Genomic DNA, 114,651 nt, shown 5'->3' with positions numbered 1-114,651 from the left:
TCCTACAGCACGGGCGTGACCCAATCGATCTACACGCAGGTGCCCGGGCAATCGAACCTCAACTTGCGCGCCGGCGTGCGCCTGGACGAGGGCAAGTACGACATCTCGCTCTATGCCAACAACGCCACGAACGAGAAGAACATCATCTCGCAAGCCCTGCTGGCAGCGCCCTCCGGTGCAGGCGTGACCGCCTACCTGGGCCGAACCGTGAACTACAACCAGCCCTCGCGCTATGGCGTGACGTTCCGGGCGAAGTATTGAGAGCGGGGCGGAGTGCTGTCGAGAATGCTTGGCCTATAGTAAATCAATGCGACCGATCTGGCGATTTGAGGCGGCCGGCGCCTGATCGGCCGATGTAGACAGGAAGAGAGCTCGAACCTCGCCCGCTGGCCTGGGCCTTGTAAGCGGCATTCGGCACAAGACGCCCCGTCGCCTGTGCCCGACCTGCATGGCGAGCTTAAACGATTCCGGTAATCGCACGAGCGTGCAACTGGTCTCTGGGTGGGCGGTAAAGGGTAGCGGTGTGACGCCCCTCACCCTTTCATCGCCCCGGATGGCGGCACAGCATACCGCTTGAGCCAGCTTGACTGGGATGCCGACAGGTCGGTCGGTGCTGCCTAGGTCGTTCGAAGCGGACGGTCGGCTTACGCCCCATAACGGACGTTCCACAGCAACTTTCAACGTGCCAATTGCCGACATCCATATGGGTGTTAAGCTGCGGCTATGAGACTATTGTGCTTAGCGCCGCTAACTCTAGCCGGATGCGTCTAGTCGGCCCTTCCGCCATACGTGTCGGTTGATAAGCCATTAGGCTATCCTGTGTTCGTGCGTTCAGAGAACCGCCGCTGCTCATTTCAAGTTCAAGACATGATCCTTAGTAAGTCGCAATTATCGGAATGGATGCGAGACCTCTCAGACAAATCCCGAATGGTGGATGTCGTTGACCTCAGCGCTTCTGAAAGCTGCGTTGCTGAAGCATTTCGGTTGGTAAAGAGTGCGGGCTTCTCAGCAGTCTCAGTCCGAAAACTTCAGGGTCTCGATTATCCGAGTGGTCTTCCACCAACGTGAACACCAAAGTCTGCTAACGTGGCAGATAAGGGAATAGCAGACAGTCGCGAATCCACCCCATAGCAGACGTCACCCTGAACTTGTTTCAGGGTCCATCAGGCAGCCTGCCCGGAGCTCTGATCAGCAAGCCGCCTCGGCATCCGGTCGGCAACGGCAGAGCCTCATGGCGCGATAGATGCTGAAACAAGTTCAGCATGCCGAGTTGGGGTACGCCGCCAAACGCAATCATGCCGATCACCTAAGTCCAGCTCTGACGCATGGCTCCGATCGGCTTCACTCGCGCTCCAACATCATCGACGACGCATAAGGCACCAGCAGGGCCTGCGCGCGGTCCCATCCGCCGCGAAGCCACAGGTCCTGCGCCGCGCTGTCGGCGGGCAGGATCACCGGCATCGCATCGCGCCCCGCCGCGCGCAGCACCGCATTGGGCTCGCAGGTGAGCAGGGCGAAGCTGGGCACTTCGCTGTCCTTCCACACGCCGGCGAGCGCGAACACTGGCTGGTCGGCGCAGGCGAACCAGTGCCGCGCGCGCTTGCCGTCGCGGTCGGTTCCCTTACCCCACTCCATGAACGCGGTCGCCGGGACCAGGCAGCGGAACTCGGAGTTGCGCAAGTTGCCGATCCAGAAGGGGCTCTCGACATTGCGGACCGAGAGCACCGGCCGCGCCTCCATCGCCGAGGGCGGCGGCGGCACGCCCCATAGCCGCGGGACCATCCGCCGGGGCGCGCGCAGGTCGGGCCTGGGTCCTGCAATGAACTCGCGCCCCGCCGTGATCACCGGCGCGAAGCCGCCGGGCGCGACGTGCCCGCCCGCCCACGGATCCTCGCGCTCGTCGGCGCCGAAGGTGCGCGCCACGTCGCGGGCCGGAGCGTCGAGGCGATAGAGCATCGTCATCGCCGGCAGCGCTAGACGCGCGGGCGCGGCACGTCTATCATCGTGCCACCACCGGGGAGCCAGCAACTGGCTGAGAGGTGAGGGTATGCTCCTCACGACCCGTCGAACCTGAACCCGTTAGCACGGGCGGAGGGAGTTGGACGGGCCTGCCGCCCGCAATCCGCTCCACGCCTGCAAGAGGAGCGCTCCATGGCAGACATCAACAGCAAGCTGGAAATCGGCGTCACGACCGGACCCATCCGTGGCTCGAAGAAGATCCACGTCGGCCCGCTCGGCGTCGCCATGCGCGAAATCCACCTGGAGCCCGGCAGCGGCGAGCCGCCCGTGCGGGTCTACGACACCTCGGGCCCCTACACCGATCCTAACGCGACGATCGACATCGCCTCCGGCCTTGCCCCCTTGCGCCGCGACTGGCAGCTCGCGCGCGGCGACGTCGAGGAATACGCCCCGCGCGAGGTGAAGCCGGAAGACAACGGCCAGCTCGGCCCCGACCGCTCGGGCGGCGTGCCCCCGTTCCCGACGGCGCTGCGCCGTCCCCTGCGCGCCAAGGCGGGCATGAACCTCAGCCAGATGCACTACGCCCGCCGTGGCATTATCACGCCCGAGATGGAGTACGTCGCCGAGCGTGAGAACCTGGGCCGTGCCCGCCTCACCGAATACAAGCGCGACGGCGAAAGCTTCGGCGCCTCGATCCCCGACTACGTCACGCCCGAGTTCGTGCGCGACGAAGTCGCTCGTGGCCGTGCGATCATCCCCAGCAACGTCAACCACCCCGAGTGCGAGCCGATGGCGATCGGCCGCAACTTCCTGGTCAAGATCAACGCCAACATCGGCAACTCCGCCGTCGCCTCCGACCTCGCATCCGAAGTCGACAAGATGGTCTGGTCGATCCGCTGGGGCGCCGACACCGTCATGGACCTCAGCACGGGTCGCAACATCCACGACACGCGCGAGTGGATCATCCGCAACAGCCCCGTGCCGATCGGCACGGTGCCGATCTACCAGGCGCTGGAGAAGGTCGGCGGCGTGGCCGAAGACCTCACCTGGGAGATCTTCGCCGACACCCTGATCGAGCAGGCCGAGCAGGGTGTCGACTACTTCACCATCCACGCCGGCGTGCGCCTGCCCTACGTGCCGCTCGCCGCCAAGCGGATGACCGGCATCGTCAGCCGCGGCGGCTCGATCATGGCCAAGTGGTGCCTGGCGCACCACAAGGAGAGCTTCCTCTACGAGCGCTTCGACGAGATCACCGAGATCATGAAGGCCTACGACGTCGCCTACTCGCTGGGTGATGGCCTGCGCCCCGGCTCGATCTACGACGCCAACGACGAGGCCCAGTTCGCCGAGCTCTACACCCTGGGCGAGCTGACCAAGCGCGCCTGGGCGCAGGACGTGCAGGTCATGATCGAAGGTCCCGGCCACGTGCCGATGCACAAGATCAAGGAGAACATGGAAAAGCAGCTCGAGGCGTGCGGCGAAGCGCCGTTCTACACGCTCGGGCCGCTCACCACCGACATCGCGCCCGGCTACGACCACATCACCAGCGGCATCGGCGCCGCCCAGATCGGCTGGTACGGCACCGCGATGCTCTGCTACGTTACGCCCAAGGAGCACCTCGGCCTGCCCGACCGTGACGACGTGAAGGTCGGCGTGGTGACCTACAAGCTCGCCGCCCACGCCGCCGACCTCGCCAAGGGCCACCCCGCCGCGCAAGTCCGCGACGATGCGCTCAGCAAGGCGCGCTTCGAGTTCCGCTGGCGCGACCAGTTCAACCTCTCGCTCGACCCCGACACCGCCGAGCAGTACCACGACCAGACTTTGCCGGCCGAAGGCGCCAAGTCCGCACACTTCTGCTCGATGTGCGGTCCCAAGTTCTGCTCGATGAAGATCAGCCAGGAAGTGCGCGACTTCGCCGCCAAGCAGAACCAGCCGGTCCAGACCTTCATCGCCTCGGAGGAAGAAGCCGAAGCCGGCATGAAGGCTATGAGCCAGAAGTACGAGGAAGGCGGCCGCGAACTCTACATCGGCGCCGGCAACCGCGAGCACGATTGAGGCGCACGCCTATCCTCTCCCCGCCGGGGAGAGGATAGCGCAGCTTGCTCCGCCAGCCGCTAGCGCAGCTTGGAGAGGGCATGGCGCGTGCACGACGATCCCCTTTTCTTCGTCATTCCCGCGAAGGCGGGAATCCATCTCCAGGTGGTTCCGGTTACGCGACCTCAGGAGATGGATCCCCGCCTCCGCGGGGATGACGAAGCAGGCAGGTAGGAGCCTATCGACATGCGCGAAGCTGAGGATGCGTTGCAAACCGGATGCATCCGCTCCCGCCACCACATTGCGGGCTGACCCTCGCAGTGTTATAACCAGCGTATGAACGCGCTGAAGATCACCAAGATCGGCAACTCCGCCGGCATCATCCTGCCCAAGGAAGTGCTCGCCCGCCTGCGGGTCGGTCCGGGCGACACCCTGCATCTGACCGAGGCACCCGACGGCGTCCGCCTCACGGCGACCGACCCGCAGTTTGCCGCCAAAATGGCTGCAGCCGAGGAGATCATGCGCGAGGATCGTGATATCCTGCGCGTCCTCGCCAAGTAGTTGACCCACTCATGACAGCCCGCACCGAGCCGACCTGGCTCGAACCCGAACTCGCGCTCGCCATCCACGACCGGCAGCTCGCCGAACACGGCGGCGCGACCGGTATCCGCGACGCAGGAGCGCTGGAATGCGCTATGTCCCGTGCCGTCAACAAGTGGACCTACGGCGAAGACGACCGCTGCGCTCTCGCGGCCGCCTACGCCTACGGCATCGCCCGCAACCACCCCTTCAGCGACGGCAACAAACGCACCGCCTGGGTCCTCGCGCGCCTTTTCCTGCGCCTGAACGGCGTGGCGATCGCCTTCGAGCCCGAAGACGCCATCCGCCTCGTCCTGTCCCTCGCCGCCGGCGAACTCACCGAGGACGAACTCACCGACTGGTTCCGCCAGCACACCGCTCCCTAAAATCCTCCCCGAGCTTGTCTCGGGGAGGGGGACCGCTCGCGAAGCGAGTGGTGGAGGGGCAGGGCGAGAACACAACCTCTCCCCCTTCGTCATTCCCGCGAACGCGGGAATCCATCTCCCGCCCGCTCCCCCACACCAAGGGAGAAGAAAGACACGAGGGCCACTGCCCTCGCGCTCCCCATCATGTCCACCTCGCGCCTGCCGGCACCCTCCGGCGCTTGCCCATCGCGCCGCGCCGTCGCACACCCACGCGCATGAACCCCGCCGCCACCGAACTCGCCATCCGCACCCGCCGCGCCGCCTTCAACCGCGCCATCGCGCAAGGCGACCTCGCCGCCATCGGCCCCTTGCTCGCCCGCGACTGCGTCATGCTCACCGGCACCGACAGCGCCGTGATCGCCGGCCGCCTCGCCCAGGTGAAAGTCTGGCGCCGCGAGTTCGCCGCCCCGACCCGCGACATCTACATCCGAACCCCCGAAGCCTTCGACGTCTCCGCCGTCGAGCCCATTGCCATGGAGCACGGCACCTGGGACGCCCTCGCCCCCAACGGCGACGCCACCGCCACCGGCACTTACGCCGCCAAGTGGCGCGAAGTCGCAGGCGAGTGGGTGATCGAGGCGGAGGTGTTTGTTACGATGGCTTGAGAGTGCTGACCGCCTACAGGCATATAAGCTTACGCCCACAATCGGGCATTCGGGTCTACGAGTTGAGCAGCTGGAAGCGGGCGATCGAAATAGGCGACCGTTAGGAGGCTTGCTTCCTTTCTTCTGTCAATCAGCCAGCGGTCAGCACTTCATATGAGAACGTGACGTGCGGAGCCACATAGGTCTGAGCGTTCACCTCTGATTGCACCTCCTCAATCGTAACGACACATAGCGCGCCGTGACTATTCATGCAGACAACACTTTGTCCAACTAGAGGCTCTGCAGTTCGCGCGGGCGTGAGAAAGCTTGAAACCAAGAGAGGATCGTAATCTGAAGCTGTTATCAGACCGACTGCTTTAAGGTCGCTGTCAATATAAACGTAGACGCCGTCATGTGAGCGACTACTGAACATGATCTTGAATTCGTATTCGCCGCTACCAACCTTGAAATGATGGTGATCGTTGTGTCGGAAGGTGACACGGCCTTTGAGCGCTGGGCTGGCGTAGTTGGCTGGATCGCGTAGAGCGTCGATGCGCTCGATCCGTGCCGCCCGTTTGCGGACATCGGCGAGAGAGGCGGCATGACCTTTAGACGCGGGCAGTCCCTCCACCCAACGCCATATCTCGTCGATCTGCACCGACCCCGGGAAGACGTTTTCCTCAGGGGTTGAATTAAAATCGAAGCCTTTAGGGGAGTAATCTGAGAGCCAGGCCGGAACTTTGAACAAAATATTATTTACAAACAGGAGCGATAACCAGCGAGACGGTTTGCTATCGAACGCGCCACTGATCCACTTGTTCTCGATGCCCACACCAGAGTCCGGCATAGTGTCCGCACGCACGACATAATTTTCATCGACGATCAGCAAAACATGGGTAGCACTCGTTACCTCTTGCATGAAGCCGTTAAGGCTAGAGCCATAGTCTACCTGTTCATCGATCTTTACATCGTAACCGAGAAGATGAAGCTGGCTCGCAAGAAGGCGCACCCACTTGCGATGAGTTGACGATGTCCAAGCATAAGAAATGAATAAATCCGTCATAAATGCAGGCCATTAAGTGCTTTTCAAAAACTTGATAGAACGGTTACGTATCCAGCCTGCGACCCATTTGGCTGTTTGTTGGCTACACTGCTCACAGACGAGCCGAAAGGCGGTGAGTGTCGCTCAAAGTTCGCTTTACACTCAAGTCGGCAAGTTGCCGTGAATTAAGGACTATGTCCTGATCGTTATCGATACACCTCGCGACGATGCCCAATCCGCACGACAAGGATCGTCACGCGCTCGTCTTTGATCCGCGCGACGACTCGATAGTCGCCGATCCGCCAACGCCAGTAGCCTGCATGATCTCCCGTCAGCGCTGCGCCTAGGTCACGCGGATCATCGAGCGGGGCAATCCGGTCTTCCAGTGTGCGGATGATCCGCGCCGCTTCCATTCGGCCAAGCTTTTTGAGTTCCTTGGCGGCCTCGGGCGCGAACTCAATCGTCCAGGCCAAGGTCGGCCTTCAGGTCTGCCAATGAGATTGCGTCTTCCGAGCGAAAGTCCTTCATGCGCTCTTCGGCGAGGTAGAAGTCCTCCAGGTCGTCGAGGTGGGCCAGGATCGCCTCGCGCGCATAGAAGGTCTTGGTACGGCCGGTTCTGGCGGCGAGCGCCTCGAGGCGCTTCTCGGTTTCGGCATCGATGCGAACAGCCAACATGACCATGCTCCTTCGCTATACATGTATAGCAACATCGCGGTTCTGACAAACGCGGCCGGCAAGCAATGCCGCCGACATGATGGGGAGCGCGAGGGTGGTAACCCTCGCACCTTCATTCCCGCTCTATTTGCATTTTCCTACACGCCCTCGTTCGCGCTACGTTCCGCGCACCATGTCCAAACCCGCACCCCGCTGGCCCGCCTACAAGCGCATTCCCGACTTCGTGCCGGTGCCGCTGCGCACGCGTCACGATGGCTGGACGCCGGTCAAGCAGGGCGAGTTCGTCGGGTGGTTGGCGCAGAGTGGGTCGGTGGCGCAGGCGGCGGCGTTTGTCGGGTGTTCGCGGGCGAGTGCCTATGCCTTGCGGCGGCGGCCGGGTGCGGAGGATTTCGCGGCGGCGTGGGAGGTTGCCGCTTCGGGCGGGCAGGCGGACGTGGGTCCCTGGAAGTTGACACGCGATCGGGTCGCGGCGGCGGCCACCGTGGGCGTCGTGCGGGTGGTCATGCGACGCGGGCGCTATGTCGGGACGCGCGTGATGCTGCAGGTTTCCGCGCTTTTGCGGCATCTGGGCCAGATCGACCGCTCGCGCCTGGCGCTGGACGAGGAGGGGTGGTGAGAGGCGGGCCGCAAAACACATTCCGTGGCGGGAGCGGCAACTGAGTTGGTGGGGCGCTACTCCGCCGCCAGCAGCTCCTCCGCACCGCCCAGGTCCACGCTGACGAGGCGGCTGACGCCGCGCTCCACCATGGTCACGCCGAACAGGCGGTGCATGCGGCTCATGGTCACGGCGTTGTGGGTGACGATGAGGTATCTGGTGTGGGTCTCGGCGACCATCGCGTCGAGCAGGTCGCAGAAGCGCTCGATGTTGGCATCGTCGAGCGGGGCGTCGACTTCGTCGAGCACGCAGATCGGCGCGGGATTGGTGAGGAACAGCGCGAAGATCAGCGCCACTGCGGTCAGCGCCTGCTCACCGCCCGACGCCAGGGTGAGCGACTGGAGGCGCTTGCCGGGCGGCTGGGCGAAGATCTCCAGCCCGGCTTCGAGCGGATCGTCTGAGTCGACCAGCGCCAGGTGCGCCTGCCCGCCCTGGAACAGGCGGGTGAACAGCCGGCGAAAGTGCCCGTCGACCGCCTCGAAGGCCGCGCGCAACCGCTCGCGGCCCTCGCGGTTGAGGTTGCCGATCGAGCCGCGCAGGCGGTTGACCGCCTCGGTCAGCTCGGCCTTCTCGGTGGCGTTGGTGCCCAGCTGTGCCTCTGCTGCCGCGAGTTCGTCGGCGGCGACGAGGTTGACCGGGCCGATCCGCTCCCGCTCGGCGGAGAGGCGGTCCATGGCGGAGGACTCGTCGACCGCGAGGCCGACCTCGTCGCCGGCAAACCCGAAGCGGCCGGGCAGCAGCGGCGGTGGGGACTGGAAGCGCTCGCCGGAGACGCGGTTCATCTCGACGCGGCGGGCGTCCTCGTTCTCGGCGCGGGCGGTGGCGCCGGCCCGGGCTTCGCGGGCAGCGGCCAGGCTCTCCTGCACTGCCGCGAGCGCGGAGTCGGCCTGGCGGGCGGCCTCGGTGGCATGGGCGAGCGCGGCTTCGGCTTGTGCCAGCTCGCCGGCGAGGCGCTGGCGGACCGCTTCGCCGGCGTCGATCTCGGCGGCGAGCGCGGGCGGAATGGCGGCGACGCCGGCGCGCTCGTCCTCGATCGTCTCGAGGCGCAGCGCGGTGTCGGCGAGGCGCTTGGCGGCATCCCCGGCGCGGGCCTGCCAGCCGCGGATGTCGGCACGGTGGGTGGCCGTCCGCTCCCGCAGCGCGGCGAGGCCCTGGTCGTGCGCGGCCAGCGCGGCGGTGGCGGACTGGAGCGCGCGGCGCTGCTCGTCGTGGGCGGTGCGCGCGGCGCCGAGTGCAGCACGGCCCTCGGCGGGGTCGGGCAGCGCGGCGTGGCGCGTGGCGGCGGCGTCGGCCTCGGCCTGTGCGGCTTGGGCTTGCTCGGCAAGGTCGGCGCCGGTGCGCTCCAGCTCGGCGCGGCGCGCGGCGTGGCGGGTGCGGGCATCCTCCGCCTGGTCGAGCGCACGCAGCGCGGCGCGCTCCTCTTCCACCGCGGCGGAGACGGCACGCTCGGCCGCCAGCAGCTCCTGCTGGAGCGCTGCCAGAGCCTGCTGCGCATCGGCCAGCGTCGCCTCGGCGGTGGCTGCACGCTCCCGCAGCTGCGGCAGTTGCGCGTCGAGTTCGGCGAAGCGGTTCTCGGCCTCGAGCCGCGCGGCTTCCGCCGCACCTTCGCCGCGGGCGACGAAGCCGTCCCATCGGCGCAGCGCTCCGGCGCGGGTCACCAGCCACTCGCCCGGGGCGAGCACCGCGCCATCGTCCGCGTCCGCCACGTGCACCAACGCGAGCCGGGCGGCGAGTTGTGGCGGGCAGCGGGTGACGTGGTGAGCCAGGCTGTCGGCGAGGGGGCTTGGCGGCCCGGCGCCCGTCCAGAACCGTCCGTCGGCAGTGCCCGGCGGAGCGCCGAGTGGAGCTTTGGCGTCGCGGCCCAGCACGGCGGCCAGCGCGCGCTCGTAGCCCGGCTCCACGCTCAGCGCGTCGATGGCGACGGGCAGGCCATGTGCGGCCTTCGCGCCTTTCGCCCGCGCCTCCCGGTCGCGCAGCAGCGCGGCATGCTCGCGCTCGATGCCGGTGCAGTCGGCGCGCGCGCCGGCCAGCGCGGCCGTCGCCTCGTCGCGGGCGGCCTGGAGATCGGCCTTGCGCGCCGTCCGCTCGGCGAGGTTAGCGCGCGCCGAGCCAAGAGCCGAGGTGGCCCGGTCGCGACGCTCGGCCGCTTGGGTGACTGCGATGCGGGGATCGGCGGTTCGATCGATTTCGATGATCAGCGCCGACTGGCGGGCGATCTCCCTTGCGATCCGATCGAGCCTGCCTTGCGCCTGCGCGCGCTCGGCCTCGGCGATGCGCCACTCGGCTTCGACGCCGGCCTGTTCGGCGGTGGCCTGTGCCAGGGCCAGTTCGGCGGCGCGAGATGCGGCTTCGGCGCGGTCGAGCGTGACGACGAGTCGCGGCCTCTCTGCCTCGGCGGCCTGAAGGCGCGCGGCGGCGTCCGACAGCTCGTGCTCCAGCCGCGTGAGGGCGTCGGCGGCATCGCGGGTGAGGCGATCGGCGTCGCCACGGTCCTGCTCCAGGCGCGTTCGCTGCCGGTCGAGGTCGGCAAGCCGCTGCTCGGCGGCTTCGAGCTTGCCGGAGAGAGTCGCGAGCCGGTGCCCTTGCGCGTTGGCATCGTCGCGCCGGTCGGTCACGGCCTCTCGCGCATCGGCGAGAGCCTGGGCGGCAGTGGCTTGCGCGGCCTGGGCCTGGCGAGCGGCGTCCTGCATGCCGGCGACGGCGGCCTCGGCGGATTGCGCTTCCTTGCGGGCGGCTTCGGCTGCTGCGGCGGCGTCGCGCCAGCGGGCGAAGACCAGCCGGGCCTCGGCCGTGCGGATCTGGTCCGACAGGGTTCGATAGCGCTCCGCCGCGCGGGCCTGGCGGCGCAGCGTGCCGACTTGTTTGTCGAGCCCGGCCATGAGGTCGTCCAGGCGGGCGAGGTTGGCTTCGGTCGCGCGCAGCCGTGTCTCGGCGTCCTTGCGCCGCACGTGGAGACCGGCGATGCCGGCCGCCTCCTCCAGCATCGCGCGGCGCTCGGCCGGCTTGGCGTTGATGACGGCGGCGATGCGGCCCTGGCTGACGAGTGCGGGCGAGTGGGCGCCGGTGGCGGCGTCGGCGAAGATCAGCGCGACGTCCTTGGCGCGCACGTCGCGACCGTTGACGCGGTAGGCGCTGCCGGCGCCGCGCTCGATCCGGCGCACGACTTCCAGGTCCTCGCCCGACGCGGTGCCCGCCTGCAGCACGACTTCGGCAAAGGCGCGCGGCGGCCGGCTGGCGGTGCCGGCGAAGATCACGTCCTCCATGCCGCCGCCGCGCAGCGACTTGGCCGAGCTTTCGCCCATGACCCAGCGGATCGCCTCGAGCAGGTTGGACTTGCCGCAGCCGTTGGGGCCGACCACGCCGGTCAGCCCAGGCTCGATGCGCAGTTCGGCGGGCTCGACGAAGCTCTTGAAACCGCTGAGCTTCAGCCGCCGGAAGTGCATCGCGTGATCAGGCGTCCCGCTGCATCAGCGGGCGCCGGCGGCCTGCAGCTTGGGCTCCAGCGTCGCCCAATTGGAGGTGCCGACCGGCGTATCGTTGATGAAGAACGTCGGCGTGCCCGAGACTTCGTACTTGTTCGAGGCGGTCTCGGTTTGCTTCGCGAGGGCATCGGCCTTGGCAGTGTCGGCGAGGCAGGCGGCGCCCTGGTCGCGCGAGATGCCGCGCGAGGCGAAGAACTCGCTCATGCCCGCAAGCTGGGCGATTGCCTGCATGCGCTGGGCCGGCGGCAGCGCGGCGGCCTGCTGGATCTTCGGATCGCCGGCGGCCTGCAGGTTGGTGAACATGTTGGGCTGCCAGGCCCAGAACTGCTCAGCCAGCGGGATCACCGCTTCGTTCGCGCCGCAGGTGGCCAGCAAGGTGGCGGGCACGTCGAAGGCGTTGAGCATGAAGAACCGCAGTTCGTAGCTGACGCGGCCGCTGGCGACGTAGTCGTTCAGCAATTTCTCGCTGCTTTCCTTGGCGAACTCGGCGCAGTGCGAGCAGGAGAGGGCGCCGTACTCGACGAGCTTGATCGGCGCATCGGGGTTGCCGACGCGATAGCCGCCTTCCTCTGTCTTCGCGACGACGTCGCTCCAGGCTTTCCCGCTGGGCGGGGCGACCTTGGCGGCCGGTTCGCCGCTGGGCGCCCCGTCAGCCTTCTTGTCGCCGCAGGCCGAGAGGGCGAGCGCGAGGGGAAGGGCGGCAGCGGCAAGGGCGAAGGAACGGAAACGGGAAGCCATGCAAGAGGTCCTTCTCACAAGAATATTCGGCGCTAGCGCAGAGCGCTGCAGGATCAAAGCGCGAAGCGTGGGTGGGAACGCCGTGTCTCCACAGCTTCCAAGCCCAAGTGTCAGAGTCGGGTGTCGATCTGAGCGGCGAGAGTCTTCCAGTCGTGGGTGCCGACCAGCACCTCACCGTCGATCGCAAAGCTCGGCGTGCTGTCGACGCCCTTGGCCGAAGCCGCCTCGGTCTGCGCGGTCAGGCGCTTGAGCATGGCCGCATCGCCCAGGCAGCGGTCGACCTGCGCGCGGGAATAGCTCCAGCGCGCCATGATGGCGTAGAAGTCGAAATCCGAGGCGATCGCGCGGAAACGGGCGGCGACGGGGCCGCTGGCCCAGCGGGCGGTCTGCGCTTCGGAGAAGCTTTCGTACCTGGCGAGCCAGCGGTCCTGCGAAGCCATGAAGCCGTTGTGGCGGGTGAAGAACGTCTTGGGATCGCCGCAGTTGGTCAGCAGCGCGATCGTGATGTCGATCGGGTTGCGCAGCACTTGCGTCACCGTCACCGCGACCTTGCCCTGCGGAACGTAGCTCATCCGCAGCAGCGGTTCGGATTCCTTGCTGAACTTCGCGCAATGCGGGCAGGTGTAGCTGACGTACTCGGTCAGCTTCACCTTGGCCTTGGGATTGCCCAGCGTGAAGCTTCCATCGGCGCCTTGCGCGATCGCGGCATTCCAGTTGCCGTGATTGGCGGGCGCCGGTGCGGCCGAGGCGACCGGCGCCAAAAGCGTTGCGATTGCGAGAGCGCTGATCGGGAGGATGCTGCGATGGATCACGTCTTGTCCTCGTTCCTGTCCTTGGCGGCGCCCATGCTGCGTGCCAGCGACTCCAGCACGGCGCGAAGCTCCGGATCACCGATATCGCGCAGGGAATCGCCAAGTTCCATCGGGATCGGCTTTAGCGAGGGCGGCGCGCTCCTGGGCCCGGAAGCAGGTGGTGGCTTAACCTCGCCTTGCCGGATCTTGGCGCGGGCCACGGCATTGTAGCCGACGAAGCGGTTCACCCGTTCGATGATCTCGGGGATCACGTGCTGGATCAGCGGCGCGTGCGCGGGGACGACGACCAGTTGCAGGATCCCGTCATGCTTTTCGCCGGGCGGGAAGCGGATCGATTCGGGCGTGCAGACTTTGGCATGGCGCGCGCCGACGATCTCCGGCCACCGGGATACGACGCTGGACTGCACGAAGCCGAAGCGGCGAAAGGCGGTGCGGCCGACTTCGGGCATGAGGTCGCTAATCGGGCGAGCCTGGCCGCCGCGCGGACGTTCGTAGGGCTTGAGGCCTGCGCCCTTCGGGCCTGCCTTCGTGCTTCGGGCAGGCGCCTTTGCCGGCTTGTCCGCGGCATCCTTGCCCGTATCGCGATCTGACACCCGTTCGGCCCGTTCCATTGCCGGCCAGCCAATGCCATAGCGGCGCGATGGATGCCAGTTCGCATAAAGCCGCCGTGCCTGCGCCGTTGGCCTCTGCTCTCCTGGATTGGTACGACGCGCATGCCCGCACGCTGCCGTGGCGGGCGGCTCCGGGGACCTCGGCGCCGGACCCTTATCGCGTATGGTTGTCCGAGGTCATGCTGCAGCAGACGACGGTGGCGGCGGTAAAGAGCTACTTCGCCGAGTTCACCCGCCGCTGGCCGACCGTCACGGCGCTGGCGGAGGCTCCCGAGGGCGAGGTCATGGCCGCCTGGGCGGGGCTTGGCTATTATGCCCGGGCGCGCAACCTGCTGGCGTGCGCGCGTGTGGTGGCGGCGCGCGGCGGCGTGTTCCCGGACACCGAGGACGGTCTGCGGGCGCTTCCGGGGCTGGGCGCCTACACGGCGGCAGCGGTCGCCGCCATCGCCTTCGGGCGCCGCGCCGTGGTGGTCGACGCCAATGTCGAGCGCGTGGTGTCCCGGCTGTTCGCCGTGGCCGAGCCGCTGCCGGGATCGCGCCCGGCCATCCGCCGCCATGCCGATGCGATCACGCCCGAGCTTCGTGCCGGCGACTTCGCGCAAGCCATGATGGACTTGGGCGCCACCATCTGCACGCCGCGCAGCCCACGGTGCCTGCTCTGCCCCCTATCGGCCTCGTGCGCAGCCCGGAAGACCGGCGAGCCCGAGCGCTTTCCGGTCAAGGCGGCGAAGAAGCCCAAGCCGCAACGCAACGGTCGGGCCTTCTGGATCGCGCGCAACGGCGCGGTGTGGCTGGTGCGCCGTCCGGACAAGGGCATGCTCGGCGGCATGCGCGCCTTGCCCGATGACGGATGGAGTGCGAAGGGCGATGGCAGCGGCGAGGCTCCGGTGAGCGGCAGCTGGGAGCCTGGCGGCACGGTCGCGCATGGCTTCACCCACTTCGGCCTCGATCTGGACCTCTTGATCTATCGCGGGAACGATTGGGCAGGTCTCGGCGCTGAACAAGGCGAGTGGTGGCCGGTCGAGCGTATCGACGAAGCCGGCCTGCCTACGCTCTTTGCCAAGGCGGCGCGCCTCGCGCTGGTCTCAACCGGAGTCGAGGCTTGAAGTCCGATCATCGCGTGCTCGAAGCTGCCCTGAACCGCCGTGCCTTGCTCCAGCTGGGAGCGGCAGCAGGGCTGACCGGTCTGCTTCCAAGCCTGGCACAAGCGGCGGCACGGCCCGACATGCTGGCCAACGTGCGGGCTCTGCTCACCCGGTGGGTGGGACCGGGCAAGTTCCCTGGCCTCGTCGCCTCGCTCGGTCGACCGGGGCAAGCACCGGAGTTCGTGTCGATCGGCAGCCAGGGGTTCACCGATCCCGATCCGATGACGCCGGATACGCTGTTCCGGATCTATTCGATGACCAAGCCGATCACCGGCATGGCGGCGATGCACCTGATCGCCCAAGGCAAGATGGCGCTGGATCAGCCCGTCCACGAAGTGCTGCCGCAGTTCAAGGACATGAAGGTCCAGAACACCTACGACGGGTCGATCACCGCACTCCACCCCGCGCCGCGGCCGATCACCATGCGCCACCTGCTGACGCATACGTCGGGCCTGGGCTATGCCATCGTCCAGCGCGGACCCATCGTGCAGTTGATGGAGCGCAAGGGACTGATCCCGGGCCAGGTCACGCGTTTGCCGATCAACGGCTTCACGCGCGCCAAGTCGATCTCGGGGCTCAAGGCGTTCGCCGATGCACTGGCGCAAGTCCCGCTGGTCTACGATCCGGGCACGCACTGGAGCTATTCCATGGGGCTCGACCTGATGGGGCATGTGATCGAGGTGCTGAGCGGCAAGGCGTTCGACCAGTACCTGAAGGAAACGATCTTCGCACCCGCAGGCATGAAGGATACCGTGTTCCAGGTGCCGCGCGCGGATGCGGGCCGGCTGGCGACGAACTACGGCGTGATCCAGGGCATCTTCGTCGCCATCGACGAGGGCAGCCGTTCGCTGTTCCTGGAGAAGCCTGCGGCACCCTTCGGCGGGGCAGGGCTGGTCAGCACGCCTCGGGACTATGACCGCTTCCTGCGCATGCTGGCCCAGTTCGGGCAGATCGACGGCAGGCGCGTCCTGTCCGAGAAGGCGGTGCGGCTCGGCACCTCGAACCTGCTGCCAAAGGGCGTCGCAGGACCCACGATCATGGGGCCGGTCGGCGGGTTCGGCGCCGGGGGGCGGGTCGGCCTGGGACCGGAGGCGGGCGTCTATGGCTGGGCAGGCGCGGCCGGCACGGTAGGCATGGTCGACATGGTGCACGGGTTGCGGTCGCAGATCTTTGCCCAGTTCATGCCTGCGGACTCGATGAACCTGTTGCCCGAGTTCCAGACCGCGTTGAAAGCGGATGTCCTGGCTCTCCTGGAGAAACGATGAGCATTGCAAGCACGCTGCCGCCCATTGCCTTTGCAGGCGCGCGGATCGATCGGGCCGACCACATCCGCTCGGACCCTGCGGCACTCGACGCGCTGAAGGCGCGCGGGGGGCGGCTGCTGCAGCTGGAAGGGCTCGACCCGGTTCTGACCGAACACGGCTTGCTGGCCTGGCGCGATCTCTCCGGTCTGAAGCCGGACGCCGAACTGGTCTTCCTCGGCATCGACCCGGATCGCGATTGCGCCGGATGCTTCGCCGAGGTGCCGGCCCATTTCCCGCGCGAGGCGATGGTCGCGGGACCGCGCAGCTGGCAGGCGATGGCGGTGCTGCCCGCCGACGAGCTGGCGACCTACGGCGCCGCACGGGCGCTGGTTGGCTGGCATGCACGGCATCGCTTCTGTGCGCAGAGCGGCCACCCGACACAACTGGTCAAGGGTGGCTGGCAGCGCACCTGCACCGATCCCGGCTGCGGCGCCGAGCACTTCCCCCGCACCGATCCGGTGACCATCATGCTGGTCGAGCATGAGGGACGGGTTCTCCTCGGCCGGCAGCCCCGCTTTCCTGCCGGGCGCTACTCGGCGCTGGCTGGCTTCGTCGAGCCTGGCGAGTCGATCGAGGAAGCCGTCGCGCGCGAGGTCTTCGAGGAAGCCGGCGTCAGGGTGCGCGATGTCGCATATGTCGCCAGTCAGCCCTGGCCGTTCCCGTCCTCACTGATGATCGGGTGCCATGCTTTGGCGGACGATCCGGCGATCACCGTCGACACCACCGAGCTCGAGGACGCTCGCTGGTTTGCGCGCGAGGACGTGGGCGATGCTTTGGCGGCTATCGAGCGCGGCGAAGCCGGCCGCAGCTTCGGTGCGCCCCCCGCCACGGCGATCGCGCATGTCCTGCTGCGCTGGTGGTACGATCGCGGCAGCTGAGGGCGTCCTGAACGGAGGCGCTCGCGTAGCGATTGGTGGAGCGGTCTACTCTTTCGGTCGAGCACTAAGCCAACGGTGACACCCCGCCGTCACGCACGGCGTGCGCGCCACCTTCCCTTGCAGGAAAGGATCGCGCAGCCGCGAACGTCAGTTCACCATCTCACCGATCTTGGCGGCGAGCGCCTCGATGGCGAATGGCTTGGTGATCATCGCCATGTTGGTGCCCAGAAAGCCCGCGCGGATCGCCGCGTTCTCGGCATAGCCGGTGACGAACAGGATCGGCAGGTCGGGCCGGTGTTCGCGTGCGACTTCGGCGAGCTGGCGGCCGTTCATGCCCGGCAGCCCGACATCGGAAACCAGCAGGTCGATCGCCTGGGCCGAGCGCAGGATCGGGATCGCCTCGACGGCATCGCTTGCCTCGATCGGTGCATAGCCCAGCTCCTCCAGCACTTCGCGAACCAGCAGACGCACGGAAGGATCGTCTTCCACCACCAGCACGGTCTGGCCATGGCCTTCCTGGACGGCGCGGGGGCCATCGCTCTGGCCGGCGACATCGCCTTCGCAGGCAGGCAGGTAGATCTTCACCGAAGTGCCCTCGCCCGGGCGGCTGTGGATGCGCACCTGGCCGCCCGACTGGCGCGCGAAGCCGTAGACCATCGAGAGGCCGAGGCCGGTGCCCTGGCCGATCGGCTTGGTGGTGAAGAACGGCTCGAACACCTTTTCGATGACATCGGCGGGCATGCCAACGCCGGTATCGGACACCGCGACGACGACGTAGCGGCCAGGCGCGACGTCGGGCTCGGTGGCGGCGTAAGCCTGGTCGAGCTCGACGGTCTGCACCTCCACCGTCAGCTGGCCGCCATCGGGCATCGCGTCACGCGCATTGATGGCCAGGTTGAGGATCGCATTCTCGAGCTGGTTGGCATCGGCGATCGCGTGCGGCGCGTGGGGGCCGGGCACGATCTTGAGCGCGATGTTCTCGTTGATCGTGCGGCGCAGGAGATCATCGAGCGAGGCGGTGAGGGCATTGACGTCGAGCGGTCGAGCATCGAGCGACTGGCGGCGCGAGAAGGCAAGCAGGCGCGCGGTCAGGCTGGCCGCGCGATGCGCTGAAGCCGCGGCCGCGTCCATGAACCGGTCGAGGTCTTGCGTGCGGCCCGAGGCGATGCGGCGCTTGACGATGTCGAGACCGCCGATGACGCCGGTCAGCATGTTGTTGAAATCGTGGGCGATGCCGCCGGTCAGCTGGCCGACCGCTTCCATCTTCTGGCTTTGGCGCAGCGCGGCTTCGGCGCGCGCACGACTTGCCATTTCCTCTTCCAGGTCGCGCGTGCGCTCGGCCACCTTCTGCTCGAGCGTCTGGTTCAGCCGCTGCGCCGCCTGGATCAGCCGCGCATTCTCGATCGATATGGCGGCCTGGGAGGCGAGCCCCATGGCAAGCCGTTCGGCGCGGTCACCGAACTGGGCGGGCAAGTGGTGGCCGAAAAACAGGCCGCCGATGACCTCTCCGGAACGGGAGGCCACCGGTACCGCCAGGTAGCTGACCACCGGTATGTGGCCTGCGGGCATGCCGTGATACGTGTCGTTCCGGCCGTAGCGGGGATCCTGCCGGATATCGTCCGAGCGCACCACCCCCTGGCCCGTGAAGGTCGGGCCGAACAGCGCGGTGTTGCGCGGCATGGGGTAGTTCTCGAAGGCCGATGCAGGCGGTCCCGACAGGCTGAAGAGCAGGTAGCCCTCACCGCTCTCATCCACCTTGTTGTAGAAGAACGCACCGGCTTCGGCGCCGGTCAATTCGCGCCCGGCATCCACCACGGCCTGCACCAGAGTGTCGAGATCCAGCTCCGCGGCGACCTGGCTGCCGGTGCGGTTGAGGATTTCCAGCGCGTGGCTTTCCTCGCGCAGCGCGGCTTCCGATGCGGCGAGCGCCGCTTCGGCGCGCTTGCGTTCGGAAACGTCCATGATGGTGCCGACGAAGCGGGTGGCGCGCCCGTTCTCGAACACCGCGCCACCTTTCGCGGCGACCCAGCGCTCGACGCCGTCGTCAAGGCCGATCGTGCGATACTCGATGTCGTAGTCGGCATGCCCCTCGGGATCGAGCGCACTGCTGACTGCTGCGTTGGTGCGCTCACGATCGTCGGGGTGCAGACCGGCGACGAAGCTGTCTTCGAACGTGATAGCCGCTTCGGGGGGCAAGCCGAACAGTGCCTTGCAGCGCGTGTCCCAGCGCAGCACGTTTCCGACGGGATCGTAGTCCCAGGTACCGATGTTCGCTGCCTCCGTCGCCAGGCGCAGGCGGCTTTCGGAAATGGCGAGCTCGGCAATGCGGTCTCGCATTTCGAACTGCTTGCGACGGGCATGGAGGGCCGAGGCGACGGCGCTCACGAGCGAGGCGGTGCCGAGCGGCCGCTCGAGGATGACGGTGTTGTTGACCAGGCCTGCCAGCCCATCGAGCGTGGAACTCGGCGCCGAACGGCCCGTGCTTTGCGCCTTGAGCAGTACGAACGGCAAGTCGGACCAGGGAGGCTGGCGCGAGAGCGCGTCGCGCAGCAGGTCGATGCCACTGCCCATGGCTTCTTCGGTGACCAGAACGGCGCCGAGCTTGTCATCGACATGTGCGGCCACTTGCGCGAGATCGGCGCAGACCGCCGCCTCGTAGCCCGCTCTTGTCAGGAGCGCTGCGACACTCTCCGCATCACGACCGAACGGTGCGCAGACGACGACACGGCGACCTTCGACAGGCGTCTCAGCCGACACTTAGCCGACCTTCCAGCAGCGGGGCATCGGCGCCGGTGAACTCGGGCGTGCCGGTGAGGATGCCCTTGAAGTCCACCAAAGGTGCGCCGATCCGCAGCCCACCCCGATCGATGCGGAACTCGCGGATCGAATCCTCATGCATTCCGCCCCGATTCTTGATGATCGAGATCGCCTTGCGCACCCGGCCGCCGGCCTCGAAGTAGCGCAGCAGGATCACCGCGTCCGCGATGTACGAGATGTTGAGGTTGGTGGTCATGGTGCCGACCAGGCCTTGCTGCGGGTTGATCAGGAATGTGACGACGCCGCGCTGGCTGAGGTAGGAGAGCAGCTCGTGCATCTGCAGCAGCAGCTGCTGCTCCTGCGGCATGGCGGCCATGTAGCCGTTGAGGCTGTCGATCACGATCACGCGGGCGCCGCGCAGCTCGACCTCACGGCGTACACGCGTGGCGAACTCGCCGGGCGAGATCTCCGCCGGATCGATCTGTTGCAGGACCATGCAACCGCTCTGCACGTGCCTGGCAAGGTCAAGGTTGAAGGCGGCGGCACGGCTCATCAGAGTGCCGACGCGCTCGTCGAACTGGAAGATCGAGACCGCCTCGCCGCGGTCGCAAGCCGCATGCATGTACTGCAGCGCGATCGTCGTCTTGCCCGAGCCTGCGGGCCCCGAGATCAGCACGTTGGTGCCGCGCAAGGGGCCACCGTCCAGAAGATCGTCCAGGGCGGCGATGCCGCTGGCCATCGGCTCTTCGACGAACTCGACGTGATGTTCGGCCGCGATCAGGCGCGGGAAGATGTCCAGTCCGCCCTTGCGGATCACGAAATCATGATAGCCGGCAGTGAAATCGATGCCGCGCAGCTTCTGCACCTGCATGCGCCGCCGTGCCGCCCCGAACTCCAGAGTGAGGCGCTCCAGAGTGATCACGCCATGGCACAGGCTGTGCAGGTGCGCATCGCGCGCCTCGTGCGACGCGGTCATGTCGTCGATCAGCAGCACCGTCGAGTCGCGCCCGGCGAAGAACTGCTTGAGCGCGAGCACCTGACGCCGGTAGCGGAGCGGATCCTGCGCCAGCAGGCGCATTTCCGAGAGGCTGTCGAAGACGACGCGGTTGGGCCTGACGCGCTCGACCTCGTCCTGGATCAGCCGCACGGTTTCGCCCAACTCCATTTCCCAGGGATGGATGATCGACTGCTCGCGTCCGCCGCCGAAGACATCGTCGGCCGAGTTGAATTCGAACACGTCGAACCCTTCGAGACCCCACCCGTGCGAGGCGGCGACCGCAAGCAGTTCCTCGCGCGTCTCGGACAGCGTGATGTAGAGCACCCGCTCACCCTGGGCGACGCCTTCGCGCAGGAACTGCAGCGACAGCGTGGTCTTGCCGGAGCCGGGCGCACCTTCGAGCAAGTAGAGCCGGTTGGGCGTGAGGCCGCCCTTCAGGATCATGTCGAGGCCGTCGTTGCCCGTCGATATCGTGCTCTGGTCAACCATGGCCTTGAATCTTCCCTGCAGCGACCGTGACGACGTGTTCCGGCGCCCACGATCGGAACACCACCGACTGCCGGAAAAAGCGGAACGCGGCAATCGACACCTGAGCGGCGCGAGGGGCATCCTTCACGCTGCCGACTGGGCCGCTCTTACCGTCACGTCGGCATCTGTGCATCAGGCCTTTCAGGCAACGGCACGATGCGCGGAGCAGACGCGCGGGCCGTTGCGGCCCTCGGCTTACTCTTCCTCTGCAGCCTCGGCCTCTTCCTTGGTCTTGTGGCTGATGCCCTGCTCCTCGGCGGGCGGCGAATAGACGGTGAACAGCTTGAGCGGTTCCTCGCCCTTGTTGATGATGTTGTGCTTGGCGCCCTTCGGGATGACGATGATGTGGTTGGGCGTCACCTTGGAGCGGCTGCCATCCACAACTGCCTGGCCTTCGCCCGAGACGAAGAAGGTCGTCTGGTCGGCATCGTGCGTTTCTTCCCCGATATCATCGCCGGGCTCGATGCTCATCATGACGATCTGGCAGTTCTCGTCGTAATAAACTTCCTTCTGGAAGTTCTTGTTCTTCGTGGTGAGGGCGATGATGTCCTTGTTGAAAACGGCCATGCGCAAAATCCTTTTCGCCAGTCTGGACGGGAAGCAAGCCTCTGCAAGCTTGGCCATTCTTTGCGTCCGGCCTTCCGCTGCTCACAACGATGCGCAACTGCGGAAGGTTCCTTCGCATGGCACCCTGAGTTCCGTCAGAGGCGGTACCTTACGGGCCTCCCAGGCGTTGTCGCAGGCGATCCCCGTCGACAGGAGCTTTCCACACCATGCCCATCCGCGCCGTGCTTTTCGATATCGACGGAACCCTGGTGGACAGCAACGATCTGCACGTTCTTGCCTGGCAGCGCGCGTTCGAGCAGGTGGGCGCCGCCATCGACGCGCAGACCATTCACGACCAGATCGGCAAAGGGAAGGACATGCTCGTCCCCGCCTTGCTGCCCTATGCCGATGAAGCGACCCAAGGCAAGGCCGGGGAACTGCATGGAACGATCTTCAAAACGGAGTACCTGGACCGGGTAGAGCCGTTCGCCGGGGCGCGTGACCTGCTCGCGCGGGTGCATGAGGCAGGTCAACAGGTGGTGCTGGCCAGTTCGGCGTCGGCGCCCGAGCTGGAGCACTACGTGCAACTGCTCGAGGCTGGCGATCTTGTCGATGCCTCTACCAGCGGCGACGATGTCGAGCATACCAAGCCCGCGCCCGACATCTTCGCCGCCGCCATGGCCAAGCTCGCGCCGCTCCGGCCCGAGGAGGCGATCGTGGTCGGCGACACGCCTTACGACATCGAAGCTGCCGCCAAGTGCGAGATCGCCGCCGTCGCCGTCCGTTCGGGCAAGTTCTCCGACGCTGCGCTGACGGACGCCGGTGCCATCGCCATCTACGACGACGTCGCGGCCCTCCTCGCCGATTACTCGAGTTCGCCGCTCGGTCGCTGAGGCTGCGCCAGCAGGCGGAGCACCGCGTTGGCAGCCATCGCTCGGCCGAAAAGGTAGCCCTGACCATAGCCGCAGCCGCGTTCGCGCAAGTACCGCGCTTCCTGCGCCGCCTCGATACCCTCGGCGATCACATCCATGCCGAGCCGCTCGGCAAGGCCGATGATGGCATCGACAATCGCCGCGTTGGCGGAGTCCGGCGCCAGGTGGGTGACGAAGCTGCGGTCGATCTTGATCACGTCGACCGGAAACGCCTGCAGGTGGGTAAGCGAGGCATAGCCCGTGCCGAAGTCGTCCAGGGCAAGCGAGATGCCCTCGCGGTGGAACCGTTCCAGCACGTCGCTGACCGAGTCCGCGCCGCGACCCATGAACACGGTCTCGGTGACTTCCAGTTCGAGCATCGAGGGCGCGACGCGACTGCGGTGCAGGCACGCCATGACCCGGTCGAACAGGTCCTCGCGCCGGAACTCGGCCGGGGACAGGTTGACGGCCACGCGTCCGAAATCGAACCCTTCTTCCCGCCAGCGTGCAATGTCGCGGCAGACGCCATCGAGCATGCGCTCGCCCAGGGCAGTGGCCAGGTTGAAGTCCTCGAACGCGGCCCACAGCCGGTCGGGGCCGAGAACGCCGAGCTCGTCATGGCGCCAGCGCATCAGCGCTTCGAAGCCGGCGATGCGGCCGTCCGCCAGGCGGACCTTGGGTTGATAGAACGGCATGACGCGCTCGTCGGCGATGACGTTGCGGGCCGTGGCGAGCATCGAGGCGCGGCGCTGCACCGGCTCGCGCAACTGCGGTCTAAACATCGTCAGCGTGCCGCGTTGTGCCGACTTGCCGGCGTAGAGCGCAATGTCCGCGGCCTTGAGCAGCTCGTCCGTGCTGAACCCGTCACGCGGGAACAGCGCGGCCCCGGCCGTCGCCTCGCAGGCGATGCCGTGCGCGTCACACTCCAGGTGGTCGGCAACGTCCTGTAGCGAGGGCAGCACCAGGCCGCTCAGCGCTTTTTCGTCCATGACCTGTACGAAGGCCGCGAACTCGTCGCCGCCCAGTCGCGCGACAAAGCCCCGCTCGCCGATGCCGGCGGTGAGTCGGGCCGAGAAGGCGCGCAGCAGCGCATCGCCTCCGTCATGGCCGATCGTGTCGTTGGCTTCCTTGAAGTTGTCGATGTCGAAGATGACGAGTGCGAGCGTCTCGCCGTGCTCGCGCGCCCGTGCGATCGCGGTTTCGAGATGCTGGTTGAAGTAGGCACGGTTGGGCAGGCCGGTCAGCGCGTCATGGTTGGCCGTCCAGCGCACGCGTTCATCGGCATTGCGCTGCTCGGTCACGTCGCGGATGGTGACCAGCACGCGTTCGAGCCTTCCGTTCGGCCCGTCGATGCGCCACCCGCTCGTCTGCATCCAGCGCTCTTCGCCGTTGTCGGCGCGCCGGATACGCAGAACCACCTCGAAGCGGTGCTCGCTGTCGTTGACCTCTACGGCGTCGACCAGTTCCTGAAGCAGTTGGCGATCTTCCGGCACCACCAACGCCAAGGCGACGGCAGGGTCCGGTTCCGCGTCGAGCGGCAGGCCGACCATCCGCTTGAAATCGTCCGACCACTCGCGTCGGTCTTGCACCGCGTCGAAGTCCCAGATGCCCAGACCGGCCGCCTTTGCCGCAAGGCGGAAGCGCTCCTCGCTCTCGCGCAGGGCTTCCTCGGTCCGCTTGCGGTCGTCGATGTCCTCAAGGGTGCCATACCAGCGCACGACCTTGCCGGCATCGTCCAGGCGCGGGGCAGCGCGGGCGCGGAACCAGCGATCCGTGCCGTCCGCGGTGCGCAGGCGATGGGATACGTCCAGTGGATCCATGCTGACGAGCACGTCTTCCCAGGCGCCGCAGGTGGTAGCGACATCGTCCTTGTGCAGGGCGCGCATCCAGCCATGACCCAAGGCTTCCCTAACGGATCTGCCGGTCACGTTGGCCCAGCGCGAGCTGACTTCCAGGATGGCGCCGTCGGGCGCCGCGGTCCAGCGGATCTGCGCCGCAAGTTCGCAGCTGTGACGGTAATGCGCTTCGCTTTCGCGCAGTTCGGCTTCCGCATTCCGGCGGATCGTATCGTCCAGGACGACCGCGATAGTGCCGGTGGGCCGGCCATTGCCGTCGCACAGGAAGCTGACATGGACGAGGCACCAGGTGTGAGTGCCGTCCGGCCGCAAAAAGCGCCGCTCCGCATGGAACGGCGTGGCGTCGCGGACATGTTCACGAAAAAGGTCCAGCAGCGGGCCGATCTCGTCAGGGTGCGAATACTGTTCGAGTGTGACATCGGCCAGCTCTTCGCGCCGGCGCCCCATCAGTTCGCAAAAGAAGTCGTTGGCTGCCAGGATGCGCCCGTCGAGCGCACGATAGACGAACCCGACGTTGGCCTGGCTGAGCGCGTCGATCATGTCCTGGAACAGAAGCGGCAACGCAGCTTCAGGCTGAGCTGCGATCCGGGCAAGCGACGGCGCGGCGCGCTCCAGCTCCGCAAGAAGGCGGGATGCGTGCTCCGCCTCGAGTGGTGTAGGAGCCTCTCCGTCGTATTCAGGAAGCTCCCTCATGCGTCACTCAGCCCCTACTTCGATACGATTCATCTCACTGCCCCGGACCGCGAAGCCGTGACAAACAGGTGCGACCTGGCGCGTCCTTGCGAAAGGTCCTTAACGTGCAGAGACTTAAGAAGAGGTAGCGCCGGCACTCGCGGGTGTTGCGCAAGGCGGCGCAAAGCTTTGCGCCATGTTCCGGTCGATGGGGCCGCCTTCGCCGACAGTGTTCAGCAGCCAGGTCCGGAAGCACACCATGGCCGGCGTGTCGGTTCGCGATTGCAGCCGGGTGAGCCAATAGCTCCCGGCATCGATCCGCGTGGCGAAAGGCGCGACAAGCCGTCCAGCGCGCAAATCGCCGGTGAACATGACGGCGGGAGCCAGCGCGACGCCCAGTCCGTGCCGCGCCGCATCGACCATCGGCACCGAGCTGTCGAACATCGGCCCGCGCAGGGCGGGGCAGGGTGTACCGGCTTGCGCGAACCAGGTCGGCCACTCGTCACTGCGGTAGGATCGTAGCAGCGTTTCGCGGCCGAGCATCGCCGGATCGGAAAGCCTCTGCGCGATCTCGGGCGTGCACAGCGGGGTCAGCGGCGCGTCGAGTATGCGAATGGCGTGCGTGCCGTGCCAGGCGCCCCCGCCGAAGCGGATTGCCATGTCCAGGCCCTCCCCGGCGATGTCGACGCGGTTGTTGTTGGTGGACAGGCGCAAGTCCACTTGCGGGCAGGCGCGGGTAAAGTCCGGCAGCCGCTCCAGCAGCCATCCGCTGGCGAAGGTGCCGACCACGCCGAGCGAAAGCACGTCGCGCGGGTGGCCCGCTGCGATTCGTTCGAGCAGGTCTCCCACTCTGTCGAGCGTGTCGGCCATGACCGGGAACAAGGCCTGGCCTTCGTCGGTCAGCGCGAGGCCGCGCGGCAGGCGACGGAACAGCGGCGTTCCCAGCCTGGCCTCGAGGGCGGCGACCTGCTGGCTGACCGCGCCCTGGCTGACGCAGAGCTCCACCGCCGCGCGGGTGAACGACAGGTGCCGCGCCGCCGCCTCGAACGCGCGCAGGGCATTGAGCGGGATCTGCGCGCGGTCCATGCTTGCGAGCCATAAGTTGGACTCATGGCTCTGTCGAGAAACCCTGCTTTGTGCGTGACCAGAAGTACGGCCACTGTCTCATCATCCAAGTCGAGGGAGGCACGAGCATGATGACGAAATGGGCAGCAGCCATCAGTGTGGCTATGATGAGCCTGGCGGCGGCACCTGCGGACGACCCCTTGTTGCGCCCGATATCGCCTGAGTACGCACAGCGTTGGCTCGCGCCCGAAACACCGGTGCGTGTGTTCGGCAACACGTTCTCCGTCGGCTTCGGCGGACTATCCGTGGCGGTCATACGCACCGACGCCGGGTTGATCTTGGTCGACGGCGGCGTTCCGCAGGGGGTGCCGGTGGTGGAAGCGAACTTGCGCAAGCTGGGCTTTTCGATCCGCGACGTGAAGCTGATCCTTTCGACCGAGCCGCACTGGGACCATGCCGCCGGCATCGCCGCGCTGGCCCGTGACAGTGGCGCGACCGTGCTGGCGAGCGCTCGCGCATCGGTGGTGCTGAAAAACGGCGGTCACGATCCGGCAGATCCGCAGGCGGCGGTGCTCGAACCTTTTCCAGCTGTCACCAAAGTGCGTGCCGTTCGCGACGGCGAGCGCATCCGCCTGGGCAACGTGACGGTCACCGCAGTGGCTTCGCCCGGGCACACCAGCGGCAGCATGAGCTGGCAGTGGCAAAGCTGCGAAGGCAAGGCCTGCGCCACCGTGCTGTTTGCCTCGAGCCTCAACCCGGCAGCCGCCGATGGCTGGCGCTTTGCCGACCATCCCGAGCGCGTGGCGATGTTCCGGGGCACCTTTGCCCGCTTCCGCAAGCTGCCCTGCGATATCCTCCTGACCCCGCACCCCGACCAGTCCGGGGGTGACCGCAAGCTTGCCGCCGTGCGGGCCGGAGCACGGCCCAACCCCTTCCGCGACCCCGCCTCGTGCAAGGCCTACGCGGACCGCTTCGAGGCGCTGCTCGACAAGCGCCTGCGTGACGAAGCCGCCCGCTAGGCGCCTTACCTCGCCTGTGTCTTGAGCCAGGCGGCAAGCTGCGCGCGCTGCGTCGGGCGATTGGCCAGGCGCTGCTTCAGGCCGGTTTGCGCCTGGATGATCGGCTTGGCCTCGTCGGCGGGCAGAGCGGCGGCATAGGCCTGAAGCTTGTCGACCATGGTCGGGTCGGTGCTCGCCGCCACCAGGCGCGAGATGAAGCGCGGGCGCCCGGCATGCTCGACCAGCTTGTCGATCTGCGCCTGGTGCGCACGCACGAAGTCGAACGCCTGCTCCGGATGCGCACGGGAGACCGACGTGATCATCTGCGAGCCGCTGGTCGCATCGGGCGTGCCCGAGATCGCGAGGTCCAGGGTTTTGGCTGCCAGTGCATCGTCTCGCGCCGCGCCGAGGCTGCTGTAGTACAGCTGCCGATCGACGACGCCGGTGGCCTTGGCTGCCTGTTGGCGCAGGAGTTCCCAGTCCGATGGCGTCGCGTTGGTGGCGGCGACATCAAGCCAGGTGCGCTTGAGCGGTCCGTTGAGAGCGGCCGGATTGGTGGCGAGGCCCTGCAACCTGCGCCGGGCCTCTGCGACCACCGCGGCGTCGCCCGCGGCACCGAGAGTCCCGATCAGTTGCGCGCGCAGCTTGGTGTCGGTGAGGGGCTCGCCCGCGACAGGATCGAAGCCGAGCTTCTGCAAGCGCGGCGACCATGTGCGTGAGATCAGCGCGCCGAGCTGCTGCTGGGCCTCGCCCTTCTCGAGCAGGTCGTAGACGGCCTGCCACAAGCCGACCGCGTTGCCCGTCAGCGTGGCATCCGCGCTCGCAGGCACCGCGGACAGCAGCGACAGGCCGGCGGCCATGTCCTGGTAGCCTGCCATCGAGAGCGAGAGGTTGTCCCGGACCAGACCATACTGGTCGATCGGGGCGAGCTTGCCGAAACTCGCGACCAGCTTCTGCAACGAGGCCGCGTCGTAGAGCGTACGGTAGTATCCCAGCTGCCCGCTGTTCACCAGCACCGGCCCGCAGCCCGGCAGCACGACGTTGTCGGTCTTGCCGGTCATCAGGTGACGCGCAGGCGCTGTCTCGCCGACGCGCACGAGCAGCGGCAACGGCCAGACCGGCTTCGTGCCGCCACGGCTGGCGGGATCGAGCGAGAAGGCGTCCTGCGTCAGGCTCAGCCGGGACTGGCCGCCCTGGCAGGTGATGGAACTGACGCGCAGCAGCGGCACTCCGGGTGTGCGCGTGAACGCCTCGGCGATCCGGTTCACGTCCTTGCCGCCCGCACCTTCGATGGCGGCCCACAGGTCCTTGCTCTGCGTGTTGGCGTAGGCGTGCTTCGCCATGTAGGCGCGGATGCCCGCCCGCCAGGTGTCGGCGCCGGCATAGTCCTCGAGCATGGCGATCGTCGCCTGACCCTTCTGGTACGTGATCGCGTCGAAGGCCTGCTCCATTTCCGAGACCGTGCGGATCGTCTGCACGATCGGGTGCGTGGTCGGCAACGCGTCGAGCGACATCGCCGCCTCGCGTCCGTCCACAGCGTTCAGGCGATAGTTCCATTCGGGGTGGAAGTGATCGGTGATCTTGTCCGCCGCCCAGCTGGCGAAGCCTTCGTTAAGCCAGATGTCGTCCCACCAGGCCATCGTCACCAGGTCGCCGAACCACTGGTGCGCGGTTTCGTGCGCCTGGGTGCTGTATATGTCCTGTATGCCATCGGGGCTGGTGGTCGCGGGATCGAGCAGCAGGATGCGCTCGAAGGTCATGATCGCGCCCCAGTTCTCCATCGCCCCGAAGAACTGCGAGCTGCCCGGCGCGGCGATGTTGTCGAGCTTGGGCAGCGGGAACTTGACGCCGAAGTAGTCGTCGAACCACGGCAGGATCTGCGCCAGGCCATCGCGCGCATAATCCGCCTGCGCGCCGCTGCCGGCGGGCGAGACGATGCCGACTTCCACGCCGTCCGCCGCCATCTTGGCCGAGCGCTCGAAATCACCCAGGCCGAAGAACAGCAGGTACGAGCTCATCTTCGGGGTGGTGGCGAAGGTCACGCGCTTGAGGTTGCCGGCAAGCTTTTCCTCGCGCGCGACGGGCATGTTGCTCAATGCCATCTGGCTGGCGGGGACTACGGCCGAAAGGTCGAACGTCGCCTTGTAGCTGGGCTCGTCGAAGCTGGGGACGAAGCGGCGCGCATCGGGCGCCTCGAACTGGGTAAACAGCGCGCGCGTGTCCTTGCCGGTGCGCTTGTCGGGGTAGTCGAGCGCGAACAGGCCCGACGGCTGCGTGCCGATGGTGCCGGTATAGGCGATGTCGAGGCGGTAGGTGCCCGGCTTGATCTGGGCAGGCGCGGCGAAGCGCAGCGTCTGCGCCTTCTCGTCGGCGGAGGCGGTAAGCGGCGTCGCCTTGCCGTCCTTGGCGACAAGCTGCGCCGATGCGATCTTGAGGCCGTTTCCATGCAGCGTCAGGGCGTCGGTCGCCGTGAACACGACCAGGTCGACGCCGACCTTGCCGTTGAAGGTCAATGCCTTGGCGTCGGGGGTCACTTCGATGCGGTAGTGCGTCGGACGGGCGGTGCGCGGCAGGTCGCTCGGGACCGTCTCGGGCAGCGCGACGGGCGTCGACGCGGGGGCACTCGCAGGAGCGGCAAGGGCGGGCAGCGACACCGCCAGGGCGATCACGGCAGAAGCGGTAGCAAACGAGCGAATGGCTGAACGCATGTTTTAAGGTGCTCCACACACGAGGTTCTTGACGACTTGGCACTGGGTCTAGCCTGCGGCGTCGGTCCGATCCAGTCCCGCGCCTGCTCGTCCTTCGCGCCGGATCGTGGTTATCCTCTGCCGCCGCGCTATGCTGCCTGCAAAGACGAGCGAGAGGAGCCAGCCCGATGAACCCGGACGATCGCGCCGCGACGACCTACAAGATCCTGCTGCCGATGAAGCGCAAGCCCGGCATGTCGGTGGAGGCTTTCCGCGAGTACTACGAGAACCACCACGCACCGCTCGCGGCCCAGTCATCAGGCATGCTCGCGCGCTACGTGCGCCGCTACCTCGATGCGCATCCGCATCCCGAAACCGGCGAGCCCGGCGAGTTGCCCTACGACGTTATCACCGAGTTGTGGTTCGATGACGAGGCGACGTTCCGGCAAACCCTGGCCTATCTCACCAGTTCGCCGATGCCGGCCGAGATCGTCGCCGACGAGGAGCAGCTGTTCGATCGCGCGTCGTTCCGCATCCTGACGGTCGTCGAGCACGATACAGACCTCGACGCGGTGCGCGCCGCGCTGAAATCCTGATCGGAGAGCCAGACCCATGAAGATCGGCGCCGCCTATCCCACCACCGAAGTCGCCGGCGATCCCCAGGCGATCCGCAAGTTCTGCGCCGCGGCCGAAGACCTCGGGTTCGCGCACATGATGGCCTACGATCATGTGGTGAAGTGTCCCCACGACGGGCGCGATCCCAAGCTGACCGGGCCCTACACCGACGAGGATACCTTCCACGATCCCTTCACGCTGTTCAGCTTCGCCGCGGCGATCACCACCAGCCTCGAGTTCGTGACCGGCGTGCTGGTCCTGCCGCAGCGGCAGACGGCGCTGGTGGCGCAGCAGGCTGCCGACGTAGACTTGTTCTCGGGCGAGCGGCTGCGGCTGGGGGTGGGTATTGGCTGGAACTACGTGGAATACGAGGCGCTCGGCCAGGACTTCAAGACCCGCGCCAGGCGGATCGAGGAGCAGGTGGACCTGCTGCGCCAGCTCTGGACGACGCCGCTGGTGGACTTTCACGGCCGATTCGACCGCATCGATCGTGCCGGCATCAACCCGCGTCCCCGCCGCGCCATCCCGCTCTGGCTCGGCGGGCACTCGGAACCCGCCTACGAGCGTGGCGCGTGCATCGGTGATGGCTTCGTCTTCGCAGCGCCCGGGGAGGGCGCGGTGGACGCCTGGAACCGGGTGCGCCATCACTTGCACGAGGCCGGGCGCGATGAGGACAGCTTCGGCCGCGATCTCCTGGCGATCTTCGCCCGAGATGCGCAGGAGGCCGCCGACCACCTCAAGCGCTGGCGCGACGCAGGCGGCACGCATGGGACGGCACCGTCGATGAACAAAGGGCTGGGTGACGACATCGATGCGCACATCGACTATCTGGCCAAGGTGAAGCGGTTGGTCGATGCGGGGTGATTGTGCTGGGTCGAGAACGCAGCACCCGGCACCTGGGACCAAAATCAAACCAAACCAAACAGCCAGCATAACCCGTCGTCGCCCCCGCGCAGGCGGGGGCCCCGCTTCATGGGCAAGCGCCACCTGATAAGGAACAAGCGGGGCCCCCGCCTGCGCGGGGGCGACGGGTGTGGGTCAGGTAGCGGTGAGCGGTCAGGTCATTCACGCTAGGTCAGGTCAGGCCAAGTTACGTCAGGCCGGTCAGGAGAAAGCATGGCCTGACGAGCGTGCTGCTCGAAGCGCCACAGCCGGTCGGGGCCAATCGCATCCAACCGAGCGCAACCCAGCTGCGCCATCGTCGCCTCCAGCTCCGTTCGCAGCATGTGGATGGCATGGGCGACGCCCGCCATGCCAGCCACCGCCAGGGCATGCATCTGCGGGCGGCCGACCAGCACGGCCGAGGCACCCAGCGCGAGCGCCTTGACCACGTCGGAGCCGGTGCGCACGCCGCCGTCCATCAGCAGCGGAACGCGCCCGCCGGTCGCTGCCGAGACGGCGTCCAGCATATCGAGCGCGCTGGGCAAGCCGTCGAGCACGCGCCCGCCATGGTTGGAGACGATCAGCCCGTCGGCGCCAAGGTCCACCGCGCGCGCCGCATCCTCGCCCAGCAGCATCCCCTTCAAGAGCACCGGCAGGCGGGTTTCGCTGCGTAGCCATTCCAAATCGGCCCAGCGCGGCGCGGCATCGGCAAGGGCTGTGCCGAGGATGATGCCGCTCGTCCCTGGCGTCGCGGTCTGTCGGATCCGCCGCATGCCGGCAAGGTTCACGGCGTCCACTTCGGCTGGCAGCGTCAGGCCCGCAGGCTTGATCGCCGCATCGACGGTCAGCACGATCGCCTCGTAGCCCGCCGCTTCCGCCCGCCGGACCAGCGCCAGCGAGTCCTGGCGATCGGGCTGCAGGTAGAGCTGAAACCACAGTGGCGGCACAGGTCTGTCGAGCGCAGCGGCCGCATCGCGACCGGCGGCCGCGATCTCTTCGATGGTCACGCTCGCCAGCGTGCTGACCACCATGCCGGTCTCCAGCGCGGTCGCGGCACGCACGACCGCAAGTTCCCCCTCGGGGTGAGCGAGGCGCTGGTATGCCATCGGCGCGAGTAGCAGGGGCGCGGCATGGCGGCGCCCGAACAGCGAAAGTTCGGTGCTGCCCCCGCGCAAGTCCGCCAGTGCGCGCGGGAGGAAGCCCCAGCGCGCGAAGGACGCGCGGTTCTCCGCCAGGCTGCGTTCGGCGCCTGAGCCTTCCTGGATGTGGCGCCAGATCTCGGGTTCCAGATGTGCCCGCGCCGCTGCCTCGTAGTCCGCCAGCGTTGCCATGCCAGGCGGCACGCCGGGGTGCGGCGGCAGGGTCACGTCTGCGACCACTGGCGCAGGAGATTATGATAGACTTGGGTCAGTGTGTCGACCGCGGCGTGCTCGGGGTGATCGCCGGCAACCGACTGGATCGCGCCATCGAGGTCGAGCAGCAGCCGCCGCCGCTCGGCCGAGGCGACGAAACTCTGGACCCAGAAGAACGCCGCATAGCGCACGCCGCGCGTCACCGGCATGACTCGATGCAGGCTGCTGCCGGGATAGACGATCAGGTGGCCTGCCGCCGGCTTGGCGCTGTGGGTGCCGAACATGTCCTCGATCACCAGCTCCCCGCCATCGTAGTCGGCCGGATCGGAGAGGAACAGCGTGGCGGAGACATCGGAGCGCAAGTGCTCGCCGGTGCCGGGCACGGGAAAGATCGCGTTGTCGACATGGGCGCCGTACTGGCCCCTGCCGTCATAGCGCGAGAAGCGAGGCGGCAGTACGCGGGCGGGCAGGGCGGCGGCGATGAACAAGGGCGTTTGCGACAGGCGGGCGAGCACCCGGTCGGACAACTCGCGCGCCAGCGGCAGGTCGAGTGCGAGTTGCTCGTTATCCTTGACGCGCGCCGCCTGGTGCCCGGCGGTGGCGCGTCCGTCGGTCCACGGCGCAGCTTCGAGCGCGGCGCGGATCTCGCGCACCTCGGTGGGTTCGAACAGCTCTGGGATTTCGATGACCATATCGTTTCCCTTTGGCGCCAAAAGCAAAGACCCGGCAAGCGCCTGCGGTGCAGCGCTCGCCGGGTCGCGCCTGAACGCGAGAGGTCAGTACTTGACGTTGACCGTCAGGATCGCCGTGCGGCCGGCGGCCTGGTTCGCGTAGTGCGCCGTGAACGCCTTGTCGTAGTACAGCTTGTTGGCGACGTTCTGGACATTGGCCTGGATCTGGATCGCATCGTTGACCTTGAACGAGGCGTTCGCATCGAAGCGCCAGTAGCTGGGCACCATGCGGCCGACGACCTGGCCTGGGATGATCACCACGCCGTTGCGAATGGTGCGCGCGCCCACTTCCTGGAAGCCGCCGTAGACCTTGCTCATGTAGATCGCGCCACCGCCGACGGTGAAGCGGTCGGTCACGTTGTAGTTGGTGAAGGCCGTGAAGCTGTGCTTGGGCGTGTTGGGGAACGGCTTGCCCGTGTTCACCGAGGGCGCCAGCAGCGTGCGCGTCTGCCCCGTCGCGCTGTCGACCGCCGTCGTCGCCGTGAAGCCACCGTCGCGGATCTCGGCGTCCATGTAGGTGTAGCCACCGAAGACGCTCCACTCGGGCGTGATGTTGCCGTTGAAGCCGAACTCGATGCCCCGGATGCGGCGCTCGCCTATGAACTCGACGGTGTTGTTCGGTCCGGTCGTGCGAGCGTTCTTGGTGTCGGTCTGGAACGCGGCGAGGCTGAGCGACAGGCTTTCGTTGAACAGGTTCGCCTTGGCGCCCACCTCGTAGGACTTGGTCTTCTCGATCTTGAGCTGATCGGTCAGCTGCTGGGCAGTGAGAGGCGTCAGAACCACGCCGTTGACGGTGGTGCCTGAGGTCCCCAGGGCGTTGCCCTCCGAACCCTGGGCCAGGAACGAGCCGGGCGGCGTCGCCGAGCTGGACGTCGAGACGTAGAGGCTGGTTTGCGGCGTCGGCTTGAAGACGAGGCCGGCCTGGTAGTTCCACAAGTCGTCGTTGCGCTCGACCCAGCTGCGCGGGGCGGCGGTGGAGGTCGCGGCGAGGCCGGGGCTGACCTGGACCTTGTAGTGATCGTAGCGACCGCCCAGGTTGAGCAGCAGGCTGTCGGTGATGGTAATGGTGTCGAACAGCGAGGCGCCGTAGCTCTCGATCTTGGTCAGCGTCCAGGTCTTGCGCTGACTGCGCTCGACCCCCGCCAGCACGTTGGAGTCGTCCGCGGCATAGCTGACCCACGGATCGTTGGAGTTGGGATTGGACACGCTGGTGCAATTGAAGCGCGCGATGTTCTGCGCCGAGCAGCGGGGCGATACGCTCGATCCGGTGGAGATCGCGGCACCGGTCGCGGCGTTGGAGACGTAGGTGCCGTTGCCGGCGTTCTCCCAGGCGAACTCCAGGCTGGCGGCGAAGTTGTGCCTGAGGCCCAGGAACGTCTTCTCGCCGAACAGGTCGGTCTGGTTGATCAGACCTTCGGCGAAGCTGTAGCGGGTGTTCGCACGGCGCCACACCTGATCACCCGGCGCGGTGATCAGGCCCGCGGCGTTGCGCAAGCCAAAGACGTTGCCCTGCTGGTCGTCGGGCTGGGTCCACACATAGCCTTGCGTGCTGTGGCCGTAACGCGAGGTGTTGCGGATGGTGACGCCCCCGTCGAACTCGTGCTGGAAGCGCGCGGTCAGGTTGTTGACGTTGGTCTTGCGAAAGTCGCGGTTCTTGAGGCCGTAGAAGGCGTCGCGCGGACGGTTGACCTCGACCCCCGAGATCGTGGTGTAGCGGCGTGCGGGCGCGGTCTCGGTCACACCGGCCGGCGCGTTGGCGCCGGTGTAGAGGTATGGAATGCCCGAGTCCGGCAGCTCGTCGCTCTCGAGGTGGTAGTAGCCGATCGTCAGACTGGTCGGGCCGTCGAGGCCGATCTTGACCGAAGGCGCGACGCCCCAGCGCTTGGAGAACAGCGCATCGCGACCGGCGATGTCCTGGTCGTGCCACATGGCGGCGACGCGCACGCCGACGAGGTCGTTGATGGGCTGGTTCACATCCAGCGTGGCGCGCTTGTAGTCGTCGGTGCCGATCGCGCCGCTCGCGGCGACGAAGCGCTCGGAGGTCGGCATCTTGGAAACGAGGTTGATGCTGCCACCGGCGCTGCCACGCCCGCCCATCGCGCTGTCGGAACCCTTGACCACTTCGATCTGTTCGACCGCGAAGATTTCTCGGCTCTGCGCGCCGATGTCGCGCACGCCGTCCAGGTATGTGCTCGCCTGGCTGTCGAAGCCGCGGATGAAGGGGCGGTCGCCCAGCGGATTGCCGCCTTCGCCCGCGCCGAAAGTCAGGCCGGGAACCGTGCGCAGCGCTTCGACGAGCGAGGCGGAGGCGGTGTCCTTGATCACTTGCGCCGGCACCACGGTGACCGAGCGCGGCGTGTTGACCAGCGGTGCGGTGAACTTGGGCGAGCTGGGCTTGTCGACCTTGTAGCTGCCTTCCTCGATCGCGGTGTCGGTGACCGTGACGGTGCCGAGCGATCGCTCGGGCGTGTCGGTCTGCTGCGCGTGCGCGGCGCCGGCGAAGGCGGGTGCGATGCAGGAGAGCGCCAGGAACGTGCGACGCGCGGCCGATGGCGAAAGCTTGGATGTCATGGATTTCCCCCCTTAGAGGACAAGGCGTGTTCTTTTGCTCTGGGCGCCAGATATTGCGAGTCAAACTCAGTAGCAAGGCTATATTGAAGCGTCGTCGATGTCGGGCAGGATCGCTCAGGTTATCAGCGGCTTACCCTCGAGGACTCCGTTGCGCGCTCAGCCGGTAGGAGGCTCGTCCAACTCGTCGATCATCGCCTGGAGCGCAGGGCTGATCCACTCGTGCAAGGTGCCGTCCACGCGCGTGAGGGTGCGCACGGCGAGCGCCTCGCGGGATGCCAGCGCCTCCATCTCGGCGCCTTGCAGCACACCGAGCGCGGTGGCCCAGGCGTCCGCCCACATGGCGCTGGCGTGCAGCACGCTGACGCTCAGCGCATGTTCGACCGGGGCGCCGGTGCGCGGATCGATGGTGTGCCGGCCGCGCACGTAGTCGCCCGAGGTGGCGACTGCCATCTGGTGCAAGGCCACGCGGAGCGGCGAAATCCCCTGGTCCGGTGTCTCCAGGTCCACCCACCAGGGATCGCCATCGGGTCGCAGTCCCAGGCCCAGCAGCTCGCCGCCGATCTCCACGAGTGCGTGTCGGCAGCCATGTCGGAGCAGCACAGCGCCCAGCGCGTCGACAGCGAACCCCTTGGCGATGCCGGAGAAATCGAGACGCACGCCGCCCGACTGGCGCAGCCGGCTCGCTTCGCGGTCATAGGCGAGCCGCGCCGAGCCGGAGACTGCGTGCGCCTGCTCCAGCTCGGCAGGGGACGGCATGGTCATGGCCGGTTCGGGACCGAAGCCCCACGCGTCGACAAGCGCGCCGATCGCCGGGTCGAACGCGCCGCCGCTGCGTTCGGCAACGACAAGTCCTGCTTCCAGCACGGTGCGGAAGTCCGGTGGCAGCGTGATCCACGTTCCCCCGCCCGCCCGGTTGAAGCGGCCGAGCAGCGAGTCCGCCCGCCAGTGGCTCATCTGCGCCAGGATCGCCTCGAGCCGGCCTTCGATCGCGCTCAGCAACGCCGTGCGATTGAAGGCCGGCGGTGCGGCTAGGCGGACGTGCCAGGTCGTCCCCATCGTCTCGCCAGCCAGATCGACGACCGGCGCACCGGGGCGCCAACCGTCCAGCGTGGCCGGATCGAGCTCGAGCGGAACCGCCAGGCGCATGGGTCAGGGCGCGACGACTTCCAGCGTGGTGGTGAAGCTCAGCCGGCGCTCGGTGGCGCGCGGCTCGCTGGTCTTGGTGTCGGTCACGTTGGCGTTGAGCCAGTACATGCCCGCCACCGGCCACTTCACGCGGAGCACGCCGTCGGGGCCGGTCTTCAGCTCCTGGGCCTCCTCGGCCTCCCGGAACTTCTTGCTGCCCGGAACGACGCTGACGGTGATCCCGGCGGCCGGCTTGCCGTCCACCAGGAACCGGAACTGGCCCTCTTCATCGGAGGCGAGTGCGCCGGGCTTGGTGATCGGCTGGAATTCCAATCCCTTGCCGGTCACCTTGTACGCGTTCTCGGTCGGGGCATCGGCGGTGACGTAGATGTAGTTGCGGCCGATCGTCTCCGTCAGCTTCACGTCGGTGGCGTTGGCCGGGATCTCGGCCGCAGTGGCGACGAACTTCATCGGCGCACCACCGGGGCCACCGGGGCCACCGGGGCCACCGGGGCTACCGGGACCCATGCCACGGGGCGCCTGGCCCTGCGGCGCTCCGCCCGGACGCGGTGCGCCGGGTCCGCCAGCGCCACCCGCTCCACCGAACTGCCCGCCGTTGCGGCCACGGCTGCCCACGCGCCAGGTTTCGCCGTTGACCTTGAACGTCCCCATCAGGCCCGAACGCTCGGTGCCGATCACCCAGGTGCCCGGCTTGTCGATCTTGACGTCGAAGGTCGAACGATAGCGCAGCGTGGCCGCGTTCTCGATCTTGGCCTCACTGCCATCGGGCGCCCAGACCTTCACTTGCGCAGGGTCGATCGGGAAGTGATCGGCATAGAACAAGTCGTTGGAAATCGCGCCATCGACGGTCACGTATTCGCTGGTTCCGGCGAGCGTGGTGGTGGAGGGCAGCAGCCACTGGCGGTGTGCCCAGGCGGGCGAGGACAAGCCAGCGGCAAGAAGGGCGGCGGCGATCAGGGCGTGACGAGTGCGCATGATGGATCCTTTGCAAGGATGAGAGTTAGGGCAGCGGCTCAGGGCCAAGGGTTCAGCGGACGGTGACGGCACCCAGTTCGGTCTTGCCGGAGGCAGCGCCGCGACCCTTCGGCAACGTGATCGGCACCGACACGAGCTCGCGCCCGCCGGTCTCGCGCGCGGCCTCGACCTTCAGCACGTACTGTCCGGCGGGCAGGTTGGCGGGGAGCGCGACCTGATAGGTGCCGGGCGCTCGCGTCGCGCCGCTCACGCCGTCGGCCGGCAGCTTCAGCGAACGGCCGCCCTTGCGCCACCAGCTGCGCAAGTCCGACAGCCACTTGGTGCCGGGCTCACGGCCGCCTTTCTTGACGTCGTACCACACGAACACCGTCTTCGCCTCGCCGCCGGCGGCAGGCTCCAGCCAGCCCACGACGTAAGGCTTGTGATACTCGGCGACGTTGATGCGCGGCACCGTGACGCTGACGGTCGCCGCGGCGGCGGGCATCGCCACCGTGCCTGCGACCAGCAAGGGAAGGGAGGGCAGAACCTTCGATTTCATCTGGGCAGGACTTTCTTGTCAGTGGATGAAGAACAGGGCGATGACGACCGGAATTGCCAGGCTCAGGCCGACCAGCGGCCAGGTTGACGGGCGATGCTTGGCATGGAGTTGCAACAGGACCAGCCCGGTGATCGTGAACACCAGGCAGGCGACCGCGAAGACGTCGATGAACCAGAACCAGGCAGAGCCGGTGTTGCGGCCCTTGTGCAGGTCGTTAACGTAGGAGATCCACCCGCGTCCGGTGCGCTCGGCGCTGACCGCGCCGGTGGTGCGGTCGATGCTGACCCAGGCGTCGCGGCCCGGTCCCGGCATGGCGACATAGACCTCGCCCTCGTCCGACCAGTCCGCCGCGAAGCCAGCAGGATCGAGCGGGACGACCTTGGCCACGGCTTGTGCGACCTTGCCGGGCAGCGGAGCATGGCTGTCGCCGGCTGCGGGAAGGCTTTCGACCAAGGCCATGGGCAGGCGTCCGCTGCTCTGCGTCACCACCGGTTCCGCCGCGATGGAGGCGGCGTGGTTCAGCGTCAGGCCGGTGACCGAGAACAGCAGCATCGCCGCCAGCGAAACCGCGGCGCTGATCCAGTGCCATGTGTGCAGTTGCTTGACCCAGAAGGCGCGGACCTTGCGGCTCTTGCGCGGCTCGGCCGGCTTGCGCACGGACGGCGTGGCGGCGCGTGGGCTTGCAACGGGCTCGGCGGCTTCGACGGCTTCCAACGTGCGCGACTTTCCACGGGGCTGATCGGAGGGCAGGGCCGGTTCCGTATCGGAAGGGGCTGCCTGACGCTCCATTAGGTCTGGACGGAACGGTCCTTAGTGCCTATGCGAATGACTCGCAATAGCTTGGTTGTTGCAATCGAGAAGGGGCATCCATGGCGACGCTGGCATCGGCACGATTGATACCGCAGGCAGCACCCTCGCCGCGCGTGCGAGGCGAAGTGGTCTCGCTTGCGGACGTGCGCGAAGCAGTCGCAGTAGCACCGGTCTACGAGCGGGCCGTGTACCAGCCTTCGCGGCGCTCCGGGCCGATCGCCTTCGTCGCGTCTGCCGGCGTGCTGCTGGCAGTGGGCGCCGCCCTCGCAACGCTCAACATCGTCGGCCAGCACAAGGAAGCGGCGCATCTGACGGTCGTGTCGATCAAGGAACTCGACACCACGCCGCCACCGCCACCGCCGGCCCAGAAGCTCGAGGAGCCGGTCGCCCAGCCCGAGCAGGCCTTCGTGCCGCAGCCCAGGATCCAGCTTCCCTCGCCCGGTCCGACGCAAGTCGCGCTGGACCTGCCGCCGCCTGCCCAGCCCCCCACGACCGTCGCTCCGGTGATCGCCGCTCCAACAGCCCCCGCCGCCGCGCCTGCCGCGCCGGCGCCCAGCGCGCCGGTCGAGGGTGGCGATCTGTCGAGCCAATTGCTTTCCGGAAAGCCGCCGGTTTATCCGATCGACGCACGGCGGCAGAAGATCCAGGGCACGGTTAAGTTGCGTATTCTGGTCGGTCCTGACGGCAGAGTCCGCGATCTGCAGGTCGCCGTCAGCAGCGGTAGTGACTTGCTCGACCGAGCAGCCCTGAGCGCGGTCAAGCGCTGGCGCTATGCACCGCAGCAACAAAACGGGGTTCCCGTTTCCGTTCGCGGCATCGCTTCGGTTACGTTCGGGCTTGCCTGACGCGACCATTGGCGATCAGGCTCCCTTGGCCAGTACGCTCGCAACACCCGGCAGACGGTGAACGCCTCAAGACCGCCTTTTTTGTGAGCTCAACGCTCTCTCCTGCATCCTATTGCGCCAGCGGGCATTCTCCCTGCCGCAAGCCAGAAAGATGCACGGAGCACACTTGAGCCTTCTTCCCGATCGCCTCGAGAGCGGCAGACCTTATCCGCTCGGCGCCACCTTCGATGGTCTGGGCGTCAACTTCGCCATCTTCTCCGCCCACGCCGAAAAGATCGAGCTGTGCCTGTTCGATCCCGCCGGCAAGCGCGAGGTCGCGCGTTTCGCCTTGCCCGAGTGCACCGACGAGGTCTGGCACGGCTACCTGCCCAATGCACGGCCCGGCCTGATCTATGGCTATCGTGCCTATGGGCCCTATGAGCCCGAGCAGGGCCACCGCTTCAATCCCAACAAGCTGCTGCTCGATCCTTATGCCCGGCGCCTCTCCGGCAACATCCGCTGGAACGACGTGCTGCATGCCTACCCCTTGAGAGGCAAGCGCGCGGACCTCGGCTTCGACAAGCGCGACTCCGCGCCGGCTATGCCCAAGGCGGTGGTGACGCACGACTTTTTCGACTGGTCGGAGGATCGCCGGCCCAACACGCCGTGGTCCGAGACGGTGATCTATGAGGCCCACGCCAAGGGCCTGACCAAGCTGCTGGAAGAAGCGCCGCCGCAGGAGCGCGGGACCTTTGCCGGCCTGGCGCATCCCAAGGTCATTGATCACCTCAAGCGGCTGGGCGTCACGGCGCTTGAGCTGATGCCGATCCAGGCTTTTACGCAGGACCGCTTTCTGCAGGAAAAGGGTCTGCGTAACTACTGGGGCTACAACACCCTCAACTTCTTCACGCCCGAGCCCAGCTACTTCGCGGACGAGAGCACGCAAGACGAGCTGCGCGTGGCGGTGCGGCGACTTCATGCGGCCGGCATCGAGGTGATCCTGGACGTCGTCTACAATCACAGCTGCGAGGGATCGGAGCTTGGCCCGACGCTCAGCTGGCGCGGGCTCGACAACGCGACGTATTACCGTCTGCTGCCCGACGACAAGCGCTATTGCCTCAACGATACCGGCACCGGCAACACCTTCAACCTGACGCATCCGCGCGTGATCCAGATGGTGGCGGACTCGCTGCGCTACTGGGCGACATCCTACGGCATCGACGGGTTCCGGTTCGACCTTGGCTTGACGCTCGGCCGGACGGACTACGGCTTCGATCCGAACGCCGCCTTCTTCCACGTCCTGCGCCAGGACCCGATCCTCGGGCGCCTGAAGCTGATCGCGGAACCCTGGGACGTCGGCATGGGGGGCTACCAGCTCGGCAACTTCCCGCCCGGCTTTGCCGAGTGGAACGACAAGTTCCGCGATACCAACCGTCGCTTCTGGCGCGGCGACGAAGGCATGCGCGCCGATCTGGCGGCGCGTCTCTCCGGCTCGGGCGACTTGTTCGACCGGCGCGCGCGGCGGCCCTGGGCCTCGGTCAACTTCCTCACCAGCCATGACGGCTACACGCTCGCCGATCTGGTCTCGTACGAGGAGCGCCACAACGAAGCCAACGGCGAGGACAACCGCGACGGGCACGACAACAACCTGTCTCGCAACTGGGGGGCGGAAGGCCCGACCGACGACGAGGGCATCAGGCAGACCCGCGCCAAGGTGCAGCGCTCGATGCTGACGACGCTGCTGGCCTCGCTCGGCACGCCGATGATCGTGGCGGGCGACGAATTCGGCCGCACCCAGGGCGGCAACAACAACGCCTATTGCCAGGACAATGCCATCAGCTGGATCGACTGGTCCCTTCTCGACAGCGAGGAAGGCGCGGCGCTCAATGCCTTCACCTCGCGGCTGATCGGCTTGCGCAAGCAGTACGAGGTGCTGCGCAGCGAGGTGTTCCTCTATGGCCAGGACTCGCCCGGTGGCGGCATCAACGACGTCGAATGGTGGGACGAGCGCGGCCAGCAACTCTCGCCCGAGGATTGGCAGAACCCCGAGGGGCGCGCCCTCTCCATGCGCCGTGCGACCCGGCTGGCCGACGGCTCGGTCGAGGCGATCAACCTGTTGGTCAACGCCAGCGACGATCCGGTGAGCTTCACGCTGACCACCGCCAACGCCGCGCGCACGCTGCTGGTCGACAGTTCGCGACCCGACGTGGCGGACGAGGAGATCGGCGCCGAGTACACGCTCGCCTCCCACAGTGCCGCGCTGGTCCGCTCGGTTTCGGAATTCAACCCGTGACGCGATGGTGGGGCCCTCGGAAGGCAGCACCCGGGCTCTGGCACATCGCGCTCTGGGCGCCGGGACAGGACGGCGTCACGCTGGAAATCGAGGGGCAGGAGCCTGTTTCGTCGATCGGAAGGGCTGGCTCATCGAACTCAAGCCCCGTCGCCCCCGCGCAGGCGGGGGCCCCGCTTGTTCTTCAGAACGCAACGCCGGATCCGAAGAAGCGGGATCCCCGCCTCCGCGGGGATGACGAAGACCTCGCCGCCAACGGCTTCGTCACCTTCAAGGCACCCGCGCAGCCCGGAACCCGCTATCGCTTTCGCTTGGCGGACGGCACCGTCGTTCCCGATCCAGCCTCGCGTTCGCAGAGCGGCGGCGTGCACGGCTGGAGCGTGCTGGTCGAGCCCGAGGCTTACCCCTGGAAGCACGCGGACTGGCGCGGACGGCCGTGGCACGAGGCCATCGTGCAGGAACTGCACGTCGGCACCCTCGGCGGCTTTCGCGGCGTTGCGCAGGAGCTGGAGCGGATCGCGGCGCTCGGCATAACTGCCGTCGAGCTGATGCCGATCAACGCCTTCTCGGGCACGCGCAACTGGGGCTATGACGGCGTCCTGCCCTTCGCCCCGGCCGAGAGCTACGGCACGCCCGACGACTTGCGCGCCCTGGTCGACACCGCTCATGGCCTTGGCCTGATGGTCTTCCTCGACGTGGTGTACAACCACTTCGGGCCCGATGGTAACTACCTCGGGGCTTATGCGCCCGGCTTCTTCCACACCGATGTCGATACGCCCTGGGGCGGAGCGGTAGCCGTCGACGAGCCCGCGGTCGCGGCGTTCTTCCGCGAGAACGCACTGATGTGGCTGACCGACTATCGCTTCGACGGACTGCGCTTCGACGCGGTGCACGCCATCGGCAACCCCGCGTTCCTCGACACCTTGGCCCAAGACATACGCGAGGCCCTGCCCGGCCGCCATGTCCATCTGGTGCTGGAGAACGAGCACAACGATGCGCAGCGGCTCGCGCCCGATCTCTACGATGCGCAGTGGAACGATGACTTCCACAATGTCCTGCATGTCCTGCTCACCGGCGAGACCGACGCCTACTACGCCGACTTCGCGGATCACCCGGCCGAACGCCTGGCGCGATGCCTGGCGGAAGGGTTCATCTATCAGGGCGAACCCTCGGCCAACCAGGATGGCAAGTACCGCGGCTCGCTGAGCGGGCACTTGCCGCCGACCAGCTTCGTCGCGTTCCTGCAGAACCACGACCAGGTCGGCAACCGTGCCATGGGCGAGCGTCTGACGCTGCTCACCTGCCCGGACAAGCTGCGGGCCGCGACCGCGTTGCTGCTGCTGTGCCCGCAGATCCCGCTGCTGTTCATGGGCGACGAGAGCGGGTCCGAAGCCCCGTTCCTGTTCTTTACCGACTTCCACGACGAACTCGCCGACGCGGTGCGCGAGGGTCGCCGCAAGGAGTTCGCCAAGTTCGCGGCCTTCGCCGACGAGGCGGCGCGTGCCCGAATCCCCGATCCCAACGCCGAGAGCACCTTCACCGCCTCGCAGCCTCGCCCCGGGCCGAATGCATCCGAGTGGGAAGCCTTGTACCGCGAACTGATCGCCTTGCGCACACAGCAGATCGTGCCGCGTCTGGTCGGCACCAGGGCGATCGGCGCACAGACGATCGGTCCGGCCGCCGTCATGGCGTCGTGGGCGCTGGGCGACGGCGCAGTGCTGACCATCGCCATCGACCTCGCCGACGAAGCCGGCGACTTGCCCGAGGCGGCCGGCGAGGTCATCCACGCCGAAGGCCGTCGCTTCATCGCGCGGCTCGCGCCTGCATGAGCAAGCTTCACATCCTGGCTGCGGCGGTCGGCATCGCGCGGACCTGGCAGGATGCGGACGGTCGCGACCAGGTCGTATCCGACGAGGCGCTTGCCGCCGTGCTCGCCGCGTTGGGGTACCCGTGCGAAACCGATGATCTCGCGACAGCCAGCCTCGCAGCGCTCAACGAGGAGCAGAGCCGTCCGCCTGCGTTCCTCTCGGTCGATGTCGACGTGCCGCTGGCGCTGCCTGCCTCGCTGGCGTCCGCCGAGGCCGCAAACCTGACGCTGGAGCACGGCGAGCAGCGCGCGCTGCCGATCGTGCGCGGCGTGCTGCCGCCGATCGCCGAGGCTGGCTACCATCGGCTGCAAGTGGGCGCGCATACCGTGGTGCTCGCGATTGCACCGCCGCGCTGTCTGCTGCCCGAGGACCTTCCGGGTGCGAAGTCCGGGCGCCTGTGGGGCACGGCGATCCAGATCCCATCACTCCACGAGCGTGCTGCGCCGTTCGGCACTTTCGCCGACTTGCGCCAAGCCGTGCGCTTCCTTGCCAAACACGGCGCTGCTGCTGCGGCGATCAGTCCCGTCCATGCGCCGCTGCCCGGCGGCAAGAGCTTCTACCCCTACTCGCCTTCGAGCCGCCTGTTCCTCAATCCCGCGCTTGCCGAGCTGGATGGGGCGGCGACCGCCTCGTCCCTCCCCGCGAGCGACCTCATCGACTGGGCGCAGGCCTTGCCGCAGCAAGAGGCCACGTTGCGCGCCGCCTTTGCCGGCCTCACGACCGAGCAGCGTGGCGCCGTCGAGGATTGGGCACGGGAGCAAGGCTCCGCGCTCCGTCGGCAGGCGACCTTCGATGCGCTCGTCCAGCACCTGGGCGCTAGCGACTGGCGCAAGTGGTCGGCCGATTACGCGCATCCCGAAGCGCCTGGTGTTGCTCGCTTCGCCGCCGAGCACGCGGATGCCATCGCCTTCCACTTCTTCGCGCAATGGCTCGCCGACCGCTCGCTGGCTGCGGTGCAGCACGAGGCTAAGTCGGATGGCATGGCGATCGGGTTGGTTGCCGACCTTGCTGTTGGAATAGATCCGGCCGGGAGCGATGCGTGGGCCCTGCAGGGCACCATGCTCAGCGGGCTCACCATCGGGGCTCCGCCCGATCCGCTCGGGCCCGATGGGCAGAACTGGGCGCTCACCGGCTTCTCGCCGCGTGGCTTGCAGCAGAGCGCCTTCGCGCCCTGGATCGCGACCCTGCGCGCGGCGCTGCGCCATGCCGGAGGTGTTCGCATCGATCATGCCTTCGGCCTCGCGCGGTTATGGGTGGTTCCAGAGGGCCGCCCCGCCAGCGAGGGCGCGTACCTGAGCTACCCGTTCGCCGACATGCTGCGTGTGGTCGCGATCGAGTCTCACCGGGCCGGCGCGGTGGTGATCGGCGAGGATCTGGGCACGCGCCCGCCGGGCTTCGCCGAACCAATCGCGGACAAGGCGATCCTGGGCATGCGCGTGCTCTGGTTCGAGCGCGACGAACATGGTTTCGCGCCAGCCGAAGACTACGCCACCCGGGCCATCACCATGACGGGAACGCACGACACCCCGACGGTCGCCGGCTGGTGGATGGGCCGCGACATCGCCTGGAATCGCCGCCTCGCGCGCGGCGACTGGCATAGTGAGGAGACGCAACGCATGGCCGACCGCTCGGCACTCTGGTCCACGATCGGGAACGGCGCACCGCAGCCTCCAGCCGATGCGCCCGCGCCGGTGGTCGAGGCGGCCATCGCCCACATGGGGCGCACGCCCAGTGTTCTGACGATCGTGCCGCTGGAAGACTTGCTCGGCCTGGAGGAGCAGCCCAACCTGCCCGGCACCATCGACGAGCATCCCAACTGGCGCCGCCGCCTGTCCGGCCCGCTCGCCGATCTGCTCGCAGAACCTGCCACCGCGCGCCGCCTCGCCGCGCTGATCGAGGCGCGGCGGGCATGATCCCGACGGCGACTTATCGCCTGCAGTTGCACGCCGGGTTCACCTTCGCCGATGCCGAGGCGGTGGTGCCCTATCTGGCAGAGCTTGGCGTCAGCCACCTCTACGCCTCGCCGATCACCGCCGCGGCGCGCGGATCGACGCACGGCTACGACGTCGTAGACCCCACCCGGATCAATCCCGAACTCGGCGGCGAACAGGGTCTGCTCAGCCTCGTCGCAGCGCTGAAGCGGCATGGATTGGGCTTGATCATCGACATCGTGCCCAACCACATGGGCGTGGCCGGCGACGAGAATGCCTGGTGGCTGGACGTGCTGGAGCATGGGCAGGCGAGCGAATACGCGCCCGTGTTCGATATCGATTGGCGCGAGCGCGTGGCTCTGCCGGTGCTCGGCACGCCCTTGCGCGAGGCGCTGGCGGATGGTGCGATCCAGCTGGTGCCTCGTGGCGAGCGACTGGCGGTCCAACTCTACGGCGGCGCCATCTATCCGATCCGGGAAGACGACCCGATCCACAAGGCTGACCGCAGCGCGGCGTTCTCGCCCGATCAGATCGCCGAGGTGCTCGATCGGCAGCACTATCGCCTGGTCTACTGGCGCGCTGCGAACGATGAGCTGAACTGGCGCCGCTTCTTCTCGATCAACGAGCTGGCGGGCGTGCGGATCGAGGATCCGGCCGTGTTCGAGCGTACCCACGCGCTCTACTTCGACTTGTTCCGGCGTGGGCTCATCGACGGGGTGCGCGTGGATCATGTCGACGGCCTTGCCGATCCCGCCGGTTATTGCCGCACGTTGCGCGCCCGCTTCGATGCGATCGCGCCCGATCGGCCCGCGTACATCGTCGTCGAGAAGATTCTTGCCGGCGACGAGCCCTTTGCCACCGACTGGCGGATCGAGGGCACCAGCGGCTACGACTTCATGCGCCAGGTGTCCGAGGTGTTGCACGATCCCGCCGGGCAAGCGCCGCTGGGCCAGCTCTGGGAAGAGATCAGCGGCCGCAGCGCGACCTTCGAAGAGGAGGCGGTGCCGGCGCGGCAGGACTTGCTGGCGTGGCAGTTCGAGGGGCAACTCGTCGCTTGCGTGAAGAGCTTCCATGCGCTGGCGCAAGCGGGTGTCAGCCATACCTGGATCACCCGGGGCATGCTGCGCCGGGCGATCGAGCGACTGCTCTGGGTCTTCCCGGTCTATCGCACGTACGCCACCGGCCAGGGCGCACCCGATTACGACGCGCCGATCCGGGCGGCCGCGCGTGAAGCGGCGGTGCCGCTCATGCCGCCTGGCGAAGTGCCGGTGCTCGACGCGGTGCTCGGCTGGCTTGCCGGCGAGGGAGGTGAAGGCGCGGCAGAGGCGGTGCGCCAGTTCCAGCAACTCTCCGCTCCGATTGCGGCCAAGGGCGTGGAGGACACCGCGTTCTATCGCCATGGCGCGCTCCTCTCCGCCAACGATGTCGGCTTCGAGCCGGGGCATTTCGCCTGCGATCTCGGGCAGTTCCACCGCGAGATGCGCGAGCGCGCGATGCGCACCCCGCGTGCCATGCTCGCCACCGCGACGCACGATCACAAGCGCGGCGAGGATGCCCGCGCCCGGCTGGCGGTGCTCAGTGCCGTGCCGGATGCATGGTCGCAGCGGGTACGCCGTTGGCTGGCGCTTGCGGCGGAGCATGCGCCGGCAGTGGACGCGGGTGATGCCTACTTGCTGTTCCAGACTCTCGTGGGAGCGTCGCAGGAGGGCGACGACAGCCTGCTCGAGCGCGTGCACGACTGGCAGCGCAAGGCCTTGCGCGAAGCCAAGTTGCGCTCGTCCTGGGAAGCGCCGGACGAGGAGTACGAAGCGCGCTGCCATGACCTTGCCACGCTGCTGCTGACACGTGAGGACGGTGCGGACTTCCGGCAGGATTTCGTTGCCTTCATGGAGGCGCTGGCCGCACCGGCCCTGGCGAACACATTGGCGCAAGCGGCGCTGCACTTCCTGGTGCCCGGAGTGCCGGATACCTATCAGGGTTGCGAGTTGTTCGACCTCTCGATGGTCGACCCCGACAATCGCCGCCCGGTGGACTACCAGCGCCGCCGTCGCTTGCTGGCGGCCGACGACGACCAGGGAGAGGCGGCCAAGCTGCGGCTCGTCGCCAGGCTGCTGGAAGCGCGCAAGGGCAGTGGCGCTCTGCGCGAGGGGGGGTACGAGCCGCTGGACGCCGTTGGCGAACGGGCCGAGCACGTCGTGGCCTTCTCACGCGCGCACCAGGGCGAGACGGTCCTGTGCGCCGTTGCCGTGCGGCTCGGTGCCGCGTTGTTCGGAGACGTCGAACCCGTGCCTAGCGCCGACTGGTGGGGCGACACCCGGATCGAGGCGCAAGGCCGGACCTGGCACGCGCGCGATCTGTTCGCGAAGAGCCCTGTCGCGGTTCGTTGACTCGCAACTGCGCTGGTCCGATCCGGTGGAGGATCGGACCGGACTATCGGTTGCCAGGCCGGCCTATTGCGGGTCTAGCGATTGCTCATGTCCGCCACCGGGGCCAGCGCGACACGCCTTCGCCGATGACCGATTTCGCCAATTCCGAGGCGCGCATCCGCCAGTTGCATGCGCTCTACACCGATGCGGTCTGGCGCAAGGATGCCGCGGCGTTTGCGCAGTGCTTCACCCCCGACGCCGAGTGGCGGGTCGACGGCTCGGTGCTGCGCGGCCGCGACGAGATCGTGCGCGAGTTCGAGCGCACGCTGGCAGGCATCAAGCGGGTGCTCGTCGGCTATCGCACCCCGTACCTCGAACTGACCGGACCCGAGCGCGCCAGCGGGCGGACGTATGTTACCGAGCACTACGCCTGGATCCTGGGCCCGCCAACCACGACGGTCGCGCGTTACTACGAGTACTATGTCGACGGCGGCGATCGCTGGCGCATCTCCTGGCGCCTGCACGAACTGCTCTATTCGGGTCCGGGCGATCTGACCGGCGAGTTCTACGAAGGGATCGGCCTGTCATCTTGAAGGGCCCCGCGATGCCGGCTTGACGTGCCCATCGCCCTTGCCTTAGGAGCGCCCCCGCAATCCGGGCGGCCTGCCGCTCGACCGAACCATCCCGATCGCCGAGTCCTGTCGAAGGGCGTTCCGTGGATCCACCCTGGCAGGTGGAGGCAGTGTAACTGTGGCCAACGTAACCGTGATCGGCGCCCAGTGGGGCGATGAGGGCAAGGGCAAGATCGTCGACTGGCTGGCGAGCCGGGCCGATGCCGTGGTGCGCTTCCAGGGCGGCCACAATGCCGGCCACACGCTCGTCGTGGGCGAGCAGGTCTACAAGCTCTCGCTGCTGCCCTCGGGCATCGTCACCGGCACGCTCTCGATCATCGGCAACGGCGTGGTGCTCGATCCCTGGGCCTTGAAGGCGGAGGTCGAGAAGCTCGAAGGCCAGGGCGTGGTGATCAATACCGAGAACTTCGCCATCGCCGACAACTGCCCGCTGATCCTGCCGATCCACGGCGTGCTCGACGGCCTGCGCGAGGCCGCCGCCGGTTCGGGCAAGATCGGCACCACCGGGCGCGGCATCGGCCCGGCTTACGAGGACAAGGTCGGCCGCCGCGCGATCCGCGTCTGCGATCTGGCGCACCTCGACGCGCTGGAACCGCAGCTCGATCGTCTCTGCGCCCACCACGACGCGCTGCGCGCCGGCTTCGGCGAGGCGCCGGTCGATCGCGCCGCGCTGATCGATGCGCTCAAGCAGATCGCGCCATTCGTGCTGCAGTATGCGCAGCCGGTGTGGAAGCGCCTGAACAAGGTGCGCAAGGCGGGCGCGCGCATCCTGTTCGAAGGCGCGCAGGGCGTGCTGCTCGATGTCGATCACGGCACGTATCCGTTCGTCACCAGCTCCAACACCGTCAGCGGCACTGCCGCCAGCGGCTCGGGCCTGGGTCCCTCGGCCACCGGCTTCGTGCTCGGCATCGTCAAGGCTTACACCACCCGCGTCGGCTCGGGCCCGTTCCCGACCGAGCTGGAGGACGCAACCGGCCAGCGGCTGGGCGAGCGTGGTCACGAGTTCGGCACCGTTACCGGCCGCAAGCGCCGCTGCGGCTGGTTCGACGCGGTGCTGGTGCGCCAGTCCTGCGCGATCTCGGGCGTGACCGGCATCGCCCTGACCAAGGTCGACGTGCTCGACGGCTTCGACAAGGTGAAGATCTGCACCGGCTATCGCCTGAATGGAAAGGTGCTGGACTACTTCCCCAGCCACGCCGCCGACCAGGCCAACGTCGAGCCGATCTACGAGGAAATGGAAGGCTGGAGCGGCACCACCGCCGGAGCCCGCTCGTGGGCGGACCTGCCGGCGCAGGCGATCAAGTACATCCAGCGCGTGCAGGAACTGATCGAGACGCCGGTGGCGCTGGTCTCCACCAGCCCCGAGCGCGAGGACACCATCCTCGTGCGCGACCCGTTCCAGGACTGAGGGTGATGATAGGCAGGGCGATGCGGCGGTTCACTCCCATCGTCCTGCTGATCGTGGCGGGCTGCAGTTCGGCGCCTTTGCCGCCGCGACCTGCGCCATCCTCCATCGCCCACGCGCCGCGCCCGGCGCTCCGGGCCGACTTCCTGCGCGTGCGCAAGGCCGCGCGCACGCTGGAGGTCTGGTCGGGGCGGCAGTTGCTGCTGACCGTCGCTGACATCCAGCTTGGCCCCGAGCCCCACGGAGCCAAGCGCTTCGAAGGCGATGGCCGCACGCCGGAGGGTCGGTATCGCATCGACTGGCGTAATCCGCGCAGCGCCTACCATCTCTCGCTCCACGTCTCCTACCCCACGGCCGCCCAGGTCGCGGCGGCACGCGCGGTGGGGCGCAGCGCCGGTGGATTGATCATGATCCATGGCCAGCCCAATGCCTCTCCCGAGCGCATCGCCGGCGACTGGACCGACGGCTGCATCGCCGTGTCCAACCGGGAGATCGAAACCTTGTGGCGCCTCGTCCCCGATGGCGCGGAGATCGAGATCGTCCCCTGATGGCACCCACGCTGCGGCGAGCGGAGCGGATCGAGAAGAGATTTGTTAACGATCACTTGTGTACTCATCCAGGTCGGCAATGTGGCAAGTGGTCGTCTAAACGAGTGTCAGGCCAGAGTGAGTACAAGGGATGTATCGAGATCCTGCGTTGAACGATGAATTCGCCCGGCTCGCGGCTCTGCGCCGTCTCGAAGTGCTGGACACACCGCCCGAAGAACCCTTCGAGAATGTCGTTGCCCTGATCCGTACCGTCCTGGGCGTGCCTATGGCCGCGGTGTCGCTGATCGATGCCGACCGGCAGTGGTTCAAGGCCCGCAGCGGGATCGACGCGGCGCAGACATCGCGCGCCGTGTCGTTCTGCACCCACACGATTGCCCAGCGCGAGCCGCTGGTGATTCCAGACGCCACCAAGGACGAGCGCTTTACCGACAATCCGCTGGTGCGCGGCGAGCTCAACATCCGCAGTTATGCCGGCGTGCCGCTACGCACCTCGGAGGGCTACAACGTCGGCTCGCTCTGTGCCATCGACACCCAGACGCGCGAATTCTCGCCCGCCGAGATCGCCATCCTCGACAAGTTCGCGCGGATCGTCGTCGACGAGCTGGAACTGCGCCGCATCGCCGGGCGCGATCAGTTGACGGGCGTTTTGACCAGACGAGGCTTCGTCGAGAGCGCCAACCAGGAGATCGAGCGGCACCGTCGCTATGGTCGCCCGGCGAGCCTGGCGATGATCGACATCGATCACTTCAAGTCGATCAACGACACTTATGGCCATCCGGCAGGCGATACGGTGCTGCGACAGGTCGCCGCAGTGCTCGAAGCTGCCAAGCGGCCCAATGACCTGCTCGGACGGCTGGGAGGCGAGGAGTTCGCCATGCTGATGCCCGAAACCGGGAGCGAGGCGGCACTCGCCGCTGCGGACCGCTTCCGCGAGGCCATAGCCTCCGCCTCGATCGAGCCCTTGCCGGGTGTGCACCTGGTAATCACCGCCAGCTTCGGGGTGGCCATGCTCGATGGCGCGACGACCGACGCAGAGCACTGGTTTGCCGCCGCCGATGCTCCGTTATACGCCGCCAAGCGCGGCGGTCGCAACTGTTGCGTCGCCGCAGGAATGGACGCCGCGCAGCCCTGAGCAGCGCTCAGAAGTCTATGGCGATGCCGTTGTGCACCCAGTCGCCATAGCGCGTGGGCGAAAGACCGTCGGGATCCGGTTCCGACCGGGCGGCTTCGGGCTTCGGGGGCGGTGTGTCCGTCCAGTGCGCGGGCTTCTGGAAGGTCTCCGGGCGCCGGGTGGCTCGCTGGAAGCTGGCTGGCTGTGTCATGCTTTTGCATGTGGGGCGGCTGGCGCGGCTTGGCAATCGCTCCTAGGTGCAGGCGATGGACATACCCGGACTTCCGGCGCGACGTGCCGCGCTCAGCTTGATCGATGCGGTGCTGCGGCGTGGCGAGACCCTGGAGCAGGCGGGCAGCTCGGCGCTGGCTCGTATCCGGGGCGAGCCCGACCGTGCGCTTGCCCGCGCCATAGCCTCCGAAGCGCTGCGGTGGCGCACCGACCTTGACGCGCTGATCGACAGCGCCACGCAGCAGGTGCTGCCCGACGATGCCAAGTCGCGTGCCGTGCTGGAGATCATGCTGGCGCAAGTGCTGCGGCTGGAGACACCCGCGCATGCCGTGATCGCGACCGGGTTGCCGCTGCTGATGGGTGGCCCCCGGCGGCTCGCGCATGGGGTGTTCTCGACGCTGATGAAGGGTGGGGCGGCGCTGCCCGAGATGCCCACTCTGCCCCCTGCCGTGAGCGAGCGGTGGGGCGAGCGGACCGCTGCGATCGCGCGAGGTTTGGCCGAGCCGCCGCCGCTCGACGTGACCCTGCGCGAGATCGACGCGACGGCGGAGTGGGCCGCGCGCCTGGGTGGCACGTCCCTGGCTTCCGGCCATGTGCGGCTGCCGCGCGGCGCTTCCATCGAGAGCCTGGACGGCTACCGCGATGGCGCCTGGTGGGTGCAGGACCTCGCCGCCAGCCTGCCCGCGCGATTGCTGGGACAGGGAGAGGGCCGGCGCGTGCTCGATCTGTGCGCGGCGCCAGGCGGCAAGACGCTCCAGCTCGCCGCCGCCGGGTGGCAGGTCACTGCGCTCGATGTCAGCAAGCGGAGGCTGGAGCGCCTGCGCCACAACCTCGACCGCACGGGCCTTGCCGCCCAAGTGGTAACCGCCGACGCCCGGACCTGGCAGCCCGATCAAGCCTACGATGCGATCCTGCTCGACGCGCCGTGCACCGCGACCGGCACGTGCCGCCGTCACCCGGACGTGCTGCATCGCATCGGCCCGCGCCAGATCGCCGACATGGCCGAATTGCAGAGCGCCCTGCTGTCACGGGCAGCCGAATGGCTGGTCCCGGGCGGAAGGCTCGTGTACGCGGTGTGCTCGCTGGAGCCCGAGGAGGGCGAGGAGCGCGCCGGCAAGGTCGCGCTCGATCGGAACGTGATCCGCGCCGACGAACTGCCGGCGGGATTTGCCCCTGATCATGAGGGCTGGCTGCGAACCGACCCCGGCATGCTGCGGGACGAAGGCGGGCTCGACGGCTTCTTCATCGCCCGCTGGACGAAGGCCTGATCCTCCGGCAGCGCATGCCATTGTGCGTAAGGCGTGTTGCGGACGAGGTGGCGATTGTAGTCGGGCGCGCCATCGTCCCACCAGACCGGGCCGCGTTCACCCAGGGCGACCTTCGCGGCATCCACGCGGCCGCGCGCGGTGCGCAAATCCTCGGCCGCGCCGTGAAGCGCTGACTTCACGGCGCGGCGTGCGTCCATCAGCTCTGCGACCAGCGCCTTGCGCCTCGCCTCGTCGAGGTGGGGATTGCTCCGCCGCCACAAGCGGCCGCGCACGACAAGGTAGCGGCCGTCGGGCGTGACGGGAGCTGCGGGCCTGGCGCGGCCTTCCGCTTCGTCGCGATCATGGGTCTGTCCTCGCGAACTATCCGGTGTTGGCCTTGTCATGTCCGGTCCATCGCCTTTCTGCCTCATCCAAGCGAAACGGCGCGCGAGCGCGGAAGTTGTGGCCGGAAGATGCGCTCGCGCGTGAGAGCAGGGATGGGCGCGGGGGCAAGTAGCGTGAAATCATACGCAATCACTATGCGGCGAGCTTAGCCCACATCTCGATTTCCAACGCGCGGCGGGCCTAATGGGTCGCCTGCAACGGCTCGCATCCTTGTCGCGCGAGCCTGCAGGAGCTTCGCCATGCACGACGTATTTTGGGTCGGCCTTTTCCTCGTACTGCTGATCGGGAGCCTGGCCTACGCCGCGCTCTGCGAGCGTGCGTGAGGAGAGCCAAGCCATGACCATCGATCTCTGGCTCGCCGGCGCGACCGCGCTGGGCTTGCTCGTCTATCTCGTCGCCGCGCTCGTGCGGCCCGAACGATTCTGAGGGGCACGGGCACATGACCATCGCAGGATGGCTGCTGATCGCAGTCTTCGTCGGCGTGCTGCTGGCGCTCGCCAAGCCCGTCGGCTTGTGGCTCTTCGCACTCTACGAGGGACGCCGCACGCCGCTGCATGCCGTGCTCGGCCCGGTGGAGCGCGGGTTCTATCGCCTGTCCGGCATCGACCCGCAGGAGGACCAGTCCTGGCGGCGATATGCCGTGCACATGCTGATCTTCAACGCGGCGGCCCTGCTGCTGACGTATGTGCTGCTGCGCGCGCAGGCGGTGCTGCCACTCAATCCGCGAGGGTTGGGCGCGGTCGGCCCCGATCTCGCGTTCAACACGGCGATCAGCTTCACCGCCAACACCAACTGGCAGAGCTATGCGGGCGAATCGACGATGTCGAACCTGTCGCAGATGCTGGCGCTGACGCTGCACAACTTCCTCTCGGCGGCGACCGGCATCGCGCTGGCCTTCGCGCTGTTCCGCGGCTTCGCGCGGCGTCCAAGCCCGAACGGGGGTGCGACCGGGATCGGCAACTTCTGGGCCGATATCACGCGCGTGACGCTCTACCTGCTGCTGCCGCTCTCGATCGTGCTGGGGCTGTTCTACATCGCCAGCGGCGTGCCGCAGACGCTCGCCGGTTCGGTGGACGTGACCACGTTGGAAGGCGCCAGGCAGACCTTGGCGCTGGGGCCGGTCGCTTCTCAGGAGGCGATCAAGATGCTGGGCACCAACGGTGGCGGCTTCTTCAACGCCAACTCCGCGCATCCGTTCGAAAACCCGAACGCGCTCACCAACCTGATCCAGATGCTGTCGATCTTCGCGATCGGCACCGGGCTGACCTACACGTTCGGCAAGGCGGTGGGCAACACGCGCCAGGGCTGGGCGATCCTGGCGGCGATGATGACGCTGTTCCTGGTCGGCACCACGGTGACCTACTGGCAGGAAGCGGCGGGCAATCCGGTGCTCCACAACCTGGGCGTCCCCGGCGGCAACATGGAGGGCAAGGAAGTCCGCTTCGGCGTGGCCGCCAGCGCCTTGTTCTCGGTCGTTACCACCGCTGCGAGCTGCGGCGCGGTCAACGCCATGCACGACAGCTTCACGGCGCTCGGCGGCATGATCCCGCTGTTCAACATGCAGCTGGGCGAAGTCGTGATCGGCGGCGTCGGCGCGGGCATCTACGGCTTCCTGCTGTTCGCCATCCTGGCCGTCTTCGTGGCGGGGCTGATGGTCGGCCGCACGCCCGAGTACGTGGGCAAGAAGATCGAGAGCCGCGAGGTGAAGCTCGCCGTGCTCGCCATCGCCGTGCTGCCGCTCGTGATCCTGGGCATGACGGCGCTCGCCGCCGTGTTGCCGGTGGGCCTGGCAGGGCCGCTCAACAAGGGGCCGCACGGCTTCTCGGAGATCCTCTACGCCTTCACCAGCGCAGTGGCGAACAACGGCTCGGCCTTTGCCGGTCTGACCGCCAACACCCCGTTCTACAACGGCATGCTGGGCGTCGCGATGTGGGTCGGGCGGTTCTTCATCATCGTGCCGATGCTGGCGGTCGCCGGCAGCCTCGCGGCCAAGAAGCACACGCCCGAGACTGCCGGCAGCTTCCCCACCACCGGCCCGCTGTGGACCGGCCTGCTGATCGGCATCGTGCTGATCGTCGGCGGTCTTACCTTCCTGCCCAGCCTCGCGCTGGGGCCCATCGCCGATCATCTCGCGATGATCCGCGGCCAGCTCTTCTGAGGACCGTTCCATGTCCCGAGCACAATCCAAGTCCCTGTTCACCGCCGACCTGATCGTTCCCGCGATCGGCGACGCCTTCCGCAAGCTCAATCCGCGCGAGCTGATCCGCAACCCGGTGATGTTCACCACCGCCGTCGTCGCCACGCTGCTGACCGTGCTGCTCGTCGTCGGGCAGGATGGGCTGAGCCTGGGCTTCAAGCTCCAGCTCGTCGTCTGGCTGTGGCTGACGGTGCTGTTCGGCACCTTCGCCGAGGCGCTCGCCGAAGGGCGCGGCAAGGCGCAGGCCGCTTCGCTGCGCGCCACCAAGGCGGAACTCACCGCCAAGCGCGTGAAGGGTGCAGGCGTTGAAGAGGTTCCCGCCAGCGCGCTGCGCAAGGATGACGTGGTGCTGGTGCAGACCGGCGACCTCATCCCTTCGGACGGCGAGGTTATCGCCGGCGTCGCCTCGGTCAACGAGGCCGCGATCACCGGCGAGAGCGCTCCCGTGATCCGTGAGGCGGGCGGCGACCGCTCGGCGGTGACGGCGGGCACCCGCGTCATCTCCGACGAGATCCGCGTGCGTGTCACCGTCGATCCCGGCCAGGGGTTCCTCGACCGCATGATCGCGCTGGTCGAAGGCGCCGAGCGGCAGAAGACCCCCAACGAGATCGCGCTGACCCTGCTACTGGTCGGACTGACGATCATCTTCCTGATCGCCGTCGCCACCGTGCCCGGCTTTGCCAGCTACGCCGGCGGCAGCGTGCCCGTCTCGATCCTGGCGGCGCTGCTGATCACGCTGATCCCGACGACGATCGCGGCGCTGCTCTCGGCCATCGGCATCGCCGGCATGGACCGCCTCGTGCGTTTCAACGTGCTGGCGAAGTCCGGTCGCGCGGTCGAGGCGGCGGGCGATGTCGACGTGCTGCTGCTCGACAAGACCGGCACGATCACCATCGGCGACCGGCAGGCGACCGAGTTCCGGCCCGTCGGCGGCACCGATGTCGCCGCGCTGGCGGAAGCGGCCCTGCTGGCCAGCCTGGCGGACGAGACCCCCGAAGGCCGCTCGATCGTCGTGCTGGCGCACCAGCGCTTCGGCTTCGACGCGACCACGCTGCCGGAAGGAGCCGAGGTGATCCCGTTCACCGCGCAAACCCGCATCTCGGGCGTGAACACCGGAGGCCGCGTCATCCAGAAGGGGGCGGTGCAGGCCGTGCTCAAGGCCAATCCCGGCGCCGGAAGCACCGCGGCGGCGACCGAGCTGCGCCGCATCACCGACGAGATCGGCCGCGCCGGCGGCACGCCCCTGGCGGTCGCGGTGGATGGCCAGCTGCTCGGCGCGATCTTCCTCAAGGACGTCGTCAAGGCGGGCATCCGCGAGCGCTTCGGCGAGCTGCGGGCGATGGGCATCCGCACCGTGATGATCACCGGCGACAACCCGCTGACCGCCTCCTCGATCGCCGCCGAGGCCGGGGTCGACGATTTCCTCGCCGAGGCGACGCCCGAGGACAAGCTGGCGCTGATCCGCAAGGAGCAGGAGGGCGGCCGCCTGGTGGCGATGTGCGGAGACGGCACCAACGATGCACCGGCGCTGGCGCAGGCCGATGTCGGGGTCGCCATGAACACCGGCACCCAGGCCGCGCGCGAGGCGGGCAACATGGTCGATCTCGACAGCGACCCGACCAAGCTGATCGAGGTTGTCGGCCTGGGCAAGCAGTTGCTGATGACCCGCGGCGCGCTCACCACCTTCTCGGTCGCGAACGACGTCGCCAAGTACTTCGCGATCATCCCGGCCATGTTCGTGGTGCTCTATCCGGGGCTGGGCGTGCTCAACGTGATGGGACTGGGGACACCGGAAAGCGCGATCCTCTCGGCCATCATCTTTAACGCGCTGATCATCCCGCTGCTGGTGCCCCTCGCGCTCAAGGGCGTGACGTACAAGCCGATGGCGGCCGGCCCGCTGCTGGCGCGCAACCTCGCGGTCTATGGTCTGGGCGGACTGATCGCGCCTTTCGTCGGCATCAAGCTGATCGACCTCGCCGTGAACGGGATGGGGCTGGCGTGATGATCACAACAGCCATCTGTCGAACATCAATCGTCACCCTGAACTTGTTTCAGGATCCATCTCGCCCCCAAGCCCGGCGCTATGCCGCCGCATGCCGCATTCGCCGTTGGCAACTCGAGCCTTCGAGACGCGCCGCCCGATGCACCCTGAAACGAGTTCAGGGTGACGTCGGTCGCGAATGGAACCTTTGCTTGCTCCATCAGGAGTTCATCTCATGAACAACGACATTCTCACCTCCCTGCGTCCGGCGCTCGTCATGACGCTGCTGTTCGCGCTGCTGCTCGGCATCGCCTATCCGCTCGCCATGACCGGCATCGGCCAGGCCGTGTTTCCGAGCCAGGCGAACGGCAGCCTGGTCATGCAGGACGGCAAAGCCGTCGGCTCCACCATCGTCGGCCAGGCCTTCACGTCCGACCGCTACTTCCAAACGCGCCCCTCCGCCGCCGGCGAGGGCTACGACGGCCTCGCGTCCTCCGGCTCGAACCTGGGCCCCACCTCGCAGGTGCTGGCCGACCGCGTGAAGGCCGATGTGCAATCCCACCAAGCTGCTGCACCCGGTCGACCCGTTCCGTCCGACCTGGTGACCACCTCCGCCTCGGGGCTCGATCCCGATATCAGCCCCGAGGCGGCCTTTTATCAGATCGAGCGTATCGCCCGCGCCCGCGGCCTGAAGGCAGGCGAGATCCGCCGCCTGGTCGAGCGCCAGATCGAGCGGCCGATCTTCGGCTTCATCGGCGAGCCGCGGGTCAATGTGTTCGAGTTGAATCGACGGCTCGATGGTGTGTCCGCTAAGCCATCGCGGTGAACACCGACGATCGACCCTCTCCCGAAGCCCTCCTGCGTGCTGCCGCGCAGGAGGGCCGTGGCCGTTTGAAGATCTTCCTCGGGGCCGCGCCGGGCGTCGGCAAGACCTGGGAGATGCTGTCTGACGGCCGCCAGCGCCAGGAAGAGGGCACCGACGTGGTCGTCGGCGTGGTCGAGACTCATGGCCGGCGCGAGACCGAGGCGCTGCTCGCCGGTCACAAGATCTTGCCCCGCCGTCAGGTGGATCACGCCGGCCACAGCCTGGGCGAGATGGACATCGACGCGCTGCTGGAGCGCCGCCCGCAGCTGGCGCTGGTGGACGAGCTGGCGCACACCAACGCGCCGGGCAGTCGCCATCCCAAGCGCTACCAGGATGTCGAGGAGCTGCTCGCGGCCGGGATCGACGTCTACTCGACGCTGAACATCCAGCACGTCGAGAGCCTGAACGATGTGGTCGCCTCGTTCACCCGCGTGCGCGTGCGCGAGACGGTGCCGGACTCGGTGCTGGAGCAGGCCGAGATCGAAGTCGTCGACATCCCGCCCGACGAGCTGATCGAGCGCTTGAAGCAAGGCAAGGTCTACGTGCCGCACGAGGCGACGCGCGCGCTGGGCCACTTCTTTTCCAAGTCCAACCTGACGGCCTTGCGCGAGCTGGCGCTGCGCCGTGCCGCGCAGGCGGTCGACGCACAGATGCTGGAGCATGTCCGCGCCCACTCGCTGGCGGGCAGCTTCGCGGCAGGCGAGCGGATCGTGGTCGCGGTCAGCGAACAGGTCCACGCCGCCGGTCTGGTGCGCGCCGGCAAGCGGCTGGCCGATGCCTTGAAGGCGCCCTGGACCGCGGTGCACATCGAAACCGCGCGCGACCGGCAGTTCACGCCCGAGGAACGGCGGCAACTGGCCGATACGCTCGCGCTGGCCTCGCGCCTGGGCGCCTCGACCGCCAGCGTGCCGGCGACCAGCGCCATCGAAGGGCTCCGCCGCTTCACTCGCGAGGCGCGGGCGACGCAGCTGGTTCTCGGCAAGTCCGAGCGCTCGTGGTGGTTCGAGCGGCGCCACGGCTCGGTGGTCGATCGTCTTGTGCGAACGATCGGCAACGTCGCCGTGCATGTGCTCCCCTCGGGCGAGGCCCCGGTGCGGCGCCAGCCATTGCGCCTGCCCCCGGCGAGCGCCTGGGGGAAGCCGACCGACTACCTCTGGCCGTTGCTGGCGGTGGTCGCGGCGACGTTGCTCGGGCGCTTGCTGCTGCAGGTGATCGACCTTGGCAACGTCGCGCTGCTTTATCTGGTGCCGGTCATGTTCGCGGCCGCCAGCTTCGGGGTGCGTGCAGGACTGCTCGCCGCCATCGCCTCCAGTCTCGCGTACAACTTCTTCTTCCTGCCGCCCACTGGTACCCTGTCCGTCAACAATCCCGAGAACATCGTCTCGATCCTGGTGTTGCTGGGCGTGGCGCTGGTCACCAGTCAGTTCGCAGCGCGGGTGCGCACGCAGGCCGATCTCGCGGCCTCCAGCAGCCGGGCGAACGCCGCGCTCGCCAGCTTCTCGCGCCAGCTGACCGCGGCGGCCACCCGAGACGAGCTGATGCAGGCGATCTGCGCGGACGTGGCGCGCCTGCTCGACCTCAACACGGTGCTGCTGCTGCCATCGGCCAACGGACCGGAACTGCGCGCGGCCTACCCGCCCGAGGATCGGCTCGACCAGATCGAGATGGCCGCGGCGCAATGGGCGCTGGCGAACGGGCAGCCGGCAGGCCGGGGCTCGGCAACGTTGACCGCATCGGACTGGCTGTTCCACCCCTTGCGCACCAACCGGGGCGTTCTTGGCGCTCTTGGCGTCGCGCGCGGCGATGCCGGCGATCCCCTCCGCTCGGACCAGCTGCCGCTGCTGATGAGCCTGCTCGACCAGGCCTCCATCGCGCTCGACCGGGTGGCGCTGGAGGAGGAGAACCTGCAGGCCCGCGCGATCGGCGAGCGCGATCGCCTGCGCTCGGCATTGCTGTCCTCGGTCAGCCACGACTTGCGTACGCCGCTCACCACCATCCTCTCGGCGGCGCAGGAACTGCGTCGCCAGCCATCGGCAGAGCTGGCCGCGACCATCGAAACCGAGGCGCAGCGGCTCAACCGGTTCGTCGCCAACCTGCTCGACATGGTGCGCATCGAAGCGGGCGCGCTGCCGATGAAGCTGGAGGCGACCGACTTGTTCGATGCGGTCGCCGGCGCCGCGCACGATACCCGGGCCGCGCTGCAGGGGCATGAAGTCGTGGTCGACGTGCCCGCCGACATTCCGCTGGTGCGCGTCGATCCGGTGCTGCTGCACCACTGCCTCATCAACCTGCTGGACAACGCCGGACGCTATGCCGATGCCGGCACCCCGATCGTGATCCGCGGCCGGCGGCTGCCCGATGCGTTGCTGGTTTCGGTGATCGACCGTGGACCGGGCATCCCGCCCGGCGAGGAGCGCCGCGTGTTCGAGACTTTCACCCGCCTGCAGGGTTCCGACCGGGTCCAGCATGGAACCGGGCTGGGCCTTGCCATCGTCAAGGGCTTTGCCGAGGCCATGGGGCTGAGCGTGGAGGCCGCCAACAACCTCGATCCGCACGGCGCCTGCTTTACCTTGCGCTTTCCCGAGGCATTGCTGCTGACGTCGGTGGCGGCGAGCGAGGTGCCATGAAGCTGCGCCACAAGGTGCTGGTGGTCGACGACGAGCCGCAGATCCGCCGGCTGATCCTCGCCGCCCTGCAGCGGGCCGACTATGCCGCCCTCGAAGCCGGCAACGCACGCGAGGCGATGGCGCACTTGCGCGCAGAGCGACCCGACGTGGTGCTGCTCGACCTGGGCTTGCCCGACCGCGACGGGCTGGAACTGGTGCCACTGATCAAGCGGGAGCTCGACACGACCCTGATCGTCGTCTCGGCGCGCGAGGCCACGGAGGAAAAGGTCGCCGCGCTGGACCTGGGCGCCGACGACTACCTGACCAAGCCGTTCGACACCGAGGAACTGCTCGCGCGCGTGCGCGTCGCCTTGCGCAACAAGGTGACGCGCGAGGGCGGACCGGCGGCGCTGGCGGCCGGCGACGTCACTATCGACTTGCTCAATCGGGAGATCACCAAGGGCGGCGAGCCAGTGCATCTTACACCCAAGGAGTTCGCGATCCTGGCGCAGCTGGCCTCCGCCGCGGGCCGGGTGGTGACGCACAACCAGATCATGGCCTCGGTCTGGCCGCGCGAGTCCGAGCACCACGTGGAGTATCTGCGCGTCCTGGTGCGCAGCCTGCGCCAGAAGCTGGAGCAGGACCCGCAAAGGCCCGAGCTGATCTGCAACGAGCTTGGCGTCGGCTACCGCCTGCGGCTCAAGCCGGCCTGAGGTTCAGCCTAGCCACGCGCGTCCAGCAGAGTATGAGCCGGCGCGATGCGGATGAGCAAGCTTTTGAAAACGGGCGCGGGTTCGCCCGCCCTTGCCGGTCTGGTGATCGGCGTGACGCTGGCGGCGCTGACGCTGCTGATCGCCGTCATGCGCATCGGCCCGGCCACGCTTGCTCATCGTGCTGCGCCGATGCCGGCCGGCCGGCCCACCGTTGCGCCGCCCGACGTCGTCCCGCCTGTCGAGCCGATCGAATTTCGAGCCCTGGCACCAGGAGATGCGCGCGCGTTCAATGCGTCGGTTCCGTTCAGCACCGCACCCAACCCCGCCGCTCGCCCGTTCGCTTTCGCCGGCAGCGAGGAGGATCGCCTGCGCGCGCTCGATTGCCTGGCTGCCGCGGTGCTCTACGAGGCGGGCGACGATCCGGAAGGGCAGCGCGCGGTCGCGCAAGTGGTGCTGAACCGCGTGCGCCATCCCGCCTTCCCGCGCACTGTCTGCGGCGTGGTGTTCCAAGGCTCCGAGCGCCGGACGGGGTGTCAGTTCACCTTCACGTGCGACGGCGCGCTTGCCCGGTTCTACTCCGAGCCTTCGTGGACCCGGGCGCGAGCGATCGCATCCGCGGCGCTGTCAGGCAGCGTCTACAAGCCGGTGGGACAGGCGACGCACTACCACACCGACTGGGTGGTGCCGTACTGGAGCGCCAGCCTCGACAAGATCGTGGCGGTGCACTCGCACTTGTTTTTCCGCTGGAGCGGGTGGTGGGGCACCCCGGCCGCGTTCCGCTTCCGCGCGACGGGGCAAGAGCCTCGCATTCCGCAGCTCTCTGCCCGTTTCCCGGAGCACGGGGTGCAGCTTGCGCCGGGCATGCTTGGCGAGGGCGTACCGGGGCCCCCGACGGTGGCGATCGGCAACCAGGTGGTGAAACCCAGCAACGACAACCCGGACAGCTACCTCGTGCTGCTCTCGCCGGGACAGGCCGCCAGTTTCGCCGAGATCGCCGCCTTCACGTGCGGCGCGCGTCCACGCTGCAAGTTCATGGGCTGGACCGATCCGGCCAAGTTGCCGCAAGGCTCCACCGCCAAGCTGTCGGCCGACCAGCTCGGCGCGCTGTCGTTCAGCTACTTGCGCGATCGCTCGATCAACCTTGAACGCGCGCTGTGGAACTGCACCCAGTTCAAGCGGCCGGCGGGACAGTGCCTGTGGAGCAAGTCTCCCGCACCCGCACCCGCTCCCGCCGCCAACAAGCCGATGCCCGCGGCGCCAGCTGCCGTGCCAGCGCCAGTCACGCTGAAGGGCGTGCGCTTCAAGGACGGCACGGAGGCGACGGCGAAGCCTTAGCCCCTGATCCGTGAAGCTGGATCGGGAGCGGCGCCATCCACCATATGAAACGCTGTGGACGTTGGCTTGGTGTAACCCGCGTCCTTACCGCGCCGTCGGAACGGCCGTCGGCACCGGGCTCGGTTCAGGCGCGGAGAGCGGGCTCGGCTGCGTCACGTCCTGGCCGGAGCCGTCCCGCAGGCGGCGCGGCTCCAGCATCGCTGTCGTCTCGACCAGGTCCAGCGCGCGTTGGGCTTCTTCGAACCGGCGCGCATCGGCGATCCACTTCTGCGCCGCGTCGGCGCCGGGCATCCGCTCCACCTCGTCGATGGCATTGTCGATCCGTCGGGCGGTGAGCATCAGGCGTGCGCGATCGATGCGGGCGGCAGGGGTCAGCAGCGTCGGCGAATCGCTGCGCACGGTGAACAGGTTGGCGAGCTCCTGGCGGGTGCGCGACCACAGGTTCATGCTCTGCGACTTGTCGGTGAGATCGGGGGCGAGCGCCTCGAGGCGAGCAGTCAGCTGGTCGAGCGTGACCGGGTTGCTCGCGAATGTCGTGATCGTCTGCACCGCCTGTGGCTGCGCATCGCCGAAGCGCAAGGTGAGTTGGTCGGCCACGAAGCTGAGCGGTTCGCCGCGCTCGATCAGCCGGCGGGCGGCCGAGGCGATCAGCAGCGCCTCGGCGCGCGCGGCGTTTCCGGAGGCGGCGCTGGCTTCGAAATCGAGGCGGGAGAAGCGATCCTCCAGCATGGCCAGGCGCGCTTCCATCGAGACGACCGCCTCGTTCGGCGTGGCTGCACGGCTCCCTCCGGCCCCGGACGCGGTACCGGCAATCCCGTCTCGAGCTCCATCGGTCGCAGAGGACTGGCCGGAACCGCTGCGGGCAGGCAGGTAACGGGCAAGCTCACCATGCCAGGCAAGGTAGGCCACACCGCCCGCGCCGGCCAGAAAGGCCAGCAGCATGGCCAGGAACACGGTGCGGACGGATCTGCGCCGCGGTGTCGGGATGGATGTGGCGGGCGCGTATGGCGTTTGCGAACCAGTCGCCTCCGGCCCAACCGCTTCCGTTACGTTCGGGGTATCGTCCTGCATCGGGCCTTTCAGCGGGGGATTTCGGCTTCCCCAGCGGCGTCTTGGCACATCTCGCGGGCCAAGGCCAGAAGCGCGGCGTCGCTGGGGCGGGGGGCGCTGCGCACCTCGGACCAGCCCTCCCCGGCGAGCGCCGATACGCGTGGGCCGATGGTGGCAAGGGCGATGCCGGCGCGGTCGATCACGGCGGGTGCACAGAGCCTGTCGAAGTGGCGCGCGGCCTCGCCCGAATGGAGCATGACCACGCCGCCGCCATCAAGCGCGCTCTGCAGGTCGCTTGGCAGTGGCAGCGCATCGCTGGCGTAGACCGCGCGGGTTTCAACCGTGATCCCGGGAGGCAGATCCAGCGGCACGTGCGCCGCGCCGGTCAGGCGCAGCAGGCGCCGATGGTTCGGCGCCAGTGCCTCGAGAACGTTCTGGAGCCCGCCCGTGCCGACTGCCACCACGTCGAAGCCCGCCGCGCCGGCCGCATCGCCGGTCGTTTGGCCGACGCAGTAAGAGGGCAGACCGCGCAAGGCCGCCAGCGCGGGGCCGCCATGGCGCAAGGCGTTGGCGCTGCCCAGCAGCACGGCATCGACCACCTCGCGCGGCAAAGGCTCCCACGGCATCGGCCGAACGACGAAGATCGGGTAGGCGTCGGCCTGGAGCCCCTGAAGCCGCGCTGCCTCTACGGTCGCCGTGGCGCCGGGTTCCGGACGCACGACGATCAATCGCCTCATGAAGTCGCAGGGCCCGAGAAGTGCACGGTGATCGCCGCGGGCGCACGGGCGAGTAAGTCGGCGGCCAGCCGGGCCGGCGCCGTCAGATCGTCGGCTGCGAAGGCCGTCTCTCCCTCGACCCGTTCGGCGCCGTCCGGGCTGTAGAGCGCCGCGCGTATCGTCAGCATGGCACCCTCCCGCCCCGTCAGCACGGCGATCGGGCTGTGGCAATTTCCGCCCAGCGCCGCCAGCAGTGCCCGCTCGGCCAGCACCGCCTCGCGGCTCAGCGCATCGTCCACCGCGGCGAGGAACTCGCGCGTGCGTGCATCGTCGGCGCGGCATTCGATCAGGATCGCGGCCTGACCGGGGGCGGGTAGCCAGGCTTCGGCGTCGAGCGGGTGACCGGTGCCGGTCTCGCCCAGCCGGTTTAGCCCGGCGAGCGCGAGGAACGTCGCATCCACTTCGCCCGCTGCCAGCTTGGCCAGCCGCGTCGCCACGTTGCCGCGGAAGGTGACCACCCGGCAGTCGGGCCGGGCATGGAGCAGCTGGGCCGCGCGCCGTGGCGCGCTGGTACCGACGATCGCACCCTGCGGCAACGCGGTCACGCTGGCGGCGCCGACCAGCACGTCGCGCACGTCCTCGCGAGGGAGCACGGCGCCGATCGCGATCGCCTCGGGCCGGATCGTCTCGACGTCCTTGGCCGAGTGCACCGCGAAGTCGATCTCTCCCGCGGTAAGCCAGGCGTCGAGCTCCTTGGTCCACAGCGCCTTGCCGCCGATCTCGGCGAGGGCCCGGTCCTGGATGCGATCGCCGCTGGCGGTGACCGGCACGATCTCTATATGCGCAGCCTCGATGCCGTGCGCCGCCGCCAGCCTCGCCCGCGCTTCCTCCGCCTGTGCCATGGCGAGCGGGGAGCGGCGGGTGCCGAGGCGAAAGCGCGGGGGGTCAGGTGGGATCATGGGCGAAACGTGCTACTCGGCATTTCGGCTCAGGAAAAGATGGTGCGGATGACGACGGTACTGACATGAGCACCGTATTGGGGATCGAAAGCTCGTGCGACGAGACGGCCGCCGCGCTCGTCACCGACGGGCGCGTGATCCTGGCGCAGCGCATCGCCTCGCAGGACGAGGCGCATCGGCCCTTTGGCGGCGTCGTGCCCGAGATCGCCGCCCGCGCCCATGCCGAGCGGCTGACTCCGCTGATCGAGGCGACCCTGGCTGACGCGGGCATGACGCTGGCGGACGTCGATGCGATCGCCGCGACCGCCGGGCCGGGGCTGATCGGCGGCGTCATGGTCGGGCTGGTCACCGCCAAGGCGCTGGCGATGGCGAGCGACAAGCCCCTGATCGCGGTCAACCACCTGGAGGGCCACGCGCTGTCTCCCCGCCTCGCGGACGAGACGCTGGCGTTCCCCTACCTGCTGCTGCTGGTCTCGGGCGGGCACTGCCAGCTGCTGCTGGTCGAGGGCGTGGGCCGGTACCGGCGCCTCGCGACCACCATCGACGATGCGCTCGGCGAGGCTTTCGACAAGACTGCCAAGCTGCTCGGCCTCGGCTATCCGGGCGGCCCGGCGGTCGAACGGCTCGCGCGTGAGGGGGACGCGAAGAAGGTGCCTCTGCCGCGCCCCCTGGTGGGGAGCGCCGAGCCGCATTTCTCCTTTGCCGGGCTCAAGAGCGCCGTGATGCGCGCCAAGGTGGCCATGGACGCCGGTCAGTACACCGACGCCGACATCGCCGCCTCGTTCCAGCAGGCCGCGATTGATTGCCTGATCGACCGCACCCGCCGCGCCCTGGCTGCGAGCGGACCGGTCAGCGCCCTCGTGGTCGCGGGAGGCGTCGCCGCCAATGCCGCGATCCGCTCGGCGCTGCAGGGGTTGGCGGACACGCACGGCCTGCCGTTCGTCGCGCCGCCGCTTGCCTTGTGCACCGACAATGCGGCGATGATCGCCTGGGCGGGCATCGAACGTCTCGGCCAAAACGATCCGCTCGACACTCCGGCGCGGCCGCGCTGGCCGCTCGATCCATCGGCTGAGGCCGTGCGCGGTGCGGGAGTGAAGGCATGAGTGGACAGGTCGGAGTGGTCGGCGCCGGAGCCTGGGGCACGGCGCTGGCGCAGGCGCTCGCCAGCGATGGCAGCGATGTGCTGCTCTGGGCGCGCGAGCCCGAGCTGGTGCACGAGATCAACACCGAGCGGCGCAACAGCCCCTATCTGCCGAGCGCCACGCTGGCGCCCACGATCCGCGCCACGCAGGACCTGGACGAGCTTGCCGGACTGGCCGCGCTGCTGATCGTCGTGCCCGCGCAGTTCCTGGCTGCGGTGGTTGCGCAACTGCCGGCCGGCGCCCGCGACCTCGTGCTATGCGCCAAGGGCATCGAGGGCGGCAGCGGCCGACTGATGGCCGAAGTCGCCGCCGATGCCGACCCGTCCGCGCGGCTCGCGGTGCTTTCCGGCCCGACGTTCGCGCATGAAGTGGCTGCAGGCCTGCCGACGGCGGTGACGCTCGCATGCTCGGGCGGGCAGGCGCAGTGGGACCGGTTGGCGCCGCTGCTGGCCCGCCCGGCGCTGCGGCCCTACTATTCCGACGATGTCGTCGGGGCCGAGATCGGCGGCGCGGTCAAGAACGTGCTCGCCATCGCGTGCGGCGTGGTGGAGGGCATGAACCTGGGCCAGAACGCCCGCGCGGCGGTGATCGCGCGCGGCTATGCCGAGATGCTGCGCTTCGGCCTGGCGCGCGGTGCACGGGGCGAGACCCTGGCGGGCCTGTGCGGGCTGGGCGACCTGGTGCTGACCTGCTCCTCCACGTCCAGCCGCAACTTCTCGCTGGGACTGGCGCTAGGCCAAGGCCTGACCGCGGCCGAGGCGCTGAGCGGCAAGAAGAGCGTCGCCGAAGGCGCGGCGACTGCCCCAGTGCTCGCCGAACTGGCAGCGCGCGAAGGCGTGGCGATGCCGATCGTCGAAGGCGTCTGCCGCCTGCTCAGCGGCGCGAGCCCTGCGAGCGCGGTCGTGTCGGACATCCTTTCGCGCCCGCTCAAGGCGGAGCTCGAGCGCCAGGGGCCTGCCGCTTGACGCAACCTGCGGCAAAGGACGGGCAAGGACAGGAAGACCTCGCGGCGATCGCCAAGGGTGGGCGCACGAACCTGCTTGGCTTCTTCATGCGCCTGGCCGCGCGCATCCCGTTCCTGTTCATCGCCGGCCGTGCTCCGGGCTACGGCGCGGCGGCGCTGGGCGTCTTCGCGTCGGCGCTGGTGCTGATCGAATTGACGGCGATGCTGTGCACGCTGGGCGAAAAGCGCGGACTGGCGCAGCGCCTGTCGGAGTCCGACGAGCATCCCGCCAATCTGATCGCGGATGGTTCGCTGGTGGCGCTGGTTGCCTCTTGCGTAGCGGCGCTGGCCTTCTGGCTGTTTCCCGCGCCGCTGTTTCCCGGTGGGCACTACACCTGGATCGACCGGCTGATGGTGCTGGCGATCCCGCCGCTGGCGCTGACCGAGATCTGGCTGGCGGCGCTGGCCTATCGCTTCGATGTTGCTGCGACGGTGCGCGCCCGCGCGATCGTCGAGCCCTGGACGATCTCGATCGTCGCCGGCGTCATGGCGCTGGTCGCACCGCAGAGCGGACTGGCCGTCGCCTATCTGGCATCGGTCTATGCCGCCGCGATCGCGGCCTTCATCCCGTTCCTGCGGGCCTATGGACTGCCGCTCAACTGGCAGCCCTCGCTCCGGAACATGGGCAAGCTGACCTGGCGCAGCCTGCCGATCGCCACCGCCGATGCGATCGAATGGGGCACCCGCCGGCTCGACATCTTCATCCTGGGCCTGTTCGCGGCGCCGAGCGCCGTGGGCGTCTACTATGTCGCGCAGCAGATCGCCTCGCTGCCGCAGAAGCTCAAGACCAGCTTCGAGCCGATCCTGGGCCCGGTCATCACCCGCAACCTCAAGACGCGCGACTATGCCGCGATCGGCCGCCAGGTGCGCCAGGTGGGTTTCTGGATCCTGGCGGCGCAGCTCGGCATCGCGATGGCGCTGGGCATCCCCGGCGAGGGCGTGATGGGCCTGATCGGGCCGCAGTTCGTCGGTGGCACCGGCGCGTTGGCGTTCCTGCTCGCCGCCGAAGCCGTCGCGGCCACCGCGGTGGTGAGCGAGGCGGCACTGATCTACGTCGCGCGCATCCGCAACCTGGTGGTGTCGGTCCTGACCGTGGTGCTGCAGGCGCTGGTCACCGTCGGCGGCATCCTGCTGGTTCAGGAGTTGGGCTATAACGAGCTGTTCCAGGCCGCCGCGGCAGCGCTCGGCCTTGCCATTGCGCTAGGTTTCGCGTCGCTGGTCAAGTCGCGGATCCTGGCAGGTATCCTCGACGAGGCAGTCAACAACTGGCGCTGGGCGCTTGTCTGGGCGGTGGTCCCGGCCGGGTTGGTGGGCTGGGCGGCGACGCGGTTCCTGCCGGAGTGGGCGGAACTCGCCCTGGGCATCCCCGCGATCCTGGCGGTCTACTTCGGCGTGTTGTGGCGCCGTGCCTTTGGACCGGAAGACCGCGTGCTGTTCCAGAAGTCCTCGGCGCGCAGCGCGGCTTGACTGGCCCGCGCGCCGGGACAAGGAGTGGCCGTATACGCGGAGCGGCATCGCTCCTGACTTACGAGGAATTGCCATGACCCTGCTGCAGACGATCGAGGCCAACTGGCTGCTTTTCGCCGTGGCACTGGTGATCGCGCTGATCCTTGCCTTCTGGCTGTTCGGCCGCGCCGGCAAGCCCAAGGTGCGCGATCGCCGGCCCGATGTGCTCGACGAGGGGGCCGCCCCGGCACAGCGCAACCAGGCCTTGATCGACGCGCCGCCGGCGGCCGCGACGATGCCCTCGCCGATCGTACCGCCTGCGGTCGTGCCTCCCGCCGCCGCGGGCACCTTCGCCGGCATCGGCGAAGCGATCGCCCATGGTGCGCAGGCCGAAGTGCGAGCGGCGCAGGCTCCGGTGCCGGATGATGCTCCAGCGGCGGAGGCACCACCTGTCGAGCAGCAGGCCGTCAAGCAGCAGACCGTCGCGCCCGCGGCTCCTGATGGCGGCGAGGACGATCTGCGTCGCATCAAGGGCGTCGGCCCGAAGCTGGTGGCGACGCTGCATGCGCTGGGCATCACCCGTTATGCCCAGATCGCGGCGTGGACCGATGCCGATCTCGACGCGCTCGACGCGCAGCTCGGCGCCTTTGCCGGCCGGCCGCGGCGGGATGCCTGGGTCGAGCAGGCCCGCCTGCTCGCCGGTGGCGATACAGGCGCCTACGAGGCGAAGTTCGGCAAGCTCTGACCAGGCGCGCGCGATGAGCGATGTCGAGGAGATTGCGACCCCGGGCTCGCGCGGCGGTGGTCGCAGGATGGGGGCGAAGTCCTCCGAAACCCGCACGTTCCTGCTCGACATCGCCGAGACCATCATGCGCGAGGAGGGCTACGCCGCGGTGACCTCTCGCCAGTTGGCGAAGGCGGCGCAGATGTCGCCGCAAATCGTCTACTACTACTTCCGCACCATGGACGACTTGTTCGAGGCGGTGTTCCTGCGGCTCGCCCAGGGGATCGAAGCCGCGCTGGAAGAGGCGGCACTGGAAGACGAACCGATCCTGGCGATGTGGAAGCTCAGTTCCGATCCCTCACGTGCGACGATCGTCGCCGAGTTTCTCGCGCTGGCAAACCACCGCAAGGGGATCGCGGCGGTGATCTCGCAGTTCGGCGTCCGCTACCAGGCGCGCCAGGCGCAGATCATTGAGGCGACGCTGGCGGAGCGGGGCATCGACTTGCCCGGCTGGACGCCGCAGCACCTGGCGACGGTGCTGGAGAACCTGGCGCGCAGCTTCCTGTTCGGAACCAACTTCGCGATCCCGGCGCATCTGGAGACGCATGCCTTCGTGACCGACTGGTTATCGCAGCTGTTCGCGCGCAAGGACGCTTGATCCTTCTGCCTTATTCGGGCGCGCCGTACTTGTCCGCCAGGGCGAGCAAGTCGGGCATGCGGGGAATCGCGGTCGCCTTCATCACATAGGCCACGGTCATGTAGCAGCCGATCGCGAACAGGAAGTCGAGCATCTGCGCCTTGTCCCACACGGCACTAAGCGCGGCCCAGGTGGCATCGCTGAGCGTGCTGGTTGCGATCAGTTCCTCTGTGGCGAGGATCACCTCGCGCTCGAACGGGGTGAAGTAGGGATCGGATGCGCCGACCTTGATCGGTTCGTACATCTCGGGATCGAGGCCGCACAGGACGCTGGTGTTGAGGTGGCTCGACCACATGAAGGTCGCCTTGGTCAGCCACGCCAGCCGCATGATCGCGATCTGGCGTTCCTTCACCGGCAGGGTGCTGGTCGTTAGCACGTGGATGTTGAAGGCGGAGAACACGTCCGCAAGCCTGGGATTGTGCGCTAAGGTCAGCAGTACCGGATGCCGGTCCGCGTCCTGGAAGAACCCGCCGCTCCATTTATCGAGAAACGCGCGCGTTTCCGGCCCGATCTCGTCGGGCCGGATCGGCGGCATGCGCGCGGGCGGGTCTTGGGGCGGCATGGGTTCTCTCCCTCTCCGTTTCGGCGGATGCTGAGCACTCGATTAGGAGTGAGGGGCGTGGGCTGTCAACGCGAAGCTGGAGGCACGGAAACGGGTCCGACGTATACATTGTCCACAGATAGGTCGCCTGCACGCCGCCGCTCGGACTGGCTGTGGCTCCCCTATACAGACGCCTCGTAGATTGCGCGGCCCGCCACCGGCATCGGCGCCTTGTAGACGGTTCCGGTGATCGATTCGGTGAAGAACAGCGTCTTGTTGTCGGGCCCGCCATAGCAGGCGTTGGTGGTGTACCGGCCTTCGGGCACGTCGATCCGCAGCATCGGCTCGCCGCGGTTGCTGAAGAGCCAGACCGCACCGAAGCCGACGTGACACACGGCCAGGTTGTCGTCCTCGTCGATGGCGATACCGTCGGGGCCGTTGCCGCCCGACATCTGGATGAAGGTGCCGACTTTGCTGACCGCCGCGCCGTCCATCACCAGCGGCAGGCGCCAGATCGCGTTCGCGCGGGTGACGGCGAGCAGCACCGCCGTCTCGGCCTTGTTGAGCACCAAACCATTGGGGCTGGGGATGCCGTCGAGCAGCAACTCGAGCTTGCCGGTGCCCGCCTTGATCCGAAACAGGCGGCCATTGGGATTGTGCCACCCCGATTGGCCCTGGTCGGTGAAGTAGATATCGCCGTTCCTGGCGATCGTCAGGTCGTTGCAGCCCAGGAACGGCTCGAGCAGGTAGCGTTCGAACCAGTAGTCCCACTTGCCGGTCGCGGGATCGCAGATGACCATGCCCTTGTGATGATCGGCGACGAGGATGCGCCCGTCGCGAAGGAACTTCATGCCGTTGGGCTGGCCGTCATACTCGAAGCCCACCTCGCACGTCCCATCCGGATCGATCCTGAACAGCCGGCCCCAGGGAATGTCGGTGACCCATAGGTTGCCCTGCTTGTCGAACACCGGCCCTTCCAGGAAGGCGGGAGCGGCGGCTCCGTTGAGCTGTACGTTCGCCCACTCCGAGCTCTGGTACCGGCGGAACTTGTCCGGGATGCGGCAGAACACTTCGGCCTGGATTGCGGGCGGGGCGGCAAACATGGCTCTCTCCTTGCGTGCTCTCTTGCCGCCCTGACCTAAACGCAGTTGACCTTGGCGCAAAGTGCTTTCAGGCACCGCGTGTATACATCAGGAGAGCAGTGTGAGCGCTGGCGAACTCGTCACCATCATCGATCCCATTCATCCCGCCGGTGTCGAGGCCCTGCTGGCGAGCGGCCATGCCCTGATCCAGGGCTCTTCCTGGCGCGAGGATCCACGATTGGACCAGACCAGCGTCATCCTGATCCGCACCAGTCCGCTGGGCGAGGACATCTTCGGCTCGATGAAGAACCTGAAGGCGATCGTGAAACACGGCGCCGGGGTCGACAACATCGCCATCCCCGCCGCCTCGGCAATGGGCGTGCAGGTCGCCAACACGCCTGGCGGCAACAACTCGACCGCGGTGGCCGAGGGCGCGGTCACCATGATGCTGGCCCTGCTGCGCCAGGTGCGCGAGATGGATGCACTGGTGCGGGAGGATCGCTGGAGCGAGCGCTGGGACATCCGCCTGGGTGACCTGACCGGCGCCAGGGTAGGCCTGATCGGCTTCGGCCGCATCGCCCGCTATGTCGCCCGGATCTGCGGCCCCGGCTTTGGCGCCGAGGTCGCTGCGTACGATCCGATGGTGCCGGATGAGGAGGTGCGCGCCGCCGGGGTGGAGCCGATGCCACTGACCGAGATCCTCAAGCGCGACGTCATCTCGATCCACACGCCGCTGACCGAGGGCACGCGCAACCTGATCGGCGCGGCGGAGCTTGCGCAAATGCATGCCAAGGCGATCATCGTGAACTGCTCACGCGGGGGCATCATCGACGAGGCGGCGCTGGTCGCGGCACTGGCGGCGCGCAGCATCGGCGGTGCCGGGATCGATGTGTTCGAGGACGAGCCGCCTGCCGCCGACCATCCGCTGTTCGACCTGCCCAACGCGCTGCTCTCGCCCCATGTCGCGGGCGTGACCGAGGCCGGGATGAAGCACATGGCGCTCCACTGCGCCGCCGTGATCGACATGATCCATCGCGGCGAAACCCCGCCGACACTCCTGAATGGCGACGCGCTGCGCTGAGGGGCGCGTGACCGGTCCGAAACCGGGTCTTAATGTACCTGCCAGTTCATTTACAGCATGGTATCCTTTTCCTGATCCAAGATGATCCAAGCCACCGACGGGCGTCCGCGAGGCAAGCGGCCGCCTGCAAAGGTGAGACACAAGGGAGAGGGTATGGTAGGGCCTCGACAGGTGGAGCGGGCGAGCATGAGCGCGTCCGAAGACAAGGAGCAAAGCGCCGCCATGAGCGCGCCAGAGGTTGTGCCAAGCCGCACCCGGGGACGGCCAAGCCCCGAGGCGGCTGCCCAGATCGACCGCGAGATTCTCCATGCCGCGCGCGACCTGTTCTTCGCGCATGGCTATGAGAGCACGTCGATGGCGATGATCGTCAAGGCGGCGGGCGTATCCAAGACCACGCTCTACGCCCGCTATGCGACCAAGTCGGACCTGTTCAAGGCCTCGCTCGACCTCACCGTCAGCCGCATCGAGAACGGGCAGCTAGACACCGGCAGGCGAAGGACGCGGGATATCGCTGGCGGCCTGATGGCGTTCGGCCGCCATGCGCTCATGATCAGCCGGCTGCCGCTCTGGACCAATTACGAACGGATGGCCTTGGCCGAAGGGCTGCGCTTTCCCGAACTGGGGCAACTCGTCGCGCATCGTATCGATACCGGGATCGAAACCGTCACGGCATTCATCACCGAAGCCGCCCCGCGCGAGGGGTTGGTCTGCGACGATCCCGAAGCCATGGCGACCAGCTATGTCATGGCATTGCGCGGCCATTACACGGCTTCGGTGCTCCGCGGTAAAGTGTCCACGGTGGAGGAATGCGACCATTTCCTCGGCAAGCTGGTGGCCATGCTGATCGCCGGATGCACGCGCAAGGCCTGAGGCACCGACGATCCACCCGGTATTTCTCCGCGGAAGCGCACGAACTTGCTTGCCGCCTTCGCAACTGCGGCATAGCCAAGGCGGGGGGCGGGTGAACGAAGCGGCAGCATAGCCGCCTGACAGGTATCCGTCCGTCGCCATGCCGGGGCCATGACTCCGGTTCGATCAAGAAGGAATGCCAACGCCGTGGTCACCATGAACGCTGCCATTCGGGAAACCGACGCGCTGATCGTCGACGTTCTGCGCCACCGCATCGGCAAGGACGAGCGCGCGGCCAAGCTGCACGACTGGTACAAGGCCTCGATCCTCGCGATCCGCGACGAGGTGATCGACCGCTGGATCGAGAGCACCCGGCGCACGTACGAGCAGGGTGGCAAGCGGGTCTACTATCTTTCCATGGAGTTCCTGATCGGCCGGCTGCTGCGCGATGCGCTGTCGAACATGGGCGTGACCGAGCAGACCGCGCAGGCACTGGCATCGCACGGCCTGGACCTGGCCGCGTTGGAAGAGCTGGAACCCGATGCGGCGCTGGGCAACGGCGGCCTGGGTCGCCTGGCGGCCTGCTTCATGGAGAGCCTGGCGACGCTCGACATCCCGGCTTACGGCTACGGCATCCGCTACATGAACGGCATGTTCCGCCAGCGCATCGACGATGGCTGGCAGGTCGAATTGCCCGAGACCTGGCTGGCCCATGGCAATCCATGGGAGTTCGAGCGGCTGGAAAGCACCTACCGCATCGGCTTCGGCGGCGAAGTCGTTGCGGACGGCGATCATGTCGTCTGGCACCCGGCCGAAGAAGTCGACGCGACTGCCATCGACACCCCGGTGGTTGGTTGGCGTGGCAAGCGCGTGAACACGCTACGGCTGTGGGACGCCAATGCGATCGACCCGCTCAAGCTCGACGCCTTCAACGCCGGCGACCATGCCGGCGCGCTCGCCGACCAGGTGCGCGCGGATTCGCTGGTGCGCGTGCTCTACCCGGCGGACTCGCACAAGGCCGGCCAGGAGCTGCGGCTGCGGCAGGAATACTTCTTTTCCGCCGCATCGGTGCAGGACATCGTGCGCCGGCACGTCCAGTACGAAGGCGATATCCGCACGCTGCCCGACAAGGCCGCGATCCAGCTCAACGACACTCATCCTGCCGTCGCCGTAGCCGAACTGATGCGCCTGCTGGCGGACCTGCACGGTCTGGAGTTCAACGAGGCCTGGGCCATCACGCAGAAGACGGTCAGCTACACAAACCACACCCTGCTGCCCGAGGCGCTGGAGAGCTGGCCGCTGCCATTGTTCGAGCGGCTCCTGCCGCGCCACATGCAGATCATCTACGCCATCAACAGCCGCGTCCTGCGAGAGGCGCGCGAGGCGGGGCTCGATGATGCGGCGATCGCCAACATTTCGCTGATCGACGAGAATGGCGAGCGGCGCGTGCGCATGGCGAACCTAGCGTTCACCGGTGGGCACTCGGTCAACGGCGTCGCCGCGCTGCACACCGAGCTGATGAAGCAGACGGTCTTTTCGGACCTCCACAAGCTCTATCCCACGCGCATCAACAACAAGACCAACGGCGTCACTCCGCGCCGCTGGCTGCAGCAGTGCAATCCGGGCCTGACCTCGGTGATCACCGACGCGATCGGCCCCGCGTTCCTCGACGATGCGGAGAAGCTGTCCGACCTGAACCCGCTCGCCGGCGACGCTGCGCTGGGCGAGAAGATCGATGCGGTGAAGCGCGCCAACAAGATCGCGCTGTCCAATCACATCAGGCAGGTCATGGGGATCAAGCTCGATCCCGAGGCCATGTTCGACGTCCAGATCAAGCGCATTCACGAGTACAAGCGCCAGCTGCTCAATCTGGTCGAGACCGTCGCGCTCTACGACCAGATCCGCAGCCACCCGGAGCGCGACTGGGTGCCGCGGGTGAAGATCTTCGGCGGCAAGGCGGCGCCCAGCTACCACAACGCCAAGCTCATCATCAAACTGTCCAACGACATCGCCAGAAGGATCAATGCCGACCCATCGGTGGGCGGGCTGCTGAAGGTGGTGTTCGTGCCCAACTACAACGTCAGCCTGGCCGAGCGGATCATCCCGGCGGCCGACTTGTCCGAGCAGATCTCGACCGCCGGAATGGAAGCGTCGGGCACCGGCAACATGAAGTTCGCGATGAACGGCGCGCTGACGATCGGCACGCTGGATGGCGCCAACATCGAGATCAAGGACCGGGTGGGCGACGACAACATCTTCATCTTCGGCCTCACCGCGGAGGAAGTCGCCGCGAAGCGCGAGGGCGGCTACGATCCGCGCGCGGCAATCGAGCAATCGCGCGAACTGGGGCAGGCACTCTCGGCCATCGCGACCGGCGTATTCTCGCGCGACGACAGCCGCTACACCGACCTGATCAACGGCATCTACGAACACGACTGGTTCATGGTCGCCGCCGACTTCGAAAGCTACACCGCGGCGCAGCGGGCGGTCGATCAGCGGTGGGAGGACGTAAATGCCTGGCGCGCTTCGGCAATTCGGAACATTGCCAATGTCGGATGGTTCTCGTCGGACCGCACCATCGCCGAATACGCGAAAGATATCTGGAACGTGACGTGAAGCCACCGCAGAGCGCCATCGAAGCGCTGCTCGAAGGGACGCATGCCGATCCCTTCTCGCTTCTGGGCGTTCACGAGGGGCCGGCCGGCACCTTGCTGCGCGCGATCCTGCCGGGTGCCGAGGAGGCAGAGGCCTTTACCCTCGACGGCACCGCGCTCGGCCCGCTCGAACGAGTCGATCCGCGCGGACTGTTCGAAGGGCGCTATCTCGGCGAGCGCGAGCCGATCACCTATCGCTGCAGCGCCGGCGGGCATGACTGGCTGGTCACCGATCCCTACAGTTTCGGCCCGGTGCTGGGTCCGGTCGATGATCTGCTGATCGCGCAAGGCACCCACTACCGCCTGTTCGACAAGCTGGGCGCCCACCTGATCGAGCACGAAGGCGCCCACGGCGTGCACTTCGCGGTCTGGGCGCCCAATGCCCGCCACGTCAGCCTGGTGGGTGACTTCAACGACTGGGATCCCAAGCGCTATCCCATGCGCCGGCGCACCGACATCGGCGTGTGGGAGATCTTCATCCCCGACATCGGCGAGTACCGCGCCTACAAGTTTCACATCGTCGGCGAGGACGGCACCGTCCAGCCGCTCAAGGCCGATCCGTTCGCCTTCGCCAGCGAAGTGCGACCCGCTACCGCGTCGATCACCGCGCGGCCGGCCAAGCCCGGTCCGGGCGGCGTGGAGTGGGGCGATGCCGCGCACCGCAATCACTGGGCCTCGGTCGATCCACGCCGGGTGCCGATCTCGATCTACGAAGTCCATGCCGGGTCCTGGCAGCGCGACCGGTTCAACTGGTTCCTCACCTGGGACGAGATGGCGGACAAGCTGATCCCCTATGTCATCGACCTGGGCTTCACCCACATCCAGTTCCTGCCGATCTCCGAGCATCCCTACGATCCCTCGTGGGGCTACCAGACCACGGGCCTGTTCGCGCCGTCCGCCCGCTTCGGCGACCCCGCCGGCTTCGCCCGCTTCGTCGACGGCGCGCATCGGGCAGGGCTCGGCGTGCTGGTCGACTGGGTGCCCGCGCACTTCCCGACCGACCAGCACGGCCTCGTCCGTTTCGACGGCACGGCGCTGTACGAGCACGAGGATCCCAAGCTCGGTTTCCACCCTGACTGGAACACGCTGATCTACAACTTCGGCCGGCGCGAGGTGTGCAGCTACCTCGTCAACAACGCGCTGTTCTGGGCCGAGCGCTACCATGTGGACGGCCTGCGCGTGGATGCGGTCGCCTCGATGCTCTATCGCGACTATTCGCGCAAAAGCGGCGAGTGGATCCCCAACCAGGAAGGCGGGCGCGAGAACTGGGAGGCGGTGAAGTTCCTGCGCGCCGTCAACCGCGCGGTCTATGGCACGCACCCCGGCTTCATCACCATCGCCGAGGAATCGACCGCCTGGCCGGGCGTCACCGCGCCCGCGCACGAGGATGCCCCGCGCACGAACCTGGGCTTCGGGTTCAAGTGGAACATGGGCTTCATGCACGACACGCTGCGCTACATGGGCCGCGATCCGGTGCACCGCCGCTACCATCACGACGACATCACCTTCGGCCTCGTCTACGCCTATAACGAGAACTTCGTCCTGCCGCTCAGTCACGACGAAGTGGTTCACGGAAAAGGCTCTCTCCTCAACAAGATGGCGGGGGACGACTGGCAGAAGTTCGCGAACCTTCGTGCCTACTACGCGTTCATGTGGGGGTATCCGGGCAAGAAGCTGCTGTTCATGGGGCAGGAATTCGCCCAGCGCCGCGAATGGAGCGAGGATCGTGCGCTCGACTGGGAATTGCGAGAATCCGCGCCGCACGAAGGCGTGCGCAATCTCGTGCGCGATCTCAACCGGCTCTATCGCGAGAAGCCCGCGCTCCACGCGCGCGATTGCGAAGGCGACGGGTTCGAATGGCTGGTGGCCGACGACAGCGAGAATTCGGTATTCGCCTGGCTGCGCAAGGCCCCGCATGGTCCGGCGATCGCCGTGGTCAGCAACATGACGCCCGCGCTGCGCACCAAGTACCGGCTGAAGCTGCCATGGGAAGGGCACTGGCGTGAGATACTGAACACCGACTCTCCCCACTATGCGGGCAGCGGCGTCGGCAATCTGGGACGTGTCGAGGCCAAGGGCGGGATCGCGGAAGTGACCCTCCCGCCGCTCGCCACGGTGATGTTCGAATATGCGGGCTGAGGCATCGCTGTCCTCCCCGGTACGGGGAGGGAGACCATCGGCGCAGCCGATGGTGGAGGGGAGTCTCCTTCACAGCAGCGCGCATGGTCGAGAGTCCCCTCCGTCAGCGCTGTGCGCTGCCACCTCCCCGTCTCGGGGAGGACACACAGAACAAGCAGGAGAGAGCCGCCGATGAACCGCCCCTCAGGCCAGCCGCTCGCGCGTGACGCGATGGCTTACGTCCTTGCCGGTGGACGCGGCAGCCGGCTGCATGAGCTGACCGACACCCGCGCCAAGCCCGCGGTGTACTTCGGCGGCAAGGCGCGCATCATCGACTTCGCACTGTCGAACGCGATCAACTCGGGCATTCGCCGCATCGGCGTCGCGACGCAGTACAAGGCGCATTCGCTGATCCGCCACATGCAGCGCGCCTGGAACTTCATGCGGCCCGAGCGCAACGAGAGCTTCGACATCCTGCCCGCCAGCCAGCGCGTCTCGGAAACGCAATGGTACGAAGGCACCGCCGACGCCGTCTACCAGAACATCGACATCATCGCCGCGCACGATCCCAAGTACATGGTGATCCTGGCGGGCGATCACATCTACAAGATGGACTACGAGTTGATGCTGCGCCAGCACGTCGATTCCGGCGCGGACGTGACCGTGGGCTGCCTGGTGGTGCCGCGCATGGACGCGACCGGCTTTGGCGTCATGCACGTCGACGAGGACGACCGCGTCACCGCCTTCGTCGAGAAGCCCGCCGATCCTCCCGGTATTCCCGGCCAGCCGGACATGGCGCTCGCCTCCATGGGCATCTACGTGTTCGACACCGATTTCCTGTTCGACCAGTTGCGTCGTGACGCCGCCGATCCGGACTCCAAGCGCGATTTCGGTGGCGACATCATCCCCTACCTTGTCAAGCACGGGAAGGCGCAGGCGCACCGCTTCACCGCCAGCTGCATTCGCGCTTCGGGCGAGTCGGAGGAATACTGGCGCGACGTCGGCACAGTGGATGCCTATTTCGACGCCAATCTCGACCTGACCGACACGGTGCCCAAGCTCGACCTTTATGACCGCGAGTGGCCGATCTGGTCGGATGCGGTGGTCGCCGCCCCGGCCAAGTTCGTCCACGACGAGGAAGGGCGCCGCGGCAGCGCGATCTGCTCGCTGGTTTCGAACGACTGCATCGTCTCGGGCGCGACGGCCACGCGCTCGCTGCTGATGACGGGCGTCAAGATGGGCAGCTTCTCTGCCGTCAGCGAAGGCGTGATCCTGCCCTACTGCAACATCGGGCGCGGGGCGCGGCTGAAGCGGGTGATCATAGATTCGGGCGTCCGTATTCCTGAGGGCCTGGTCGTGGGTGAGGATCCTCGGTTGGATGCCACCCGCTTTCGCCGTAGCAGCAACGGCGTATGCCTCATCACCAAACCAATGATCGACCGACTGATCAACTGACCATGCCGTTGCGCGTATTGTCGGTGACGTCGGAGGCGGTGCCGTTCGTCAAGACCGGTGGCCTCGCCGATGTCGCTGGAGCGCTGCCTGCGGCGGTGGCGCCGCATGGCATCGAAGTGACGACGCTGTTGCCGGGCTACCCGTCGGTGCTCGCCAAGCTGGGCCGCAAGCGCGTGGTGCACGTGTGGGAGAGCCTGCTGGGCGAACCGGCGCGTCTGCTCGCCGGCATGCTCGGCGATGCGCCGCTGGTGGTGCTCGACGCGCCCGGCCTGTTCGCGCGTGAGGGCAGCCCCTACCTCGATCCCGCCGGGCGGGACTGGGGCGACAACTGGCATCGCTTCGCCGCGCTCAGCCGCGCGGCGGCCGACATTGCCAGCGGCGCGATGGTGGTGCGTGGCAAGCGCCGGCTCTACGACGTGCTGCATGCGCATGACTGGCAGGCGGGCATGGCGCCGGCCTACCTGCACTGGGGCATGCCGCCCGAAGCGCCGATCGTCCCATCCGTGGTGACGATCCACAACATGGCGTTCCAGGGCTGGCAAGGCGCCGAGGTGTTCCCGCGCCTGGGCTTGCCGCGCGAGGCTTGGTCGATGGACGGGGTCGAGTACCACGGCGGCGTCAGCATGCTGAAGGCGGGCCTCGTCACTGCCAGCGCGATCACCACGGTCAGCCCAACCTATGCGCAGGAGATCCGGACGGCCGAGTTCGGCATGGGGCTGGAGGGCCTGATCGTCGCGCGCGGGCGCGATGTCTCGGGCATCCTCAACGGCATCGACGGTCAGGTCTGGAATCCGGAGGTCGACCCGCTGCTCGCCAAGCGCTTCACCGCCCGCGCGCTCGGCCGGCGCGTCGCGAACAAGCGCGCGCTCGAGGCCGAGTTCGGGCTGGAGCCGGGCGAAGGGCCGCGCGCGGGTGGGCCGATCTTCGTCGTGATCAGCCGGCTGACCTGGCAAAAGGGCATGGACGTGCTGCTCGAGGCCGTCGACCACCTCGTCGGCCTGGGCGGACGGCTGGCGCTGCTCGGTTCGGGTGAGCCGGAGGTCGAAGCCGGCTTCCACGCCGCCGCTGCGCGCCATCCCGGCCGCGTGGCGGTGCGCATCGGTTACGACGAGGCGCTGTCGCACCGCATGCAGGGCGGCGGCGACGCGATCCTGATCCCCTCGCGGTTCGAGCCATGCGGGCTGACCCAGCTCTACGGCCTGGCCTATGGCTGCGTTCCCGTGGTGGCGCGCACCGGCGGTCTCGCCGATACGGTGATCGACGCCAACCCGGCCGCGCTCGCCGCCGGCGTCGCCACCGGCGTGCAGCACGGCGCGGTGTCCTACGCCAGCCTGTCGGCGGGGCTGAGCCGCACCGTGGCGCTTTACAACCGTCCGGAGGAATGGCTGCGACTGCAGCGCAACGCCATGGCCTGCGACTTCTCCTGGGGCGCCAGCGGCAAGGCTTACGCCGAGTTGTACCGCTCGCTGATCCAGTGACGCAGCGCCTCGGCGCCTGGGTTGAGAACGGTGCGACACACTTCGCGGTTCGCGCGCCGCTTGCGGCACAAGTGTGGCTCTGCCTGTTCGCTGACGAGCGCGAGAGCCGCCATCGCCTGGTTCATGACGGCGACGACTGGCGCCTTGCCCTGCCCGGCGATCTCTCCGGCACGCGCTACGGCTACCGTGCAGAGGGCGAGTGGGCGCCCGAGCAAGGCCGCTGGTTCGATCCCGCCAAGCTGCTTGTCGATCCTTACGCGCGCGAGCTCGACCGCTGCTTTGTGCAGGATCCGGCATTGGCCGAGTACGGCATCGACACCGCGAGCATCGTCCCACGCGCCATCGTGCCTGCACCTGCGAGACCAGAGCTGCGCCGCCCGCCGCTGCCCGTGCGCGGCGGGCTGATCTACGAACTCAACGTCCGCGCCTTCACCATGCTGCACCCCGAGGTCCCCGAGGCGCAGCGGGGGACGATCGCGGCGCTGGCGCACCCGGCGGTGCTTGCGCACTTGCAAAAGCTCCACGTCGCCGCGGTCGAGCTCATGCCGATCGTCGCCTGGATCGAAGAGCGCCACTTGCCGCCGCTGGGCCTGCGCAATGCCTGGGGTTATAACCCGGTTGCGCCGATGGCGCTCGACCCGCGGCTGTGCCCGGGCGGAGTGGCGGAACTGCGCGATACGGTGGCCTCGCTGCAGGCCGCGGGGATCGCCGTGATCCTCGACCTGGTGTTCAACCACACCGGCGAAAGCGACGTGCATGGCGGCGTGCTGTCTCTGCGGGGGCTGGACGATGCCGCCTATGCCCGCGCGCCAGATGGCAACCTGATCAACGACACCGGCACCGGCAACACGCTGGACTTCGCGAACGCGGCGGTGCGGCGGCTGACACTGGACAGCTTGCGGCATTTCGTCTCCGCTTGCGGCGTGGACGGCTTCCGCTTCGACCTGGCGCCGGTGCTCGCGCGCGGACCGGGGTTCTCTCCGCAAGCCCCCATCTTCGCCGAGATCGCCGCCGATCCGCTGCTCGCCGATCGCATCCTGATCGCCGAACCCTGGGACACGGGGCCGGGCGGCTACCAGCTCGGCGCGTTTCCGGCGAACTGGCTCGAGTGGAACGACCGCTTTCGTGACGAGGTGCGTCGCTTCTGGCGCGGCGATGGCGCGATCGGCGCCCTGGCGACGCGGCTGGCGGGCTCGTCCGACCTGTTCGGGCATGACTGCCGCTCGGTCAACTTCGTCGCCGCGCACGATGGCTTCACCCTCGCCGATACGCTTGCCTATGTCGAGCGCCACAACCGGGCCAACGGCGAGCAGAACCGCGATGGGCATGGCGACAACCACTCGTGGAACAACGGGGTCGAAGGCCCGAGCGACGATCCGCGGATCCTCGACGCGCGGCGTGCGTTCGCCAAGGCCATGCTGGCCACGCTGTTCGCCTCGACCGGTACGATCATGATCAGCGCGGGCGACGAGTTCGGGCGCTCGCAGGGCGGCAACAACAATGCCTATGCGCAGGACAATGCCGTGACCTGGGTCGATTGGACCGGGCGCGACCTGGACCTGGAGGACCACGTCGCCGCGCTCGCGCTCTGGCGGGCGAAGCGGGCCGAGGCGTTCCTGCAGTTCCCGCAGGGCGAGTGGCTCGGGCGGCACGGGCCGATGACGGACGCGCAGTGGGACGAACCGGCCGCCGGCTTCGTCGCGTTCCGATCCGTGCGCTATGGCTTCGCGATCCATCGCGATGCGCGGCGGGTCGATCTTCTCGACTGAGGCGTGCCGTCCCGGCAGCAATCGCGAGTGACAGCCTTGCCATGCCCCGTTAAGGCGCGGCGCATGAGGGCCTTGCGCCAGACCCTGCTCCAACATCGCAGCCTTGCGCTGTGGCTGATAGCGCTTGCGCTGGCGATGAAGGCGCTGGTGCCGGGCGGCTTCATGCTGCGCGAAGAGAGCCAGGCGATCACGATCGCCATCTGCGGCGACGCCTCGGGCGCGCACCTCACCCGGCAGATCGTCGTACCTCAGCGCGAGACTCCGCAGGAGCGGGCGGCACAGCACACCAAGAGCGCGGCCTGCCCGTTCAGCGCGCTCGACATGGCGGGTACGCCGGGCGCCGATCCGGTGCTGCTCGGTCTGGCGCTCGCCTTCATCCTGGCAGTGGGCCTGGCCCCGCGCGCCGTCCTGCGCCTGCCGACGCGCGCCTACCTGCGTCCACCTTTGCGCGGGCCACCACTCGAAGCCTGATCCCTGCTCGGCTCCCGTGCGGAGCCACTTGCTCAACCCACGTCAAGCGCCGCGCACTTTCGCGCGCGCGGACGGTTCAGGAATCTTCGACCATGAAAGCCTCCCTTTTCGCGCTCGCCGCCGCGAGCGTGTTCGCCCCCTTGTCCGCGGTGCCCGCCTTTGCCGACGAGGCCAAGGACCCTACCATCATCGTGACCGGCCGTGCCGCCGCCGATGCTGCCGAAGAGCGGGTGCGCCAGACGCCCGGCGGCGCCGATGTCGTCGGCTACCAGGACTATGCCGACAAGACCGTCGTCTCCTTGCGCGACACGCTTGCGTTCTCGCCCGGCGTCTACACCCAGCCGCGCTTCGGGCAGGAGGTGCGGATCTCGATCCGCGGCTCGGGCCTCTCGCGCGGGTTCCACATGCGCGGGCTGACGCTGCTGCAGGACGGCGTGCCCATCAACCTCGCCGACGACAACGGCGACTTCCAGGAACTGGAGCCGATCTTCTTCGACCACCTGGAGGTCTACCGCGGCGCCAATGCCCTGCGCTTCGGTTCCGGCACTCTGGGCGGTGCGATCAACGGGGTGACGCCCAGCGGTGACACTGCCAAGGGCATCTATGCCAGGCTCGACGTTGGATCGTACGACTTCCTGCGCGGCCTGGTCTCTGCCGGATTCGGCGACGAGCGGGCGAGCGCCTGGGGTGCGCTGAGCGCCGACACCGGCGATGGCGATCGCGAACACGCCAAGCGCAACTCGCTGCGCGGTCACCTCAACGTCAAGCTCAAGCTTTCGGACACGGTGTCCACGCGCTTTTACGGCAGCGCCAACCACATCGTGCAGGAACTGCCCGGCGCGTTGACCGAGGCGGTCGCGCTCAGCCGTCCGAAGACCGGCAGCTTCGCCGGCGACCAGCACCGCGACATCGATTCGCTGCGCCTGCAGAACCGCACGCGCGTCGAGTGGGGCAGCACCAGCCTGGAAGCGGGGGTGTTCCTCAATTCCAAGGAGCTGTTCCACCCGATCTTCCAGGTCATCGATCAGAAATCGACCGACTACGGCGGTTTCGCCCGGCTGGAGCATGACGATCAAGGCCCGCTTGCCTTCACCCTCGGCGGCGAGATCCGGCGCGGAAGCACGCGGGCGCGCCAGTTTCTCAACGTCAATGGCCGGCGCGGCGCGCTGACTCTCGATGCCGATCAGGACGCGCGCACGGCCAACCTCTACGGCGAAGTGCGGTTCCGGCCGGTCGAACACCTGACGCTGATCGCGGGCGGGATCTACGCCGATGGCTGGCGAGCGCGAGAGGTCAGTTTCTCGACCGCACCGACGCAGAACGGCCGCATCGACTTCGACCAGTTCTCGCCCAAGTTCGGCATGCTGTTCGAGCCGGTGGCGGACGTCCAGCTCTACGCGAACTACAGTCGCTCGGCCGAATTTCCCGGCTTCGGCGAGGTGTTCCAGACGGTCGGCACCACCAGCACCTTCATCGGCGCGATTCGCCCGCAGCGCGCCTGGACGGCCGAGATCGGCACGCGGGGCAAGCGCGGGGCGCTCGGCTGGGACGTGTCGCTCTATCGCGCGACGCTCAAGGGCGAGCTGCTGCAGTACAACGTCAACGTGAACGGCGGCATCCCGGCTTCGACCTTCAACGCCGATCGCACGCTGCACCAGGGCGTGGAGGCGGGACTGACGCTGGAGCCCACCGCCTGGCTGCGGCTGCGCCAGACCTGGCAGTATTCCGACTTCCGCTTCCGCAATGACGCGGTGTTCGGCGACAACCGCCTGCCGGTGGTGCCGCGCCATGCCTTGCGCAGCGAGGTGCGGCTGGGCGGCGAGGCGCTGCATGTCGCGCCCAGCCTGGAATGGGTGCCGCAAGGTGCCTTTGCCGACTACGCCAACACGCATCGCACGCGGGGCTATGCGCTGCTGGGCGTAACGGCGGCCGCGCCCTTGCTGGACGGAGTCGACGTGTTCCTCGACGCGCGCAATCTCACGGGCAAGAAGGCGGTCGGCGACATTTCGGCAACGCTGCGGGCGACCGCGACCTCGGCGATCTATTACCCGGTGGAGCGCCGCGCGATCTACGGCGGGGTGCGCGCGCGGTTCTGACCCCGCGCTGCCCTCAGGGGCTCGTCGGGCCCGGGAACCGGCAGGGCCGCACGCTCGTTTGTCATGGGAACACATGGCGAACGATGGAGCGGACATGTCCGAAGAACTGCACAATCCCAAGCTCGACGAGCATCCTGGATCGAACGCCGAGAAGGACCCGGACAACTGGGTTTCCGGCCACGATCCGATGACGGGCGCGCAAGCCTCGTACCTCACGACGCTGTGCGAGGAAGCCAAGATCGACCCGCCCTCGGCGGACCTGAACAAGGCGGATGCGTCCAAGATGATCGACGAGCTGAAGCAGAAGCTGGGGCACTGAAGGGGCGGTTGCCGCCGCTCACCGTCATCTTATTCTCGTCGCCCCCGCGAAGGCGGGGGCCCCGCTTCTTTGCCGAGGTCCGAAGAACAAGCGGGGTCCCCGCCTTCGCGGGGACGACGGTGTTGGGGATGAGGGTGTCGCTAACGAAGGCGTGCTGGTTTGCGGGCGAGGCGTGACCTTACCGACACGCCCCACCGGCACACGCCTTGTCCGCCAAGGTCGATGGCGTGAGCACCTGTGGCAGCTTCTCGGGCGTACCCGACCCTGCCGGATACCACACGTATAGCGGCACCCCGGCTGCACCCTGCGCCGTCAGGTAGCGGGTGATCGCCGGGTCACGGCGTGTCCAGTCGCCGCGCAGCACGACGACGCCGGCCTTCTCGAACGCGGCGCGCGTCTCCTCGCGTTCGATGGCGACTTCCTCGTTGACCTTGCAGGTGAGGCACCAGTCGGCGGTAAACCAGGCGAACACCGGCTTGCCCGAGGCGCGCGCCTTTGCCAGCGCGGCCTCGCTGAACGGCCGGACGGCGAGCATGCTTGCAGAGGCAGCGCTCGGCGCCCGCTCGGTGAGCGGCAGCACGACCACAGCCATCGCGCCCAGCACGACGAGGCCCGCGCCGGTCGGCCGGATCGCCGCCTGGCCCTGGCGTTGGCGCCGGCCGGCGAGGGCGAGCAGGGCGACGAGCAGGACGGCAAGCACCACCGCCGCCAGCGCGAACCAGGGTCCGGCGATGCGGCTGGCCAGCCAGGCGAGGGCCAGCGCAGTCAGGCCCATCGGCACTGCCATCCAGCGCCGGAACGTGTTCATCCATGCACCCGGGCGGGGCATGCGGCGGCGCAAGGCGGGTACGAACGCGATCGCCAGGAATGGCAGGGCGATACCCACGCCCAACGCCGCGAACAGCGCCAGCGCGGGCAGGATCGGCAGCAGCAGCGCCGCGCCCATCGCGGTCGCCATGAACGGTCCGGTGCATGGCGTAGCCACGAACGCCGCGAGCAATCCGGTGGCGAAGGCGCCTTGCGGTGACCCGCTGCTCGCGAAGCCGGGCACCGCGAACTCGAAGAGACCCAGCAGATTGGCGGTGATCGCGCAGGCGAGCAGCAGCAGCGCGGCGATGACAGCGGGCTCCTGCAGCTGGAACGCCCAGCCGACTTGCTCTCCGGTCGCGCGCAAGCCCAGCAGCACCGCGCCGAGCCCCAGGCAGGCGAGCACGACGCCGGCGGTATAGGCCAGCCCCTCGACCCGCGCATGCGCCTCGCTCTCGCCCGCGCGGGCGAGGCTGATCGCCTTGAGGCTGAGGATCGGGAAGACGCATGGCATGACGTTGAGCAGCAAGCCACCCACCAGCGCTCCCAGCAGCAGCCACGGCAAGGCGGGCAATTCGCTCGTCCCAGGGCCGGACAGCGGCGTGCCGCCCATGGGTACTGCGCCGGGCGCGGCACTCAGGGCGATGCCGCTGCCTTCGCCATCAAGCCGCAGCACGGCGTCGACCGTTGACGGCGACGCAGGCGCGAACTTCGCGCGCGGGATGGTGACGAGCAGGGTGTCGCCCTGGCGCGTGAACTGTTGCGGGGCGGCGTAGTCGACCAATTTGTCCTGCACCACGAACAGGTGCGGTGCGGCGAGCGGCGCGGTGGCGGGCAGCGGGATCGCGAAGCGCACGGCGGTGGGCTCCAGCGCGAACCTGGCCCGAGAGCCGAGCGGTGCGGGCAGGCGGCGCGTCCACTCCTCGAACTCGCGCGCATGTGCCTGCGCTCCGACCGTAATCTCGACGGCGAGCTCGGCCGACTCCGGCACGCAAAGCTGCTCCGTGCACGCGAGCCACTGCGCCTTGACCCGCACCGGTAGCTTCATCCCCGCCTTGGCCCCGGCCGGCACGGAGAAGGGCACCAGCACGGCGTACTCCTTCTCGTAGACGTGGTTCATCAAGCCCGAGACGAGCAGCGTCTGGGGCACCGGGTACTGCGGCTCGCCCGCCTTGGCGCCTTCGGGCAGCGACCAGTCGAGCTGCATGCCAAGGCCCGCATCGCCGGGATTGCGCCAGTAGCCATGCCAGCCCGGTTCGGGTCGCATGCGGATCGCGAGCTGCGTGCCGCTACCCGGCGCGGAAGGTCCGGCGACGAGTTCGGCCGCGATGTGGTTGGGCGCGGCCTGCGCGGCGCTCGGCAGTAGCAGCAGAGCAAGGGCCTGCCATAGAACTGCAACAAGCAGGGCATAGCGGCGCCCCAGTGACGACCGGCGGAGCGCCGACCGGTTCATCGGCCTCAGGCAGGTCCATCGCGGACGGAGTGGCTTGCGCGTTGGCGGCATTGCGGTCATCGACGCCTCTGCTCCTTTCGCAAGGACAATTCAAGGAATCCTCCCCATGCGTGCTGCACGTGTCGCCCTTGCCTCGCTCGCGTCCGCCCTGGCGCTGACAGTCGCGCTGCCTTCGATGGCGCAGGAAACACCGCCGCCGGTCCCTGCCACGCCCGCACCCGCCCCCGCCCCGAAGCCAAGGCTGATCCTGGCGATCTCGATCGACCAGTTCTCCGCCGACCTGTTCGCGCAGTATCGCGAGCACTTCACCGGCGGCTTCGCGCGACTGCTGACCGGTGCGGTGTTTCCGCAAGGCTTCCAATCGCACGCCGCGACCGAGACCTGCCCCGGCCACTCGACCCTGCTGACCGGCGCGCATCCCTCGCGCACCGGTGTCATCGCCAACAGCTGGTACGATGCGAAGCTGGGCCGCGAAGTCTACTGCGCCGAGAACGAGCGCGATCCCAGGAGCAGCGCGAAGGAACCGGTCGTCTCCAACTGGCACCTGAAGGTGCCGACGCTGGGCGACCTGATGAAGCGCGCGAACCCTGCCGCGCTGAACGTCGCCGTATCGGCCAAGGATCGCGCGGCGGTGATGATGAGCGGCCACGATGTCGACGCGGCGTACTGGTGGCTGGGCAAGGGTTTCACCACCTATCAGGGCCGTGCTGTCTCTGCCGCCGTGCAAGCGCAGAACGTGGCGACGGGCAAGCTGATCGACGCCGGCGCGCCCGCGTTCTCTCTGCCGCAATGGTGCGAGAAGGTGGATCGCGCGACGCCGGTGAAGGACTTCACCATCGGCACCTACCGCTTTCCGCTCAAGGCCGGCGACACCAAGAGCTTCGGCCGCACGCCTCGCATCGACGCGGCCACCGGCGAACTGGCGGTGCGGCTGGTCGACGAGATGGGGCTGGGCAAGGACGATGTCACCGACGTGCTCTCGGTCAGCTTCTCGGCGACCGACTACGTCGGCCATGCCTATGGCACCGAGGGCGCCGAGATGTGCATCCAGCTGGCGCAGCTCGACCAGACGCTGGGTCGCCTCTTCGCCGAGCTCGACAGGCGCGGGGTCGACTTCCTGGCGGTCCTGAGCGCCGACCACGGTGGCATCGACGCGCCCGAGCGGCTGAAGCTCCAGGGTTTCGCGAGCGCGCAGAGGATCGATCCGGCGCTGACGGCAGAGCAGCTGTCGGCCGCGATTTCGCGGGATACCGGGGTCACGGCCAAGTCAGGGCAGTTGCTCCATGGCGCGGGCGCATCGGGCGATATCTGGTTCGCGCCGGGGCTGACGCCGGCGCAGCAGAAGAAGGTCACCGCCGCGTTGCTCAAGCGCCTGGCCGCGCATCCGCAGGTCGCTGCGGTCTATGACGCGAAAGCGCTGGCCAAGCTGCCGGTGCCACAGGGCAATCCGCAGGACTGGACGGTGGAGCAGCGTGTGCGTGCCTCGTTCGATCCGGAGCGCTCGGGCCAGGTCATGATGATGACCAGGCGCGGCGTCGTCCCCGGCGATCCGCAGCCCGGCTACACCGCCACCCACGGCAGTCCCTGGGACTACGATCGCCGGGTGCCGATGCTGTTCTGGCGCAAGGGGATGGCCGGGTTCGAGCAGCCCGATCCGGTCGAGACCGTCGACATCGCGCCGACGCTTGCGGCCGCCATCGGCCTGGCTGAACCTGTGGGCACCTGGGACGGGCGCTGTCTCGACATCGACGGCTCGGCGGCCGATACGTGCAGGCGATGAACGCAGAGTCGAACGCTAGCACACCGGCGGCCGCCCCCGAGCGCCGCGACCTCGTGATCCTGGGCGGCGGGCTCGTCGGCATGACGCTGGCGCTCGCCGCCGCGCGCCAGGGCCTGACCAGCCATGTCGTCGATCGCGCCACGCCTGCCGAACTGACCGCGGAGGGCGCGGACGGGCGCGCCTCGGCGATCTCGACCGCCAGCTGGAACCTGTTCACCAACATCGGCGTCGCGTCGCGCCTTGATGCGCTGGGCTGCCCGATCGAGGCGATCGCGGTGACCGACGGGATGAAGCCCGGCCGCATCGACTTCCGCCCGACACCCGAGGAGGGCACGCTCGGCCGCATGTTCGCCAACCGCGACTTGCGCCTTGCCCTGTTCGAGGCCGGTGAGGCGGAGCCAGCGATTGCCTGGCACACCGGCGCCACCGTCATGCGGCGGACGCGCGGACCTTACGGCGTCGAGGTTGAGCTGGCGGACGGCACGATTTTGGCGGGCAGCCTGCTCGTCGCCGCCGAGGGCCGCCAGTCGCCCACGCGCGATGAGGCCGGGTTCGCCTACGCCAAGTGGGACTACCAGCACCGTGCTATCGTCACCGGCCTGACGCACGAGAAGCCGCACGAGGGCGTCGCCTGGGAGATCTTCTACCCCGACGGCCCGTTCGCGCTGCTGCCGCTGCTCGACCTGCCCGATGGCCGCCATCGCTCGGCGCTGGTCTGGACGGTGGCCGAAAAGGACGCAGCCGGGATCACCAAGCTGCCCGATGCGGTGTTCCGCAGCGAAGTGGCGGCAAGGATGCACGACGTGTTCGGCCGCATCGAGCTGGCGGCACCGCGCATGTCGTACCCCTTGCGCTTCCACCACGCCGCCCGCGTCACCGAGGACCGTCTGGTGGTGATCGGCGATGCGGCCCACGGCATGCATCCGATCGCGGGGCAGGGCCTCAACCTGGGCCTGCGCGATGTCGGCGCGCTGGTCGAGGTGCTGGGCGAGGGCGCGCGGCTCGGCCTCGATCCCGGCGACGCGCAAGGGCTCGCTCGCTACGAGCAGTGGCGCAGCCTCGACGCGTTCATGGTCATGTCGGTGACCGACGGGCTCAACCGGCTGTTCGGCATCCCCGGGCGTTTGCCGTCCGCCGCGCGGCGCCTGGGCATGGGCGCGGTGCAGCGGCTGCCGGTGCTGAAGCGCTTCTTCATGGACGAGGCGCGGGGCGTCTCGGGCAAGCTGCCGGAGCTGCTGCAAGGCTAGGCTCAGAGGCGCGCGCAGTCCCTCAGGCGCTTGCTGCGCTGGGCAGGAGGCCGAACCGCTCGCGCCCGGCCCAGCGTGCGACCAGCAGCGCCGCCGCGAACGTCAGCCCGACGGCGAGGCCGATCCATACGCCCAGGCCGCTCAGCGGCGTGCGCAAGCCGAGCCACCAGGCGACCGCGAACCCGCCCGCCCAGTAGCTGGCGATGGCGATCACCATCGGCACGCGCGTGTCCTGCACCCCGCGCAGCACGCCGGCCGCGACCGCCTGTGCGCCGTCGACCAGCTGGAACGCCGCGGCGACCAGCAGGTACTGCAGCGCGAAGCCGACCAGCACCGCGTTGGCGGGGTCGGACGTGTCGACGTAGAGCGAGACGATCGCTTCGGGCACCAGCAGCATCACCGTCGCCGAGACGCCGACGAAGACGAGCCCGGTCAGCAGCGCGGCCCAGCCGGCGCGGCCGATCGCGGCCCGGTCGCCCGCGCCGAAGTGATAGCCGACGCGGATGGTGGCGGCCTGGCCGATGCCGAAGGGCACCTGGAAGAAGATCGCCGCGATCTGCAGCGCCACGGTGTGCGCGGCCAGCTGCGCCTCGCCGATCAGGCCCATCAGGAACGCGGCGGAGCTGAACAGTCCGCCTTCTGCCATCAGGGTCAGCGCGATCGGCAGGCCGAGCGCGACCAGCTGGCGCATGCGCGACCACTCGGGCCGCCACCAGCGTCCGAACACGTGCGTGCGCCGCAGCCGCCGGTCCGATCGGATCGCCACGCAATAGGCCGCGACGGTCGCGCAGGCGGTGATGAAGCTGGCAAGCGGGGAGCCCAGCAGGCCCAGCTTGGGGGCGCCCAGGTGCCCGAAGACCAGCGCCCAGTTGCCAAGCGCATTCACCGCGATCGACAGCCCGGTGATCACCGTGGCGAACACCGGCCGGCCCATGGCGGACACGAATGTGCGCAGGACGTTGACGACCAGCATCGGGATCACGCTGAGCGCGCAGACCTCCAGGAAGTCGCCCGCCAGGCGCGCCAGCACCGGCTGCTGCCCGGTCGCCAGCACGATCGCCTCGCCGTTGAGGCACACCGCGATGCCGAGCACCCCGAGCAGAGCGCAGAGCCATAGTGCCATGCGGACCGAGCGGCGCACCTCGCGCACCGCGTGACGGCGGCGGCCGAGTTCGGCGGCGATCAGCGCGGCGACCACGCCGGTGAGGCCGTAGAACGCCATCAGCATCAGCGCGAAGATCGCCACCGCCAGGCTCGATGCGGCGAGCGCCTCCTGCCCCAGTCGCGAGACGAACATCACGTCGGTGGCGAAGACCGCCATCTGCAGGATGTTCGCGGTCGCGAGCGGCGCGGACAGGCGCAGCGTCGCGGCAAGTTCGGCGCGAAACAGGCCTCGCTGTACGGTTCTGCCGGACAAGCGGGCGAAAAGGGGTGTGGCGGTCATGATCTGGTCGTGTGTGCGGAGCCGCGGAGCGCAAGATGCGTGGCGGATCGGTGCGATACGCACTGCGGTCCCATGCGCAAAGCGATTTTACCCAGCTTGGCAGCGCCGCGGGTTCTGTCATAGGCTGGTGCAACGATTTTGCGGAGAGAGGCAGACATGACCATGCGCAGGCGGCCCGTCACCCTGGCGGCGATCACGATGGCGCTCGCGCTGACGAGTGGCTGCGGCAAGGGCGAGCAGAATGACGCGGCCGGCACGCCATCTCCGACGCAGAACGCGGCTGCGACTACGGTAGCGCCCACGGTAGCGCCTGCGGTGGCGGCCGCTTCGCCACCGCCCGCCTTCGCGGTCTGCGCCTCGTGCCACGCGGTGGTGCCGGGGCAGAACCGGATCGGCCCGAGCCTCGCCGGCGTTTATGGCCGCAAGGCTGCATCGATGCCCGGCTATGCCTATAGCCCGGCGCTGAAGAACGCCGGGATCGTCTGGGACGATGCCGCGCTCGACCGCTGGCTGCAGGGTCCCGTCCAGATGGTGCCCGGCACCAAGATGGTGATCGGCCTGTCCGATCCGCAGGGACGCAAGTCGGTGATCGAGTACCTCAAGACGCTCAAGTGAGAACTGGTAAGTGAGATCCGGCGGATGAGCTCGGTCGCGCTCACGCCCGAGCAGGCGCGCTGGAGCGAGTCGATCCGCCAGCGTCTCGCGGCCTGCACCCAGGCGGGCGACGCGCGCAAGGCGCGGGCTTATGCGGACTGCTTCGCCGAAGATGGCGTGCTGGAGTTGGACGGTGAGACGCTCGCCGGACGTGCGGCGATCTTCACCTGGATGAGTGCGCCTTCGGTGATCCCGCAACCGGCAAGCGGCGCCCCCTCGTTCATCAGCCACCATCTGACGACGTCGCACATCGCCTTCGCGGACGAGCATACCGCCGCCGTGCGCACCTATTGGCTGGTCACCAGCGCAGCCGGGCTCGACCACAACGGCTTCTACGTCGACCGGCTGAGGCGCGAAGGCGAGGACTGGCTGATCGCGCATCGCCGGCCCAAGACCCTGTGGGTCGCCCCGGCGAGCATGCTGCGGACGTGAACTGAGCTCGTAGCGGGTGGGTGCATCGGATCGTCAGATCCACAAACACTTCGTCGCCCCGGACTTGATCCGGGGCTCCGCTGCCTTTCGCCAAACCGCAGAAAAGAAGCGGGATCCCGGGTCAAGCCCGGGATGACGAGCTCTGGTCAACCGGGCGAGAACTCGAGCAGTGGTCAGGGCTTAGCAGCCGCCGGAGAGGCCCTGCCCGGCGCAGGAGCCGGAACTGTTCGTCATCGAGCGGATCGCCTCGCGCTCACGCTCCCAATCCCGTTTCGTCTTGCAGACGCGGCGGGCCCTTACCAGCGAGCCGGTTTCGGTGAACCGCTTGCAGATCATCTTCTCGCCCTTGTCCGCCGACTTCTCGCGATCGTCTGGCTTCGGCGGCTCGGCCGCGAGCGTAGAGGCCGTGAAAACGAGCACCGCCGACAAGATCCATCGCCGCATGTCCAACCTCCTTCGCGCAACGGGTGGAGCATAGCACATCCGGATGGCTGTTGAAGCTTGGCTCGACCGGGCCGCTATCGCCCAGTTGCGGACGTTCAATCGGACCGTCATGCTCGGCTAATGCAGCGCTGGCCTTCAGCTTTTGTTCTTCTTGCTTGTCTCGGCGCATCGCCGAGTGACGAGCCCGAATGCCCCATGCCCACCGGACCTGTCATCCCCGATGAAAAGACAGCATGAGCGGTAGCCAAAGCAGTCATCTCGGCTCAGCCCGCGAGTGAACGGCTGCGCAAACACCGGCTTCGCATCAGGGGAGGTAGCCTGACCGAAAAATCTTGGTTCGCCTATCAAGGCCCTGAGAACAAGCCGAAGATCGCCCGCAAAGAGATCGGCGTTGTCGTGGGCGGTGGAGGTCTATCCATGCGGATCGATCGCTGCACAGGCGCGATTAGCGACTTGCGTTACGTTCGATAGAACGGCAACTTACCGCGACTTCCCGGACGAAAGTCGCCTAACCGGGGACGCCCAATAGCGGATGTCGCCACATGCCGTTATCGTGCGCTGATGCGCTTCTTCGCCTCCATAATCGCGATGCTGATCTTAGTAGCGTGCGGCAACGATAGCTCGCCTAAGATCGACCGAATTGAGATGAGGCGCTCCGGCGGAGCCTCTGAAGATGTCACCATTACCTCAGCGGGTGTCGGGCGTTATTCGATCTTCGATCCTAATCGCTCGTCCGAGCCGACGAGCGGCGAATTCCGAATGACGCACAAGCAGTTGGCTGGGTTCTTAGCGAGGCTGGAGCGCTACCGGGCGAAAGCCGAGCGGTACACTGATGAAAGCGCCATGCGATACGTGAGGGGTACGTGCCCAGAAGGGGCGGCGCGTGCTTCCGATATGGGTGCTATGTACATTCGCTGGATTGGTCCGAAGTATGACGTGCACTTCTTAATGGACTTTGGATGCGATGCCGCTCGTAGCGCTGCCCGGAACAGTAGGATGCATCAGACCTTCGAACAATTGCCGCTACCGCGCCTTTGATTTCCTTTCGCTAACGACCGCTCGCCATCCTTAGCCGACGTCACCCGGAACTTGTTCAGGGCCCACTTTGCCATGAGTGCGAGGCTGTGATTGGCAATCCATGTTGGCGGTCTACGCCAGCTATGCCCGGGCAAGCGGCGCGATGGATCCTGAAACGAGTTCAGGATGACGGCTTTTCGAGAAGCGAGCGCGGCTGACCACTCGCTCCATCATCCGCAGCGCTCGTTGCACAACGAAAAAGGGCGGCCCCGAGAGGCCGCCCTTCCTGTTTTTCCGTTCCGAAGACCGGAAGACGAGATTACTTGACCTCGACGGTGCCGCCGGCTTCCTCGATCTTCTTCTTGATCTCTTCGGCTTCGGCCTTGTTCACGCCTTCCTTGATCGCCTTGGGAGCGCCCTCGACCAGAGCCTTGGCTTCGGCGAGGCCCAGCGCGGTGATGGCGCGGACTTCCTTGATGACCTGGATCTTCTTGCCACCGTCGCCGGTGAGGATGACGTCGAATTCGGTCTTCTCTTCGACGGCTTCAGCTGCAGCGCCACCGCCGGCAGGGCCGGCAACGGCAACGGCGGCAGCGGCGGAAACGCCCCATGCCTCTTCCAGAGCCTTGGCGAGGTCAGCGGCCTCGAGAACGGTCAGCTTCGAGAGTTCTTCAACGAGATTGGCGATATCGGCCATGGTATTTCACTCCTAGTTGTGGTCCCGGCGCCGAAAGGCGACCGGGCAAATCGCTGTGCAATGCTTGATCAAGCTTGTTCGTTGTCGCGATTTCCGAGCCGCCAAGCTGCGCTTGGCTAGAAATCGCTTAGCGAAGCTTAAGCGGCGTCCTTCTCGGCATAGGCGTTGAAGACGCGCGCCAGCTTGGACGCCGGAGCGACCGTGAGCTGGGCGATCTTGGTCGCCGGTGCCTGGATGAGGCCGATAAGCGTGCCACGCATCTCGTCGAGCGAGGGCATCGAGGCGAGTGCCTTGATGCCGTCCGCGTTCAGAACGTGCGTGCCCATCGAACCGCCGACGATCTCGATCTTGTCGGTCGTCTTGGCGAAGTCCACGACTGCCTTGGCGGCAGCGACGGGATCGACCGAAGTGGCGATCGCCGTCGGACCCGTGAACATCGAATCGATGCCCGCGTAGTCCGTGTCCTTGATGGCAAGCTTGGCCAGATTGTTCTTCGCAACCTTGTAGGTCGCGCCCGCATCGCGGACTTTCGTGCGCAGGGCGGTGGACTGGGCCACCGACATGCCGAGGTTGCGGGTGATCACCACCACGCCGACCTCGTTGAACGTCGCGCTGAGCTGGGCGACCGATTCGGCTTTCTGCGAACGATCCATGCCTTACTCCTTCACAATGGCCGCCTTGGACATGCGCCCGCAGCGACCGGCTACGTTTTTCCCGTGCCGCTGCGTGCGGCATGGAAGATCCGTTCGATGGGGAAGGAGCCCGCGCCCGAAGGCCCGGCAAGCGGCACCGCGCATGGAAGCGAAGGGCCGGGAAATTCTCTGTCCCCGTCTAGGCTGGAAATTAAGAGGGAAACCCCCACCAGCTGTCTCGGACGGCTGACTCGACACCCGAAGGGATCGGTCGGGGCGGGCATCTGCGGCAAAGTCCGCCGCGAGTCAAGCTTGCAGGCGCGCACCGCGGCCGTTTGCCGGGACCGGCGCTCGCTATCTGGGAAGGACCAGCTCGACCCGCCGATTGCGCGCCCGGCCGGCAGGATCGTCCTGGCCGGAAAGCGTCTCGTTGGGCGCGATCGGTGCCTTTTCACCCTCGCCGCTGGTCTCGATGGCGCGCTTGCGTACGCCGACCTGCTTCATGAGCCATGCCGCCACGGCTTGCGCGCGATCTTCGGACAGCTTTTGATTATAGGCGTCGTCGCCCTTGCTGTCGGTATGACCGATCACCTTGATCGGACCGGCGGGCGCAGAGCGGATCATCCGTGCCGATGCTTCCAGCTGCTTGGTGGCATCCGGATTGAGCTCCGCGCTGTCGAACGCGAACAGCGCATCGGTCGGCAGGTCGATGATCGTGCCCATGTCGGTCACCCGCACGTTCAGATCGCTGAGCGCGCTGTTCAGGGGGCTGACCTGACCGACCAGCCCTCCCGACTTCGGCCGCTGCTCGCCTGGCGGCGGCGGGGGCGGCGAGGTCCGCGCGGCGGATGGCGGCGCATCGCTGCTGCCCGGCTCCGGCGCGCGCTCGTCCGAACAGGCCGCCGATGTCAGCACCAGCACCGCCAGCAGGGTAACGCGCATCAGCGGGTTACCGGTATGCCATCGAAGGGCGCGACGCCGGGAAAGTTGATCGAAACCGTCTTGGCCTCGGCGGAGGGTGCCGCGAACTTGGCCCAGATCACGCCCGGCTTGATCTCGCACGAGGCCATGATCGAATCGCCGGCGATGTTGGACGCCAGCCAGTTGCCCTCGTTGTCCTTGAGGATGCCGATCCGCTGCGAAGTCGCATCATCGATCACGCTGATGTTCGAGGCGCGGAAGCTCTCGCTGTTGATCTTCTCCGAGCTCGAACAGCGCATGGTGACGGTCAGGATGTCCCCGGTCACCGCGACCTTCATCAGATCGACCTGCGACCCGTCGGGACCGGGCTGGCTCTGAATCGCGGTCTGGGCCGGCATCGGGGTGACGGGCGGCTCGGCCGCTTCGGGAGCCGGTGTCTGCCGCGTGACGCCGGCGGCGGGTGCATTCTCGGCCGTATCGGAGCCGGGAGCCGGCTGGGGATTGCTGTTGCAGCCGGCCAGCACCAGGCTTGCGAAGCCTGCCAGAGCAGCGTTCCTGATCATCCTGTCCATCGCGTCCTCCTCGATATGTTCATGGTGATACGCTTGCAGGACCGATGGGTTGCGACAAATGGATACCGACAGGCGGCTCCAGGCGCGTGACGACTATGGCGTCTCCGCAGCGTCGTAGCCCAGCAGATCTCCCGGTTGGCAGCCCAGTTCGCGGCAGATCGCTTCCAGGGTGGAGAAGCGGATCGCCTTGGCCTTGCCGGTCTTGAGGATCGAGAGGTTGGCCAGCGTGATGCCGATGCGCTCGGCCAGTTCGGTGAGCGTCATGCGGCGCTCGTAGAGGAGATCGTCGAGTTTCACCACGATGCGGGTTCCTTCGGACTCTTCGCGGTCTTGGGTGGGGGTTTTGGGGCGCGGCGCCATCACACGGTGCCTTCCAGTTCGGCGCGCATCGCGGCACCCTGGCGGAACACGCGGGCCAGGATGAACAGGATCAGCATCAGCAGAAGGCCGTTGCCCGAGATGCCAAAGCCGAGGTCGTCGATCTGGGTGTGGCCCCTGCTCGATTTCTCCAATTCCGTCCCGATCCAGACCGCAAGTGCGCCGATCGGCAGAGTGACAAGTTGCAACGTCAGGGTCAGCCAGGCCATCTGGGTCAACCGGTTGGCATTCTCTGGCACGAATGGATCGCCGGCGCCGACGGTGTCGACGATGCGCTTGAGCAGCTGGAACAACCGGAACACGATGAGCACGGTTATCGCGGCGAACAACAGGATCGCGCTGCAGCCCCACAGGAACATGCCGGTCGGGAAAACCGTGGCTTCCTTTGCCAGTTCGATGGTTATCTCGTGCTGGAAGATGTGGATCATCGGTATCGCCACAAGGCAGGCAGCGGCGGCGATGAGCATGCAGCCCATCAGGAACCACAGGATGCCCTTGGCAATGGCGAGCAGCGGATCGCGGGTGATCGAAGTCATGGCAGGCCCCCTTCGTGTCTGGTCGATTACATCAGCACCGGCGACGAGGGCGCCGCGGCGAACACGACGGCACCGCGGGTCATGGTCGACGTGGACTGGTGCGTTGCAGCGGCACTTTGCGGCAGCGGGCCGGACAAGGTCGGGCTCCACAGCGCGAAGGTAATCGCGGCGGCGAAGAGGATGGCAAGCGGGCGTTGATGGGTCAGGGTCATGTTCGTTCTCCGATATGGTCTATATCGACTTTCAATATGCTCGTCTCGGCATATCGTCAATCAATAATATCGAAAAACGATGTGTAGATTATCGAGCCTCGGGAACGTGGTGGAGGACGCACGAAGAAAGGGGCGGCTTTCCGACGTGGAAAGCCGCCCCTTGTCAGCCCCGATGGGGGGGCTGGATCAGGCCGTGACCAACGGGGTGTGTGCAGGGGTGGAGGGCTTGGTCGACGGACTGTAGGAGCGCCAGTCGAACGGCGCGCTGCGCTGGGCTTCGGCCTCGCGCTGCTGGAGCAGCAGTCTCGCCCGCTTGCGCCGCGCCTTGCGCGAGGTGAACGGGTTGGCCTCGTCCGGGGCGGCATCGACCATCCGGTCGAGCACGGCGGTGCGATCATCGGCAGCCATCGGCTCGCGCTCCATAACCTGCGTTTCGGCATCTTCTGCTCGGATCGGCGCCAAGCCATAACGCCACTCGGTCTTCTGCGCCTGTCGCGGGGTGCCGAACACGGGCGCGGTTCGCGGCGGGGCAACCTCGTCATGAACCGGTTCGGCGGCAAGGCTCCGGTCCGCCAGGGTTTCGTCCGCGAGATAAGCTTCGTCGGGCGCCGTCCGGCGGCGGCGCGAGCGGAACGCGGCATAGCCGACGGCACCGATGCCGAGCGCGGCGAGCAAGCCGGCAAGTGCCTCTCCGGGGATGCCGTCATCCGGGCTCGAAGCCGGTGCGGCTGGCGAGGGGGTGTCCTGCGCCACGGCCGGACGAGTCGGCGCATCGTTCAGGATGTTTGCGCTCGATGCACGCGGCGGCTCGGTTGCCGTTGCGGGTGCAGCCGCAGCACGACGCGCCGGTGTGTCTGCCACCTCAGCGCGGGCGGGCGATGGAGTCGCGCCCGACGCGCGCCGGGGAGCGGCGCTGGCGCTGCGGGGCTCAGCCGGACGAGCCGTCTGCGAGCGGGGCGGAGCGGTTTCGGCCTGAGTCGTGGTAGCCTGGGTGGTGGCAGCCTGAGTGGTGATCGGGGCCTGCACCGGCGCCGGCGCCGAAGTGGTGGTCACATCCGGCAGCACGATCGTGGGTGCGGGCGCCGCTGCAGCAGCGGCCGGCGTTGCCACGCTCGTCGTCGCAGGTGCGGTCGTGGTCTCCGGGGCTGCCGGCGAAGCGGTAACGGGCGGAACCTTGATCGTCGGTGCGGCTTCCTGAGCCAGAACCGGGGTGGAACCGAGCGCGAGAACCGCTGAAATCGCGGCGGTCGCGCTAAGCGATCGAGTGAGTGTCTGTGTCATGACTGGTAGAATGCGCAATCGACACCGCAGTTACAGTGCTAATACTCATTTTTCCGATGAGTTGACATGGGAGTTGCGACCGATTGAGTGTTGCTGAACTAGCTAAGCTTTTAGGGAGACGCTTTCTGGGCTTGCTTGTGCCGGTCATGATGACTTCACGCTGCACGGCATTAACTTGCGGTTCAGTTGTGTTAACGCTCTGCATTCGCATCAAGGAAGACCCGATATGCCCCGAGCGTTCTCTTCTTCCGTCAGAATGGAGTAGACTGCACTGCGTTGCCGGATGACGAGCGGCATTCGTCGTCTCGCCAGCGCACGTCGCCGCGCAAAACACAGTTGCCGCCCGTTTGACAGCGAGCCGGCACGGTCCTATATGGCGGGTCCAGCTCGGCGCTTCGAGCAAGGTGAGTCCAGCGCGGGGACTCGTCACGGAAGGAAGCGGAACCCGAGTATCCATCTGACGCAACAGGCTGCGAAGCGCAGGACTGCCACTTGGCAGCGTGCGTCCGCGGCCTTTGTTGCGCTTGTGGATGGCTTCGTCGCTTCGGCGGCGAATCGCGAGAGATAACGATGGCAGGCTTGCCCGGTTCCTCCGGCGCGAGACCGGCGAAGCGAAAAGGCGATAGATTTCTCATGGCCACCAAGCCCGTCAACATGGACGCCCAGGCGAACCACAATCCGCCCAGGGCGAACCGGAAGCGCATCCGCAAGATCTTCGGCGACGCGCACGAAGTGGTGCAGATGCCTAACCTGATCGAGGTTCAGCGCGAGAGCTACGAGCAGTTCCTGCGCTCCGATCCGGCGACCGGCTACGTCTCGGGCCTTGAGAAGACGCTGCGCTCGGTGTTCCCGATCCGCGACTTCGCCGGCACCAGCGAGCTGGACTTCGTCCACTACGAGCTGGAAGACCCCAAGTACGACCAGACCGAGTGCCGCCAGCGCGGCATCACGTATGCCGCTCCCATGAAGGTGACGCTGCGCCTGATCGTGTTCGAGGTGGACGCCGAGACCGAGACCCGTTCCGTGCTCGATATCAAGGAGCAGGACGTCTACATGGGCGACATGCCGCTCATGACCGAGAACGGCACCTTCATCGTCAATGGCACCGAGCGCGTGATCGTCTCGCAGATGCACCGTTCGCCGGGCGTGCTGTTCGACCACGATCGCGGCAAGACCCACTCCTCGGGCAAGTTCCTGTTCGCCGCGCGCGTGATCCCCTATCGCGGCTCGTGGCTTGACTTCGAGTTCGACGCCAAGGACATCGTCAACGTCCGCATCGACCGCAAGCGCAAGCTGCCGGTCACCGCGCTGCTCTATGCGCTGGGCCTGGATGACGAGCAGATCCTCAACCACTTCTACGAAACCGTGACCTGGAAGCGTGGCGAGGGCGGCTGGCGCCTGCCTTACACGCCCGAAGCATGGCGCGGTTCCAAGCCGGCCTTCGACATCGTCGACGCCAAGTCGGGTGAAGTCGTGTTCGGCGCCGGCCACAAGATCTCCCCGCGCGCCGCCAACAAGGCGCAGAAGGATGGCTTGGAGGAGCTGTTGATCCCCACCGAGGAGATCTTCGGCCGCTTCTCGGCCAAGGACCTGATCAACGAAGAAACCGGTCGCATCTACATCGAGTCGGGCGACGAAGTCTCGCCGGAGAACCTCGAGGCCCTCGACGCCGCCGGGATCGACCAGATCGAGCTGCTCGACATCGACGACGTCAACACGGGTCCCTGGATCCGCAACACGCTCAAGGTCGACAAGGCCGAGAACCGCGACATGGGCCTGGAGGCGATCTACAAGGTCATGCGTCCCGGCGAGCCGCCGACGAAGGAAACCGCCGAAGCACTGTTCGACGGCCTGTTCTTCGACGCCGATCGCTACGACCTCTCGGCCGTGGGCCGCGTGAAGCTGAACATGCGCCTGGGCCTCGAAGTCGAGGACACCGTCACCACCCTGCGCACCGACGACATCCTCGCGGTGGTCAAGGAGCTGGTGAACCTCAAGGACGGCAAGGGCGAGATCGACGACATCGACAACCTCGGCAACCGCCGCGTGCGTTCGGTGGGCGAGCTGCTGGAGAACCAGTACCGCGTCGGCCTGCTCCGCATGGAGCGCGCCGTGAAGGAGCGCATGTCCTCGGTCGACGTGTCGACGGTGATGCCGAATGACCTGATCAACGCTAAGCCGGCGGTTGCCGCGGTGCGTGAGTTCTTCGGCTCCTCGCAGCTGTCGCAGTTCATGGACCAGACCAACCCGCTGTCCGAAGTGACGCACAAGCGCCGCGTTTCGGCCTTAGGCCCGGGCGGTCTCACCCGTGAGCGCGCCGGCTTCGAAGTCCGCGACGTTCACCCGACCCACTATGGCCGCATCTGCCCGATCGAGACGCCGGAAGGCCCGAACATCGGTCTGATCAACTCGCTCTCGACCTTCGCGCGCGTCAACAAGTACGGCTTCATCGAGACGCCGTACCGCAAGATCATCGACGGCAAGGTGACCGGCGACGTCGTCTACCTCTCCGCCATGGAAGAGCAGAAGCACACCGTCGCGCAGGCCTCGGCAGAGCTCAACGACGACGGCAGCTTCGTGGAAGAGCTGGTCTCGGCCCGCCAGAACGGCGAGTTCGTCATGAGCCCGCGCGATCAGGTCACGCTGATGGACGTCAGCCCCAAGCAGCTGGTTTCGGTCGCCGCTTCGCTGATCCCGTTCTTGGAGAACGACGACGCCAACCGCGCGCTGATGGGCTCGAACATGCAGCGCCAGGCGGTGCCGCTGGTCAAGGCCGACGCACCGTTCGTGGGCACCGGCATGGAAGAAACCGTGGCGCGCGATTCGGGCGCCGCGATCTCGGCGCTGCGCCCCGGCGTGGTCGACCAGGTCGACGCGACGCGTATCGTCATCCGCGCTTCGGGCGACATCGAGGCCGGCAAGTCCGGCGTTGACATCTACCGCCTGCAGAAGTTCGAGCGGTCCAACCAGTCGACCTGCATCAACCAGCGTCCGCTGGTGAAGGTTGGCGATATCGTGGGCAAGGGCGACATCCTGGCAGACGGTCCCTCGACCGAGCTGGGTGAGCTGGCGCTGGGCCGCAACAGCCTCGTCGCGTTCATGCCGTGGAACGGCTACAACTACGAGGACTCGATCCTGATCTCCGAGCGGATCGTGAAGGACGACGTGTTCACGTCGATCCACATCGACGAGTTCGAGGTCATGGCCCGCGACACCAAGCTGGGGCCCGAGGACATCACCCGCGACATCCCCAACGTCGGCGAGGAAGCCCTGCGCAACCTCGACGAGGCGGGTATCGTCTACATCGGCGCCGAAGTGCACCCGGGCGATATCCTGGTCGGCAAGATCACGCCGAAGGGCGAATCGCCGATGACGCCGGAGGAGAAGCTCCTGCGCGCGATCTTCGGTGAAAAGGCCAGCGACGTGCGCGACACCTCGCTGCGTCTGCCGCCGGGCGTCTCGGGCACGATCGTCGACGTGCGCGTGTTCAACCGCCACGGCATCGAGATCGACGACCGTACCCGCGCGATCCAGAACGAGGAAATCGAACGCCTCGCCAAGGACCGCGAGGACGAGCGCGCGATCCTCAACCGCGCGACCTACAACCGCCTGCGCGACATGCTGATCGGCCAGACCGCCACGGCGGCGCCGAAGGGCGTGAAGAAGGGCGGCGAGATCACCGACGAACTGCTGGCCGAGGCCGAGCGTCACGACTGGTGGAAGTTCGCGGTGGCGGACGACCACATGCAGTCGCAGCTCGAAGCGGTGAAGACGCAGTACGACGCGACCGTGAAGGCGATCCAGGAGAAGTTCGAGGATCGCAAGGAGAAGCTGGAGCGCGGCGACGAGCTGGCTCCCGGCGTGCTCAAGATGGTCAAAGTCTTCGTGGCGGTGAAGCGCAAGCTGCAGCCGGGCGACAAGATGGCCGGCCGTCACGGCAACAAGGGTGTGATTTCGCGCATCCTGCCGCAGGAGGACATGCCGTTCCTGGCGGACGGTACTCCGGTCGACCTCGTGCTCAACCCGCTGGGCGTGCCTTCGCGCATGAACGTCGGTCAGATCTTCGAGACCCACCTGGGCTGGGCCGCGCGCGGCCTGGGTCAGCAGGTCAAGACGGCTCTGGAAGACTGGCGTCACGCCAACCCGAACCCCGAGGCGGGCTCTCCGCCCGATGCGGTCCGCGATCGCCTGAAGACGATCTACGGTCCCAAGTACGAAGAGGACATCGCCGGACGCGACGACGCTTCGATCCTGGAGCTGGCGGGCAATCTGGTCGGCGGCGTACCGATGGGCACTCCGGTGTTCGACGGCGCGGTGGAAGCCGATGTCGCCGAAATGCTGGAGCTGGCCGGCCTCGACAAGTCGGGCCAGTCGGACCTCTACGATGGACGCACGGGCGACAAGTTTGACCGCAAGGTGACGGTGGGCATCATCTACATGCTCAAGCTGCACCACTTGGTCGACGACAAGATCCACGCGCGTTCGATCGGGCCGTACAGCCTCGTCACCCAGCAGCCGCTGGGCGGTAAGGCGCAGTTCGGCGGCCAGCGCTTCGGTGAAATGGAGGTCTGGGCCTTGCAGGCCTACGGCGCCGCCTACACCTTGCAGGAAATGCTGACGGTGAAGTCCGACGACGTGGTCGGCCGCACCAAGGTCTACGAGGCGATCGTCAAGGGTGACGACACCTTCGAGGCCGGCATTCCCGAGAGCTTCAACGTGCTCGTCAAGGAAATGCGCTCGCTGGGCCTGAACGTCGAGCTGAACTCGGTCATCGACCACGACGAGGCCGACGACGAGGCGATCAACAACGGCCGGTTGGCGGCGGAATAAGGCAATCTCCCTCTCCCCTTCAGGGGGAGAGGGTCGGGGAGAGGGGGCTTGTTGTCCTTTCTCGCCAGCGAAGTTTCAGGGGGACAGCCCCCTCTCCCAACCCTCTCCCCCGAAGGGGAGAGGGCTTAAACGGAGTTCAGAATGAACGACCTGACCAAGTTCACGAACCAGATGGCGAAGCCCGAGACCTTCGATCAGATCCAGATCGGTCTAGCCTCGCCCGAGCGCATCCGCTCCTGGTCCTTCGGCGAGATCAAGAAGCCGGAAACGATCAACTACCGCACGTTCAAGCCCGAGCGTGACGGCCTGTTCTGCGCGCGCATCTTCGGTCCGGTGAAGGACTACGAGTGCCTGTGCGGCAAGTACAAGCGCATGAAGTACAAGGGCGTCGTCTGCGAGAAGTGCGGCGTCGAAGTGACCGTCACCAAGGTGCGCCGCGAGCGCATGGGTCACATCGAGCTGGCCGCGCCGGTCGCGCACATCTGGTTCCTGAAGTCGCTGCCTTCGCGCATCGGCCTGCTGCTCGACATGCAGTTGAAGCAGCTGGAGCGCGTGCTGTACTTCGAGAGCTACCTGGTGATCGAGCCGGGCCTGACCCCGCTCGAGAAGTTCCAGCTGCTCACCGAAGACGAGATGCTCGACGCACAGGACGAGTACGGCGAGGACGCGTTCTCGGCCGGCATCGGCGCCGAGGCGGTCAAGGCCATGCTCATGTCGCTCGACCTCGAGCAGGAGCGTGACGACTTGCTGGAAGAGCTGCGGACCACCAAGTCCGAGCTCAAGCCCAAGAAGATCATCAAGCGGCTCAAGGTCGTGGAATCGTTCATCGATTCGGGCAATCGCCCCGAGTGGATGATCCTCGACGTCGTGCCGGTCATCCCGCCCGAGCTGCGCCCGCTGGTGCCGTTGGACGGCGGCCGCTTCGCGACCTCGGACTTGAACGACCTCTACCGCCGCGTCATCAACCGCAACAACCGTCTGAAGCGCCTGATCGAGCTGCGCGCGCCGGATATCATCGTGCGCAACGAAAAGCGCATGCTGCAGGAAGCGGTCGACGCGCTGTTCGACAACGGCCGTCGTGGCCGCATCATCACCGGCGCCAACAAGCGTCCGCTCAAGTCGCTGTCCGACATGCTCAAGGGCAAGCAGGGCCGCTTCCGCCAGAACCTTCTGGGCAAGCGCGTCGACTATTCGGGCCGTTCGGTGATCGTGACCGGTCCCGAGCTCAAGCTGCACCAGTGCGGCCTGCCCAAGAAGATGGCGCTCGAGCTGTTCAAGCCGTTCATCTACGCCCGTCTCGATGCCAAGGGTCTTTCCATGACCCTCAAGCAGGCGAAGAAGTGGGTCGAGAAGGAGCGCAAGGAAGTCTGGGATATCCTTGACGAGGTGATCCGCGAGCACCCGGTTCTGCTGAACCGTGCGCCCACGCTGCACCGGCTGGGCATCCAGGCGTTCGAGCCCGTGCTGATCGAAGGCAAGGCGATCCAGCTGCACCCGCTCGTCTGCTCGGCCTTCAATGCCGACTTCGACGGTGACCAGATGGCCGTCCACGTGCCGCTCTCGCTGGAAGCCCAGCTGGAAGCGCGCGTGCTGATGATGTCGACCAACAACATCCTCTCGCCCGCCAACGGCAAGCCGATCATCGTGCCCTCGCAGGACATGGTGCTGGGCCTGTATTATCTCTCGATGGACCGCGAAGGCGAGCCGGGCGAGGGCATGATGCTGTCCGACATCGCCGAAGTGCACCAGGCGCTGCACGTGGGTGCGGTGACGCTGCACTCCAAGATCCACACCCGGATCCCGCAGACCGACGAGAACGGCAAGGAGTACATGCTCCGCGTCGAGACCACGCCGGGCCGCATGCTGATCGGCGAGTGCCTGCCCAAGAGCCACACGGTGCCCTTCGACGTCGTCAACCGCCTTCTCACCAAGAAGGAACTGGGTGACGTGATCGACCAGGTCTATCGTCACACCGGCCAGAAGGACACGGTGCTGTTCGCCGACGCGATCATGTCGCTCGGCTTCCGCAACGCGTTCAAGGCGGGCATCTCGTTCGGCAAGGACGACATGATCATCCCGGACAGCAAGGTCGCTCTCGTCAATGAGACCAAGGAACTGGTCGCGGATTACGAGCAGCAGTACCAGGACGGCCTGATCACCCAGCAGGAGAAGTACAACAAGGTGATCGACGCCTGGAGCCGCTGCGGCGACCAGGTGGCGAACGCCATGATGGACGAGATCCGCGCCATGCCGATCGATCCCGAGACCGGCCGCCAGAAGCAGATCAACTCGATCTACATGATGAGCCATTCGGGCGCGCGTGGTTCGCCAGCGCAGATGAAGCAGCTCGCGGGCATGCGCGGCCTGATGGCCAAGCCTTCGGGCGAGATCATCGAGACGCCGATCATCTCGAACTTCAAGGAAGGCCTGACCGTCCTTGAGTACTTCAACTCGACCCACGGCGCCCGCAAGGGTCTGGCCGACACCGCGCTCAAGACGGCGAACTCGGGTTACCTGACCCGCCGTCTGGTCGACGTGTCGCAGGACTGCGTGGTCGTGGTGGATGATTGCGGTACCGAGCGTGCGCTGGAAATGCGCTCGATCGTGCAGGGCGGTGCGACCATCGCCAGCCTCGCCGAGCGTATCCTGGGCCGGACCCTGGCCGAGGATATCGTCGACAAGGAAGGCAACGTGGTTGCGTCCAACGGCCAGCTGCTCGACGAAGCCGCGGTGGCGAGCATCGAGGCGACCGGCTTGCAGGCGGCGCGCATCCGTTCGCCGCTGGTCTGCGAAGCCACGCAGGGCGTGTGCGGCAAGTGCTACGGGCGTGACCTCGCTCGCGGTACGCCGGTCAACATCGGTGAGGCTGTCGGCGTCATCGCCGCGCAGTCGATCGGTGAGCCGGGCACGCAGCTGACCATGCGTACCTTCCACATCGGTGGTGCGGCGCAGCTGAACGAGACCAGCCATCTGGAATCGATCTCGGACGGTACTGTCGTCTATCGCGACATTCCGACCATCACCGACAAGCGTGGTCGTCGCCTCAGCCTGGCCCGCAACGGCGAGATCGTGGTGCTGGACACCGAGGGCCGCGAGCGCGCCATGCACCGCGTGCCTTACGGTACCGTCCTCATCCACGAGAACGGTGGCGCGGTGAAGGAAGGCGAGCGTCTGGCAGAGTGGGATCCGTTCTCGCTGCCGATCATCACCGAGACTTCGGGCGTGATCCGCTACCAGGATCTGATCGACGGCCGTACGCTGACCGAGCAGGCTGACGAGGCGACCGGCATGACCAGCCGCATCGTTACCGAGGACCGTTCGACCCGCGCCAAGAAGAAGGAGGATCTGCGTCCGCGCCTGACCCTGCTCGACGAGGACTCGGGTGAGGCCGCGCGCTACATGCTCGCTCCGGGCACGACGCTCTCGGTCGAGGACGGACAGGCGGTCGAAGCGGGCGATATCATCGCGCGTGCCAGCCGCGAAGCCGCCAAGACCCGCGACATCACCGGCGGTCTGCCGCGCGTCGCGGAGCTGTTCGAGGCGCGCAAGCCCAAGGACAACGCGATCATCGCCAAGACCAGTGGCCGCATCGAGTTCGTGCGTGACTACAAGGCCAAGCGCAAGATCGCGATCATTCCCGAGGAAGGCGAGCCGGTCGAGTACCTGATCCCGAAGAGCAAGGTGATCGACGTCCAGGAAGGCGACTACGTCAAGAAGGGCGACAACCTGATCTCGGGCTCGCCCGATCCGCACGACATCCTCGAAGTGCTCGGCGTGGAAGCTCTGGCCGAGTACCTGTGTGCGGAAATCCAGGAGGTCTATCGTCTGCAGGGCGTGAAGATCAACGACAAGCACATCGAAGTGATCGTTCGCCAGATGCTGCAGAAGGTCGAGATCACGCACGGCGGCGACACCACGTTGCTGGCGGGTGAGCAGGTCGACCACGAGGAGATGCTGGAGTACAACGGCAAGCTGGAAGACGGGCAGCGCCCCGCCGAAGGCAAGCCGGTGCTGCTCGGCATCACCAAGGCCTCGCTGCAGACGCGCTCGTTCATCTCGGCCGCATCGTTCCAGGAGACCACCCGCGTGCTCACGCAGGCGGCGGTCGAAGGCAAGCGCGACTCGCTGATCGGCCTAAAGGAGAACGTGATCGTCGGGCGCCTGATCCCGGCGGGCACCGGTGCCGGAATGAACCGCATGCGCGTCGCCGCCACCAGCCGCGACGCTGCCCTGCGGGCCTCGTATCGCAAGCTCCAGGAAGCGCTGGTCATCCCGAACAGCGCCGCCGAAGAGCACGCGGCCGAACTGCGCCAGGGCCCGGAAGCTGCGATCGGCGACGATCCGCTGGCGGCCTACGAGGGCGAGACGCATGGCACCGATGCGGATGCCGGCGACTACCTGATCAAGGGCGACGACGATCAGGCGTAAGCCTGGCTCGCCGAACCTCGGCTAACCAGAAGCCCCGCCGGAGTGATCCGGCGGGGCTTTTCGTTGGTCGGTCGGGGTCTTCATGTTTGGGGCACGCGGCCATCCCTGCGCATGCTGCTCTCCCCCCGCTCGCGTCGAGCGAAGTCGACACGGTAGCGCCACGCTCACGTGTTTCGACTTGGCCCGACACGAACGGGAGCAGGAGCTTGTCGATCTGCTCCCGCTAGAGCATTCTCCAGTCGACCGTTTCCGGTCATCGTCTCGGGCAATGCGGCATCGAAACCTGGAGCGGCTTCGCTCTTGGTCAAGACGCCCTGGAACGCGGTACTCGCCTGCCGTTACTTGCCGTCGCCCTGGTCGGTGTTGCGGCGCTCGGGGCCGCTCTGATCGATGCTGAGGTACTTGCGCCATTGCGACTGTCGCTCGGCATAGTCGCCTTCGCGTCGCGCGCGGCTGAGGCGGCGGCGATGGCGATTGCGGCGCGACATCACCAGCAGGACCAGGACCGTGCCGGTCGCCATCACGATGGCCAGCAAGAAGATCAGCTTCAACACGAGCTGAGTCGTCCTTCTTCAAATCGCCTGAGCCGAGTGTGTCCGATCTGGATCGTTTTGCAAGTGCGAACGCGTAGGCTCGCGCCTCGCTACGGGACAAGGCGGCCAAAAGGCGCTACCATGCGAAGATGCGCGCCCTCCTGCTCCTGCCGCTTGCCTTGCTGACCGCTGCCGCACCGGGCGAGCGCACGCGTATCAACAGCGCCCGTGACGCACAGCGCCTGCTCGCGGCCAAGGGCGTGACGCTGCAATGGATCGACTGGCACACCCGAGGCTCGGTGCGCGTAGTCAAGGGACCGGTGTGGCGTCTGACCGCCGCGCAGGCGCAGGCGGGTGGGCCGGGGCGCTTGCAGCTGGACGGCACCGTGACCGAGATCGGCAAGGGCCATTTCACCTTTCGCGGGACCATCCGCATGACCGACACGCCGGATCTCGGCCGCCGTTGCGAAGCGACCAAGGACTGGCACTTCGCCATCACCCAAGGGCGCCCATACTACCGGCTGCGTGAGTTCGAGTGGTGCGATAGGCTGACCGACTACATCGACATTCATTTCTGAGGCGCCATCCCTCCTGAGATCGGGCGCATTCTGCTGGCAGATCTTCCGCGGCGGGCGCTTCGTCGACGAGCGACATGGCCGGCTCGACGGGCGACATGGCCTCGGCGGACGCGATGCGGCATGGGTGACGCACACAGACCAGCCGTGAAAGTCTCGCCGATGTTCCGCTCGCACTCGCCCGTCACCACAGCCGCCGCAGCCGCGGTCCTGGCCATGACCGCGTTCGCGCTGTGGACCGGCGTGCGTGCCGGCGCGGCCGAGACATGCTTCGGTCCGGGCTGCAGCCATGTCCAATCCGACCAGGGTGGCAAGCCGCGCCGCTCGCTCGGGCTGATCGATCTCTGAAGCAACTGCCGCCAAGACGGAGCCTATGTCGCGCGCGGAGTGCACCTCCTCTCCCCGGTGGAGAGAGGGGCTCGACGTCTGTGAGCGCACAAGTCCCTCTCTCACTGCGGCCAGGCGGCATGCCGCTCAGCCGTTCCTTTTTCCGCACGGGAAGAGGGCCAGGGCCACTAAGCCACCGCTACAGCCCGTACGGCAGACCGACGGCGTAGGGTCGCGCCCATAAGGCCGAGGCCCAGGATCATCATGGCCCAGGTCGATGTCTCGGGCACGGCGGCGGAGAACTCGGTCACCGGAGTCTGGGTCAGCTGGATCGTGGTCGGGCCACTGATGTCGAACGTCAGGCCGGTCACGAACGCACCCACGTTCGCGGGATCGAGCGCGAGCGAGGGATCGATCCCGCGCAAGGCGAAACCGCTCACGCCCGATCCGAAGCTGAACAGCGATCCGCCCATGATGCCCGTTCCCAGTGGATTGACGAGGTCGGTCAGGCTGAACACGTCGTAGCCGTTCGCATCGCCGAGCTCGGGGAAGATGGCGCTCAGGATCAGCTGGCCGGACTGCACCTCGAAGTCGTAGCCCGTGGTGATGTAGGGATCGACGAACACGGTCTGGTTGGGCGTCGCGGTGAACTCGAACTGGAACTCGCCGTTGGGCCCGATCTCCTGCGGCAGCAGCGGGTTCTCGAAGCTGGAGCCATCGCCGATGGTCGCGCCGTCCAGCAGCAGGCCGCTGAACGCCAGGCCGCTGTCGTAGGCGGCGTCGAGCCAATTGGCGGCGCCGAAGCGCAGTTGGTACGAGCCCTCGGTCGGCACCGTGAAGGTCGACGCGACCCAGCCGGTATAGCCGCAGCCCGGGCCGTAGCAGTCTCCGCTCGAGTCTCCGAGGGGGGACCAAGTCGGTGCGCCCGGATTGATCGACACCACGGCCGGCGAGAGTGTCGCCACCACCGGCGGCAGATCGCGACCGGGAATGATGGCGCCATCGGGCACCGTGCGAGCGTTGAACAGCTCGTAGACTTCGCTGGTGGTGGTGTTGATCAGCTGTGCGAACCCGTAGTCCGCGAACTGCGAACCGTCGGACGTCACGTAGTTGAAGTTGAAGCTGACGATCTGGCCCACGGCGGCGAAGAAGATGTCTGACAGCAGTTCCGAGCCGTTGGTGGCGCTGGTGTCGTAGCCGGCGATCCCTGCCGCACCATCGAGGCCGCCCTGGGTCGACACCCAGTCGTATTCGCCGAAGCTGCCCGGAGCGGGTACGATGACGCCATCGGCGGTGCCGAAGTTGTGGCCGCAGTTGCCGATGCAGGTGGCGGCCTGCGCGCTGTGCGATGCACCGAGCGTCGAACAGATCGCCGCGCCGGCGAGCGACAACGCCAGCCGGTATGCTGATAATGCCATGAGATTTGCCCCTCAAGAAACAGAACAGGCGCACCGGACGCGGTGCGGAGTGTTTTCTGGAAGGCCACCCGGGAAGCCGGGTTCTGGTATCTGCGGGAGGCGATTGCCTGTCTATACGTAGAAACAGCTGGGCATCATCAGGGGCGCTGTCGAACAGCCAAGAGCACGTGCTTAAACACAGAAGTTACAGTTGCTTCGCGCCGCGCTATAGTTGGCGACCGGCAGTCGAATTATTTACTCCGCCGCCTCGGTCACCTTGTCGGCATCG

The 114,651-nt window shown here is 67.4% G+C and carries 95 protein-coding genes and 1 riboswitch (2 of these 96 running past the window's edge); of the genes, 53 read left to right on the top strand and 42 right to left on the bottom strand.

All coding sequences use genetic code 11. The annotated features are described in order from the left end of the window. Nucleotides 1-261, top strand: partial view of a TonB-dependent receptor gene (locus tag HNO88_RS05065; RefSeq protein WP_184242989.1) — the 3' end only. The gene continues 2,304 nt to the left of window position 1, outside the view; only the last 261 of its 2,565 coding nucleotides appear in the window; its start codon lies off the left edge, out of view; the stop codon is at nucleotides 259-261. A 1,080-nt stretch (nucleotides 262-1,341) separates the two neighbouring features. Here HNO88_RS05065 and HNO88_RS05060 read toward each other — a convergent pair. Continuing rightward, on the bottom strand, nucleotides 1,342-1,962 hold the full coding sequence (locus tag HNO88_RS05060; protein ID WP_246381187.1) for an SOS response-associated peptidase family protein: 621 nt from the start codon (nucleotides 1,960-1,962) through the stop codon (nucleotides 1,342-1,344). Nucleotides 1,963-2,004: 42 nt separating this feature from the next. Then, nucleotides 2,005-2,114, top strand: a riboswitch (TPP riboswitch). 37 nt (nucleotides 2,115-2,151) lie between these two features. Here HNO88_RS05060 and thiC point away from each other — a divergent pair. The 4 genes from thiC to HNO88_RS05040 all read left to right on the top strand — a co-directional run bounded on the left by thiC (nucleotide 2,152) and on the right by HNO88_RS05040 (nucleotide 5,602). Continuing rightward, nucleotides 2,152-4,014, top strand: a complete 1,863-nt coding sequence (gene thiC / locus HNO88_RS05055; protein WP_184242988.1) for a phosphomethylpyrimidine synthase ThiC — start codon at nucleotides 2,152-2,154, stop codon at nucleotides 4,012-4,014. 315 nt (nucleotides 4,015-4,329) lie between these two features. Continuing rightward, entirely contained in the window at nucleotides 4,330-4,554 is a 225-nt protein-coding gene (locus HNO88_RS05050; protein ID WP_184242987.1) for an AbrB/MazE/SpoVT family DNA-binding domain-containing protein, read from the top strand. 11 nt (nucleotides 4,555-4,565) lie between these two features. After that, nucleotides 4,566-4,958 (top strand): type II toxin-antitoxin system death-on-curing family toxin, encoded by a 393-nt coding sequence (locus HNO88_RS05045; protein ID WP_184242986.1) that lies wholly within the window; start codon nucleotides 4,566-4,568, stop codon nucleotides 4,956-4,958. Nucleotides 4,959-5,212: 254 nt separating this feature from the next. Then, complete coding sequence (locus tag HNO88_RS05040) at nucleotides 5,213-5,602, top strand: nuclear transport factor 2 family protein (protein ID WP_184242985.1); 390 nt, start codon at nucleotides 5,213-5,215, stop codon at nucleotides 5,600-5,602. A 130-nt stretch (nucleotides 5,603-5,732) separates the two neighbouring features. Here the strand turns inward: HNO88_RS05040 and HNO88_RS05035 are convergent, their stop codons facing one another. The 3 genes from HNO88_RS05035 to relB form a co-directional block, all read right to left on the bottom strand. Further along, a complete protein-coding gene (locus HNO88_RS05035; protein ID WP_184242984.1) occupies nucleotides 5,733-6,644 on the bottom strand; it encodes a toll/interleukin-1 receptor domain-containing protein in 912 nt (303 codons plus the stop codon). A 185-nt stretch (nucleotides 6,645-6,829) separates the two neighbouring features. After that, complete coding sequence (locus HNO88_RS05030) at nucleotides 6,830-7,096, bottom strand: type II toxin-antitoxin system RelE family toxin (RefSeq protein ID WP_184242983.1); 267 nt, start codon at nucleotides 7,094-7,096, stop codon at nucleotides 6,830-6,832. Then, on the bottom strand, nucleotides 7,080-7,298 hold the full coding sequence (gene relB / locus HNO88_RS05025) for a type II toxin-antitoxin system RelB family antitoxin (protein ID WP_184242982.1): 219 nt from the start codon (nucleotides 7,296-7,298) through the stop codon (nucleotides 7,080-7,082). Before relB ends, HNO88_RS05030 begins: the two co-directional genes overlap by 17 nt. Before the next feature lie 172 nt (nucleotides 7,299-7,470). On the opposite strand from relB, the gene HNO88_RS05020 reads away from it, so the two are divergent. Continuing rightward, nucleotides 7,471-7,914: a hypothetical protein gene (locus HNO88_RS05020; protein WP_184242981.1), complete on the top strand. Its 444-nt coding sequence runs from the start codon at nucleotides 7,471-7,473 to the stop codon at nucleotides 7,912-7,914. A gap of 56 nt (nucleotides 7,915-7,970) precedes the next feature. On the opposite strand, the gene HNO88_RS05015 is transcribed toward HNO88_RS05020, so the two are convergent. The 4 genes from HNO88_RS05015 to HNO88_RS05000 form a co-directional block, all read right to left on the bottom strand. After that, a complete protein-coding gene (locus HNO88_RS05015) occupies nucleotides 7,971-11,396 on the bottom strand; it encodes a chromosome segregation SMC family protein (RefSeq protein ID WP_184242980.1) in 3,426 nt (1,141 codons plus the stop codon). Between the two features lie 24 nt (nucleotides 11,397-11,420). Beyond that, nucleotides 11,421-12,173 carry a DsbA family protein gene (locus HNO88_RS05010; protein WP_184242979.1) on the bottom strand — a complete coding sequence of 251 codons (753 nt, stop codon included), beginning with the start codon at nucleotides 12,171-12,173 and terminating at the stop codon, nucleotides 11,421-11,423. 110 nt (nucleotides 12,174-12,283) lie between these two features. Continuing rightward, the gene (locus HNO88_RS05005; protein WP_184242978.1) at nucleotides 12,284-12,985 is read right to left on the bottom strand and encodes a thioredoxin domain-containing protein; all 702 of its coding nucleotides are present in this window, start codon (nucleotides 12,983-12,985) and stop codon (nucleotides 12,284-12,286) included. Beyond that, the gene (locus HNO88_RS05000) at nucleotides 12,982-13,596 is read right to left on the bottom strand and encodes a DUF721 domain-containing protein (protein ID WP_184242977.1); all 615 of its coding nucleotides are present in this window, start codon (nucleotides 13,594-13,596) and stop codon (nucleotides 12,982-12,984) included. The genes HNO88_RS05005 and HNO88_RS05000 overlap by 4 nt, the downstream gene beginning before the upstream one ends. Nucleotides 13,597-13,625: 29 nt before the next feature. On the opposite strand from HNO88_RS05000, the gene mutY reads away from it, so the two are divergent. From mutY to nudC, 3 genes are read left to right on the top strand one after another with little or no spacing between them, the layout of a single operon-like run. Then, a complete protein-coding gene (gene mutY / locus HNO88_RS04995; RefSeq protein WP_184242976.1) occupies nucleotides 13,626-14,702 on the top strand; it encodes an A/G-specific adenine glycosylase in 1,077 nt (358 codons plus the stop codon). Continuing rightward, nucleotides 14,699-16,006 (top strand): serine hydrolase domain-containing protein, encoded by a 1,308-nt coding sequence (locus HNO88_RS04990; protein ID WP_246381186.1) that lies wholly within the window; start codon nucleotides 14,699-14,701, stop codon nucleotides 16,004-16,006. The genes mutY and HNO88_RS04990 overlap by 4 nt, the downstream gene beginning before the upstream one ends. Further along, nucleotides 16,003-16,923, top strand: a complete 921-nt coding sequence (gene nudC, locus HNO88_RS04985; RefSeq protein ID WP_184242975.1) for an NAD(+) diphosphatase — start codon at nucleotides 16,003-16,005, stop codon at nucleotides 16,921-16,923. The genes HNO88_RS04990 and nudC overlap by 4 nt, the downstream gene beginning before the upstream one ends. Before the next feature lie 147 nt (nucleotides 16,924-17,070). On the opposite strand, the gene HNO88_RS04980 is transcribed toward nudC, so the two are convergent. From HNO88_RS04980 to HNO88_RS04970, 3 genes are all read right to left on the bottom strand, one after another. Next, nucleotides 17,071-19,680 (bottom strand): ATP-binding protein, encoded by a 2,610-nt coding sequence (locus tag HNO88_RS04980; RefSeq protein WP_312856994.1) that lies wholly within the window; start codon nucleotides 19,678-19,680, stop codon nucleotides 17,071-17,073. Then, complete coding sequence (locus tag HNO88_RS04975) at nucleotides 19,670-21,166, bottom strand: ATPase domain-containing protein (protein WP_184242974.1); 1,497 nt, start codon at nucleotides 21,164-21,166, stop codon at nucleotides 19,670-19,672. Before HNO88_RS04975 ends, HNO88_RS04980 begins: the two co-directional genes overlap by 11 nt. A 234-nt stretch (nucleotides 21,167-21,400) precedes the next feature. Further along, nucleotides 21,401-21,772, bottom strand: a complete 372-nt coding sequence (locus HNO88_RS04970; RefSeq protein WP_184242973.1) for a cupin domain-containing protein — start codon at nucleotides 21,770-21,772, stop codon at nucleotides 21,401-21,403. Between the two features lie 206 nt (nucleotides 21,773-21,978). Here HNO88_RS04970 and HNO88_RS04965 point away from each other — a divergent pair, with 206 nt between their 5' ends. Continuing rightward, nucleotides 21,979-22,644, top strand: a complete 666-nt coding sequence (locus tag HNO88_RS04965; RefSeq protein WP_184242972.1) for an HAD family hydrolase — start codon at nucleotides 21,979-21,981, stop codon at nucleotides 22,642-22,644. On the opposite strand, the gene HNO88_RS04960 is transcribed toward HNO88_RS04965, so the two are convergent. Further along, on the bottom strand, nucleotides 22,617-25,211 hold the full coding sequence (locus HNO88_RS04960; protein WP_184242971.1) for a sensor domain-containing protein: 2,595 nt from the start codon (nucleotides 25,209-25,211) through the stop codon (nucleotides 22,617-22,619). The two genes, HNO88_RS04965 and HNO88_RS04960, sit on opposite strands and share 28 nt — an antisense overlap. Before the next feature lie 114 nt (nucleotides 25,212-25,325). Next, nucleotides 25,326-26,276, bottom strand: coding sequence for a LysR family transcriptional regulator (locus HNO88_RS04955; RefSeq protein ID WP_184242970.1), 951 nt, complete (start codon nucleotides 26,274-26,276; stop codon nucleotides 25,326-25,328). Nucleotides 26,277-26,383: 107 nt separating this feature from the next. On the opposite strand from HNO88_RS04955, the gene bla reads away from it, so the two are divergent. Further along, nucleotides 26,384-27,274: a subclass B3 metallo-beta-lactamase gene (gene bla / locus HNO88_RS04950; RefSeq protein ID WP_184242969.1), complete on the top strand. Its 891-nt coding sequence runs from the start codon at nucleotides 26,384-26,386 to the stop codon at nucleotides 27,272-27,274. Between the two features lie 5 nt (nucleotides 27,275-27,279). Here the strand turns inward: bla and HNO88_RS04945 are convergent, their stop codons facing one another. Further along, nucleotides 27,280-29,961 carry a M1 family metallopeptidase gene (locus tag HNO88_RS04945; protein ID WP_184242968.1) on the bottom strand — a complete coding sequence of 894 codons (2,682 nt, stop codon included), beginning with the start codon at nucleotides 29,959-29,961 and terminating at the stop codon, nucleotides 27,280-27,282. A 167-nt stretch (nucleotides 29,962-30,128) separates the two neighbouring features. Here HNO88_RS04945 and HNO88_RS04940 point away from each other — a divergent pair, with 167 nt between their 5' ends. Beyond that, nucleotides 30,129-30,536 (top strand): EthD domain-containing protein, encoded by a 408-nt coding sequence (locus HNO88_RS04940; protein WP_184242967.1) that lies wholly within the window; start codon nucleotides 30,129-30,131, stop codon nucleotides 30,534-30,536. A 16-nt stretch (nucleotides 30,537-30,552) separates the two neighbouring features. Continuing rightward, nucleotides 30,553-31,419, top strand: a complete 867-nt coding sequence (locus HNO88_RS04935; protein WP_184242966.1) for an LLM class F420-dependent oxidoreductase — start codon at nucleotides 30,553-30,555, stop codon at nucleotides 31,417-31,419. Between the two features lie 206 nt (nucleotides 31,420-31,625). Here the strand turns inward: HNO88_RS04935 and HNO88_RS04930 are convergent, their stop codons facing one another. The 7 genes from HNO88_RS04930 to HNO88_RS04900 form a co-directional block, all read right to left on the bottom strand. After that, a complete protein-coding gene (locus HNO88_RS04930; protein ID WP_312856993.1) occupies nucleotides 31,626-32,804 on the bottom strand; it encodes an alpha-hydroxy acid oxidase in 1,179 nt (392 codons plus the stop codon). Continuing rightward, nucleotides 32,801-33,481 carry a Fe2+-dependent dioxygenase gene (locus HNO88_RS04925; protein ID WP_184242965.1) on the bottom strand — a complete coding sequence of 227 codons (681 nt, stop codon included), beginning with the start codon at nucleotides 33,479-33,481 and terminating at the stop codon, nucleotides 32,801-32,803. The genes HNO88_RS04930 and HNO88_RS04925 overlap by 4 nt, the downstream gene beginning before the upstream one ends. A gap of 84 nt (nucleotides 33,482-33,565) precedes the next feature. Then, nucleotides 33,566-36,091, bottom strand: a complete 2,526-nt coding sequence (locus HNO88_RS04920) for a TonB-dependent receptor (protein WP_184242964.1) — start codon at nucleotides 36,089-36,091, stop codon at nucleotides 33,566-33,568. A 156-nt stretch (nucleotides 36,092-36,247) separates the two neighbouring features. Beyond that, nucleotides 36,248-37,237, bottom strand: coding sequence for an FAD:protein FMN transferase (locus HNO88_RS04915; RefSeq protein ID WP_184242963.1), 990 nt, complete (start codon nucleotides 37,235-37,237; stop codon nucleotides 36,248-36,250). Nucleotides 37,238-37,240: 3 nt separating this feature from the next. After that, nucleotides 37,241-38,212, bottom strand: coding sequence for a DUF4198 domain-containing protein (locus HNO88_RS04910; protein ID WP_184242962.1), 972 nt, complete (start codon nucleotides 38,210-38,212; stop codon nucleotides 37,241-37,243). 52 nt (nucleotides 38,213-38,264) lie between these two features. Further along, nucleotides 38,265-38,750 (bottom strand): DUF2271 domain-containing protein, encoded by a 486-nt coding sequence (locus HNO88_RS04905; protein ID WP_184242961.1) that lies wholly within the window; start codon nucleotides 38,748-38,750, stop codon nucleotides 38,265-38,267. 18 nt (nucleotides 38,751-38,768) lie between these two features. Further along, the gene (locus tag HNO88_RS04900; RefSeq protein WP_281383986.1) at nucleotides 38,769-39,464 is read right to left on the bottom strand and encodes a PepSY-associated TM helix domain-containing protein; all 696 of its coding nucleotides are present in this window, start codon (nucleotides 39,462-39,464) and stop codon (nucleotides 38,769-38,771) included. Nucleotides 39,465-39,619: 155 nt separating this feature from the next. Here HNO88_RS04900 and HNO88_RS04895 point away from each other — a divergent pair, with 155 nt between their 5' ends. From HNO88_RS04895 to HNO88_RS04855, 9 genes are all read left to right on the top strand, one after another. Next, on the top strand, nucleotides 39,620-40,405 hold the full coding sequence (locus HNO88_RS04895; protein ID WP_184242959.1) for an energy transducer TonB: 786 nt from the start codon (nucleotides 39,620-39,622) through the stop codon (nucleotides 40,403-40,405). A gap of 166 nt (nucleotides 40,406-40,571) precedes the next feature. Then, on the top strand, nucleotides 40,572-42,677 hold the full coding sequence (gene glgX, locus HNO88_RS04890) for a glycogen debranching protein GlgX (RefSeq protein WP_246381185.1): 2,106 nt from the start codon (nucleotides 40,572-40,574) through the stop codon (nucleotides 42,675-42,677). Continuing rightward, entirely contained in the window at nucleotides 42,674-44,503 is a 1,830-nt protein-coding gene (treZ, locus tag HNO88_RS04885) for a malto-oligosyltrehalose trehalohydrolase (RefSeq protein ID WP_312856992.1), read from the top strand. The genes glgX (HNO88_RS04890) and treZ overlap by 4 nt, the downstream gene beginning before the upstream one ends. Further along, complete coding sequence (gene malQ / locus HNO88_RS04880; protein ID WP_184242957.1) at nucleotides 44,500-46,455, top strand: 4-alpha-glucanotransferase; 1,956 nt, start codon at nucleotides 44,500-44,502, stop codon at nucleotides 46,453-46,455. The genes treZ and malQ overlap by 4 nt, the downstream gene beginning before the upstream one ends. After that, nucleotides 46,452-48,860 carry a malto-oligosyltrehalose synthase gene (treY, locus tag HNO88_RS04875; RefSeq protein ID WP_184242956.1) on the top strand — a complete coding sequence of 803 codons (2,409 nt, stop codon included), beginning with the start codon at nucleotides 46,452-46,454 and terminating at the stop codon, nucleotides 48,858-48,860. Before malQ ends, treY begins: the two co-directional genes overlap by 4 nt. Before the next feature lie 125 nt (nucleotides 48,861-48,985). Then, nucleotides 48,986-49,432 (top strand): YybH family protein, encoded by a 447-nt coding sequence (locus HNO88_RS04870; RefSeq protein WP_184242955.1) that lies wholly within the window; start codon nucleotides 48,986-48,988, stop codon nucleotides 49,430-49,432. 157 nt (nucleotides 49,433-49,589) lie between these two features. Further along, the gene (locus HNO88_RS04865; protein ID WP_184242954.1) at nucleotides 49,590-50,879 is read left to right on the top strand and encodes an adenylosuccinate synthase; all 1,290 of its coding nucleotides are present in this window, start codon (nucleotides 49,590-49,592) and stop codon (nucleotides 50,877-50,879) included. A 20-nt stretch (nucleotides 50,880-50,899) separates the two neighbouring features. Next, entirely contained in the window at nucleotides 50,900-51,424 is a 525-nt protein-coding gene (locus tag HNO88_RS04860) for a L,D-transpeptidase family protein (protein WP_184242953.1), read from the top strand. A gap of 130 nt (nucleotides 51,425-51,554) precedes the next feature. Beyond that, nucleotides 51,555-52,556, top strand: coding sequence for a sensor domain-containing diguanylate cyclase (locus HNO88_RS04855; protein ID WP_184242952.1), 1,002 nt, complete (start codon nucleotides 51,555-51,557; stop codon nucleotides 52,554-52,556). A gap of 7 nt (nucleotides 52,557-52,563) precedes the next feature. Here the strand turns inward: HNO88_RS04855 and HNO88_RS04850 are convergent, their stop codons facing one another. Further along, on the bottom strand, nucleotides 52,564-52,746 hold the full coding sequence (locus HNO88_RS04850; RefSeq protein ID WP_184242951.1) for a DUF1674 domain-containing protein: 183 nt from the start codon (nucleotides 52,744-52,746) through the stop codon (nucleotides 52,564-52,566). Between the two features lie 55 nt (nucleotides 52,747-52,801). Between HNO88_RS04850 and HNO88_RS04845 the strand changes: the two genes are divergently transcribed. Then, a complete protein-coding gene (locus tag HNO88_RS04845) occupies nucleotides 52,802-54,034 on the top strand; it encodes an RsmB/NOP family class I SAM-dependent RNA methyltransferase (RefSeq protein WP_184242950.1) in 1,233 nt (410 codons plus the stop codon). On the opposite strand, the gene HNO88_RS22185 is transcribed toward HNO88_RS04845, so the two are convergent. Beyond that, nucleotides 53,944-54,417, bottom strand: coding sequence for a hypothetical protein (locus HNO88_RS22185; protein WP_246381183.1), 474 nt, complete (start codon nucleotides 54,415-54,417; stop codon nucleotides 53,944-53,946). The genes HNO88_RS04845 and HNO88_RS22185 overlap by 91 nt on opposite strands. A 337-nt stretch (nucleotides 54,418-54,754) precedes the next feature. Here HNO88_RS22185 and kdpF point away from each other — a divergent pair, with 337 nt between their 5' ends. The 7 genes from kdpF (at nucleotide 54,755) to HNO88_RS04805 (ending at nucleotide 64,115) form a co-directional block, all read left to right on the top strand. After that, complete coding sequence (gene kdpF / locus HNO88_RS04835) at nucleotides 54,755-54,844, top strand: K(+)-transporting ATPase subunit F (RefSeq protein WP_184242949.1); 90 nt, start codon at nucleotides 54,755-54,757, stop codon at nucleotides 54,842-54,844. A gap of 13 nt (nucleotides 54,845-54,857) precedes the next feature. Further along, nucleotides 54,858-56,576, top strand: a complete 1,719-nt coding sequence (gene kdpA / locus HNO88_RS04830; RefSeq protein ID WP_184242948.1) for a potassium-transporting ATPase subunit KdpA — start codon at nucleotides 54,858-54,860, stop codon at nucleotides 56,574-56,576. Nucleotides 56,577-56,586: 10 nt separating this feature from the next. Further along, nucleotides 56,587-58,617, top strand: coding sequence for a potassium-transporting ATPase subunit KdpB (kdpB, locus tag HNO88_RS04825; RefSeq protein ID WP_184242947.1), 2,031 nt, complete (start codon nucleotides 56,587-56,589; stop codon nucleotides 58,615-58,617). A gap of 214 nt (nucleotides 58,618-58,831) precedes the next feature. Then, nucleotides 58,832-59,422 carry a potassium-transporting ATPase subunit KdpC gene (kdpC, locus tag HNO88_RS04820; protein ID WP_184242946.1) on the top strand — a complete coding sequence of 197 codons (591 nt, stop codon included), beginning with the start codon at nucleotides 58,832-58,834 and terminating at the stop codon, nucleotides 59,420-59,422. After that, nucleotides 59,419-62,088 carry a DUF4118 domain-containing protein gene (locus HNO88_RS04815; RefSeq protein WP_184242945.1) on the top strand — a complete coding sequence of 890 codons (2,670 nt, stop codon included), beginning with the start codon at nucleotides 59,419-59,421 and terminating at the stop codon, nucleotides 62,086-62,088. The genes kdpC and HNO88_RS04815 overlap by 4 nt, the downstream gene beginning before the upstream one ends. Further along, a complete protein-coding gene (locus tag HNO88_RS04810; protein WP_184242944.1) occupies nucleotides 62,085-62,780 on the top strand; it encodes a response regulator transcription factor in 696 nt (231 codons plus the stop codon). The genes HNO88_RS04815 and HNO88_RS04810 overlap by 4 nt, the downstream gene beginning before the upstream one ends. A 51-nt stretch (nucleotides 62,781-62,831) precedes the next feature. After that, nucleotides 62,832-64,115, top strand: a complete 1,284-nt coding sequence (locus HNO88_RS04805; RefSeq protein WP_246381182.1) for a cell wall hydrolase — start codon at nucleotides 62,832-62,834, stop codon at nucleotides 64,113-64,115. Nucleotides 64,116-64,199: 84 nt separating this feature from the next. Here HNO88_RS04805 and HNO88_RS04800 read toward each other — a convergent pair whose 3' ends face one another. The 3 genes from HNO88_RS04800 to hemC are packed head-to-tail and all read right to left on the bottom strand — an operon-like array spanning nucleotide 64,200 to nucleotide 66,840. Then, the gene (locus tag HNO88_RS04800; protein WP_221419833.1) at nucleotides 64,200-65,186 is read right to left on the bottom strand and encodes an MICOS complex subunit MIC60; all 987 of its coding nucleotides are present in this window, start codon (nucleotides 65,184-65,186) and stop codon (nucleotides 64,200-64,202) included. Between the two features lie 8 nt (nucleotides 65,187-65,194). Continuing rightward, complete coding sequence (locus HNO88_RS04795) at nucleotides 65,195-65,902, bottom strand: uroporphyrinogen-III synthase (protein ID WP_184242942.1); 708 nt, start codon at nucleotides 65,900-65,902, stop codon at nucleotides 65,195-65,197. Beyond that, entirely contained in the window at nucleotides 65,899-66,840 is a 942-nt protein-coding gene (gene hemC, locus HNO88_RS04790; RefSeq protein WP_184242941.1) for a hydroxymethylbilane synthase, read from the bottom strand. Before hemC ends, HNO88_RS04795 begins: the two co-directional genes overlap by 4 nt. Before the next feature lie 65 nt (nucleotides 66,841-66,905). On the opposite strand from hemC, the gene tsaD reads away from it, so the two are divergent. The 5 genes from tsaD to HNO88_RS04765 all read left to right on the top strand — a co-directional run bounded on the left by tsaD (nucleotide 66,906) and on the right by HNO88_RS04765 (nucleotide 71,813). Further along, nucleotides 66,906-67,943 carry a tRNA (adenosine(37)-N6)-threonylcarbamoyltransferase complex transferase subunit TsaD gene (tsaD, locus tag HNO88_RS04785; RefSeq protein WP_184242940.1) on the top strand — a complete coding sequence of 346 codons (1,038 nt, stop codon included), beginning with the start codon at nucleotides 66,906-66,908 and terminating at the stop codon, nucleotides 67,941-67,943. Then, nucleotides 67,940-68,947: an NAD(P)H-dependent glycerol-3-phosphate dehydrogenase gene (locus tag HNO88_RS04780; RefSeq protein WP_184242939.1), complete on the top strand. Its 1,008-nt coding sequence runs from the start codon at nucleotides 67,940-67,942 to the stop codon at nucleotides 68,945-68,947. The genes tsaD and HNO88_RS04780 overlap by 4 nt, the downstream gene beginning before the upstream one ends. 86 nt (nucleotides 68,948-69,033) lie before the next feature. Then, nucleotides 69,034-70,452 (top strand): lipopolysaccharide biosynthesis protein, encoded by a 1,419-nt coding sequence (locus HNO88_RS04775; RefSeq protein WP_184243094.1) that lies wholly within the window; start codon nucleotides 69,034-69,036, stop codon nucleotides 70,450-70,452. 73 nt (nucleotides 70,453-70,525) lie between these two features. Further along, nucleotides 70,526-71,176 (top strand): helix-hairpin-helix domain-containing protein, encoded by a 651-nt coding sequence (locus HNO88_RS04770; RefSeq protein ID WP_376768749.1) that lies wholly within the window; start codon nucleotides 70,526-70,528, stop codon nucleotides 71,174-71,176. 13 nt (nucleotides 71,177-71,189) lie between these two features. Next, entirely contained in the window at nucleotides 71,190-71,813 is a 624-nt protein-coding gene (locus HNO88_RS04765) for a TetR/AcrR family transcriptional regulator (protein ID WP_184242938.1), read from the top strand. Between the two features lie 10 nt (nucleotides 71,814-71,823). Here the strand turns inward: HNO88_RS04765 and HNO88_RS04760 are convergent, their stop codons facing one another. Both HNO88_RS04760 and HNO88_RS04755 read right to left on the bottom strand, forming a co-directional pair. Further along, nucleotides 71,824-72,414 carry a carboxymuconolactone decarboxylase family protein gene (locus HNO88_RS04760; RefSeq protein WP_184242937.1) on the bottom strand — a complete coding sequence of 197 codons (591 nt, stop codon included), beginning with the start codon at nucleotides 72,412-72,414 and terminating at the stop codon, nucleotides 71,824-71,826. Nucleotides 72,415-72,575: 161 nt separating this feature from the next. After that, nucleotides 72,576-73,496 (bottom strand): SMP-30/gluconolactonase/LRE family protein, encoded by a 921-nt coding sequence (locus HNO88_RS04755; protein WP_184242936.1) that lies wholly within the window; start codon nucleotides 73,494-73,496, stop codon nucleotides 72,576-72,578. Between the two features lie 100 nt (nucleotides 73,497-73,596). Here HNO88_RS04755 and HNO88_RS04750 point away from each other — a divergent pair, with 100 nt between their 5' ends. The 10 genes from HNO88_RS04750 (at nucleotide 73,597) to HNO88_RS04705 (ending at nucleotide 87,765) form a co-directional block, all read left to right on the top strand. After that, a complete protein-coding gene (locus tag HNO88_RS04750) occupies nucleotides 73,597-74,556 on the top strand; it encodes an NAD(P)-dependent oxidoreductase (protein WP_184242935.1) in 960 nt (319 codons plus the stop codon). A 186-nt stretch (nucleotides 74,557-74,742) separates the two neighbouring features. Then, on the top strand, nucleotides 74,743-75,426 hold the full coding sequence (locus HNO88_RS04745; RefSeq protein ID WP_184242934.1) for a TetR/AcrR family transcriptional regulator: 684 nt from the start codon (nucleotides 74,743-74,745) through the stop codon (nucleotides 75,424-75,426). A gap of 195 nt (nucleotides 75,427-75,621) precedes the next feature. Next, nucleotides 75,622-78,021: a glycogen/starch/alpha-glucan phosphorylase gene (locus HNO88_RS04740; RefSeq protein WP_184243092.1), complete on the top strand. Its 2,400-nt coding sequence runs from the start codon at nucleotides 75,622-75,624 to the stop codon at nucleotides 78,019-78,021. Then, nucleotides 78,018-80,198, top strand: coding sequence for a 1,4-alpha-glucan branching protein GlgB (gene glgB / locus HNO88_RS04735; protein WP_184242933.1), 2,181 nt, complete (start codon nucleotides 78,018-78,020; stop codon nucleotides 80,196-80,198). Before HNO88_RS04740 ends, glgB begins: the two co-directional genes overlap by 4 nt. 171 nt (nucleotides 80,199-80,369) lie before the next feature. Then, complete coding sequence (glgC, locus tag HNO88_RS04730) at nucleotides 80,370-81,632, top strand: glucose-1-phosphate adenylyltransferase (protein WP_184242932.1); 1,263 nt, start codon at nucleotides 80,370-80,372, stop codon at nucleotides 81,630-81,632. Between the two features lie 2 nt (nucleotides 81,633-81,634). Next, on the top strand, nucleotides 81,635-83,110 hold the full coding sequence (glgA, locus tag HNO88_RS04725) for a glycogen synthase GlgA (RefSeq protein ID WP_184242931.1): 1,476 nt from the start codon (nucleotides 81,635-81,637) through the stop codon (nucleotides 83,108-83,110). Beyond that, entirely contained in the window at nucleotides 83,107-84,879 is a 1,773-nt protein-coding gene (gene glgX / locus HNO88_RS04720) for a glycogen debranching protein GlgX (RefSeq protein ID WP_312856991.1), read from the top strand. Before glgA ends, glgX (HNO88_RS04720) begins: the two co-directional genes overlap by 4 nt. A gap of 63 nt (nucleotides 84,880-84,942) precedes the next feature. Next, on the top strand, nucleotides 84,943-85,350 hold the full coding sequence (locus tag HNO88_RS04715) for a DUF2946 family protein (protein WP_184242929.1): 408 nt from the start codon (nucleotides 84,943-84,945) through the stop codon (nucleotides 85,348-85,350). A 92-nt stretch (nucleotides 85,351-85,442) separates the two neighbouring features. Next, nucleotides 85,443-87,446: a TonB-dependent receptor family protein gene (locus HNO88_RS04710; protein ID WP_184242928.1), complete on the top strand. Its 2,004-nt coding sequence runs from the start codon at nucleotides 85,443-85,445 to the stop codon at nucleotides 87,444-87,446. Between the two features lie 94 nt (nucleotides 87,447-87,540). Beyond that, entirely contained in the window at nucleotides 87,541-87,765 is a 225-nt protein-coding gene (locus HNO88_RS04705; RefSeq protein ID WP_184242927.1) for a DUF3072 domain-containing protein, read from the top strand. 178 nt (nucleotides 87,766-87,943) lie between these two features. Here HNO88_RS04705 and HNO88_RS04700 read toward each other — a convergent pair whose 3' ends face one another. Then, on the bottom strand, nucleotides 87,944-90,025 hold the full coding sequence (locus tag HNO88_RS04700) for a protein-disulfide reductase DsbD family protein (protein WP_184242926.1): 2,082 nt from the start codon (nucleotides 90,023-90,025) through the stop codon (nucleotides 87,944-87,946). Nucleotides 90,026-90,131: 106 nt separating this feature from the next. On the opposite strand from HNO88_RS04700, the gene HNO88_RS04695 reads away from it, so the two are divergent. Then, nucleotides 90,132-91,805 carry an alkaline phosphatase family protein gene (locus HNO88_RS04695; RefSeq protein ID WP_184242925.1) on the top strand — a complete coding sequence of 558 codons (1,674 nt, stop codon included), beginning with the start codon at nucleotides 90,132-90,134 and terminating at the stop codon, nucleotides 91,803-91,805. Further along, nucleotides 91,802-93,052, top strand: a complete 1,251-nt coding sequence (locus HNO88_RS04690; protein ID WP_184242924.1) for an FAD-dependent monooxygenase — start codon at nucleotides 91,802-91,804, stop codon at nucleotides 93,050-93,052. Before HNO88_RS04695 ends, HNO88_RS04690 begins: the two co-directional genes overlap by 4 nt. Before the next feature lie 22 nt (nucleotides 93,053-93,074). Here HNO88_RS04690 and HNO88_RS04685 read toward each other — a convergent pair whose 3' ends face one another. Then, nucleotides 93,075-94,496 (bottom strand): MATE family efflux transporter, encoded by a 1,422-nt coding sequence (locus HNO88_RS04685; protein ID WP_184242923.1) that lies wholly within the window; start codon nucleotides 94,494-94,496, stop codon nucleotides 93,075-93,077. Nucleotides 94,497-94,652: 156 nt separating this feature from the next. On the opposite strand from HNO88_RS04685, the gene HNO88_RS04680 reads away from it, so the two are divergent. Together HNO88_RS04680 and HNO88_RS04675 are read left to right on the top strand one after the other, a co-directional pair. Continuing rightward, complete coding sequence (locus HNO88_RS04680; protein ID WP_184242922.1) at nucleotides 94,653-95,111, top strand: c-type cytochrome; 459 nt, start codon at nucleotides 94,653-94,655, stop codon at nucleotides 95,109-95,111. A gap of 24 nt (nucleotides 95,112-95,135) precedes the next feature. Then, nucleotides 95,136-95,582, top strand: coding sequence for a nuclear transport factor 2 family protein (locus HNO88_RS04675; RefSeq protein ID WP_184242921.1), 447 nt, complete (start codon nucleotides 95,136-95,138; stop codon nucleotides 95,580-95,582). A gap of 180 nt (nucleotides 95,583-95,762) precedes the next feature. Here the strand turns inward: HNO88_RS04675 and HNO88_RS04670 are convergent, their stop codons facing one another. From HNO88_RS04670 to HNO88_RS04630, 9 genes are all read right to left on the bottom strand, one after another. After that, nucleotides 95,763-96,026: a hypothetical protein gene (locus tag HNO88_RS04670; protein WP_184242920.1), complete on the bottom strand. Its 264-nt coding sequence runs from the start codon at nucleotides 96,024-96,026 to the stop codon at nucleotides 95,763-95,765. A 1,336-nt stretch (nucleotides 96,027-97,362) separates the two neighbouring features. Continuing rightward, complete coding sequence (gene rplL, locus HNO88_RS04665) at nucleotides 97,363-97,740, bottom strand: 50S ribosomal protein L7/L12 (protein WP_184242919.1); 378 nt, start codon at nucleotides 97,738-97,740, stop codon at nucleotides 97,363-97,365. Between the two features lie 137 nt (nucleotides 97,741-97,877). Next, nucleotides 97,878-98,393, bottom strand: coding sequence for a 50S ribosomal protein L10 (rplJ, locus tag HNO88_RS04660; protein ID WP_184242918.1), 516 nt, complete (start codon nucleotides 98,391-98,393; stop codon nucleotides 97,878-97,880). A 333-nt stretch (nucleotides 98,394-98,726) separates the two neighbouring features. Further along, a complete protein-coding gene (locus tag HNO88_RS22645) occupies nucleotides 98,727-99,314 on the bottom strand; it encodes an OmpA family protein (protein WP_184242917.1) in 588 nt (195 codons plus the stop codon). Next, complete coding sequence (locus HNO88_RS04650; protein WP_184242916.1) at nucleotides 99,314-99,865, bottom strand: hypothetical protein; 552 nt, start codon at nucleotides 99,863-99,865, stop codon at nucleotides 99,314-99,316. The genes HNO88_RS22645 and HNO88_RS04650 overlap by 1 nt, the downstream gene beginning before the upstream one ends. Before the next feature lie 93 nt (nucleotides 99,866-99,958). After that, nucleotides 99,959-100,225 carry a helix-turn-helix domain-containing protein gene (locus HNO88_RS04645; RefSeq protein WP_184242915.1) on the bottom strand — a complete coding sequence of 89 codons (267 nt, stop codon included), beginning with the start codon at nucleotides 100,223-100,225 and terminating at the stop codon, nucleotides 99,959-99,961. Continuing rightward, on the bottom strand, nucleotides 100,225-100,779 hold the full coding sequence (locus HNO88_RS04640; protein ID WP_184242914.1) for a DUF2975 domain-containing protein: 555 nt from the start codon (nucleotides 100,777-100,779) through the stop codon (nucleotides 100,225-100,227). The genes HNO88_RS04645 and HNO88_RS04640 overlap by 1 nt, the downstream gene beginning before the upstream one ends. A 26-nt stretch (nucleotides 100,780-100,805) precedes the next feature. Continuing rightward, nucleotides 100,806-100,991 carry a hypothetical protein gene (locus HNO88_RS04635; RefSeq protein WP_184242913.1) on the bottom strand — a complete coding sequence of 62 codons (186 nt, stop codon included), beginning with the start codon at nucleotides 100,989-100,991 and terminating at the stop codon, nucleotides 100,806-100,808. A gap of 186 nt (nucleotides 100,992-101,177) precedes the next feature. Beyond that, nucleotides 101,178-102,272: a hypothetical protein gene (locus HNO88_RS04630; protein ID WP_184242912.1), complete on the bottom strand. Its 1,095-nt coding sequence runs from the start codon at nucleotides 102,270-102,272 to the stop codon at nucleotides 101,178-101,180. Nucleotides 102,273-102,905: 633 nt separating this feature from the next. Between HNO88_RS04630 and rpoB the strand changes: the two genes are divergently transcribed. Then, nucleotides 102,906-107,102: a DNA-directed RNA polymerase subunit beta gene (gene rpoB / locus HNO88_RS04625; protein ID WP_184242911.1), complete on the top strand. Its 4,197-nt coding sequence runs from the start codon at nucleotides 102,906-102,908 to the stop codon at nucleotides 107,100-107,102. 141 nt (nucleotides 107,103-107,243) lie between these two features. Next, nucleotides 107,244-111,530: a DNA-directed RNA polymerase subunit beta' gene (rpoC, locus tag HNO88_RS04620; RefSeq protein ID WP_184242910.1), complete on the top strand. Its 4,287-nt coding sequence runs from the start codon at nucleotides 107,244-107,246 to the stop codon at nucleotides 111,528-111,530. Nucleotides 111,531-111,868: 338 nt separating this feature from the next. Here the strand turns inward: rpoC and HNO88_RS04615 are convergent, their stop codons facing one another. Then, nucleotides 111,869-112,084 (bottom strand): lipopolysaccharide assembly protein LapA domain-containing protein, encoded by a 216-nt coding sequence (locus HNO88_RS04615; RefSeq protein WP_184242909.1) that lies wholly within the window; start codon nucleotides 112,082-112,084, stop codon nucleotides 111,869-111,871. 128 nt (nucleotides 112,085-112,212) lie between these two features. Between HNO88_RS04615 and HNO88_RS04610 the strand changes: the two genes are divergently transcribed. Next, nucleotides 112,213-112,641: a hypothetical protein gene (locus HNO88_RS04610; protein WP_184242908.1), complete on the top strand. Its 429-nt coding sequence runs from the start codon at nucleotides 112,213-112,215 to the stop codon at nucleotides 112,639-112,641. 120 nt (nucleotides 112,642-112,761) lie between these two features. Beyond that, complete coding sequence (locus HNO88_RS04605) at nucleotides 112,762-112,986, top strand: hypothetical protein (RefSeq protein ID WP_184242907.1); 225 nt, start codon at nucleotides 112,762-112,764, stop codon at nucleotides 112,984-112,986. A gap of 167 nt (nucleotides 112,987-113,153) precedes the next feature. Here the strand turns inward: HNO88_RS04605 and HNO88_RS22175 are convergent, their stop codons facing one another. Then, the gene (locus tag HNO88_RS22175; RefSeq protein WP_184243091.1) at nucleotides 113,154-114,383 is read right to left on the bottom strand and encodes an NF038132 family protein; all 1,230 of its coding nucleotides are present in this window, start codon (nucleotides 114,381-114,383) and stop codon (nucleotides 113,154-113,156) included. Between the two features lie 234 nt (nucleotides 114,384-114,617). Then, nucleotides 114,618-114,651: the final stretch of a flavodoxin-dependent (E)-4-hydroxy-3-methylbut-2-enyl-diphosphate synthase gene (ispG, locus tag HNO88_RS04595; protein WP_184242906.1), read on the bottom strand. Its footprint extends 1,103 nt past the window's final position; 34 of the gene's 1,137 nt are visible here — the last part of the coding sequence; its start codon lies off the right edge, out of view; it ends in the stop codon at nucleotides 114,618-114,620.

The organism is Novosphingobium chloroacetimidivorans, from assembly GCF_014204535.1.
Classification (GTDB): Bacteria; Pseudomonadota; Alphaproteobacteria; order Sphingomonadales; family Sphingomonadaceae; genus Novosphingobium; species Novosphingobium chloroacetimidivorans.
Note: the sequence above shows the minus strand (reverse complement) of the source record. Positions and strands in the feature narration are given on the sequence as shown.

Excerpts from the sequence above, each read along its gene's own strand:
- HNO88_RS04740 (WP_184243092.1), top strand. The coding sequence starts at position 75,622 with ATGAACGCTGCCATTCGGGAAACCGACGCGCTGATCGTCGACGTTCTG.
- rplL (WP_184242919.1), bottom strand. The coding sequence starts at position 97,740 with ATGGCCGATATCGCCAATCTCGTTGAAGAACTCTCGAAGCTGACCGTT.
- kdpC (WP_184242946.1), top strand. The coding sequence starts at position 58,832 with ATGAACAACGACATTCTCACCTCCCTGCGTCCGGCGCTCGTCATGACG.
- HNO88_RS04895 (WP_184242959.1), top strand. The coding sequence starts at position 39,620 with ATGGCGACGCTGGCATCGGCACGATTGATACCGCAGGCAGCACCCTCG.
- HNO88_RS04670 (WP_184242920.1), bottom strand. The coding sequence starts at position 96,026 with ATGCGGCGATGGATCTTGTCGGCGGTGCTCGTTTTCACGGCCTCTACG.
- thiC (WP_184242988.1), top strand. The coding sequence starts at position 2,152 with ATGGCAGACATCAACAGCAAGCTGGAAATCGGCGTCACGACCGGACCC.
- HNO88_RS04805 (WP_246381182.1), top strand. The coding sequence starts at position 62,832 with ATGAGCAAGCTTTTGAAAACGGGCGCGGGTTCGCCCGCCCTTGCCGGT.
- HNO88_RS04775 (WP_184243094.1), top strand. The coding sequence starts at position 69,034 with ATGCGCCTGGCCGCGCGCATCCCGTTCCTGTTCATCGCCGGCCGTGCT.
- HNO88_RS04770 (WP_376768749.1), top strand. The coding sequence starts at position 70,526 with ATGACCCTGCTGCAGACGATCGAGGCCAACTGGCTGCTTTTCGCCGTG.
- kdpA (WP_184242948.1), top strand. The coding sequence starts at position 54,858 with ATGACCATCGCAGGATGGCTGCTGATCGCAGTCTTCGTCGGCGTGCTG.
- malQ (WP_184242957.1), top strand. The coding sequence starts at position 44,500 with ATGAGCAAGCTTCACATCCTGGCTGCGGCGGTCGGCATCGCGCGGACC.
- HNO88_RS04610 (WP_184242908.1), top strand. The coding sequence starts at position 112,213 with ATGCGCGCCCTCCTGCTCCTGCCGCTTGCCTTGCTGACCGCTGCCGCA.
- HNO88_RS04645 (WP_184242915.1), bottom strand. The coding sequence starts at position 100,225 with ATGGCGCCGCGCCCCAAAACCCCCACCCAAGACCGCGAAGAGTCCGAA.
- HNO88_RS04795 (WP_184242942.1), bottom strand. The coding sequence starts at position 65,902 with ATGAGGCGATTGATCGTCGTGCGTCCGGAACCCGGCGCCACGGCGACC.
- HNO88_RS05010 (WP_184242979.1), bottom strand. The coding sequence starts at position 12,173 with ATGGCTTCCCGTTTCCGTTCCTTCGCCCTTGCCGCTGCCGCCCTTCCC.
- HNO88_RS04675 (WP_184242921.1), top strand. The coding sequence starts at position 95,136 with ATGAGCTCGGTCGCGCTCACGCCCGAGCAGGCGCGCTGGAGCGAGTCG.
- bla (WP_184242969.1), top strand. The coding sequence starts at position 26,384 with ATGATGACGAAATGGGCAGCAGCCATCAGTGTGGCTATGATGAGCCTG.
- HNO88_RS04715 (WP_184242929.1), top strand. The coding sequence starts at position 84,943 with ATGAGGGCCTTGCGCCAGACCCTGCTCCAACATCGCAGCCTTGCGCTG.
- HNO88_RS04765 (WP_184242938.1), top strand. The coding sequence starts at position 71,190 with ATGAGCGATGTCGAGGAGATTGCGACCCCGGGCTCGCGCGGCGGTGGT.
- HNO88_RS22185 (WP_246381183.1), bottom strand. The coding sequence starts at position 54,417 with ATGACAAGGCCAACACCGGATAGTTCGCGAGGACAGACCCATGATCGC.
- HNO88_RS04845 (WP_184242950.1), top strand. The coding sequence starts at position 52,802 with ATGGACATACCCGGACTTCCGGCGCGACGTGCCGCGCTCAGCTTGATC.
- HNO88_RS05050 (WP_184242987.1), top strand. The coding sequence starts at position 4,330 with ATGAACGCGCTGAAGATCACCAAGATCGGCAACTCCGCCGGCATCATC.
- glgC (WP_184242932.1), top strand. The coding sequence starts at position 80,370 with ATGAACCGCCCCTCAGGCCAGCCGCTCGCGCGTGACGCGATGGCTTAC.
- HNO88_RS04850 (WP_184242951.1), bottom strand. The coding sequence starts at position 52,746 with ATGACACAGCCAGCCAGCTTCCAGCGAGCCACCCGGCGCCCGGAGACC.
- nudC (WP_184242975.1), top strand. The coding sequence starts at position 16,003 with ATGAGCATTGCAAGCACGCTGCCGCCCATTGCCTTTGCAGGCGCGCGG.
- HNO88_RS04630 (WP_184242912.1), bottom strand. The coding sequence starts at position 102,272 with ATGACACAGACACTCACTCGATCGCTTAGCGCGACCGCCGCGATTTCA.
- glgA (WP_184242931.1), top strand. The coding sequence starts at position 81,635 with ATGCCGTTGCGCGTATTGTCGGTGACGTCGGAGGCGGTGCCGTTCGTC.
- treY (WP_184242956.1), top strand. The coding sequence starts at position 46,452 with ATGATCCCGACGGCGACTTATCGCCTGCAGTTGCACGCCGGGTTCACC.
- HNO88_RS04680 (WP_184242922.1), top strand. The coding sequence starts at position 94,653 with ATGACCATGCGCAGGCGGCCCGTCACCCTGGCGGCGATCACGATGGCG.
- kdpB (WP_184242947.1), top strand. The coding sequence starts at position 56,587 with ATGTCCCGAGCACAATCCAAGTCCCTGTTCACCGCCGACCTGATCGTT.
- HNO88_RS04960 (WP_184242971.1), bottom strand. The coding sequence starts at position 25,211 with ATGAGGGAGCTTCCTGAATACGACGGAGAGGCTCCTACACCACTCGAG.
- tsaD (WP_184242940.1), top strand. The coding sequence starts at position 66,906 with ATGAGCACCGTATTGGGGATCGAAAGCTCGTGCGACGAGACGGCCGCC.
- HNO88_RS04705 (WP_184242927.1), top strand. The coding sequence starts at position 87,541 with ATGTCCGAAGAACTGCACAATCCCAAGCTCGACGAGCATCCTGGATCG.
- HNO88_RS05035 (WP_184242984.1), bottom strand. The coding sequence starts at position 6,644 with ATGACGGATTTATTCATTTCTTATGCTTGGACATCGTCAACTCATCGC.
- HNO88_RS04780 (WP_184242939.1), top strand. The coding sequence starts at position 67,940 with ATGAGTGGACAGGTCGGAGTGGTCGGCGCCGGAGCCTGGGGCACGGCG.
- HNO88_RS04635 (WP_184242913.1), bottom strand. The coding sequence starts at position 100,991 with ATGACCCTGACCCATCAACGCCCGCTTGCCATCCTCTTCGCCGCCGCG.
- HNO88_RS05015 (WP_184242980.1), bottom strand. The coding sequence starts at position 11,396 with ATGCACTTCCGGCGGCTGAAGCTCAGCGGTTTCAAGAGCTTCGTCGAG.
- rpoB (WP_184242911.1), top strand. The coding sequence starts at position 102,906 with ATGGCCACCAAGCCCGTCAACATGGACGCCCAGGCGAACCACAATCCG.
- rpoC (WP_184242910.1), top strand. The coding sequence starts at position 107,244 with ATGAACGACCTGACCAAGTTCACGAACCAGATGGCGAAGCCCGAGACC.
- HNO88_RS05045 (WP_184242986.1), top strand. The coding sequence starts at position 4,566 with ATGACAGCCCGCACCGAGCCGACCTGGCTCGAACCCGAACTCGCGCTC.
- HNO88_RS04650 (WP_184242916.1), bottom strand. The coding sequence starts at position 99,865 with ATGGACAGGATGATCAGGAACGCTGCTCTGGCAGGCTTCGCAAGCCTG.
- HNO88_RS04905 (WP_184242961.1), bottom strand. The coding sequence starts at position 38,750 with ATGAAATCGAAGGTTCTGCCCTCCCTTCCCTTGCTGGTCGCAGGCACG.
- HNO88_RS04975 (WP_184242974.1), bottom strand. The coding sequence starts at position 21,166 with ATGGTTGACCAGAGCACGATATCGACGGGCAACGACGGCCTCGACATG.
- HNO88_RS04860 (WP_184242953.1), top strand. The coding sequence starts at position 50,900 with ATGCGGCGGTTCACTCCCATCGTCCTGCTGATCGTGGCGGGCTGCAGT.
- HNO88_RS04965 (WP_184242972.1), top strand. The coding sequence starts at position 21,979 with ATGCCCATCCGCGCCGTGCTTTTCGATATCGACGGAACCCTGGTGGAC.
- HNO88_RS04695 (WP_184242925.1), top strand. The coding sequence starts at position 90,132 with ATGCGTGCTGCACGTGTCGCCCTTGCCTCGCTCGCGTCCGCCCTGGCG.
- HNO88_RS05020 (WP_184242981.1), top strand. The coding sequence starts at position 7,471 with ATGTCCAAACCCGCACCCCGCTGGCCCGCCTACAAGCGCATTCCCGAC.
- HNO88_RS04955 (WP_184242970.1), bottom strand. The coding sequence starts at position 26,276 with ATGGACCGCGCGCAGATCCCGCTCAATGCCCTGCGCGCGTTCGAGGCG.
- kdpF (WP_184242949.1), top strand. The coding sequence starts at position 54,755 with ATGACCATCGATCTCTGGCTCGCCGGCGCGACCGCGCTGGGCTTGCTC.
- HNO88_RS04910 (WP_184242962.1), bottom strand. The coding sequence starts at position 38,212 with ATGCGCACTCGTCACGCCCTGATCGCCGCCGCCCTTCTTGCCGCTGGC.
- HNO88_RS04935 (WP_184242966.1), top strand. The coding sequence starts at position 30,553 with ATGAAGATCGGCGCCGCCTATCCCACCACCGAAGTCGCCGGCGATCCC.
- HNO88_RS04755 (WP_184242936.1), bottom strand. The coding sequence starts at position 73,496 with ATGTTTGCCGCCCCGCCCGCAATCCAGGCCGAAGTGTTCTGCCGCATC.
- HNO88_RS04700 (WP_184242926.1), bottom strand. The coding sequence starts at position 90,025 with ATGAACCGGTCGGCGCTCCGCCGGTCGTCACTGGGGCGCCGCTATGCC.
- HNO88_RS04690 (WP_184242924.1), top strand. The coding sequence starts at position 91,802 with ATGAACGCAGAGTCGAACGCTAGCACACCGGCGGCCGCCCCCGAGCGC.
- rplJ (WP_184242918.1), bottom strand. The coding sequence starts at position 98,393 with ATGGATCGTTCGCAGAAAGCCGAATCGGTCGCCCAGCTCAGCGCGACG.
- HNO88_RS22645 (WP_184242917.1), bottom strand. The coding sequence starts at position 99,314 with ATGCGCGTTACCCTGCTGGCGGTGCTGGTGCTGACATCGGCGGCCTGT.
- mutY (WP_184242976.1), top strand. The coding sequence starts at position 13,626 with ATGGATGCCAGTTCGCATAAAGCCGCCGTGCCTGCGCCGTTGGCCTCT.
- HNO88_RS22175 (WP_184243091.1), bottom strand. The coding sequence starts at position 114,383 with ATGGCATTATCAGCATACCGGCTGGCGTTGTCGCTCGCCGGCGCGGCG.
- HNO88_RS04605 (WP_184242907.1), top strand. The coding sequence starts at position 112,762 with ATGGGTGACGCACACAGACCAGCCGTGAAAGTCTCGCCGATGTTCCGC.
- relB (WP_184242982.1), bottom strand. The coding sequence starts at position 7,298 with ATGTTGGCTGTTCGCATCGATGCCGAAACCGAGAAGCGCCTCGAGGCG.
- HNO88_RS04945 (WP_184242968.1), bottom strand. The coding sequence starts at position 29,961 with ATGCGTTCAGCCATTCGCTCGTTTGCTACCGCTTCTGCCGTGATCGCC.
- HNO88_RS04640 (WP_184242914.1), bottom strand. The coding sequence starts at position 100,779 with ATGACTTCGATCACCCGCGATCCGCTGCTCGCCATTGCCAAGGGCATC.
- HNO88_RS05000 (WP_184242977.1), bottom strand. The coding sequence starts at position 13,596 with ATGGAACGGGCCGAACGGGTGTCAGATCGCGATACGGGCAAGGATGCC.
- HNO88_RS04685 (WP_184242923.1), bottom strand. The coding sequence starts at position 94,496 with ATGACCGCCACACCCCTTTTCGCCCGCTTGTCCGGCAGAACCGTACAG.
- HNO88_RS04970 (WP_184242973.1), bottom strand. The coding sequence starts at position 21,772 with ATGGCCGTTTTCAACAAGGACATCATCGCCCTCACCACGAAGAACAAG.
- HNO88_RS04940 (WP_184242967.1), top strand. The coding sequence starts at position 30,129 with ATGAACCCGGACGATCGCGCCGCGACGACCTACAAGATCCTGCTGCCG.
- HNO88_RS04925 (WP_184242965.1), bottom strand. The coding sequence starts at position 33,481 with ATGGTCATCGAAATCCCAGAGCTGTTCGAACCCACCGAGGTGCGCGAG.
- HNO88_RS04800 (WP_221419833.1), bottom strand. The coding sequence starts at position 65,186 with ATGCAGGACGATACCCCGAACGTAACGGAAGCGGTTGGGCCGGAGGCG.
- HNO88_RS04810 (WP_184242944.1), top strand. The coding sequence starts at position 62,085 with ATGAAGCTGCGCCACAAGGTGCTGGTGGTCGACGACGAGCCGCAGATC.
- HNO88_RS04870 (WP_184242955.1), top strand. The coding sequence starts at position 48,986 with ATGACCGATTTCGCCAATTCCGAGGCGCGCATCCGCCAGTTGCATGCG.
- HNO88_RS04710 (WP_184242928.1), top strand. The coding sequence starts at position 85,443 with ATGAAAGCCTCCCTTTTCGCGCTCGCCGCCGCGAGCGTGTTCGCCCCC.
- HNO88_RS04745 (WP_184242934.1), top strand. The coding sequence starts at position 74,743 with ATGAGCGCGTCCGAAGACAAGGAGCAAAGCGCCGCCATGAGCGCGCCA.
- HNO88_RS04915 (WP_184242963.1), bottom strand. The coding sequence starts at position 37,237 with ATGCGCCTGGCGGTTCCGCTCGAGCTCGATCCGGCCACGCTGGACGGT.
- HNO88_RS04855 (WP_184242952.1), top strand. The coding sequence starts at position 51,555 with ATGTATCGAGATCCTGCGTTGAACGATGAATTCGCCCGGCTCGCGGCT.
- HNO88_RS05040 (WP_184242985.1), top strand. The coding sequence starts at position 5,213 with ATGAACCCCGCCGCCACCGAACTCGCCATCCGCACCCGCCGCGCCGCC.
- HNO88_RS05060 (WP_246381187.1), bottom strand. The coding sequence starts at position 1,962 with ATGACGATGCTCTATCGCCTCGACGCTCCGGCCCGCGACGTGGCGCGC.
- HNO88_RS04920 (WP_184242964.1), bottom strand. The coding sequence starts at position 36,091 with ATGACATCCAAGCTTTCGCCATCGGCCGCGCGTCGCACGTTCCTGGCG.
- hemC (WP_184242941.1), bottom strand. The coding sequence starts at position 66,840 with ATGATCCCACCTGACCCCCCGCGCTTTCGCCTCGGCACCCGCCGCTCC.
- HNO88_RS04760 (WP_184242937.1), bottom strand. The coding sequence starts at position 72,414 with ATGCCGCCCCAAGACCCGCCCGCGCGCATGCCGCCGATCCGGCCCGAC.